Origin of the sequence: Pseudomonas sp. Q1-7 (assembly GCF_028010285.1) — a bacterium.
GTDB lineage: Bacteria > Pseudomonadota > Gammaproteobacteria > Pseudomonadales > Pseudomonadaceae > Metapseudomonas.
The window spans coordinates 2,577,842-2,690,132 of record NZ_CP116304.1; the positions used below are offsets into that span (position 1 = coordinate 2,577,842).

The 112,291-nt window shown below is 64.7% G+C and carries 103 protein-coding genes, 1 tRNA gene and 2 pseudogenes (2 of these 106 cut by a window edge); 72 read left to right on the top strand and 34 right to left on the bottom strand.

Annotation, left to right across the window (positions count from 1 at the left end):
* Nucleotides 1-116, bottom strand: partial view of a patatin-like phospholipase family protein gene (locus tag PJW05_RS11865; protein ID WP_271411892.1) — the beginning only. It extends 910 nt beyond the left edge of the window; only the first 116 of its 1,026 coding nucleotides appear in the window; it begins with the start codon at nt 114-116; its stop codon lies beyond the left edge, outside the window.
* A 175-nt stretch (nt 117-291) separates the two neighbouring features.
* Between PJW05_RS11865 and PJW05_RS11870 the strand changes: the two genes are divergently transcribed.
* The 6 genes from PJW05_RS11870 (at nt 292) to PJW05_RS11895 (ending at nt 5,385) form a co-directional block, all read left to right on the top strand.
* Entirely contained in the window at nt 292-570 is a 279-nt protein-coding gene (locus PJW05_RS11870) for a hypothetical protein (protein WP_271411893.1), read from the top strand.
* 127 nt (nt 571-697) lie between these two features.
* Nucleotides 698-2,161, top strand: coding sequence for a flavin-containing monooxygenase (locus PJW05_RS11875; RefSeq protein ID WP_271411894.1), 1,464 nt, complete (start codon nt 698-700; stop codon nt 2,159-2,161).
* On the top strand, nt 2,145-3,083 hold the full coding sequence (locus PJW05_RS11880) for an alpha/beta hydrolase (RefSeq protein ID WP_271411895.1): 939 nt from the start codon (nt 2,145-2,147) through the stop codon (nt 3,081-3,083). Before PJW05_RS11875 ends, PJW05_RS11880 begins: the two co-directional genes overlap by 17 nt.
* 1 nt (nt 3,084) lies before the next feature.
* Nucleotides 3,085-3,846 (top strand): SDR family oxidoreductase, encoded by a 762-nt coding sequence (locus PJW05_RS11885; RefSeq protein ID WP_271411896.1) that lies wholly within the window; start codon nt 3,085-3,087, stop codon nt 3,844-3,846.
* Between the two features lie 327 nt (nt 3,847-4,173).
* Entirely contained in the window at nt 4,174-4,515 is a 342-nt protein-coding gene (locus tag PJW05_RS11890; RefSeq protein WP_271411897.1) for a ribonuclease E inhibitor RraB, read from the top strand.
* Between the two features lie 162 nt (nt 4,516-4,677).
* Nucleotides 4,678-5,385, top strand: a complete 708-nt coding sequence (locus tag PJW05_RS11895; RefSeq protein WP_271411898.1) for a type 1 glutamine amidotransferase — start codon at nt 4,678-4,680, stop codon at nt 5,383-5,385.
* A 143-nt stretch (nt 5,386-5,528) separates the two neighbouring features.
* Here PJW05_RS11895 and PJW05_RS11900 read toward each other — a convergent pair whose 3' ends face one another.
* From PJW05_RS11900 to PJW05_RS11925, 6 genes are all read right to left on the bottom strand, one after another.
* On the bottom strand, nt 5,529-6,953 hold the full coding sequence (locus PJW05_RS11900; protein WP_271411899.1) for a gamma-aminobutyraldehyde dehydrogenase: 1,425 nt from the start codon (nt 6,951-6,953) through the stop codon (nt 5,529-5,531).
* Nucleotides 6,954-7,032: 79 nt separating this feature from the next.
* Complete coding sequence (locus PJW05_RS11905; protein ID WP_271411900.1) at nt 7,033-7,857, bottom strand: ABC transporter permease; 825 nt, start codon at nt 7,855-7,857, stop codon at nt 7,033-7,035.
* Nucleotides 7,847-8,785, bottom strand: a complete 939-nt coding sequence (locus PJW05_RS11910) for an ABC transporter permease (RefSeq protein WP_271411901.1) — start codon at nt 8,783-8,785, stop codon at nt 7,847-7,849. Before PJW05_RS11910 ends, PJW05_RS11905 begins: the two co-directional genes overlap by 11 nt.
* A gap of 3 nt (nt 8,786-8,788) precedes the next feature.
* The gene (locus PJW05_RS11915; RefSeq protein WP_271411902.1) at nt 8,789-9,799 is read right to left on the bottom strand and encodes an ABC transporter ATP-binding protein; all 1,011 of its coding nucleotides are present in this window, start codon (nt 9,797-9,799) and stop codon (nt 8,789-8,791) included.
* Nucleotides 9,800-9,965: 166 nt separating this feature from the next.
* Nucleotides 9,966-11,117, bottom strand: coding sequence for a putative ABC transporter substrate-binding protein YdcS (ydcS, locus tag PJW05_RS11920; RefSeq protein ID WP_271411903.1), 1,152 nt, complete (start codon nt 11,115-11,117; stop codon nt 9,966-9,968).
* Nucleotides 11,118-11,292: 175 nt separating this feature from the next.
* The gene (locus PJW05_RS11925; protein ID WP_271411904.1) at nt 11,293-11,844 is read right to left on the bottom strand and encodes a peroxiredoxin; all 552 of its coding nucleotides are present in this window, start codon (nt 11,842-11,844) and stop codon (nt 11,293-11,295) included.
* Between the two features lie 446 nt (nt 11,845-12,290).
* On the opposite strand from PJW05_RS11925, the gene PJW05_RS11930 reads away from it, so the two are divergent.
* The 4 genes from PJW05_RS11930 to PJW05_RS11945 all read left to right on the top strand — a co-directional run bounded on the left by PJW05_RS11930 (nt 12,291) and on the right by PJW05_RS11945 (nt 16,294).
* The gene (locus PJW05_RS11930) at nt 12,291-13,700 is read left to right on the top strand and encodes a circularly permuted type 2 ATP-grasp protein (RefSeq protein WP_271411905.1); all 1,410 of its coding nucleotides are present in this window, start codon (nt 12,291-12,293) and stop codon (nt 13,698-13,700) included.
* 2 nt (nt 13,701-13,702) lie between these two features.
* The gene (locus tag PJW05_RS11935) at nt 13,703-14,653 is read left to right on the top strand and encodes an alpha-E domain-containing protein (RefSeq protein WP_271411906.1); all 951 of its coding nucleotides are present in this window, start codon (nt 13,703-13,705) and stop codon (nt 14,651-14,653) included.
* Nucleotides 14,650-15,447: a transglutaminase family protein gene (locus PJW05_RS11940; RefSeq protein ID WP_271411907.1), complete on the top strand. Its 798-nt coding sequence runs from the start codon at nt 14,650-14,652 to the stop codon at nt 15,445-15,447. Before PJW05_RS11935 ends, PJW05_RS11940 begins: the two co-directional genes overlap by 4 nt.
* A gap of 115 nt (nt 15,448-15,562) precedes the next feature.
* On the top strand, nt 15,563-16,294 hold the full coding sequence (locus PJW05_RS11945; protein WP_271411908.1) for a proteasome-type protease: 732 nt from the start codon (nt 15,563-15,565) through the stop codon (nt 16,292-16,294).
* A gap of 67 nt (nt 16,295-16,361) precedes the next feature.
* Here the strand turns inward: PJW05_RS11945 and PJW05_RS11950 are convergent, their stop codons facing one another.
* Both PJW05_RS11950 and PJW05_RS11955 read right to left on the bottom strand, forming a co-directional pair.
* On the bottom strand, nt 16,362-17,159 hold the full coding sequence (locus tag PJW05_RS11950) for a cytochrome c (protein WP_271411909.1): 798 nt from the start codon (nt 17,157-17,159) through the stop codon (nt 16,362-16,364).
* A 3-nt stretch (nt 17,160-17,162) separates the two neighbouring features.
* Complete coding sequence (locus tag PJW05_RS11955) at nt 17,163-17,531, bottom strand: rhodanese-like domain-containing protein (RefSeq protein WP_271411910.1); 369 nt, start codon at nt 17,529-17,531, stop codon at nt 17,163-17,165.
* 796 nt (nt 17,532-18,327) lie between these two features.
* On the opposite strand from PJW05_RS11955, the gene PJW05_RS11960 reads away from it, so the two are divergent.
* Together PJW05_RS11960 and PJW05_RS11965 are read left to right on the top strand one after the other, a co-directional pair.
* Entirely contained in the window at nt 18,328-19,533 is a 1,206-nt protein-coding gene (locus PJW05_RS11960) for an acetyl-CoA C-acetyltransferase (protein WP_271411911.1), read from the top strand.
* 70 nt (nt 19,534-19,603) lie between these two features.
* The gene (locus tag PJW05_RS11965) at nt 19,604-21,748 is read left to right on the top strand and encodes a 3-hydroxyacyl-CoA dehydrogenase NAD-binding domain-containing protein (protein ID WP_271411912.1); all 2,145 of its coding nucleotides are present in this window, start codon (nt 19,604-19,606) and stop codon (nt 21,746-21,748) included.
* Nucleotides 21,749-21,811: 63 nt separating this feature from the next.
* On the opposite strand, the gene PJW05_RS11970 is transcribed toward PJW05_RS11965, so the two are convergent.
* The 8 genes from PJW05_RS11970 to PJW05_RS12005 form a co-directional block, all read right to left on the bottom strand.
* Complete coding sequence (locus PJW05_RS11970; RefSeq protein WP_271411913.1) at nt 21,812-22,735, bottom strand: sugar kinase; 924 nt, start codon at nt 22,733-22,735, stop codon at nt 21,812-21,814.
* A 14-nt stretch (nt 22,736-22,749) separates the two neighbouring features.
* Entirely contained in the window at nt 22,750-23,133 is a 384-nt protein-coding gene (locus PJW05_RS11975; protein WP_271411914.1) for a RidA family protein, read from the bottom strand.
* A complete protein-coding gene (locus PJW05_RS11980; protein ID WP_271411915.1) occupies nt 23,130-24,602 on the bottom strand; it encodes an N-acyl-D-amino-acid deacylase family protein in 1,473 nt (490 codons plus the stop codon). Before PJW05_RS11980 ends, PJW05_RS11975 begins: the two co-directional genes overlap by 4 nt.
* A 3-nt stretch (nt 24,603-24,605) precedes the next feature.
* The gene (locus PJW05_RS11985) at nt 24,606-25,466 is read right to left on the bottom strand and encodes a MurR/RpiR family transcriptional regulator (RefSeq protein WP_271411916.1); all 861 of its coding nucleotides are present in this window, start codon (nt 25,464-25,466) and stop codon (nt 24,606-24,608) included.
* A 1-nt stretch (nt 25,467) separates the two neighbouring features.
* Nucleotides 25,468-26,820, bottom strand: coding sequence for a GntT/GntP/DsdX family permease (locus tag PJW05_RS11990; RefSeq protein WP_271411917.1), 1,353 nt, complete (start codon nt 26,818-26,820; stop codon nt 25,468-25,470).
* A 79-nt stretch (nt 26,821-26,899) separates the two neighbouring features.
* Nucleotides 26,900-28,171: an amino acid deaminase gene (locus PJW05_RS11995; protein WP_271411918.1), complete on the bottom strand. Its 1,272-nt coding sequence runs from the start codon at nt 28,169-28,171 to the stop codon at nt 26,900-26,902.
* 332 nt (nt 28,172-28,503) lie between these two features.
* Nucleotides 28,504-28,767, bottom strand: a complete 264-nt coding sequence (locus tag PJW05_RS12000) for a hypothetical protein (protein WP_271411919.1) — start codon at nt 28,765-28,767, stop codon at nt 28,504-28,506.
* Nucleotides 28,768-28,791: 24 nt separating this feature from the next.
* Complete coding sequence (locus PJW05_RS12005) at nt 28,792-29,016, bottom strand: hypothetical protein (protein WP_271411920.1); 225 nt, start codon at nt 29,014-29,016, stop codon at nt 28,792-28,794.
* 326 nt (nt 29,017-29,342) lie between these two features.
* Here PJW05_RS12005 and PJW05_RS12010 point away from each other — a divergent pair, with 326 nt between their 5' ends.
* On the top strand, nt 29,343-30,062 hold the full coding sequence (locus PJW05_RS12010; protein ID WP_271411921.1) for an amidotransferase: 720 nt from the start codon (nt 29,343-29,345) through the stop codon (nt 30,060-30,062).
* Nucleotides 30,063-30,119: 57 nt separating this feature from the next.
* On the opposite strand, the gene PJW05_RS12015 is transcribed toward PJW05_RS12010, so the two are convergent.
* Nucleotides 30,120-31,091, bottom strand: a complete 972-nt coding sequence (locus tag PJW05_RS12015) for a magnesium and cobalt transport protein CorA (protein ID WP_271411922.1) — start codon at nt 31,089-31,091, stop codon at nt 30,120-30,122.
* Nucleotides 31,092-31,453: 362 nt separating this feature from the next.
* Complete coding sequence (locus PJW05_RS12020; protein WP_271411923.1) at nt 31,454-32,143, bottom strand: crotonase/enoyl-CoA hydratase family protein; 690 nt, start codon at nt 32,141-32,143, stop codon at nt 31,454-31,456.
* Between the two features lie 270 nt (nt 32,144-32,413).
* On the opposite strand from PJW05_RS12020, the gene PJW05_RS12025 reads away from it, so the two are divergent.
* Both PJW05_RS12025 and PJW05_RS12030 read left to right on the top strand, forming a co-directional pair.
* Nucleotides 32,414-32,503, top strand: a tRNA-Ser gene (locus PJW05_RS12025).
* 168 nt (nt 32,504-32,671) lie between these two features.
* Complete coding sequence (locus tag PJW05_RS12030) at nt 32,672-33,331, top strand: PIN domain-containing protein (protein WP_271411924.1); 660 nt, start codon at nt 32,672-32,674, stop codon at nt 33,329-33,331.
* On the opposite strand, the pseudogene PJW05_RS12035 reads toward PJW05_RS12030, so the two are convergent.
* A pseudogene (locus PJW05_RS12035) lies at nt 33,314-33,439 on the bottom strand (phage integrase); the annotation flags it as partial. The gene PJW05_RS12030 and the pseudogene PJW05_RS12035 overlap by 18 nt on opposite strands.
* A 536-nt stretch (nt 33,440-33,975) precedes the next feature.
* On the opposite strand from PJW05_RS12035, the gene PJW05_RS12040 reads away from it, so the two are divergent.
* Nucleotides 33,976-34,905: a malate dehydrogenase gene (locus PJW05_RS12040; RefSeq protein WP_271411925.1), complete on the top strand. Its 930-nt coding sequence runs from the start codon at nt 33,976-33,978 to the stop codon at nt 34,903-34,905.
* A gap of 384 nt (nt 34,906-35,289) precedes the next feature.
* Here PJW05_RS12040 and PJW05_RS12045 read toward each other — a convergent pair whose 3' ends face one another.
* Nucleotides 35,290-35,583, bottom strand: coding sequence for a hypothetical protein (locus tag PJW05_RS12045; protein WP_271411926.1), 294 nt, complete (start codon nt 35,581-35,583; stop codon nt 35,290-35,292).
* Nucleotides 35,584-35,932: 349 nt separating this feature from the next.
* Between PJW05_RS12045 and PJW05_RS12050 the strand changes: the two genes are divergently transcribed.
* The 6 genes from PJW05_RS12050 (at nt 35,933) to yjiA (ending at nt 41,573) form a co-directional block, all read left to right on the top strand.
* The gene (locus tag PJW05_RS12050; RefSeq protein WP_271411927.1) at nt 35,933-36,124 is read left to right on the top strand and encodes a hypothetical protein; all 192 of its coding nucleotides are present in this window, start codon (nt 35,933-35,935) and stop codon (nt 36,122-36,124) included.
* A 494-nt stretch (nt 36,125-36,618) separates the two neighbouring features.
* Nucleotides 36,619-37,197, top strand: a complete 579-nt coding sequence (locus tag PJW05_RS12055; RefSeq protein WP_271411928.1) for a hypothetical protein — start codon at nt 36,619-36,621, stop codon at nt 37,195-37,197.
* Between the two features lie 98 nt (nt 37,198-37,295).
* Nucleotides 37,296-37,913, top strand: coding sequence for a LysE family translocator (locus tag PJW05_RS12060; protein ID WP_271411929.1), 618 nt, complete (start codon nt 37,296-37,298; stop codon nt 37,911-37,913).
* A 281-nt stretch (nt 37,914-38,194) separates the two neighbouring features.
* Entirely contained in the window at nt 38,195-40,252 is a 2,058-nt protein-coding gene (locus PJW05_RS12065) for a carbon starvation CstA family protein (RefSeq protein WP_271411930.1), read from the top strand.
* 13 nt (nt 40,253-40,265) lie between these two features.
* Nucleotides 40,266-40,469, top strand: a complete 204-nt coding sequence (locus PJW05_RS12070) for a YbdD/YjiX family protein (protein WP_271411931.1) — start codon at nt 40,266-40,268, stop codon at nt 40,467-40,469.
* Between the two features lie 129 nt (nt 40,470-40,598).
* Nucleotides 40,599-41,573 (top strand): GTPase, encoded by a 975-nt coding sequence (gene yjiA, locus PJW05_RS12075; protein ID WP_271411932.1) that lies wholly within the window; start codon nt 40,599-40,601, stop codon nt 41,571-41,573.
* Nucleotides 41,574-41,994: 421 nt separating this feature from the next.
* On the opposite strand, the gene PJW05_RS12080 is transcribed toward yjiA, so the two are convergent.
* Nucleotides 41,995-43,260 carry an OprD family porin gene (locus PJW05_RS12080; protein WP_271411933.1) on the bottom strand — a complete coding sequence of 422 codons (1,266 nt, stop codon included), beginning with the start codon at nt 43,258-43,260 and terminating at the stop codon, nt 41,995-41,997.
* Between the two features lie 172 nt (nt 43,261-43,432).
* Here PJW05_RS12080 and PJW05_RS12085 point away from each other — a divergent pair, with 172 nt between their 5' ends.
* The 24 genes from PJW05_RS12085 to PJW05_RS12200 all read left to right on the top strand — a co-directional run bounded on the left by PJW05_RS12085 (nt 43,433) and on the right by PJW05_RS12200 (nt 75,715).
* Nucleotides 43,433-44,776 (top strand): cache domain-containing protein, encoded by a 1,344-nt coding sequence (locus tag PJW05_RS12085; protein ID WP_271411934.1) that lies wholly within the window; start codon nt 43,433-43,435, stop codon nt 44,774-44,776.
* A gap of 34 nt (nt 44,777-44,810) precedes the next feature.
* Nucleotides 44,811-45,443 carry a response regulator gene (locus PJW05_RS12090; RefSeq protein WP_271411935.1) on the top strand — a complete coding sequence of 211 codons (633 nt, stop codon included), beginning with the start codon at nt 44,811-44,813 and terminating at the stop codon, nt 45,441-45,443.
* Between the two features lie 497 nt (nt 45,444-45,940).
* Entirely contained in the window at nt 45,941-46,441 is a 501-nt protein-coding gene (tssB, locus tag PJW05_RS12095) for a type VI secretion system contractile sheath small subunit (RefSeq protein ID WP_271411936.1), read from the top strand.
* A 35-nt stretch (nt 46,442-46,476) separates the two neighbouring features.
* Entirely contained in the window at nt 46,477-48,015 is a 1,539-nt protein-coding gene (gene tssC, locus PJW05_RS12100) for a type VI secretion system contractile sheath large subunit (RefSeq protein ID WP_271411937.1), read from the top strand.
* Between the two features lie 24 nt (nt 48,016-48,039).
* A complete protein-coding gene (gene tssK / locus PJW05_RS12105; RefSeq protein ID WP_271411938.1) occupies nt 48,040-49,395 on the top strand; it encodes a type VI secretion system baseplate subunit TssK in 1,356 nt (451 codons plus the stop codon).
* Nucleotides 49,392-50,072, top strand: coding sequence for a type VI secretion system protein TssL, short form (gene tssL / locus PJW05_RS12110; protein ID WP_271411939.1), 681 nt, complete (start codon nt 49,392-49,394; stop codon nt 50,070-50,072). The genes tssK and tssL overlap by 4 nt, the downstream gene beginning before the upstream one ends.
* A gap of 9 nt (nt 50,073-50,081) precedes the next feature.
* Entirely contained in the window at nt 50,082-51,824 is a 1,743-nt protein-coding gene (locus tag PJW05_RS12115; RefSeq protein ID WP_271411940.1) for an OmpA family protein, read from the top strand.
* 15 nt (nt 51,825-51,839) lie between these two features.
* Nucleotides 51,840-52,331 (top strand): Hcp family type VI secretion system effector, encoded by a 492-nt coding sequence (locus PJW05_RS12120; RefSeq protein ID WP_271411941.1) that lies wholly within the window; start codon nt 51,840-51,842, stop codon nt 52,329-52,331.
* A gap of 140 nt (nt 52,332-52,471) precedes the next feature.
* A complete protein-coding gene (gene tssH, locus PJW05_RS12125) occupies nt 52,472-55,141 on the top strand; it encodes a type VI secretion system ATPase TssH (RefSeq protein WP_271411942.1) in 2,670 nt (889 codons plus the stop codon).
* A gap of 2 nt (nt 55,142-55,143) precedes the next feature.
* Entirely contained in the window at nt 55,144-57,528 is a 2,385-nt protein-coding gene (locus PJW05_RS12130) for a type VI secretion system Vgr family protein (RefSeq protein ID WP_271411943.1), read from the top strand.
* A gap of 60 nt (nt 57,529-57,588) precedes the next feature.
* On the top strand, nt 57,589-60,444 hold the full coding sequence (locus tag PJW05_RS12135; protein ID WP_271411944.1) for a hypothetical protein: 2,856 nt from the start codon (nt 57,589-57,591) through the stop codon (nt 60,442-60,444).
* Between the two features lie 3 nt (nt 60,445-60,447).
* Nucleotides 60,448-60,891 (top strand): hypothetical protein, encoded by a 444-nt coding sequence (locus tag PJW05_RS12140; RefSeq protein ID WP_271411945.1) that lies wholly within the window; start codon nt 60,448-60,450, stop codon nt 60,889-60,891.
* Nucleotides 60,892-61,576: 685 nt separating this feature from the next.
* Nucleotides 61,577-61,831: a hypothetical protein gene (locus tag PJW05_RS12145; RefSeq protein ID WP_271411946.1), complete on the top strand. Its 255-nt coding sequence runs from the start codon at nt 61,577-61,579 to the stop codon at nt 61,829-61,831.
* 185 nt (nt 61,832-62,016) lie between these two features.
* Complete coding sequence (locus PJW05_RS12150; protein WP_271411947.1) at nt 62,017-62,682, top strand: hypothetical protein; 666 nt, start codon at nt 62,017-62,019, stop codon at nt 62,680-62,682.
* Between the two features lie 399 nt (nt 62,683-63,081).
* Nucleotides 63,082-63,993 (top strand): hypothetical protein, encoded by a 912-nt coding sequence (locus tag PJW05_RS12155; protein WP_271411948.1) that lies wholly within the window; start codon nt 63,082-63,084, stop codon nt 63,991-63,993.
* A gap of 280 nt (nt 63,994-64,273) precedes the next feature.
* Nucleotides 64,274-64,537: a PAAR domain-containing protein gene (locus tag PJW05_RS12160; RefSeq protein WP_271411949.1), complete on the top strand. Its 264-nt coding sequence runs from the start codon at nt 64,274-64,276 to the stop codon at nt 64,535-64,537.
* A 2-nt stretch (nt 64,538-64,539) separates the two neighbouring features.
* Entirely contained in the window at nt 64,540-65,763 is a 1,224-nt protein-coding gene (locus PJW05_RS12165; RefSeq protein WP_271411950.1) for a hypothetical protein, read from the top strand.
* 9 nt (nt 65,764-65,772) lie between these two features.
* On the top strand, nt 65,773-69,120 hold the full coding sequence (locus PJW05_RS12170) for an ImcF-related family protein (RefSeq protein WP_271411951.1): 3,348 nt from the start codon (nt 65,773-65,775) through the stop codon (nt 69,118-69,120).
* A complete protein-coding gene (tssA, locus tag PJW05_RS12175) occupies nt 69,117-70,700 on the top strand; it encodes a type VI secretion system protein TssA (RefSeq protein ID WP_271411952.1) in 1,584 nt (527 codons plus the stop codon). The genes PJW05_RS12170 and tssA overlap by 4 nt, the downstream gene beginning before the upstream one ends.
* A 27-nt stretch (nt 70,701-70,727) precedes the next feature.
* Entirely contained in the window at nt 70,728-72,497 is a 1,770-nt protein-coding gene (gene tssF, locus PJW05_RS12180; protein WP_271411953.1) for a type VI secretion system baseplate subunit TssF, read from the top strand.
* Nucleotides 72,461-73,555, top strand: a complete 1,095-nt coding sequence (gene tssG, locus PJW05_RS12185) for a type VI secretion system baseplate subunit TssG (protein ID WP_271411954.1) — start codon at nt 72,461-72,463, stop codon at nt 73,553-73,555. The genes tssF and tssG overlap by 37 nt, the downstream gene beginning before the upstream one ends.
* On the top strand, nt 73,536-74,072 hold the full coding sequence (gene tssJ, locus PJW05_RS12190) for a type VI secretion system lipoprotein TssJ (RefSeq protein WP_271411955.1): 537 nt from the start codon (nt 73,536-73,538) through the stop codon (nt 74,070-74,072). Before tssG ends, tssJ begins: the two co-directional genes overlap by 20 nt.
* Before the next feature lie 3 nt (nt 74,073-74,075).
* Nucleotides 74,076-74,513: a type VI secretion system baseplate subunit TssE gene (gene tssE / locus PJW05_RS12195; RefSeq protein ID WP_271411956.1), complete on the top strand. Its 438-nt coding sequence runs from the start codon at nt 74,076-74,078 to the stop codon at nt 74,511-74,513.
* A gap of 20 nt (nt 74,514-74,533) precedes the next feature.
* On the top strand, nt 74,534-75,715 hold the full coding sequence (locus PJW05_RS12200) for an OmpA family protein (protein ID WP_333908721.1): 1,182 nt from the start codon (nt 74,534-74,536) through the stop codon (nt 75,713-75,715).
* 145 nt (nt 75,716-75,860) lie between these two features.
* Here PJW05_RS12200 and PJW05_RS12205 read toward each other — a convergent pair whose 3' ends face one another.
* Complete coding sequence (locus tag PJW05_RS12205; RefSeq protein WP_271412211.1) at nt 75,861-78,224, bottom strand: DNA polymerase II; 2,364 nt, start codon at nt 78,222-78,224, stop codon at nt 75,861-75,863.
* Nucleotides 78,225-78,448: 224 nt separating this feature from the next.
* Here PJW05_RS12205 and PJW05_RS12210 point away from each other — a divergent pair, with 224 nt between their 5' ends.
* Nucleotides 78,449-78,694 carry a hypothetical protein gene (locus PJW05_RS12210; RefSeq protein ID WP_271411958.1) on the top strand — a complete coding sequence of 82 codons (246 nt, stop codon included), beginning with the start codon at nt 78,449-78,451 and terminating at the stop codon, nt 78,692-78,694.
* Entirely contained in the window at nt 78,691-78,990 is a 300-nt protein-coding gene (locus tag PJW05_RS12215; protein WP_271411959.1) for a cell division protein ZapA, read from the top strand. The genes PJW05_RS12210 and PJW05_RS12215 overlap by 4 nt, the downstream gene beginning before the upstream one ends.
* A 183-nt stretch (nt 78,991-79,173) precedes the next feature.
* On the opposite strand, the gene PJW05_RS12220 is transcribed toward PJW05_RS12215, so the two are convergent.
* Together PJW05_RS12220 and PJW05_RS12225 are read right to left on the bottom strand one after the other, a co-directional pair.
* Entirely contained in the window at nt 79,174-80,124 is a 951-nt protein-coding gene (locus PJW05_RS12220) for a hypothetical protein (RefSeq protein WP_271411960.1), read from the bottom strand.
* Nucleotides 80,125-80,236: 112 nt separating this feature from the next.
* Nucleotides 80,237-80,722: a GNAT family N-acetyltransferase gene (locus PJW05_RS12225; protein ID WP_271411961.1), complete on the bottom strand. Its 486-nt coding sequence runs from the start codon at nt 80,720-80,722 to the stop codon at nt 80,237-80,239.
* A gap of 110 nt (nt 80,723-80,832) precedes the next feature.
* On the opposite strand from PJW05_RS12225, the gene PJW05_RS12230 reads away from it, so the two are divergent.
* Complete coding sequence (locus PJW05_RS12230; protein ID WP_271411962.1) at nt 80,833-81,765, top strand: YeeE/YedE thiosulfate transporter family protein; 933 nt, start codon at nt 80,833-80,835, stop codon at nt 81,763-81,765.
* 78 nt (nt 81,766-81,843) lie between these two features.
* Here PJW05_RS12230 and PJW05_RS12235 read toward each other — a convergent pair whose 3' ends face one another.
* Nucleotides 81,844-82,659, bottom strand: coding sequence for a gamma-glutamyl-gamma-aminobutyrate hydrolase family protein (locus PJW05_RS12235; protein WP_271411963.1), 816 nt, complete (start codon nt 82,657-82,659; stop codon nt 81,844-81,846).
* Between the two features lie 376 nt (nt 82,660-83,035).
* Between PJW05_RS12235 and PJW05_RS12240 the strand changes: the two genes are divergently transcribed.
* Nucleotides 83,036-84,127: a DUF1615 domain-containing protein gene (locus PJW05_RS12240; RefSeq protein WP_271411964.1), complete on the top strand. Its 1,092-nt coding sequence runs from the start codon at nt 83,036-83,038 to the stop codon at nt 84,125-84,127.
* 46 nt (nt 84,128-84,173) lie between these two features.
* Here the strand turns inward: PJW05_RS12240 and PJW05_RS12245 are convergent, their stop codons facing one another.
* The 3 genes from PJW05_RS12245 to PJW05_RS12255 form a co-directional block, all read right to left on the bottom strand.
* A complete protein-coding gene (locus PJW05_RS12245; protein ID WP_271411965.1) occupies nt 84,174-85,946 on the bottom strand; it encodes an alpha/beta fold hydrolase in 1,773 nt (590 codons plus the stop codon).
* Nucleotides 85,947-86,096: 150 nt separating this feature from the next.
* On the bottom strand, nt 86,097-88,013 hold the full coding sequence (locus PJW05_RS12250) for a DEAD/DEAH box helicase (protein WP_271411966.1): 1,917 nt from the start codon (nt 88,011-88,013) through the stop codon (nt 86,097-86,099).
* A 207-nt stretch (nt 88,014-88,220) separates the two neighbouring features.
* Nucleotides 88,221-88,742, bottom strand: coding sequence for a gluconokinase (locus tag PJW05_RS12255; RefSeq protein WP_271411967.1), 522 nt, complete (start codon nt 88,740-88,742; stop codon nt 88,221-88,223).
* An 89-nt stretch (nt 88,743-88,831) separates the two neighbouring features.
* Here PJW05_RS12255 and PJW05_RS12260 point away from each other — a divergent pair.
* The 3 genes and pseudogenes from PJW05_RS12260 to PJW05_RS12270 form a co-directional block, all read left to right on the top strand.
* Nucleotides 88,832-88,984: pseudogene (locus PJW05_RS12260) on the top strand (SidA/IucD/PvdA family monooxygenase); the annotation flags it as partial.
* A 229-nt stretch (nt 88,985-89,213) separates the two neighbouring features.
* Complete coding sequence (locus tag PJW05_RS12265) at nt 89,214-89,615, top strand: MbcA/ParS/Xre antitoxin family protein (RefSeq protein ID WP_271411968.1); 402 nt, start codon at nt 89,214-89,216, stop codon at nt 89,613-89,615.
* A complete protein-coding gene (locus PJW05_RS12270; RefSeq protein ID WP_271411969.1) occupies nt 89,615-90,304 on the top strand; it encodes an RES family NAD+ phosphorylase in 690 nt (229 codons plus the stop codon). The genes PJW05_RS12265 and PJW05_RS12270 overlap by 1 nt, the downstream gene beginning before the upstream one ends.
* Here PJW05_RS12270 and PJW05_RS12275 read toward each other — a convergent pair.
* Nucleotides 90,301-91,437 (bottom strand): YbdK family carboxylate-amine ligase, encoded by a 1,137-nt coding sequence (locus PJW05_RS12275; protein WP_271411970.1) that lies wholly within the window; start codon nt 91,435-91,437, stop codon nt 90,301-90,303. The genes PJW05_RS12270 and PJW05_RS12275 overlap by 4 nt on opposite strands.
* A gap of 206 nt (nt 91,438-91,643) precedes the next feature.
* Between PJW05_RS12275 and PJW05_RS12280 the strand changes: the two genes are divergently transcribed.
* The gene (locus PJW05_RS12280) at nt 91,644-91,874 is read left to right on the top strand and encodes a hypothetical protein (RefSeq protein WP_271411971.1); all 231 of its coding nucleotides are present in this window, start codon (nt 91,644-91,646) and stop codon (nt 91,872-91,874) included.
* Nucleotides 91,874-92,173, top strand: a complete 300-nt coding sequence (locus tag PJW05_RS12285; protein WP_271411972.1) for a hypothetical protein — start codon at nt 91,874-91,876, stop codon at nt 92,171-92,173. Before PJW05_RS12280 ends, PJW05_RS12285 begins: the two co-directional genes overlap by 1 nt.
* A gap of 87 nt (nt 92,174-92,260) precedes the next feature.
* Here the strand turns inward: PJW05_RS12285 and PJW05_RS12290 are convergent, their stop codons facing one another.
* Nucleotides 92,261-92,971 (bottom strand): rRNA pseudouridine synthase, encoded by a 711-nt coding sequence (locus PJW05_RS12290; RefSeq protein ID WP_271411973.1) that lies wholly within the window; start codon nt 92,969-92,971, stop codon nt 92,261-92,263.
* 193 nt (nt 92,972-93,164) lie between these two features.
* On the opposite strand from PJW05_RS12290, the gene PJW05_RS12295 reads away from it, so the two are divergent.
* From PJW05_RS12295 to PJW05_RS12310, 4 genes are all read left to right on the top strand, one after another.
* Nucleotides 93,165-93,746 carry an MliC family protein gene (locus PJW05_RS12295; RefSeq protein WP_271411974.1) on the top strand — a complete coding sequence of 194 codons (582 nt, stop codon included), beginning with the start codon at nt 93,165-93,167 and terminating at the stop codon, nt 93,744-93,746.
* 81 nt (nt 93,747-93,827) lie between these two features.
* Nucleotides 93,828-94,331, top strand: a complete 504-nt coding sequence (locus PJW05_RS12300; RefSeq protein ID WP_271411975.1) for an anthrone oxygenase family protein — start codon at nt 93,828-93,830, stop codon at nt 94,329-94,331.
* A gap of 128 nt (nt 94,332-94,459) precedes the next feature.
* The gene (locus PJW05_RS12305; RefSeq protein WP_271411976.1) at nt 94,460-95,281 is read left to right on the top strand and encodes a class I SAM-dependent methyltransferase; all 822 of its coding nucleotides are present in this window, start codon (nt 94,460-94,462) and stop codon (nt 95,279-95,281) included.
* 101 nt (nt 95,282-95,382) lie between these two features.
* The gene (locus PJW05_RS12310) at nt 95,383-96,840 is read left to right on the top strand and encodes a sensor histidine kinase (RefSeq protein ID WP_271411977.1); all 1,458 of its coding nucleotides are present in this window, start codon (nt 95,383-95,385) and stop codon (nt 96,838-96,840) included.
* Nucleotides 96,841-96,872: 32 nt separating this feature from the next.
* Here the strand turns inward: PJW05_RS12310 and PJW05_RS12315 are convergent, their stop codons facing one another.
* The gene (locus PJW05_RS12315; protein WP_271411978.1) at nt 96,873-97,259 is read right to left on the bottom strand and encodes a VOC family protein; all 387 of its coding nucleotides are present in this window, start codon (nt 97,257-97,259) and stop codon (nt 96,873-96,875) included.
* A 194-nt stretch (nt 97,260-97,453) separates the two neighbouring features.
* On the opposite strand from PJW05_RS12315, the gene PJW05_RS12320 reads away from it, so the two are divergent.
* Nucleotides 97,454-98,044 carry a hypothetical protein gene (locus tag PJW05_RS12320; RefSeq protein WP_271411979.1) on the top strand — a complete coding sequence of 197 codons (591 nt, stop codon included), beginning with the start codon at nt 97,454-97,456 and terminating at the stop codon, nt 98,042-98,044.
* Nucleotides 98,045-98,062: 18 nt separating this feature from the next.
* Here PJW05_RS12320 and PJW05_RS12325 read toward each other — a convergent pair whose 3' ends face one another.
* Entirely contained in the window at nt 98,063-98,629 is a 567-nt protein-coding gene (locus PJW05_RS12325) for a hypothetical protein (RefSeq protein WP_271411980.1), read from the bottom strand.
* Between the two features lie 191 nt (nt 98,630-98,820).
* Here PJW05_RS12325 and PJW05_RS12330 point away from each other — a divergent pair, with 191 nt between their 5' ends.
* The 3 genes from PJW05_RS12330 (at nt 98,821) to PJW05_RS12340 (ending at nt 102,916) form a co-directional block, all read left to right on the top strand.
* The gene (locus PJW05_RS12330; RefSeq protein ID WP_271411981.1) at nt 98,821-99,309 is read left to right on the top strand and encodes an RNA polymerase sigma factor; all 489 of its coding nucleotides are present in this window, start codon (nt 98,821-98,823) and stop codon (nt 99,307-99,309) included.
* An 86-nt stretch (nt 99,310-99,395) separates the two neighbouring features.
* On the top strand, nt 99,396-100,367 hold the full coding sequence (locus tag PJW05_RS12335; RefSeq protein ID WP_271411982.1) for a FecR family protein: 972 nt from the start codon (nt 99,396-99,398) through the stop codon (nt 100,365-100,367).
* A gap of 158 nt (nt 100,368-100,525) precedes the next feature.
* Nucleotides 100,526-102,916 (top strand): TonB-dependent siderophore receptor, encoded by a 2,391-nt coding sequence (locus PJW05_RS12340; protein ID WP_442969254.1) that lies wholly within the window; start codon nt 100,526-100,528, stop codon nt 102,914-102,916.
* A gap of 189 nt (nt 102,917-103,105) precedes the next feature.
* On the opposite strand, the gene PJW05_RS12345 is transcribed toward PJW05_RS12340, so the two are convergent.
* On the bottom strand, nt 103,106-103,255 hold the full coding sequence (locus PJW05_RS12345; protein WP_271411983.1) for a hypothetical protein: 150 nt from the start codon (nt 103,253-103,255) through the stop codon (nt 103,106-103,108).
* A gap of 125 nt (nt 103,256-103,380) precedes the next feature.
* On the opposite strand from PJW05_RS12345, the gene prpD reads away from it, so the two are divergent.
* From prpD to PJW05_RS12390, 9 genes are all read left to right on the top strand, one after another.
* Complete coding sequence (prpD, locus tag PJW05_RS12350) at nt 103,381-104,865, top strand: 2-methylcitrate dehydratase (RefSeq protein WP_271411984.1); 1,485 nt, start codon at nt 103,381-103,383, stop codon at nt 104,863-104,865.
* 238 nt (nt 104,866-105,103) lie between these two features.
* Nucleotides 105,104-106,132, top strand: a complete 1,029-nt coding sequence (locus PJW05_RS12355; protein WP_271411985.1) for a hypothetical protein — start codon at nt 105,104-105,106, stop codon at nt 106,130-106,132.
* Between the two features lie 155 nt (nt 106,133-106,287).
* Nucleotides 106,288-107,268 (top strand): quinone oxidoreductase family protein, encoded by a 981-nt coding sequence (locus PJW05_RS12360; protein WP_271411986.1) that lies wholly within the window; start codon nt 106,288-106,290, stop codon nt 107,266-107,268.
* A gap of 11 nt (nt 107,269-107,279) precedes the next feature.
* On the top strand, nt 107,280-108,128 hold the full coding sequence (locus PJW05_RS12365; RefSeq protein ID WP_271411987.1) for a TauD/TfdA dioxygenase family protein: 849 nt from the start codon (nt 107,280-107,282) through the stop codon (nt 108,126-108,128).
* A 67-nt stretch (nt 108,129-108,195) separates the two neighbouring features.
* Nucleotides 108,196-109,248 (top strand): 3-keto-5-aminohexanoate cleavage protein, encoded by a 1,053-nt coding sequence (locus PJW05_RS12370; protein WP_271411988.1) that lies wholly within the window; start codon nt 108,196-108,198, stop codon nt 109,246-109,248.
* A gap of 108 nt (nt 109,249-109,356) precedes the next feature.
* Nucleotides 109,357-110,661: an MFS transporter gene (locus tag PJW05_RS12375; protein WP_271411989.1), complete on the top strand. Its 1,305-nt coding sequence runs from the start codon at nt 109,357-109,359 to the stop codon at nt 110,659-110,661.
* Nucleotides 110,658-111,326 carry a DsbA family protein gene (locus PJW05_RS12380; protein WP_271411990.1) on the top strand — a complete coding sequence of 223 codons (669 nt, stop codon included), beginning with the start codon at nt 110,658-110,660 and terminating at the stop codon, nt 111,324-111,326. The genes PJW05_RS12375 and PJW05_RS12380 overlap by 4 nt, the downstream gene beginning before the upstream one ends.
* Nucleotides 111,323-111,673: a Rieske (2Fe-2S) protein gene (locus PJW05_RS12385; protein ID WP_271411991.1), complete on the top strand. Its 351-nt coding sequence runs from the start codon at nt 111,323-111,325 to the stop codon at nt 111,671-111,673. The genes PJW05_RS12380 and PJW05_RS12385 overlap by 4 nt, the downstream gene beginning before the upstream one ends.
* Nucleotides 111,655-112,291 carry the 5' portion of a YeiH family protein gene (locus PJW05_RS12390; protein WP_271411992.1) on the top strand. Its footprint extends 374 nt past the window's final position, so only the first 637 of its 1,011 coding nucleotides appear in the window; its start codon is at nt 111,655-111,657; the stop codon falls past the right edge of the window. The genes PJW05_RS12385 and PJW05_RS12390 overlap by 19 nt, the downstream gene beginning before the upstream one ends.

Sequence of the window (112,291 nt, forward strand, 5' to 3'; positions counted from 1 at the left end):
CAGCCGGCGATGCAGGCGATCTCGTAGCCGCGCGCTTCGATCTCCTCGATCACGCCGATGTGCGCATAGCCGCGCGCGCCCCCCGACCCCAGTACCAGTGCCACGCGTTTGCTCATTCGGATTCCCCCGCCGACATTGCCTTGACGATACGCCCGTGGCGGGGCCGTCGCCAAGGCGTTGGGGAGCCGGGTCGGGGCCGGTCGTCGGCGCAGGCGGGGCCGGATTTTCCGTATTCCGGAGTCGCCGCCGGGGCACTAGACTTTGTCGATCTTTCTCACTGGAGCGTTGTTCATGAAAGCCTGGATCAGCCTGCCCCTGGTCGCCCTGCTGCTCGCCGGTTGCGCCGGCAAGACCGCCTACCGCAGCGAATGCGCCACCCAACTGGATGCGGCCTGGAAGGAGCTGGACCTGGCCAAGGCCGAAGGCTTTTCCGGCGCCGTGAGCTACTCCAAGGCGCTGAGCCTGCTCACCGCCGCCAAGACCGAGCAGCAGTTCGAGTCGTTCGAGGGCTGCTACGACAAGGCCGAGAAGGCCCGCTTCTACATCCGCGAGTCGCGGGCCGGGCGCTGATCCCGCGTCGGTGCCCGGTGAGGGAATGGTACTTCTGTCCCAATTTCCCACTGCCAAGGCGCGCAACGCCATTCCCGCGCGAGCGATGGCGAACTAGCATCTCCCGTCATAGGGACGGGAGATAACAATGCACAACAATGCCCAGCCGTCGCTGCGGGTGCTGATCATCGGCGCCGGCTTCGGCGGCCTCGGCCTGGCCATCCAGTTGCAGAAGGCCGGCATCCACGACTTCCTCATCCTCGAGAAGGGCGATGAAGTCGGCGGTACCTGGCGCGACAACGGCTACCCCGGCGCGGCCTGTGACGTGCCTTCGCATCTCTATTCGTTCTCCTTCGAGCCCAAGGCTGACTGGTCGCGCAAGTTCGCGCCGCAGGAGGAGATATTCGCCTACCAGCGCCATTGCGCCGACAAGTACGGTTTGCGCCGGTACATCCGCTTCGGCTGCGAGGTGGCGGAGGCGGCGTTCGACGCTGACAGCGGCACCTGGCAGGTGGCTAGCCGATCCGGTGAACGCTTCAGGGCACGAGCGCTGGTCAGTGCCTGCGGCCAGTTGAACCGTCCGGCCTGGCCGCGCATTGCCGGGCTGGACGGCTTCAAGGGCGAGCTGTTCCACTCGGCCCGCTGGAACCACGACTACCCGCTGGAGGGCAAGCGCGTGGCGGTGATCGGCACCGGCGCCAGCGCCATCCAGTTCGTTCCGCGGATTGCCTCGAAGGTTGCGCGGCTGACGCTCTTCCAGCGCTCGGCGGCCTACGTGATTCCCAAACCGGACCGCGCCTACCGGCGCTGGGAGCTGGCGCTGATGCGGCGCGTGCCCGGGCTGCAGAAGCTCGACCGGCTGCTCAAGTACATCCAGCACGAGTCGCGGGTGCTGGCGTTCTCGGTGTTCCCACCGCTGATGAAACTGATGCAACTGCGTTTCCGCTGGCACCTGGCGCGCGGCATCGCTGACCCGGCCTTGCGCAAGCGCCTGCTGCCGGACTATCCACTGGGCTGCAAGCGCATCCTGATCTCCAATGATTTCTACCCGGCCCTGGCGCGGCCGAACGTTGAGGTCGTCGACGCGGGCATCCGCGAGGTGACGGCGGACGCGCTGGTCACCCGCGACGGCCGCCGCCATGAGGTGGATGCGATCATCCTCGGCACCGGTTTCACTGCCACCGACTTCCTGGCGCCCATGAGCATCCGCGGGCTCGGCGGTCGGGACCTGAACCAGGCCTGGCGGGATGGTGCCGAGGCCTACCTCGGCATCAGCGTCAGCGGGTTCCCCAACCTGTTCATCCTCTACGGGCCGAATACCAACCTCGGGCACAACTCCATCCTCTACATGCTGGAAAGCCAGTTCCCCTATGTGCTGGACGGCATCCGCGCGTTGCGTGATCTGCGCTACCTCGACCTCAAGCCCGAGGTGCAACGCCGCTTCAACCAGCGCCTGCAGCAGGACGTGCGCCACACCGTCTGGGAGCAGGGCTGCAACAGCTGGTACAAGACCGCTGACGGCCGCAACACCAACAACTGGCCGGGATTCACCTTCAGCTACCGCCAACAGACTTGTCGCCTGGAGTTGGACCATTATGAATGCACCCGTTGAGTTCACCGCGCCGGAGCCCGGCCAGCCGTTGCGGCGTGCGACCCTGCGCGCCGCCCTGAGCCTGCTGTTCCGCGGTCTGATGCGGCCGCCGTTGCCCGTGTGGCTGCAACGCCGGGTGCTGCGCGCGATCACCGCCGGCACCCTGGCGCCACGGGGTGTGCAGCGCGAGGCCGGGCAACTGGGCGGCCGTCCTTGCGAATGGCACCGACCGCCGGGCGGCAGCCATGTGGCCTTGCTCTACCTGCACGGCGGCGCATTCATCACCGGCTCACCGGCCACCCACCGCGCGATCACCGCCAGCCTGGCCAGGCGCGCCGGGGTGGCGGTGTGTGCCCTGGACTACCGGCTGGCGCCGGAGCATCCCTTTCCCGCCGCGCGGGAAGACGCCGTGGCGGCTTATCGCGGGCTGCTGGATGCCGGCTACCCGGCTTCGCGCATTGTCATCGGCGGCGATTCGGCGGGGGGCAACCTGACCCTGCTCAGTGCGCTGGAAATCCGCCGCCAGGGCTTGCCGCTGCCGGCTGGGCTGGTCTGTTTCTCGCCGGTCACCGACCTCAGCGGCACCGCGCAGCACAGGCCGCCCGCCGGCGATCCGCTGATCCACCCGGCCTGGGTCGAGCAGGCGATGCGCCTTTATTGCCCACCCGGCCTGGACCGTCGCGACCCGGCCTTGTCGCCGCTGTTCGCCGACCTTTCCGGGTTGCCGCCGATGCTGGTGCAGGTGGCCGAGGACGAAGTGCTGCGTGACGACAGCCTGCGCCTGGCCGAACGGGTACGTGCCGCGGGCGGCTGGGTGCGCCTGGAGCGCTATCCGGGGCTCTGGCATGTGTTCCAGGCCCACGCCGGGGTGTTGCGCCGGGCCGACGAGGCCCTGGACAGCGCCGCCGACTTCATCTGCCGGCATGTGGAGGTAGAGCGCTGAGATGGACAACATCCTGATCACCGGTGGCGCCTCCGGCATCGGCGCCGCCACCGCCCGGCTGTTCCATGAGCGCGGTTGGCAGGTCGGGCTGATCGACCGCGACGCCGAGGCGCTGGCGACCCAGGCGGAGGCCTTAGGCGGCGTCTGGCGCCAGGCGTTGGACGTGACCGACCTGGCCGCCGTCGAAGCCGCCCTGGCGGACTTCTGTGGTCGCCACGACGGCCAGTTGCGCCTGCTGTTCAACTGCGCGGGTGTGCTGCGTTTCGGTCATTTCGAAGCGATCGACATGGCCGAGCATGCGCGCATCCTCAACATCAATGTGCTGGGACTGGTACAGGTGACCCACGCGGCCTTTCCCTACCTCAAGGCCACCCGCGGCGCCCAGGTGATCAACATGGGCTCGGCCTCGGGCGTCTACGGCACGCCGCACATGGCCAGCTATTCCGCCTCGAAGTTCGCGGTGCGCGGCTTCACCGAGGCCCTGGAACTGGAATGGCGCCGGCATGGCATCCGTGTCGGTGACTTGATGCCGCCCTTCGTGCGTACCCCGATGGTCAGCAGCCAGCGCTTCGAACCGCCGGTATTGCGCCGCCTGGGGGTGAATCTGGATGCCGAAGACATCGCCCGGGCGGCCTGGCAGCAGGCCCAGGGCGCGACGGTGCATCGACCGGTGAGCGGATTGTTCCGCCTGATGTACGGAGCGGGGCAGGTGTCGCCGGCCTGGGTCAATCGCTGGGTGATGAAGGTGCTCAGCAGGGGCTGATTGCCGAGGCGGCACCTGGCGGGTGGATGGCAGCGGGCGCTCAGCCCCGAGGCTCCCCGAGCGCCGCCTGTCGCCACTTTTGTGACTATTTGTCCTGCTTTTCGGCAGACCCGCCTGCGTGGCGCTACCCTGCAAAATGAAAGCTGAAAGATCACTCGACGAGTGAATCAGTGGCCGGGTCCGCGCGGGGTCCGGCCAGGGTCTGGCGCTGTGTCTGCGGTGCCGGCCCGGGGGCGGCACCGCATGGTGCCGCGAAGCCGGCTCGAGCGGCTTCTCGGAGAAAGCGGAAAAGCGGAATCTCATCCATCGCTAAGAGGAGGTCGTTTCATGAGCACAGCCTTCCACGATGATGTCAGCAGCAATCTGTTGCGCCGCATGAAAGAGGGCGGTTTCGATTTTGCCCGTGTCCATCCGATCGAGTTCTACGCCATCTTCCCCGACGAGGACCGGGCGCGACTGGCGGCGAAGAATTTCCGTGGCGAATCCTTGAACGCCCAGGTGTCGGTCCGTGCCGATGGAGCCTGGCACCTGCAGGTCAGCAAGGTGATGTACGCCACCCATGCGGGAATCGGTGATTTCGAGCACGACCTGGAGGCCCTGGTGGTCCCGCTCGGTGGCGTGCTCGACGGCTGGGGCGTGACCCAGGAAGTTTCCGTCAAGCATCCTTGATAACCACCCCGGTTCGTGGCGGCGCGACTGTCGCGAACCGGGCATACCGGACAAAGATCCGGCTGGTTTCCCTCCCTCACCCGGGCTCGCAGAAAACTACGGTTCCCTTACTCGACCGCGGCATGGCCTTTGCCTCAGACTCAGTCGATCAGAGGGGACCCCATGACCGATATCCTGATTCTTACCCACGCGGATTTCTGCCCTGCCGGCCACCTGGCCACCGTTCTGGACCGGGAGCAGCGCGACTTCATCGTCGTGCGCTCGGACCTGGGCGAGCTGGAGGGCTACGACCTGGACCGGCCCAAGGCGGTGGCCATCATGGGCGGGCCCATGAGCGTCAACGACCCGCTGCCCTGGATCGGGGCGGAAATCGCCGCCTTGCAGCATTTTGTCGCCCGCGGTGTGCCCCTGATCGGCCACTGCCTGGGCGGCCAGTTGCTGGCCCGTGCCCTGGGGGCCGCCGTGCACCGCATGCCCTACACCGAGATCGGCTGGCAGCCGCTGGAGAAGCGCGCCCTGGCTATCGACAACCCTTGGCTGTCCCACCTGCCGCGGGAGTTCTCGATCTACCAGTGGCACAGCGATACCTTCGACCTGCCCGAAGGCGCGCAGTGGCTGATGGACAGTCCCTGGTGCCCCAACCAGGGATTTTCCTGGGGCGACAAGGTATTGGCCCTGCAAGGCCATCCGGAAATGACCGAAGAGCTGGTGCGCAACTGGCTCACCGACTGGGCGCATCTGCTCGACGAAACCCAGCCCAGCCAGCAGGCCCGCACGCGGATGCTGGAGGACCTGCCGGCCAGGGTGACGGCGCTGAACCAGGTGGCGGAAGGGTTCTACCAGCGCTGGCTGGCGCTGGCGTTCGGCTAGGGCAGCGGGGCTTCGCTCTCCCTGTGGGGGCGACTTCAGTCGCCAACCGGACCGAAGGTTCGGCCATCAACGCCCGAGGGGTGAGCTTCGCCGCCCTGTGCGAATGAATTCGCCCCCACAAGCTGGGGGCCGTCCGAACCCGATCAGTGTTTGATCATCACATGCCGCACCACGGTGTAATCCTCCAGCCCGTACATGGAGAGGTCCTTGCCGTAGCCGGACTGCTTGAAACCGCCGTGGGGCATTTCGTTGGTGAGCATGAAGTGAGTGTTGATCCAGGTGCAGCCGTAGTGCAGGCGCGAGGCGACGGCGGCGGCACGGCCCACGTCGTGCGTCCATACCGATGACGCCAGGCCGTAGTCGGAATCGTTGGCCCAGCGCACCGCCTCGTCCACATCGCTGAACGGCGTCACTGTCACCACCGGGCCGAACACCTCGCGCCGCACGATCTCGTCCTCCTGCCTGGCATGGGCCACCACCGTGGGTTCGTAGAAGAAACCGCTGCCGGCCACCGGCTTGCCGCCGGTGGCGATCTGGATGTGCGATTGGCCACGGGCGCGGTCGACGAAACCGGCCACCCGTTCGCGCTGGCTCTGGGTGATCAGTGGGCCGAGTTCGGTGGCCGGGTCGTCCTGCAGGCCGGTCTTGAGGCTGGACACCGCGCTGGCCAGGTCGGCGACGAAGTTGTCGTAGATCTTCTTGCCGGCATAGATGCGGCAGGCGGCGGTGCAGTCCTGCCCGGCGTTGTAGAAGCCGAAGGTACGGATGCCGGCCACCACATCAGCCAGGTCGGCGTCGTCGAAGACGATCACCGGCGCCTTGCCGCCCAGTTCCATGTGGGTGCGCTTCACGCTCTCGGCGGCGCTGCGTATGATCGCCTTGCCGGTGCCCACTGAGCCGGTCAGCGACACCATGCGCACCAGCGGGTGGGAGACCAGCGGGCTGCCCACGGTGGGGCCCCGGCCGAGGACGATGTTCACCACCCCCGGCGGCAGCAGTTCGGCGATGAGTTCCGCCAGGCGCAGGGCGGTCAGCGGCGTCTGCTCCGAGGGCTTGAGCACCACGGTATTGCCGGCGGCCAGGGCCGGGCCGAGCTTCCAGGCGGCCATCATCAGCGGGTAGTTCCAGGGCGCGATGGAGGCGATCACCCCCACCGGGTCGCGGCGGATCATTGAAGTGAATCCCGGCAGGTACTCGCCCGCTGCCGAGCCGGTAAGGCAGCGGCTGGCCCCGGCGAAGAAGCGAAACACGTCGGCGACCGCCGGGAGTTCGTCGTTCAGCGCGGCGGCGTAGGGCTTGCCACAGTTGTCCGACTCCAGCCTGGCAAGTTCGCCAGCCTGTTCTTCGATGCGGTCCGCCAGTTTCAGCAGCAGGGTGGCACGGTCCCGGGGCGAGGTCCGCGCCCAGCCTTCGAAGGCCGCGTCGGCCGCGCGCACGGCGGCGTCCACCTGGGCTTCGCTGGCTTCGGCGATTCTCACCAGCACCGCGCCGGTGGCGGGATTCAAGACGTCGAGGGCTTCGCCGTCGCCCTGGAGGAACTGGCCATTGATCAGGAGTTTGGTTTGCATGTCGGATTCCTCGGGTAGATGCCTTGTCCCCCCTCCCGCGCGCGGGAGAGGGGCGTTGTCCAGGGGAGTCGAAGCGACTTCACTTCCCACCCCCCGCCACCGACTCGGTGCCCCGCGTCAGGTAATAGGCGCCGAGGATGGGCAGCATGGTGACGAGCATCACCAGCAGGGCCACCACGTTGGTCACCGGGACGTCGCGCGGGCGGCTGAGCTGGCTGAGCAGCCAGAGGGGCAGGGTCTGTTCATGGCCGGCGGTGAAGGTGGTGACGATGATCTCGTCGAAGGACAGTGCGAAGGCCAGCATGCCGCCCGCCAGCAGGGCGGTGGCGATGTTCGGCAGGATGATGTAGCGAAAGGTCTGCCAGCCGTCCGCGCCCAGGTCCATCGAGGCTTCGATCAGGCTGTGGGAGGTGCGCCGGAATCGCGCGATCACGTTGTTGTAGACGATCACCACGCAGAAGGTGGCGTGGCCGACCACGATGGTGAAGATGCCGGGTTCGATGCCGAGGGTCTTGAAGGCCGAGAGCAGGGCGATGCCGGTGATGATGCCGGGCAGGGCGATGGGCAGGATCAGCATCAGGGTGATGCTTTCCTTGCCGAAGAAGTCGCGGCGGTAGAGCGCGGCGGCGGCCAGGGTGCCGAGGACCATGGCCAGCGCGGTGGCCAGGCAGGCCACTTTCAGCGACAGGATGATCGCCTGCAGCACGTCGTCCCGGCTGCCCAGCACGGCGAACCATTCCAGGGTGAAGCCCTTGAGCGGGAAACTGTAGGCCGACTGCTCGACGTTGAAGGCATACAGCAGGATCACCAGGATCGGGAAGTGCAGGAACGCCAGGCCGCCCCAGGCCGCCAGGCGCAGTCCCCAGGACGCCCGTTCCCCCTGTCTTTCCGAGTCAGAGTGCATCGAAGGCCCCCAGCCGCTTGGCGATGGACAGGTAGAGGGCGATCAGCAGGATGGGCACCAGGGTGAAGGCCGCCGCCAGGGGGATGTTGCCCACCGAGCCTTGCTGCACGTAGACCATGGTGCCGATGAACAGGCCACTGGGGCCCACCAGTTGCGGGATGATGAAATCGCCCAGGGTCAGGCTGAAGGTGAAAATGGAACCGGCCACGACGCCGGGGAAAGCCAGCGGCAGGATGACCTGGGCGAAGGTCTGCCGGGGCCGGGCGCCGAGGTCGGCCGAGGCCTGCAGCAGCGAGGGTGGCAGGCGTTCGAGGGAGGCCTGGATCGGCAGGATCATGAACGGCAGCCAGATGTAGGTGAACACCAGGAAACGCCCGAGGTGAGAGGTGGACAGGGTGTTGCCGCCCACGCCGGGAACGGCCAGCAGGCTGCCCAGCAGGCCTTCCAGGTGCAGTTGCTGGATCAGCCAGTAGAGGATTCCGCCCTTGGCCAGGATCACCGTCCAGGCATAGGCCTTGACGATGTAACTGGCCCACATCGGCAGCATCACTGCGATGTAGAAGAAGGCCTTCTCCCGGGGCGAGGCGAAGCGCGCCATGTAGTAGGCGATGGGGAAGGCCAGCACCGCGCTGGCCAGGCTCACGGCGATGGCCATGCCGAGGGTGCGCAGGATGATGTCGTAGTTGGCCGGGTTGAACAGGGCGGCGTAGTTGGCCAGGGTCAGCTCCGGCGTCACCGCCATGGTGAAGTCGTCGAAGGTGTAGAAGCTCTGCCAGAGCAGGGCGAACAGCGAGCCGATGTAGACGACGCCGAACCACAGCAGCGGCGGGGTCAGGAGCAGCAACAGGTAGAGGGTGGCGCGGCGATAGAGCAGGTTGGAGACCCCGCGCAGCGGTCCGGCCCGGTGGCTGGCGATGACGCTGCCCATGGCCTACTCGCTGAGTGCAACCATGGCGCTGCGGGCCCAGCAGGCCTGGACCTGCTGGCCGGGTTGCGGGCGGCCGCTGTCCGGCTGCTCGCCGTTGGGCAGGCTGACGGCCAGGCGCCCGCCGTCGTCCAGGTTGAGTTCGTAGCGGCTGCTGGCGCCGAGGTACTGCACGTCGTGCACCGTGGCGCTGACCTGCAGCTCGCCGCTGGCGGCATGGCCGAAGCGCACGTGCTCCGGGCGCAGGGAAAATGCGCCGGGACTGCCGGTCAGGCGCTGGGCGAAGTCGCCATGGAGCACGTTGGCGGTACCGACGAATTCGGCGACGAAGCGGGTGCGCGGCTGGCGGTAGAGGTTCTGCGGGCTGTCCACCTGTTCGATGCGGCCCCTGTTGAACACCGCCACGCGGTCGGACATGGAGAGCGCCTCGCCCTGGTCATGGGTGACGAAGATGAAGGTGATGCCGAGCTGGCGCTGCAGCTTCTTTAACTCGCTCTGCATCTGTTCGCGCAGCTTGAGGTCGAGGGCGCCCAGGGGCTCGTCCAGCAGCAGCACGCGGGGGCGGTTGATCAGCGCGCGGGCCAGGGCCACGCGCTGGCGCTGGCCGCCGGAGAGCTGCGCGGGTTTCCTGTCGCCATAGCCGGGGAGGGCGACCATGCCCAGCGCTTCCTCCGCACGGCCCAGACGCTCGGCCCTGGCGACGCCCTTGACCTTGAGGCCGTAGGCGACGTTGTCGCGCACGTTCATGTGGGGGAACAGGGCGTAGTCCTGGAACACGGTGTTCACGTCGCGCTCGTAGGGCGCAAGGCCCCCAGCCTCCTCGCCGTGGATGCGGATGGAGCCCGAGGTGGGCCGCTCGAAACCGGCGATGAGGCGCAGGCAGGTGGTCTTGCCCGAGCCGGAGGGGCCGAGCATGGAGAAGAACTCGCCGTCGCGGATTTCAATGGACACGCGATCCACCGCCTTCACATCGCCGTAGAAACGGCAGACATCGGTGAACTGGACGGCTGTGGTCATGGGGGAGCTCCGGATGGCTTTGCTCCCTCTCCCTCCGGGAGAGGGCTGGGGTGAGGGGTATCTCAGTCGTTCGGTGTTTCACGGTGCGCGCTATGCCTGACCTCCCTCACCCCCGGCCCCTCTCCCAGGGGGAGAGGGGTGACTTCTGGAGGGAGATCGGTGCGGACTACCTACCACCCATGATGGCGATGTAGTCCTGCGTCCACCGACTGTAGGGGACGAACTTCCCGCCCTGGGCTTCCGGGGTCTTCCAGAAGGCGATCTTGTCGAACTGGTCGTAGCCGTTGGTGGCGCAGCCGTCGGGGCCGAGCAGTTCGCTGCCGGTGCAGCCCTTGGCCACCACCGGCAGCGAGCCGAACCAGGCGGCCAGGTCGCCCTGCACCTTCGGCTGCAGGGACCAGTCCATCCATTTGTAGGCGCAGTTCGGGTGCTTGGCGTCCACGTGCAGCATGGTGGTGTCGGCCCAGCCGGTGACGCCCTCCTTCGGGAACACCGTCTCCACCGGCTGCATCTCGGCCTTCAGGGCGTTGGCCATGTAGCCCCAGGTGCTGGCGGCCGCCACCCCTTCGTTCTTGAAGTCGCTCATCTGCACGGTTGCGTCGTGCCAGTAGCGGTGCACCAGTTCATGCTGTTTGCGCAGCAGGTCGAGCACGGCGGCGTACTGCGCTTCGGTCAGCTGGTACGGGTCCTGGATACCCAGTTCCGGCCTGGCGGATTTCAGGTAAAGGGCGGCATCGGCGATGTAGATCGGGCCGTCGTAGGCCTGCACGCGGCCCTTGTTGGACTTGCCGTCGGCCAGGTCCAGGGGTTCGAAGACCACGGCCCAGCTGTCCGGCGCCTGCTTGAACAGCCGGGTGTTGTACATCAGCAGGTTCGGGCCCCACTGGTAGGGGGTGCCGTAGTGAACGCCCTGCACCGTGTGCCAGGGTGCGTCCTGCAGGCGTTCGTCGAGGGTGTTCCAGTTGGGGATCAGGGCGGTGTTGATGGGCTGCACGCGCTTGCCGGCCACCAGGCGCAGGGAGGCGTCGCCGGAGGCGGTGACCAGGTCGTAGCCACCCTTGGCCATCAGGCTGACCATCTCGTCGGAGGTGGCGGCGGTCTTCACGTTGACCTTGCAGCCCGTGTCTTTCTCGAACTGGGTGACCCAGTCGTAGTTCTTGTCCGACTCGCCGCGCTCGATGTAGCCGGGCCAGGCGATGATGTCGAGCTGCCCTTCGCCCGCGCCGAGTTGCTTCAGCGGTTCGGCGGCCTGGGCGGAGGCGATGAGGCAGGCGCAACTGACGGCGAACGAGAGGGAAACGGACTTGAGCGAGGGCATTGTCGACTCCTGTTGTACATGACGTGCGGAGCCCGATCGGCGGAACTGCAGGCCGTTGGCGGTGCGCGGAAAGCGTGCCGAAAATCACGGCCGCTGCTCGCATTGAGCAGCGTAGTTCGGGGCTTTGGGGCTGACAAGGCAGCGCGGATGGACCCCGGCGAGGCTGCTCGCCGGTTCAGAAATGAAGGGTCGCCTCGCCCTTGCGCCAGTTGCAGGGACAGAGTTCCTCGGTCAGCAGGGCGTCGAGCAGGCGCAGGGTTTCCTGCGGATTGCGCCCCACCAGCAGGTCGTTCACCGAGACATGGCGAATGACGTTGTCGGGATCGATGATGAAGGTCGCGCGCAGGGCCACGCCTTCGTGGCGGTCGATGATGCCCAGGGCGTCGGCCAGCTCGTGCCTGCTGTCGGCCAGCCAGGGGAAGCTCAGGCCTTTCAGGTCCTTGTGGTCGCGGCGCCAGGCAAGGTGGACGAACTCGCTGTCGGTGGAGGCGCCGATCAACTGGGTGTCGCGATCGTCGAACTGTTCCAGCAGGTCACCGTAGGCCTTGATTTCGGTCGGGCAGACGAAGGTGAAGTCCTTGGGCCAGAAGAACAGCACTTTCCATTTGCCCAGGTAGCTGTCCTGGTTGACCCGTTTGAAGGCGTTCTCCGGGGTCGGCAGGGGTTCCGAGTCGTGGTCCACCGCCAGCAGGTCGAACGCCGGCAGTTTGTCTCCGATGGTAAGCATTGCGGGTTTCCTCCGATGGCAGGGTGCGGAGGCACCGGGTTGGGGCAAGTATGGAAGGCGCTTGGCCGCTTTGAAATGCGGCCCGGCTATGCGGCCCATAGCGGCGTTCCAATGAGCATAGGCCGACCGGTTATTGGGCAAATTCCAAATCGCAACATATGTATAGAACAATCGGGCCATAGGGCTGCGCGGAGGCCGGACTAGACTATCTATTCCAAGGATGGAAGTTCCCCTGCCCGACGATAGGGGGAACACCTCGCCGTCGCATTCCGTCCAACCCGGTACCGCCGCCAAATAGGGCGAGCCGTGGAGTTCCGCCCAGCGGGATGCACCGGTCTGGGGCGCGACGGCTGTGCGTGTGCTGCAAGTTGTTGAAATGCAGACGATTGTTGCGATGGCACGGGGCTTGCGACTGCATATCTGCCCGTGGTGACAAGGAGTTAGGCATGTCCCGCACTTTCTATGACGAGATGTACGACGCGAGTGGCGAATGCCGTCCGCATTACCGGGAATTCGCACGCTGGCTGGCGGACGCGCCCGAGGAGCTGCTGGCGCAGCGACGCCGAGAGGCCGACCTGCTGTTCCACCGCGCCGGTATCACCTTCACCCTCTACGGCGATGAGCAGGGCACCGAGCGGCTGATCCCCTTCGACACCATTCCCCGCGCCATTCCCATGAGCGAATGGCGGGTGGTGGAGAAGGGCTGCATCCAGCGCGTCAAGGCGCTGAACATGTTCCTCGCCGACCTCTACCACGACCAGCGGATCATCACGGCGGGGATCATTCCCGCCGAGCAGGTGCTGGCCAACGAGGGCTACCAGATCGCCATGCAGGGCCTGGACTTGCACCGTGGCATCTACGCCCATATCGCCGGGGTGGACCTGGTGCGCGATGGCGACGGCACCTACTACGTGCTGGAGGACAACCTGCGCACGCCCAGCGGCGTCAGCTACATGCTGGAAGACCGCAAGATGATGATGCGGCTGTTTCCCGAGCTGTTCTCCGCCCAGCGCGTCGCCCCCATCGACCACTACCCGAACCTGTTGCTGGACACCCTGAAAAGCTCTAGCCCGCTGGACAACCCCAGTGTGGTGGTGCTGACCCCGGGGCGCTTCAACAGCGCCTACTTCGAGCACGCCTTCCTCGCGCGCGAGATGGGTGTGGAGCTGGTGGAAGGCGCCGACCTGTTTGTCCGCGACGACCGCGTGTTCATGCGCACCACGTCCGGTCCGCAGCCGGTGGACGTGATTTACCGCCGGCTGGATGACGCCTTCCTCGACCCCCTGGCCTTCAACCCCGAATCCATGCTCGGCGTACCCGGTCTGCTGGCCGCCTATCGCGCCGGCAATGTGCTGCTGGCCAACGCCATCGGCACCGGGGTGGCGGACGACAAGTCCATCTATCCCTATGTCGGCGAGATGATCCGCTTCTACCTGAACGAGGAACCCATCCTGCAGAACGTGCCCACCTGGCAATGCCGCAAACCGGAAGACCTGTCCCACGTGCTGGCCCACCTGCCCGAGCTGGTGGTCAAGGAAACCCAGGGCTCCGGCGGCTACGGCATGCTGGTGGGGCCGGCGGCCAGCGCCAAGGAGATCGAAGCCTTCCGCGAGCGCCTCAAGGCCCGGCCGGAGGCCTACATCGCCCAGCCGACCCTGTGCCTGTCCACCTGCCCGACCTTCGTCGAGCAGGGCATCGCGCCGCGCCACATCGACCTGCGACCCTTCGTCCTGTCCGGTCGGGAAACCCGCCTGGTGCCCGGCGGCCTGACCCGCGTCGCGCTGCGCGAAGGCTCCCTGGTGGTGAACTCGTCCCAGGGCGGCGGCACCAAGGACACCTGGATTGTGGAGGACTGAACATGCTCAGCAGAACCGCCTCCGAACTCTACTGGATGTCCCGTTACCTGGAACGCGCGGAAAACCTGGCGCGCATGCTGGACGTCAGCTACTCGCTGTCGCTGATGCCCCAGGACGGCCGTGGCGACGGGCTGGAAGAACTGGCCATGTCGCTGCTCAGCACCGGCACCCTGGAGCTCTACCAGGAGCGCCACGGCCAGTTGAACGCCGGGCGCATGCTGCACTTCTTCGCCCTGGACGCCGACAACCAGGCCAGCATCTACAGCTGCCTGCGCGCGGCACGGAGCAATGCCCATGCGGTGCGCGGCCGGATAACCGCCGACATCTGGGAGAACATCAACGCCACCTGGCTGGAGATGCTGAGCATTTCCAACGAAGGGCTGGGTCGCTACGGCATCAGCCGCTTCTGCGAATGGGTAAAGGAGCGTTCGCACCTGTTCCGTGGCGCCACCTACGGCACCATCATGCGCGGTGAAGCCTACAGCTTCATTCGCCTGGGTACCTTCATCGAACGGGCCGACAACACCCTGCGCCTGCTGGACTCACGCTACGAGATGTTCGGCGAGGAATCGGAGGAGGTCAGCGACAGTTCGGCCCGTGGTTATTACCAATGGAGCGCCTTGCTCCGCGCCCTGTCGTCCTTCGAGGCGTACACCGAGGTCTACCGGGGTTCCCCGGAAGCCCGCCAGGTCTCCGAGCTGCTGCTGCTGCGCGCCGACGTGCCGCGCTCGCTGCGCACCTGCATGGGCGAGCTCAACGACATCCTCGCCAGCCTGCCCGGAGACAACGGTCGCCCGGCCCAGCGCCTGGCGGCCGAACTGGATGCGCGGCTGCGCTACACCGCCATCGACGAGATCCTCGCCGAAGGCCTGCACACCTGGCTAACCGACTTCATTCTGCTGGTCCGCCAACTGGCCCGGGCCATCCACAGTTCGTATCTGGAGGCCGTATGAAACTGTCCATCCGCCACGACACCACCTATCGCTACGACGACCCTGTCCGCGCCAGCATCCAGTACCTGCGCCTGACGCCCCAGGAGAACGAACGTCAGCACGTGCTCAACTGGGAGCTGACCCTGCCGCATCCGGTGCGCGCCCAGGTCGACCCCTTCGGCAATATCTTCCATGTGCTGACCCTGGACGAGCCCCATGAGTCCATCGTCATCAGCGCCCGTGGCCAGGTCGAGATCGACGAGCACAGCGAGGCCGAGCACGACCATCATTCGGCCTTGCCCTTCCTGCGCTTCACTCGCCTGACCATGGCCGACGACGCCCTGCGCGAGTTCGCCGCGCGGCAGTGCGGCAGCCGCCGCGACCGCAGCACGCTGATCGAGCTGATGGACGCCTTGCACGAGCAGATGCCGTTCAAGAAAGGCGTGACCCACGTCGACAGCACCGCGGCCGAAGCCTTCGCCGGCCGCGCCGGGGTCTGCCAGGACCACGCCCACGCCTTCCTCGCCTGCGCCCGCAGCCTGGGCATCCCGGCGCGCTTCGTCTCCGGTTACCTGTACCAGGGCGACAAGCAGAGCCTGGCCAGCCATGCCTGGGCCGAAGCCTGGCTGGACGATGCCTGGTACACCTTCGACGTGACCAACAAACTGGCCCGTCCCGAGCGCCACCTGAAGCTGGCGGTGGGCCTGGACTACCTGGATGCCTGTCCGGTGCGCGGCATGCGCCGTGGCGGTGGCGGCGAGCAGATGCACGCCAAGGTGGTCGTACAGCCGTTGTTGCAGGTTCAGGGACAGTAAGGCGCGCATACCTGTCTGCGCGCGGCGCCGGTCGCCGCTTCCTGCCCAGGCCCGTCGCACGACGGGTCCGGCGACCGGGTTCACGGCGCGCGCAGTCCCAACAAGGAGAACCGGCATGACCTATTGCGTCGCCATGCACCTGAAAGAAGGCCTGGTATTCGTTTCCGACTCGCGCACCAACGCGGGCATCGACCACATCGCCACCTTCCGCAAGCTCTACGCCTTCGGCGTCAGCGGCGAACGGTTGATCGTGCTGCAGAGCGCCGGCAACCTGGCCACTTCGCAATCGGTGGTGAACCTGCTCAAGCAGCGCCTGCACGGGCCAGGCCCGAACCTCCACAGCGTGCCCACCCTCTACGACGCCACCGCCCTGGTGGCGGAAACCATACGCGAAGTCATCGCCCGCGACGGTGCGCCCCTGGCCGGCAACACCGACCTGACCTGCTCCTTCCTGGTGGGCGGGCAGATCGCCGGCAACCCGCCGGACCTCTACAGCATCTATCCCCAGGGCAACTTCATCCAGGCCACCGAAGACACGCCCTTCCTGCAACTGGGGGAGAGCAAATACGGCAAGCCGATACTCGACCGCAACCTGGAGTTCGAGACCAACCTGGAAGAGGCTCTGCGCTGTGCCCTGGTGTCCTTCGATTCCACCATCCGCAGCAACCTGTCAGTGGGCATGCCGCTGGACCTGCTGGTGTACCACCGCGACAGCCTGATCCTGCCGGCCGGCTACCGGGTCACCGAGGACGACACATACTTCGCCGACATCCGCAGGCAATGGGCCGCCGGGCTGCAGGACCTGATCGGCCAACTGCCGCCCCCGCCGGTGGAATACAACGTGTGATGGGGGAGGGGCGACTGGCCTGCTCCTGCTTGCGGGAGAGGCTGGCTGACCTCGGGTCGAGGTCACTTCAAGGTGCGACCTTCCTTCCCGCCATATGCCTGAGGTAGCCAATCAACTGGCCCAGTTCCTCATCGCTGATGGCCTCCTTCGAGAACCCCGGCATCTTGCCCTGGGGCCAGCGGCGCAGGCTTTGCGGGTCGCGGATGTAGCGGGGCAGGAAGTCCCCCGCCAGGTATTCGGTGGGGTTGTAGGGAATGTTCAGGTCGGGGCCGAACTGGGCGTCGCCCGCGCCGTTCAGGCGGTGGCAGGCCAGGCAGTTCTTCTGGAACTGGACGAAGCCGGCGCGTACCTCGGCGCTGGTGTCGGCGGCCGGGAGCAGGGCGGGGAAGCGTTCGGCCACCGAAGGCAGGTGCCGGATGCGTGCCACCTGGAACGGCCATTGCTCGGGGCCGATGCGGGCGGCTTTCGGATCGGTCCAGACCAGATAGAACGGCCCCGCGCTGGGCTTGCCCTTGGCCAGGGCCGGCCAGGGACGGGCCGGGTCCTCGATGGCCAGCCAGGCACGGGCGCCCTTGTGGTTCAGCAGGGGTGCGGCAGGTAGTTCGGCGGCGAAGCCGTCCAGCGCGACCGCTTGCAGGTGCTCGTCCGGCTTTACGCCTTCCAGCAGCACTGCCACCGGCACGGCGCGGTAGCGCATGGTCTTCTTGTAGGACACGTCGTCGGGGATGGTCACGTCCTGCGCCTTGGGGTGGCTGAGGAGGGCGGCCGTGTCCAGGGTTCGGGTGCCGCCGGGCAGTTCCAGGGTCAGCTCGGCGGCGTGGAGCGGGGTGAGGCAGAAGAGCAGGGCGAACAGCGCGTTGCGCATCGATCAGTCCTTGTCCAGGGCGTTTTTCAGGTCGAGATAGCCGCCGCCGTTGACCACATGGCTGTAGCCCAGCTCCCGCAGGCTGTCCTGGGCGATGCTGGAGCGCCGGCCGCTGCGGCAGTAGAGCACTATCGGGGTGTCCTTGTCCGGTGCGACTTCGGCGATGCGCTGGCCGATCTCTTCGTAACCGATGTTGCGGGCGCCGGGGATGCTGCCTTCGGCCACTTCTTCCGGGGTGCGCACATCGATCAGCACGGCGTTGGGCCGGGCCATGGCCTGGACCGCGGCGGCCTGGTCGGTTTCTCCGGCGGCGGCCGGCAGGCTCAGGATCGAGAGCAGGAACAGTGCAGGAATAGCGAGCAGGGTACGCATGATGGCGGCTCCTACGAGGTGTGTCCTGGCAACCTAGCACAACTGCCCGGGCGCGGCGTAGGCCGCCGGGAGCGCGGCTTTCCGTCAGGGTCAGAGGCCGTATTCGAGCGCCGCCAGCCGTTGCGCGGGCGAGCCTGGCGATGGGCTCGACGCTGCGCTCCTTCGGGCTGATTCCTGTATTGCCGGCGTGGTGGCTACCCGCGCTGCGTTGACCGCAAGTAGCGGTACGCAGCACAGGACAACCAGTGGTTGGATGACGATCAGCTGACCAATCGGGTCAGGTTCGGAAGGATGAGAATCACTGTGGTGGCAAAGACGATCAGGCTCGCTTGCCGTATTTTCGGCTGCTTGAACATGGCCAACTGCCTTTGTTGTTGTTGGAGGCGCGTCGGTCAGGGCTCCCTACGGCCGGCCCAAAACCTGGCCTTCCTCCGTGGCTAGCGAAAAACACCGCTCCGGCAAAACCCGGCAGCGGCGGTGACTTGCAACCCAAACTCTAGGGCCGGCGTCACAGACTGTTTATATCGGTTGGTAACTAGTCCGTGACCGCTAGTAGCGCCGGGTTATGGAAAATCCATGGCGTGGGACGATCGACCCCGACTCCAGACAGCTTCCTTTCATACTGGCTGGCGACTGGCCACCAATCGACCGTTCGTCTGAGCGCAGCGGTCAATGGGGCTGAGCATTTCCGTCATTGAGCACTTGGCCTATAGCGATAAGGTAGCCATGGCCTGCCGGACCTTCGGCGGCCGACGTACAAGAACAACAGGCACCCCAGTTGCCTCAAGAGGACGCCATGACCGAAGCATTCATTTTCGACGCGGTGCGCACACCCCGCGGCAAGGGCAAGAAGGACGGCGCTCTGCACAGCGTCAAACCGGTCAACCTGATCGCCGGACTGCTGCGCGCCCTGGCCGAGCGCAACGACCTGGACACCAGCCAGGTGGATGACATTGTCCTCGGCTGCGTGACGCCGGTGGGTGACCAGGGCGCGGATATCGCCAAGACCGCCGCGCTGGTGGCGGACTGGGACGAAACCGTGTCCGGCCAGCAGATCAACCGCTTCTGCGCCTCGGGCCTGGAGGCGGTGAACCTGGCGGCGATGAAGGTGCGTTCCGGATTCGAGGACCTGGTGGTGGCCGGTGGCGTGGAATCCATGTCGCGCGTGCCCATGGGGTCAGACGGTGGCGCCTGGGCCATGGACCCGGAAACCAACTTCCACACCAGTTTCGTGCCCCAGGGTATTGGCGCCGACCTGATCGCCACCCTGGAAGGCTTCAGCCGTGCCGACGTCGATGCGTTCGCCCTGCGCTCCCAGCAGAAGGCCGCCCGTGCCCGCTCCAGCGGCGCCTTCGCCAAATCCCTGGTGCCGGTCACCGATCAGAACGGCATTGTCCTGCTCGACCATGACGAATTCATCCGTGGCGATTCCACTCTGGAGGGCCTGGGAGCACTGAAGCCGAGCTTCGAGATGATGGGACAGATGGGGTTCGACGCCACTGCCCTGCGCAAGTACAGCCAGGTGGAGCGCATCGAACATGTGCACACTCCGGGCAACAGCTCCGGCATCGTCGACGGCGCCGCCGCCATGCTCATCGGCTCCGCCGCCAAGGGCAAGGAACTGGGCCTCAAGCCGCGCGCGCGCATTGTCGCCACCGCCGTCACCAGCACTGACCCGACCATCATGCTCACCGGCCCGGCGCCGGCCACCCGCAAGGCCCTGGCCAAGGCAGGCCTGGATGTGGCCGACATCGACCTGTTCGAGGTCAACGAAGCCTTCGCCTCGGTGGTGATGAAGTTCATGAAGGAGATGGGCGTGCCGGAGGAGAAGGTCAACGTCAACGGCGGCTCCATCGCCATGGGCCACCCGCTGGGCGCTACCGGCTGCGCCATTCTCGGCACGCTGCTGGACGAGCTGGAAGCGCGCAAGCTGCGCTACGGCCTGGCCACGCTCTGCGTGGGCGGCGGCATGGGTATAGCAACCATCATCGAACGAATCTGACAGGAGCGATCAGGGGCAGATGCGTTCGCAACGCCCCTGAAGCGCTCTCCCAGCTAAGGGAAGAACAAGAATGAACGAGCCCATCCGTTACGAAAAAGGCCAGGACAATATCGTCGTCCTGACCATGGACATGCCTGGCCAGAGCGCCAACACCATGAACGCGGTGTACCGCGAGGCCATGGGCAGGACTGTCGAACGCCTGGAGGCCGAGAAGGACAGCATTGCCGGGGTGATCGTCACCTCGGCGAAGAAGACCTTCTTCGCCGGCGGCGACCTCAACGAGCTGGTCAAGGTCACCCGCGCCGACGCCGATGCCTTCTACCAGATGGTGCTGGGCATCAAGGGCCAGCTGCGCCGCCTGGAAACCCTCGGCAAGCCGGTGGTGGCCGCCATCAACGGTGCGGCCCTGGGCGGCGGCTGGGAAATCTGCCTGGCCTGCCATCACCGCATCGCCCTGAACGACAACAGCGTGCAGCTCGGCCTGCCCGAGGTGACCCTCGGCCTGCTGCCGGGCGGCGGCGGAGTGGTGCGCATGGTGCGTCTGCTGGGCATCGAGAAAGCGCTGCCGTACCTGGCCGAAGGCCGCAAGGTGCGTCCGGAACAGGCCCTCAAGGCCGGCCTGATCCATGACCTGGCGCAAACCACGGACGAGATGCTGGCCAAGGCCCGCGCCTGGATCGTCGCCAACCCCACGGCCGCCCAGCCCTGGGACACCCCCGGCTACAGAATCCCCGGCGGCACCCCGTCCAGCCCGAACGTGGCGCAGATGCTCGCCATCGCCCCCTCGGTGCTGCGCGACAAGACCAGGGGCTGCTTCCCGGCGCCGGAAAAGATCATGTGCGCCGCCGTCGAAGGCGCACAGGTGGACTTCGATACCGCCCAGTTGATCGAGGCGCGCTACTTCACCGAGCTGACCACCGGCCAGGTGGCGAAGAACATGATCGGCACCTTCTGGTTCCAACTGAACGAGATCAATGCCGGCAGCTCGCGGCCCAAGGCACCGGCGCCCAACGTGACGAAAAAGGTCGGCGTACTCGGCGCCGGCATGATGGGCGCGGGCATCGCCTATGTCTCGGCCATCGCCGGCATCGAGGTCGTCCTCAAGGACGTATCGGTAGACGCGGCGGAGAAGGGCAAGGCCTATACCCGGGGTCTGCTGGACCAACTGGTGAGTCGTGGCCATATGGCCGTCGAGAAGCGCGACGCCATCCTGGGCCGCATCAAGGCCACCGCCAGCGATGCCGACTTCGACGGTTGCGACCTGATCATCGAAGCCGTGTTCGAGAACCGCGAGCTGAAGGCCAAGGTCAGCGCCGCCGCCGAGGCCGCCGCATTGCCGGACGCGGTGATCGCCTCCAACACCTCCACCTTGCCGATCACCGGGCTGGCCCGCGCCGTGGCCAAGCCGGAGAAGTTCATCGGCCTGCACTTCTTCAGCCCGGTGGACCGCATGCCGCTGGTGGAGATCATCCGCGGCGAGAAAACCTCGGACGAAACCCTGGCCCGTGGCTTCGACTACGTCCTGCAGATCAGGAAAACCCCCATCGTCGTCAACGACAGCCGTGGATTCTTCACCTCCCGCGTGTTCGGCACCTTCACCAACGAAGGCATCGCCATGCTGGGCGAGGGCGTGTCCGCCGCGATGATCGAGAACGAAACCCGCAAGGCCGGCATGCCGGTGGGGCCCCTGGCGATCTCCGACGAAGTCTCCCTGAGCCTGATGAGCCACATCCGCAACCAGACTGCCGAAGACCTCAAGGCCGAAGGCAAGGCGCTGCCGACTCACCCGGCGTTCGCCGTGATCGACCTGATGCTCAACGAGTACAAGCGGCCCGGCAAGGCGGCGGGCGGTGGCTTCTACGAGTACCCGGCAGGCGGCAGGAAGCACCTGTGGCCGGAACTGAAAGCGCGCTTCGAGAAGGCCGACCGGCAGATTCCGCAGGAAGACGTGCGCGACCGCATCCTCTTCATCCAGGCCATCGAGACCGTGCGCTGCGTGGAGGAGGGCGTGCTGCACGCCACCGCCGACGCCAATATCGGCTCGATCTTCGGCATCGGCTTCGCTGCCTGGACCGGTGGTGCGCTGCAATTCATCAACCAGTACGGCCTGAATGACTTCGTCGCCCGCGCCCGTTACCTGGCCGAGCAGTACGGCGAACGCTTCGAGCCGCCGGCGTTGCTGCTGGACAAGGCGGCCAGGGGCGAGCCGTTTTGAGACGGATGTGAGGGATGGAAAACCGGCTCCTGGTGAGCCGGTTTTCTTTTACAGGGCTGACGTTCAGGGCGGCAGCGGGATGTCCGGCATGGCATGGCGGGGCATGATCGCACCGGGGTGGCCGATTACCGCCGCGGCCAGTCGATGGCCGTGCTCCGCCGCCGTCTGGACCGCAAGGCCCCGGCTGCGGCTCGCCAGGTAGGCCGCGGCGAAGGCGTCTCCCGCTGCGCAGCTGTCCACCACCTGGGCCACGGGTTGTGCGGGCACCTCCAGCCATTGCCGCGCGTTGGCGATCAGGCAAGGCTGCGCCCCGCACTTGACCACCACCTCGCCGCAGCCCAGCGCCAGGCCGAGGGCGGCGGCTTCCTCGGCGGCCTGTTCGTCGTCGTACAGTTGGCATTGGTCGTCCAGCGTGAGCAGGGCAATGTCGGCCAAGGCCAGGACGCGTTCATGGACCCGTCGCGCTTCATGGGCGGACCACAGCGCGGGGCGGAAGTTGTTGTCGAACCAGAGTCGACCACCCGAGGCGGTGAAGCCGGAAAGTGCCCGCAGCAGGGCTTCGCGGCGTGGCGCCGGGAACAGCGCCAGGCTGATGCCGGACAGGTAGAGCGCGTCGGTGTGCGTACGGTCCAGCCAGCGTTCCCAGTCGATATCGCCGGCGAAGTGCTGGCGGGCCGCGCTGGTGTCGCGCCAATAGAGGAAGCTGCGCTCTCCGCGGGCATCCACTTCGACCAGGTAAAGGCCGGGCTGCCGGCCTGGCAGTCGGGCGATGCGCCCGGTCTCCAGGCCTTCGTCCCGCCAGTGGTGCAGCAGTTCGTCGCTCAGGCGGTCGTCACCGAGCGCGCTGAGGTAGTGCACCCGGTCGTCGCGACCGGCCAGCAGCCGTGCCATGTACAGCGCGGTGTTGAGGGTGTCGCCACCGAAGCGGCGGCACAGGGGCTGGCCGCTCAGTTCGACCATGGCCTCTCCCAGGCAGGCGATATGCATCTCGTCCTCCTTGCTCAGGGTGCCCGGTAGGCGACGCAGTCCACTTCGACCTTACAGTCGATGACCATGCTCGACACCACGCAGGCGCGGGCCGGTGGATGGGCGCCGAAGTAGCGCTGGAACACCTGGTTGAAGGCGGCGAAGTCACGCGGGTCGTCCAGCCAGACGCCGCAGCGCACCACATGCTCGGGCCCGTAGCCGGCTTCCTCGAGAATGGCCAGCAGGTTGCGGATGCACTGATGGGCCTGGGCGGCGATGCCGCCCTCGACCACCTGGCCGTCGCGCATCGGCGTCTGTCCGGAAACGAACAGCCAGCCGTCGGCCTGTACGGCCCGGGCAAAGGGCAGGGACTGGCCGCCGGTGCCTTGGGCGATGCCGTGACGTTGCAGTGTTTTCATCGGATGTTTTCCTCGGTTGCGGGGGGATTCGCGCCAGCGCGGGGCAGGAAGCGCCCGGCGCGGGCCTGGCAGGGCTGGCCGTCCTGGTAGGACAGCACGCCGTTGACCCAGACCGCGCGGATGCCGGCGGCGGGCTGGATGGGGTCGTGGAAGCGCGCGGTGTCGGCGATGGCGTGCGGGTCGAACAGCACCAGGTCGGCCCAGTAGCCGGGCGCGATCAGGCCGCGCTGCTCCAGGGCGAAGCGGCTGGCGCTGAGGCCGGTCATCTTGCGCACTGCGTCTTCGAGGGTGAGCAGCCCCAGATCGCGGCTGTAGTGGCCCAGCACGCGGGGAAAGGTGCCCCACAGGCGTGGATGCGGGCGTGGGTCTTCGGGCAGGCCGTCGGAGCCGATCATGCTCAGTGGGTGGGCGAGGATGCGCTGCACGTCGGCTTCGCTCATGCAGTGGTACACGGCGCCGGCCGGTTGCAGGCGGCGGGCGGCTTCCAGCAAGGGCAGACGCCAGTCGTCGGCGATGGCGGCCAGGGTCCTGCCGGCCATTTCCGGGTGCGCCCGGGACCAGGTGATGAGGATGTCGAAGTCGGAGGTGACCTGCTTCAGGTCCAGGGTGGACGAGCTGGCCGAGTAGGGATAGCAGTCGCAGCCGACCGGCTGGTGCCGAAGTGCCTGTTCCAGGCTGGCGAGCACCTCCGCGCTGCGTCCCCAGTTGCCCGCGCCGGCGCACTTGAGGTGGGAGACGATCAGCGTGCAACCGGCGTGGCGGGCGATGGCGCAGGCCTCGTCGAGGGCGCCGAGGATGTCGTCGAACTCATCGCGCAGGTGGGTGGCGTAGAGGCCACCGTGAACGGCCAGTTCCTCGGCCAACTGGCAGACTTCGTCGGTACTGGCGGCGGCCGCCGTCGCGTAGGCCAGGCCGGTGCTGAGCCCCAGGGCGCCGTGCATGAGGCTGTCGGCCAGTTGCGCGCGCATGGCCGCGATTTCCGCCGGGCTGGCGACTCGCTCGAGTCGGTCCAGGTGATTGCTGCGCAGGGCGGTGTGCCCAACCAGAGCGGCGACGTTGACGGCCGGTGCTGCCGCGTCCACCGCCGCGCGGTAGTCGGCGAAGCGCGGATAGGCGAAGGCGGACGCGGGGCCCAGCAGGTTCATCGGGTCCGGCGGGGCGCCCGTCAGGCTAACTGGCGCCGCGCTGATGCCGCAGTTGCCCACGACCACGGTGGTCACGCCCTGGCTCAGCTTGGGCAGCATGTCCGGTTGGCGGATCACGACGGTGTCGTCATGGGTGTGCGCGTCGATGAAGCCCGGTGCCAGTACCAGACCCTCGGCCTCCACTCGCTGGTCGGCGCTGGCGTTGCCGGCTTCGCCAAGCAGGGCGATTCGGCCCTGGCGGAGACCGACGTCGGCGACGTAGCGGGGCTGGCCGCTGCCGTCGATGAGGGTCGCCCGATGGATAAGGGTATCGAACCTGGCCATGTTTCAATCTCCCAGGGGTAACCAGTCTTCACCCTGGCGCAGATCGTCCAGGGCCAGTTTCACCCGGCGCAGCAGCTCTTGGCTGGTTTCGGGATTGCGCAGCGCGGTCTCGGTGGCCAGCAGGTCGATGGCCAGCAACATGCCGTAGCGCGCGGCGGTGGGTTTGTAGATGAAGTCGGTTTCGGCGAGGACGATGGGCAGCAGGGTGTCGGCCATCGCGGCCAGCGGGCTGCCCGCGCGGGTGATGGCCAGCAGCCGGGCGCCATAGGCGCGAGCGAGGCGCGTGCAGGCGAGAAGTTCCGGGGGGAGGCCGCTGAGCGACAGCACGATCAGCAGGTCCTGCGGGCCCAGCGTGGCGGCGGCCATGCGCATCAGCACCGGGTCATGGCAGGCGGTCGCCTGGTAGCCCAGGCGCACCAGGCGGTACTGCATTTCCGCTGCCAGCAGGGTGGAACAGCCGCCCATGCCGAAGATGTGGATCTTCCCGGCCGAAACGATCAGATCGACCGCCGTGCCGAAGCGCGCCTCGTCGAATGCCGCCAGGTGGCGATGCAGGCTCTGCTCGATGTCGCCGACCATCCGGCTGAAGAACTCCGGCGGCTTGGCGGCCGGCGCCTCGTCGAGGAAACGGGCGCCCACGGCGCTGGCCCTCGCCAGCCGAAGGCGCAGTTCGCGCAGGTCGCCGCAGTCCATCAGGCGCGCGAAGCGGGACATCGCCGCCTTGCTCACGCCAGCCTTGGCGGCCAGTTGGTCGATGCTGGCGGACGCGGCGAACTCCACGTCGTCCAGGATGGCCTCGGCGACTTTCGCCGGATTGCCCCGCAGGCGATCGCGGCGACCGCGGATGAGGTAGAGGATGTCCATCTCAGAGCATCCTCGCCAGGCCGAGGGTGAAGGCGAAAGCCACCAGGGAGATCAGGGTTTCCAGCACCGTCCAGGTCTGCAGGGTCTGCACCACGGTCATGTCGAAGTACTCCTTGATCAGCCAGAAGCCGCCATCGTTGACATGGGAAAGGATCAGCGAGCCGGCCCCGGTGGCCAGCACCAGCAGCTCCGGATGGGGGTAGCCGCTGGCCAGGGCGATGGGGGCGACGATGCCGGCGGCGGTGGTCATGGCCACGGTGGCCGAGCCCGTGGCGACGCGCATGAGCGCGGCCACCAGCCAGCCCAGGATCAGCGGCGAAAGGTCGAAACGGGCCGACAGCTCGACGATCTCCCGTGTCACCCCGGTTTCGATGAGGATGCGGTTCAGCCCACCGCCGGCCCCGACCAGCAGGGTGATGGCGGCGGTGGGCGCCAGGCATTCGGTGCTGAAACGGAGAATGGCGTTGCGGTTGAAGCCCCTGGCCAGGCCCAGGGTCCAGAAGCTCAGCAGGGTCGCAATCAGCAGCGCGATTACCGAGTTGCCGACGAAGTGCAACAGCTGGTTGGCGGCCGAGCCGGGTGTGCTCAGCAGGTCGGCCCAGCCGCCCAGCAGCATCAGCCCCACGGGGAGCAGGACGGTGCCCAGCGTGACGCCGAAGCCGGGCAGATCGGCCACCCGCGTGCCGGTTTCGGTGAATTGCGCCGCCACGGCGTTGTGCGCCGGCAGGCGGATACGCGGCGCCACCAGGCGGGCGAACAAGGGGCCGGCGATGACGGCGGTGGGGATGCCGACCAGGGTGGCATAGAACACGGTCTTGCCGACCTGCGCCGCGTATTCCCCCACGGCCAGCATGGCCGCGGGGTGGGGCGGCACCAGGCCGTGGACGACGGAAAGTCCCGCCACCATCGGCAGGCCGGTCAGCAGGATGGAGACGCCCAGGCGTCTGGCGATGGTGAAGGCGATCGGCACCAGCAGGACGAAGCCCACTTCGAAGAACAGCGGCAGGCCACACACGAAGGCGATGCTGACCATGGCCCAGTGGGCGTTCTTCTCGCCGAAGCGCTCGATCAGGGTACGGGCGATGCGTTCGGCACCCCCCGACTCGGCCATCATCTTGCCGAGCATGGTGCCCAGCGCCACCACCAGGGCGATGTGGCCAAGGGTCTTGCCGACACCAGCTTCATAGGCGGCCATGATGTCGCCGGCGGGCATCCGCGCCGCCAGGGCGAGGCCGATGGACACCAGGGTGATGACGATGAAGGGGTTGATCCGGTATCGCGCGATCAGCAGCACCAGCGCGATGATCGCCAGCGCGGCGTAGATCAGCAGCGGACTTCCTGCGGCCGGGGTCATGAGCGGTACTCCTCTGTCTCCAGGCAAAGGGATGGCCTCCCACCTCCGGTCGGGGGCGGGTGATCACGGGGTTGGGGGGCTAGAACAGCGTTTCGATGGCGCCGGTTACCCGGTAGTCGTCATCCACCAGCAGCAGTTGCCGCCACTTGTCGAAGGTCAGGCAGGGGTGGGAAATGTCGAACGCCAGCATGTCGCCCACCCGCAGGTCGGCGTTGTCGGGAATCGCCATGAAGGCGTGTTGGTCCATCATTTTCGTCACCCGCCAGTCCGCTGGCGCCGGGGCGGGGCCAGCGCCGGTGCCAGGCCTGTGGTGCAGCGTGGCGAGGGGCAGGCCAGCGTCGAAGGCGGCGTCACGCTTGCCCATGGCGATGATCGCCAGGCCGGGCTCGGGCCGCGATTGCACGTTGGCCCAGAGTTGCAGGGCGGGCAGCAGGCTGCGGCCCATTTCGCGAGCCACCGCGTTGTGCGCCTGGATGCGTCGTTCGGCCTCGCGGTAGATGCCGGCATCGTGGGTGAGGTAGCAGCCGGGGCGCAGGATCACGTTCAGGGGCTGGCCGATGCTCTGTTGGGCGAACTCCTCGGCGACGACATCGAACCAGGCCGAACCCGCGCCGGAGAGGATGACGTCCGGCTCGGCGAAGCGGCCTTCGGCGGCCAACTGGCGGGTTCGCTCCAGGACATGGCGGAGCAGTTGGCGGATCTGGGTTTCGTCCTGCAGCACCCCTTCATAGAGTTCGGTCCCGACCAGCCGCACCGACTGCGGCCAGCGTCGAATGGCGCTCAGGGCTTCGTGTTCCTGTTCGATGGAGCGCAGGCCGGTGCGACCGCCGGCGACGCCGTATTCGAGCAGCACCCGTATCGTCTGTCCGGCCTCGGCGAAGTGGCGGCCGAGGGCGTCGATGTTGGTGGCAGAGTCCACCAGGCAACAGAAGCTGAAATCCGGGTCGCGCTGCAGGTCGGAAACGATGGCCATGTTGGCCTTGCCCACCAGTTGGTTGGCCAGCAGGACGCGGCGTATGCCATGGGCGTGGGCCGCCTGGACCTGCGGGGCGGTGGCGAGGGTGATGCCCCAGGCGCCGTGCTGGAGCTGCAAATGGAAGAGCGCGGGGCTCATGGTGGTCTTGCCATGAGGGGCCAACTGCACGCCGTAGTGGCGGATGAACCGGCTCATCCAGGCCAGGTTGTGCTCGATGCGGCTCTGGAGCAGCACCGCCACCGGCAAGCTGACGTCCTCGTCAAGTATTCGCCAGCCCAGCGCGCCTACCGCGTCGAGCGTGCAATCCGGAGCCACGCGGCCCAGTCCTTTGGTGCGCTGGTTCAACATCGGTACGTGATTCTTGTTTTCAGCCACAGGTGCGTCCTCCCTGGTTTCCTGAAAATAAGTATCACCAGAGCCCGGAGCCGGCCAGTGGCGGGATTGGGTGCGGCAGCCTGTGGGGTTAGTCGGTTATCCAGGTTGCCCCGCGGTGGCCTGATCCGGACTGGCGCCAGGCGCCTCGCACCTTTCGCCAGCCCAGGGGGTGACCAGGGATGACCAGGCGGCGGAAACATCCTGTTCCCGCAGGGCGATTTGGGCGGTGGTATTCAGATGAGGGCCGGGCGCGTGGCGAAAATTTCCCGCTGCCACTTCCCGGTTTCAGTGGGAAAAAGGGGCGTAATCCCAAGGGGTAGGCGACGGAGTTCTCAACCCATCCAGACGCAGCTGTCTTTCTCCAGGCAATCCAGCATGAAGGGTGAAGGCAAGGCCGCCAGGTCGCGCTGCGGCGGCTTGCCGGTATAGCTGCGCAAGCCCAGCTCGTTGGTGATGCCACGGCTGATGTTGTGCTTGGCTTCAATGTTCTTGGCGAGCGCACCCACCGAGCCGTGGGCGTGGCCGATCAGCGAAAAACCGTTGGTCATGACGGCCAGGGCGGTCAGGAAATAGAGTCGTGTTCTGTGTTGCTTCATCGTCGCTGCTGCCTGTATCTCGTATCAGCCTTGTTGTCTGCCGCTGGGCTTCTTCTGGCTCGCCAGCAGCACCGGGATGCTCTGGCTGAGTTGCTGGTAGAAGCTCATGGAGGCGTCCGTGGGGCTCACCCCGATGCGGCCGCGCTCGTAACCGAAGCTGACAGCGAGCACCACCATCACCACGATGAAATACAGGCCGAGGCTGGCGAGGGCGCCGTTGCGTGCGTACTTGAGGGTGGGATTGCGCATGTCGGGACTCCTCGACCAGGGTTTGGGGTGGGCGTAGGGTCGCGGAAATCCCTTCGATGAAAAAACGACGTAGAAGCATGGTAAGTATCGACGGGACCAATAATTCTCCCGACAGCTGTCAATTTTACTTGACGATACCCGGAGAGCCCCGAGCCAGAGCGGGGTGGTGGGGCGGCACGGCCGTGAGCGGTGCTCTCTATCGGCCCATTAGGCAGGGGCTATGGCCGCGTGGACCGGTTGGTATTTCAATCACGGGGTCAGTGTGTTAAATAAAACGCACATTTCGCCATAGAGTCCCCCCTGCGTTCTTGAGGAACCCATACCTAATGCCACTCCGCATCTGCATTCTTGAAACTGACATTCTCCGCCCCGAACTGGTCGATCAATACAAGGGATACGGCCTGATGTTCGAGCAGCTGTTCGCCAAGCAGCCGATCGCCGCGGAGTTCAGTGTCTACAACGTGGTGCAGGGGCATTACCCGCCTGAAGGGGAGACGTTCGACGCTTACCTGGTCACTGGCAGCAAGGCCGATTCCTTCGGTTCCGATCCCTGGATTCTCACGCTCAAGGCCTTCCTGCTGCAGCGTTACGAGGCCGGCGACAAGCTGCTGGGCGTCTGCTTCGGCCACCAGTTGCTGGCCCTGTTGCTGGGTGGCCGTACCGAGCGCGCTACCCAGGGCTGGGGCGTGGGTACCCACAGTTACCAGCTGAAGCAGAAGCCGGAATGGATGACGCCGGCCCTGGACGACCTGACCTTGCTGATCAGCCACCAGGATCAGGTCACCCAGTTGCCGAAGGGCGCCACCCTGCTGGCCTCCAGCGACTTCTGTCCGAACGCCGCCTATGCCATCGGCGATCAGGTGCTGTGCTTCCAGGGGCACCCGGAATTCGTCCATGACTATTCCCGCGCGCTGCTGGACCTGCGCCAGGACTTCCTCGGCGAGGAAATCTACAAGCAGGGTGTAAACAGCCTGGATCGCGACCACCAGGGAGCGGCGGTCGCCGAGTGGATGATGCGCTTCATCTCCCGCGATAGCGCTGCCTGACACAGCACCCACCACACGAGAAGCCCGCCATCCGGCGGGCTATTTCATGCGGCGGGGTCAGAGCCAGCCGTAGTATTTGAAGCTGGCGTACAGCCCGGTACAGCCGGTCGCCACCAGCCCCAGCACGCCAAAATAGCCGTAGTGCCAGGTCAGTTCGGGCATGTATTGGAAGTTCATTCCGTAGATGCCGGCGACCGCTGTCGGGAACGCGAGGATGGCTGCCCAGGCGGCGAACTTCCGCTGGACCACGCTCTGCCGCGATGACTCCAGCAGCAGGCCGATCTCGATGGCGTGGTCGGCCATTTCGCGCAGGCCGGTCAGGTCTTCCAGCAGGCGATTCACATGGATGGAGATGTCACGGAAGTACGGCCGCATGTGCTTGTCGATGAAGGGGAAGTCCAACCTCTGCAGCTCCTCGCAGATTTCACCCATGGGGCCGATATAGCGACGCAAGCGCAACAGGTCGCGGCGCAGGCAGTGGATACGCTCGACATCGGCCTGGGCCAGAGGGCGATCCAGCACGTTCTGCTCGATTTCCTCCAGCTCCGAGTGATAGCTGTCCATCAGTGGCCGATAGTTCTCCATCACGAAGCTGAGCAGGGCGTAGAGGACGAAGTCCTCGCCGTGCTCCAGCAGCAACGGCCGCGCTTCGCAACGCTGGCGAACGCGGGAGTAGGGGGCGGACTCCCCGTAGCGGGCGCTGATGATGTAGCCCTTGCCAGCGAACAGTTGGGTTTCGATGAACTGCAGTTCGCCATCCACCTCGATCGGCGAGTAGACCACCAGAAACAGCGCGTCGCCGAAGGTCTCCAGCTTGGGCCGGGTGTGGCGGGTGAGGGCGTCTTCCAGGGCGAGTTCGTGCAGGTCGAACTGCCGCTGCAGGTTGCTCAGCTCCTCGGCGCCCGGATCATGCAGGCCAATCCAGACGAAATGACCCGGCTTGCAGGCCCATTCCAGACCTTCATCGAGGGTAATGTCGGCGACTCTGCGGCCCTTGGCATATACAGCGGCGGCAACGACTCGACCCATGGTTCAGCGGTTCCTTCATCCGTTGGTGGGAAATCTGAGGCGGAGAGTATCGCGCCTGATCTTCTGAGTCTCGACGACGGCCTTGGTTCTGCAATGGCACCCATAGCGCCATTGCTCTGAATGGGGCACCCCTCGATCGGAACCGGAGTCTCCGAGACCTGCCGCCGACACGTGGCGTGGCGGCGCGTAAGTAGGAGAGCCTTGCCCTGGCCTGGTTACATTCCTCAGTGAAGGCAATCGGAACGGTTGTCAGCAGGTTGGCGCTGTTTTCCCGCCCGTTCGCCACCGGTCAGCGCTTATGAAAAATCTTGGTGCCGCAACGAGCGAGCCCCGCAACGCGGGGCTTACTTTGTGTGCGAACTTCAGACCAGGTGCTGTTTGTCCTGCTCGATGGCTGTGTCCAGCGTTTCCAGAAGCGCCTTGCGCACCTTGAGCTTGGTGTTGCGGTGGGCGGTCATGTTGATCTTCTTCAGTTGCAGGGCGGCAGCACGGGCGGTTTCCTGCAGTTGCTCGACAGGCACCACCTTGTCGAGGAAGCCGGCGTCCAGCGCGCCTTGTGGATCGAACATCTCGCCATTGATCACCGAACGGTGGAAGGCGGACTTGCGCAGGCGGTCACGGGCCAGTTCGATGCCGACGTGGTGCATGGTCATGCCAATCTGCACTTCATTCAGACCAATGTTGAACGGGCCCTCGACGCCGATGCGATAGTCCGCGGACAGCAGAATGAATGCACCCTTGGCCACCGCATGGCCCGGGCAGGCAACGATGATGGGGTAGGGGTGCGCCAGCATGCGGCGAGCCAGTGTGGAGCCGGCGGCGACCAGGGCGATCGCGTTCTGCGGGCCGGAGGTCATCACTTTCAGGTCATAGCCGCCGGAGAGAATGCCCGGTTGGCCGGTGATGATCACGATGGCGCGGTCCTGCTCGGCGCGATCCATCGCGGCGTTGAAGGCGGCGATCACATCCGGGGAGATGGCATTCACCTTGCCGTTGCTGAGGGTCAGGGTGGCGATGCCGTCTTCGAGTTGGTAGGAGATCAGCTCACTCATGGCGGGGGTCCTTGTTATAGAAGTGGACCGACGTTACTCAGCGTCGTCGTGGAGGTAAAGGATTGAGACTGACCGACGAGTCAGTCGCCAGCCGCACCCCTCCCGCGCCTGGCTAGAGGCCCTGTTGGCCACTTGACAGTGGAAGGGGAAAAGGGCAGGCGAAAGATATTTTCATAAACGCATGAAATTTATGAAAAAAGTGTTTGCATTCCGGAAAACACTCCACTAAATTAGCGCACCTCGACGGGGCCAACGCCTCGAAGAGATTCCGGTGAGGTGTCCGAGCGGTTGAAGGAGCACGCCTGGAAAGTGTGTATACGGGAAACCGTATCGAGGGTTCGAATCCCTCCCTCACCGCCACTTTCCGTATAGATAAGCCCCTGATTTCTAACGAGATCAGGGGCTTTTTCTTTGCCTGCGAAAAAGCGGGTGTCGAAAAAGTGTCGAAGCTGTCGATTCGGCCACTTCCAGCCTGGTCCGGTCCTGGACAAGAATGACCCATCGCCATGGAAGACAGAGCCGTCCAGGATGCGCACGAATTACGTCCTCATCGACTACGAAAACGTCCAGGTCCAGTCCCTGGAGCTTCTGCAGCAGCCCCACTTCAAGATCCGGGTCTTCCTCGGCCCCAACAACACCAAGCTTCCCACTGAGCTTGCAGTGGCCATCCAGCGTTTCGGTGATCGTGCGGGCTACATCCAGTTGGATACACCAGGCCAGAACGCTCTCGACTTTCACGTTGCCTTCTACATGGGCCAACTGGTGGTCGAAGAACCGGACGCGTTCTTCCACATCATTTCGCGAGACAAGGGCTTCGATCCGCTGATCAAGCATCTCAAGGGCAAGGGCGTTTTCGCGAATCGCTCCGAGACCATCGAAGGCATGCCTTGCTTCTCTCCGCCCAAGATCGTTCCTCCCCCACCTCCCAAGCTGGAGCCCGTAAAGACGCCTCCGGCGAAAACAGCGAAGGCCGTCAAGGAGTCGGACATTAACCTAGTGATCGCTGACCTGGTCGGTCGCAAGGCTTCCCGGCCACGGACCATCAAGACGTTGCTCAACACCATTCGCGCCAAGCTGGGTAAGCAGACAATCGAAGAGATTGAAAGCATCTACCAGGTGCTGAGGCAGCGCGGCTATGTAGAAGAGGCTGGAGCGAAAGTCTCTTACAAACTACCCAAGAGCGCATAGAGGGTTCAGCTTCAGCGCATACTGCAGATGATCCGGCGATAGGTGCGCATGCCGCATCGTCATGGCCAGCGACGTATGCCCCAGGATTTTCTGCAGCGTCAGGATGTTCGGGTTCTACCCCATTTCCAGTCGCTCGGCATCCAATGCCAGCCAGACTTCGCATGCGAGCACGGAGCTGTCCAGGTTGCCGGCAGGACTCAATGACGTCGTTCGACGCTTTTCCTTGTAGCTCCTGAGGCAGGACGATCTACCACTGAAATTGAAATACTGTGTGGGTGAGTGAATCGAGCCAAGTTTTGTAACCAGAAGAATGGCTTCTGTTGGCAACCGAAGAGCATTAGCGATGCGACCGGCAGAGATAACAACCCACAACCGTGACATCGTAGAAGCCGTCAATGGCCTCGAACACCACCACGTTCTGCAGCAAGCCTTGGCTCTGAATGCTTGCCTCCAGGGCGCCCCCGCTATCTTCGGCGACCACACCGGTCCTGATTCCCCCAGCAAGCGCCGGCAGGCGAGATGTACTGGGGCCCGGACGGTCCATCGGCGTCGGCCACCTTCGGGTGGCCTTTTTGCCTTGGCGGGTAATACTTCTCTGCAAAGGCGGGCGTGTTGCTGGTGGTGCGCGCCGCGGGAGGTGTGAGGTGAACAAGCTATCGATTGTGGGCGTCGGTATGGTGGGTGAGGCGGCAGCTCAGATCATTGCCCGGGAAGAGTTCTGTCGTGAGTTGGTGTTGATTGATGTGCAGGGTGAGTTGGCGCAGGGCAAGGCGCTGGACGTCTGGCAGGCGGCAGTTGAGTCAGGTTCTGATACCCGGGTTCACGGCGGGTCCAATGGCGAACTGCTGAAGGACTCTGACCTGGTGGTGATTACCGCGGGTGTGCCCCGCAAGCCTGGCCAGTCGCGCCAGGATGTATTGAGCATCAACCTGCCGATTCTCGACAGCATCATGCAGGATGTTAATCGTCATGCGCCGGCGGCGACGGTGTTGGTGGTGTCGAACCCGGTCGACGTGCTGACCTATCGGGCCTGGAGTCTCAGTGGGCTGGGACGCGACAGGGTGTTCGGGCAGGCCGGGGTGCTGGATACGGCACGGATGAAGTGTTTCATTGCCGAGGAGACAGGGTTTTCTGCTCGGGATATCACGGCGCTGGTGCTGGGCGGGCATGGCGATAGCATGGTGCCGCTGATGCGGTACTGTGCGGTGGGTTCGGTGCCGCTGTCGCACTTCCTGTCCAGTGAGCAGATCGAGCGGATCGTGGAACGCACCCGTAAGGGTGGCGGCGAGATCCTCGGTTTGAAGAAGCTGGGGAGCGCCTGCGACGCGCCGGGCGTGGCAATTGCGCAGATGGTGGATGCCATCGCCAATGGGCGAAACCGCATTTTGCCGGCGGTGGTGATTCTCGAGGGCGAGTACGGGCGAACAGGTATTGCCATGGGTGTCCCCTGCGTGCTGGCAGAGGAGGGGGTTGTGCGGGTGATCGAGTTGCCTCTGGATGCGCAGGAGCAGGCGATGTTCGACCGTTCCGCAGATCAGGTGGTGCGTGATATCGCTGAAATGAATGCTCTATGAGCGGGTAGGCAGGGTCTGTCCCTTCAGGCGAAGGTTTTCGTCGGAACACGGGTCCGAAGCCTTCGCGGCTTCCAGTTCGCCATAGATGGCGAACACCTGATCGGTCGTGGCGTCGGTACGCCGAAGCACGCGTTTAGCGATAGAAGCCACATGCGACATGGTCGCGTCGTAACTCTGCCGCCATGCCAGATGGATCGAAATCACAATGGGCACGCAGATCGCGACCAAGCCCGCAAGAACGGGTCACCCACAGCGTAGCTTTTGGCCGTCCGGTCGTTCTCCGTGAGCGAAGTGCGGGTGTGGCTGGCCGATGCGCGCAGTGGCAGACGATGAGCTGGCGCCTGTCGACGGCGCCGTACCGGCTGGAGGGTCGACCGCCGCACGCTACGAGAGTGCTGGTGGGAAGCCCCTGCGCGCAGCTTGTCGGGCTGCGGCCAGCAGGTCGCAGGCGTCTTCCAGCAGCAGCGCGGCTGCATGGGCGACGTGCTGCAGGTCTCGGCCGCCGGCATCCGATGACTCCATGAGGGACAGGCCGCGCAGCAAGTGCTTCGCGGCGTGCAGGCGCACGTCGGCGCAATCCTGCAGGTCGTCATAGGAACAGTTGCCATCGAGCAGCAGCACGGCGGTCTTGCCGGCGTTGCCGGTCAGGGGGATGAGGTGCGGGGTGTCCTTGTGCATGGTGAAACTCCTTTCGTTAAGAGGAGCCGCCACGCTTCGCGGCCAAGCGAAGGTAAGGTGGCAGCTGTACGCGGGTTGGCCGACCGGGACGAAAGGCACCCGGCACACCCGAAGGTGTCCCACGCACAGCTGCCATAGCTCGCGCCACGGACGGAAAGTTGCCCATGGCGAGAGATAGAACGCTGTTGCGCCTTTCGTTGATGCGACCGGCCAAGGTCGGCCACGGGATTGACCGTGGCGGGCCGGACTATAGGCGTCCGCGCTGCCCCTGGCAATGCCGCGTGCGCTGTGCTGCTTCTCGTGCTCAGGGCGCCTCCTCAGCGACGGCCGCGCGCTCGGGGGTGGCCCGATGGGGTCGGCCCACAACGACATCGATCAGGCGTCATCCCTGTACTCCAAGGCTCGTGCCATCCGGGGGCTGAAGGGTGGTTATCGGCCGATGGAAGGCCTGGGCTTCTTCGTGAGGGGACGTAACCTTTCGTATAACACCTATGTCGCCACCACCGGGGTGATCGCCGACGGGAGCTGTGCCCATGAATAGTCGCGCATCTTTCCCACCTGGCCGGCGGTTTCGCCGGAGCCATCGCTGGCCGCTGGCGGGCGCCTGTCTCTGGGTGTTTCTGATGACCCTGCTGGGGGCCGAAGTGGCCGGTGGCGAGTCGAGGGACGCCTGTCCCGACGAGGGGTATCGCCAGGACGAGGGCAGGGGACGGACGGAAGGGAGGCGGCGGGGCGGAGGCCTATAATGGCCGCTGCGGTACTTCCAGAGTTCAAGCACCCCCGCCATCCCGCTGTTCGCGCTCGTGCCAACTCTGACGGACGGTCGGGGCCCCGAGGGCCCTCACGCCACCGGAGGAGAAAGGCGGTTCGCCCGGCCAACCATCCTGGCCAGCGGCAGTTCGGTGACCCATCCAACCCGGAGCGCCCCATGGGCCTTCCGGCCATCGCCTGCGCGACCGGTTTCTGGCCTGCGTCTTTCTCCGTTCAGCGACCACTCGTCCCCTCGGCGACGGGTGCCTGACAGGAGGTACGGACATGAACAGAACACTGGCGTTTTCCATTCCCGTGCTGCTGGCTGGCGCATGGGTGTCCACGGCGCTGGCCGACGACAGCCTGGTGCGCTTCAAGGGCGGCATTGGCGTGCTGCCGTTGTCCAGCGGCCAAGGCACCGAAGCCATTGCCACGGTGGTCAATCGCAATATCGTGCGCGGCGTGCAGCCGCCGGGGCAGATCTGGCTGATCCGCACGTTCGAGGCGAAAGTGAGCCAGGCCGGTGACATCAAGGCGAAGGGGCGCGGCCTGATACTCGGTGGTGGCAACAATATCGGCCGTGCCACCGGACAGTCAGTGTTCGCCACCCTGTTCTGCGGCGCCGTGGCGCCTTTCAGCGAAAGCAGCAGCGACCTGCTCGGCGTGCCGTTGAACGAGGAGGGGGATTTCGTGATCGACGACCAACTCTCGCCGGCTCCACCCGTTCCGTGCGAAAGCCCTGTGCTGTTGATCCGCAATGCCGCCAATGCCAGTTGGTTCGCTGCCGGCATTCCGCGTGGCAACCGCGTTGTCGACCCGCAGGACGATGAACCCCCGATGGAGGACATGCCCCTCACGCCTTGATGGTGATAACCCCTCTCCCTCCGCGGAGAGGGGTGCGCTCGCCCGGCATGCGGATATACTCGCCGGCATCTTCCCGCCCCATACAACAGGAGGTTGCCGTGGACCCTATCGGTGCGTTGCTGGCCATTTCCGGGGTGCTGGTGCTGAGCGTCGTCAGCCCTGGCCCCAACTTCGCCATCGTCACTTCCACCGCGACCCTGCGGTCTCGCCGCGCTGGCGTGGCCACCGGCTTGGGGCTGGCCGCCGCCTCCGTCACCTGGGTTCTGCTGGCGGTGGCCGGGCTGGGGCTGATCCTGTCCCAGATGGAGTGGCTGTATGTCGGGATCAAGCTGCTGGGCGCCGCCTACCTGATCTGGCTCGGCGGGCGGATGATCCTGGGGGCGCACAAGCCGCCGGCGGCAACGCCCGGGCAGCTCGAGTCCGGCATCTTCGCAGCGGCACGCAAGGGCTATCTGGTGAGCATGACCAACCCCAAGGCCCTGGCCTTCTACGGCAGCATTTTCGCGGTGATGGTCCCGGCCCACGCGCCGGGCTGGTTCTACGCGGCCATCGTCGTCATCGCCGCCACCGTGTCCTGCCTCTGGTACTGCGGCATGGCGGTCCTCTTCTCCAGTTCGGCGGTGCGCGGCGGCATCCTGCGTTTCAAGGCGGTGTTCGAGACCTTGATGGGGGTGTTCCTGTTGGGGCTGGGCGGGCGCCTGCTGCTCAGTCGCTGAATCGGGCGGCCCCGACTCCCATTCGCACATGCAGGCCGGAGGCCTGCCTTCAAGGCTCCCATGGGGCGGCTGTGCTGCCCTTCGCGAATGAGTTCTCCTACCGCTGTTCGCCCGGCTGTCAGCCCCCCATCCGCCGGCTGCGTAGTAATACGTAGCTCCTTCTCGTGGTTTTGCGAATGTCTCTTCGCGCGTCAGGCGCCGATAGTGTCGGCTGCCCTTATCCGGGGTATCGACAACAACAAAAGTGCCGCAGGTAATCCCCAGCGGCAGGAGACAATTCAATGACCCAACTGGCTACCCGAATTGCCTGGTTCGCTGTTGCCGTATTGGGCGCTTTCGCGCTCGGTACCGTGGCGCTACGCCGTGGCGAGGCCATCAACGCGCTCTGGATCGTTACTGCTGCAACCGCGATCTACCTCATTGCCTACCGCTACTACAGCCTGTTCATCGCCAACAAGGTGATGCAACTGGACCCCAGCCGTGCCACCCCTGCGGTGTTGAACAACGACGGCCTGGACTACGTCCCGACCAACAAACACATCCTCTTCGGTCACCATTTTGCCGCCATCGCCGGCGCCGGCCCGCTGGTAGGCCCGGTGCTCGCCGCGCAGATGGGCTACCTGCCCGGCACCCTGTGGCTGATCGCCGGTGTGGTTCTGGCCGGTGCGGTGCAGGACTTCATGGTGCTGTTCCTCTCGACCCGCCGTAATGGGCGCTCGCTGGGTGACATGGTCCGCGAGGAGATGGGCCGGATTCCGGGCACCATCGCCCTGTTCGGTTGCTTCCTGATCATGATCATCATCCTTGCGGTGCTGGCGCTGATCGTGGTCAAGGCCCTGGCCGAGAGCCCCTGGGGCATGTTCACGGTGATGGCGACCATCCCGATTGCGGTGTTCATGGGCGTCTACATGCGCTACATCCGCCCTGGCCGTATCGGCGAGATTTCCGTCATCGGCGTGGTGCTGCTGCTGGCCTCCATCTGGCTCGGCGGCGTCGTGGCGGCCGACCCGGTCTGGGGCCCGGCCTTCACCTTCACCGGCGTGCAGATCACCTGGATGCTGATCGGCTACGGCTTCGTGGCGGCGGTGCTGCCGGTCTGGCTGATCCTCGCCCCGCGCGACTACCTTTCCACCTTCCTCAAGATCGGCACCATCGTTGGCCTGGCCATCGGCATCCTGGTCATCGCTCCGGAGCTGAAGATGCCGGCCCTGACCCAGTTCGTCGACGGCACTGGCCCGGTGTGGAAGGGCGCCCTGTTCCCCTTCCTGTTCATCACCATCGCCTGCGGCGCGGTGTCCGGCTTCCACGCGCTGATCAGCTCCGGCACCACGCCCAAGCTGCTGGCCAACGAAACCCACGCCCGCTACATCGGCTACGGCGGCATGCTGATGGAGTCCTTCGTCGCCATCATGGCCATGGTCGCCGCCTCGGTGATCGAGCCGGGCGTGTACTTCGCCATGAACAGCCCGGCCGCGCTGGTGGGCAGCGACGTCAACGCCGTTGCCGCCACCGTCAGCAGCTGGGGCTTCGCCATCACGCCGGACGTGCTGCAGCAGACCGCCACCGATATCGGCGAGCACAGCATCCTGGCCCGTGCCGGCGGCGCGCCGACCCTGGCCGTGGGCATCGCGCAGATCCTCCACCAGGTGCTGCCGGGTGAGAACACCATGGCCTTCTGGTACCACTTCGCGATCCTCTTCGAGGCGCTGTTCATCCTCACCGCGGTGGACGCCGGTACCCGTGCCGGGCGCTTCATGCTGCAGGACCTGCTGGGCAACTTCGTCCCGGCCCTGAAGAAGACCGAGTCCTGGAGCGCCAACGTCATCGCCACCGCCGGCTGCGTGGCCATGTGGGGCTGGTTGCTGTACCAGGGCGTGATCGACCCGTTGGGTGGCATCAACACCCTGTGGCCGTTGTTCGGCATCTCCAACCAGATGCTGGCGGGCATCGCCCTGATGCTGGGATGCGTGGTGCTGATCAAGATGAAGCGCCAGCGCTATGTCTGGGTCACCCTGGTGCCGGCCGTGTGGCTGCTGATCTGCACCACCACCGCAGGTCTGATCAAGCTGCTCGACCCGAACCCGGCCGTCGGCTTCCTCGCCCTGGCGAAGAAGTACAGCGATGCCGCCGCCGCCGGCCAGGTCCTGGCCCCGGCCAAGGACATGGCACAGATGCAGCATGTGATCTTCAACGCCTACACCAACGCGACCCTGACCGTGCTGTTCCTCTTCGTGGTGCTGAGCATCCTGTTCTTCGCCATCAAGGTGGGCCGAGGCGCCTGGATGAAGTCCGAGCGAACCGACAGGGAATCGCCTTTCCAGCCTGTTCCGGACGCTTGAGGAGACCGCGCGCATGTTCAATGACCTGAGCCGCATGGGGAAGTACCTCGGGCAGGCCGCCCGCATGCTGGTGGGCATGCCCGACTACGACACCTATGTCGAGCACATGCGCAGCAAGCACCCGGACAAGCCGGTGATGAGTTACGACGAGTTCTTCCGCGAGCGGCAGGACGCCCGCTATGGCGGCGGCAAGGGTCGCCCCGTACGCTGCTGCTGAACCCGTCGATGCGGTAACCTGAGCGCCACGCCCTGCGTGGCGCTCTTGTTTCCGCGTCCGTTATCGCGAATGAATTCGCTCCTACAGGGAGGCGGCTGACAGGCCACTCCTGATCCTGAGGACTTTCCGATGTCTGCCCATTTCCCCATTCCGGTCACTGTGCTCAGCGGTTTTCTCGGTGCCGGCAAGACCACCCTGCTGAAACACATCCTCAAGGCCGAGCACGGCCTGAAGATCGCGGTGATCGAGAACGAGTTCAGCGAAACCCCCATCGATGGCCAGTTGCTCGGCGATGAGCCGGTGCAGGTCATGACCCTGGCAAACGGCTGCGTCTGCTGCTCCATCCATGTGGAACTGGAGAAGGCACTGTTCCTGCTGCTGGAGCGCCTGGACGCCGGCGAGCTGGCCTTCGACCGCCTGGTGATCGAATGCACCGGCCTGGCCGATCCGGCCCCGGTGGCGCAGACCTTCTTCGCCGACGATGAACTCTGCGCGCGCTATGTGCTGGACGGCATCATCACTCTGGTAGATGCGGTAAACGCCGAGCGTCATCTGCAGGAAACCATGGCCCAGGCCCAGGTAGGCTTTGCCGACCGCCTTCTGGTGAGCAAGCGCGACCTGGTGGACGAGGCGCAGTTCGACGCCCTCTGCCAACGCCTTGCGCGCATCAACCGCCGCGCGCCGATTCGCGTGGTGGACCACGGCCGCATCGACCTGGCCGAGCTGCTGGATGTGCGTGGCTTCAACCTCAACGCGGACGTCGGCCCGGCGTTGACCCTGCGCCCGCTGGCGCCGGCCGGAACACCCGACCGCATCGGCACCCTGGTGCTGAAGAGCGAGCGCCCGCTGGACATGGAAAGGCTGAGCGCCTTCATGGAGGGGCTGCTGGAAGAACACGGCAATTCCCTGCTGCGGTACAAGGGCGTGCTCTGCGTCGACGGCGAACCCCGTCGTCTGGTGTTCCAGGGCGTGCTGCGGCTTTACGGGTTCGACTGGGACACCGAGTGGCAGGAAGGTGAGGCGCGGGAGAGCGTGATGGTGTTCATCGGCGATCAACTGCCCGAAGAGAAGATCCGCGCGGGGTTCGACGCTGCGCAGGCCTGAGGCCGCTAAACGGCAATCCGCAGGATGTATATGGACTCCTACGAACCAGGACCGGGCGAACCGGTAGAGCGAATTCATTCGCGAAAGGAGCGCGAAGCGCTCCTATGGTCCTCGGGGCAGAACTGCGTTCTGCAATCGCGAATGAATTCGCTCCCACAACGTGAGGCCTGCGAATCGCGCATGCTGCAAAAAGAAAAGCCCGCCGAGTGGCGTAATGCTGTTCACATAAGAAGTAACGGGACTCGATCAGTCCCCTCGCCCCTTTGGGGAGAGGGTTAGGGAGAGGGGGGAAACGACTGTTTCGCAGGGATTTCAACCCTCTCCCCCAGCCCCTCTCCCATAAATGGGAGAGGGGAGCGAGTCATGCGCGCTTAAGTGAACAGCATTACGCCGAGTGGCGGGCTTGTTCGTTAGGAGCGGCTTACCAGAGCGGCAGGGCGTAGCTGAGGATCAGGCGGTTCTCGTCGATGTCGTTGGCGAAGTTGGAGCGTACCGAGGCATTGCGCCACTTGACGCCGAAGTTCTTCAGCGGACCGTCCTGGAAGACGTAGGCGATGTCGGTGTTGCGCTCCCACTCCTTGCCATCGGAGAGCGCCGCGCCACGGTCGACGTTGTCGCCGGTCAGGTAGCGGGTCATGAAGGTCAGGCCGGGGATGCCGAGGCTGGCGAAGTTGTAGTCGTAGCGGGCCTGCCAGGATTTCTCGTCCTTGTTGGCGAAGTCGCCGATCTGCACGTAGTTGACCAGGAAGGGGTCGCTGCCGTTGATGTAGGCGAAGCCGGTGTCGCCGCTCATGCTCTGGTAACCGAGGCCAAAGGCATGGCCGCCCAGGGCGTAGGTGAACATGGCGCCGAAGGCCTTGTTGTCGACATTGCTGGAACCGTCGTCGGTGGAGCGGGCGAAGCGCAGGTCAGTCTTGAAGGACTGCTTGTCACCCAGCGGCAGCAGGTGCACGGCGCTGAAGTAGTGCTGCTTGTAGAAGTCTTCCAGCTCGCCGTAGTGGTAGCCGGTGCTGAGGCTGTCGGTCCACTTGTAGGTGGCGCCAGCGAAGTTGAACTCGTCGCTGGTGGTGCCTTTGCGGAAGGTGATGCCGCGGGCGCCGCCGGTGGCGACGGTCATGTCCTCGTTGTCGGAGGAGTCGCGCTGGTTGACCTGCTTGAGCTGGCCGGCGTCGAAGGTCAGGCCGGCGAGCTCCATGGAGTTCAGGTGGCCGCCCTGGAAGGTCTGCGGCAGCAGGCGCGAGTCGTTGTACTGGACGACCGGCAGCTTGGGCAGCAGGGTGCCGACCCGCAGCGTGCTCTTGGAGGCGCGCAGCTTGGCGGTGAGGCCGAGTTCGCCGTATTCGTCCTGGGCCTGGCCGGTTTCGCGGTCGCGCTTGAGCAGGCCGGAACCAGAGCGGTCGGGGCTGGAGTCGAGTTTGACGCCGAGCAGGCCGAGGGCGTCCACGCCGACGCCGACGGTGCCTTCGGTGAAGCCGGATTCGTAACGCAGGAGGAAGCCTTGGGCCCATTCCTCGGCCTTGGACTGGGTGGCGCCTTCCTGGCGGAAGTCGCGGTTGAAGTAGAAGTTGCGCAGCTCCAGGCTGGCCTTGCTGTCCTTGATGAACTCGGCCTGGGCGGGAGTGGCAGCGCCAATGGCGGTGCCGGTCAGCAGAAGCAGGGAAGAACAGAGACGGGTTTGTCGGGGCATTTTAGAAACTCTTGTTATTGTGGAAGCGGATGTCTGGCGGGCCGGGGTACGGCTACCGCGCAACCGCGCAACTATTCACGGGCGAGCCGCCCATTGATATGCGCTGTACTACCTATCCGGGGTACGTAGAACTACTGAGTTCACCCTGGGCTGCCCTGCGAAGTGAATGACCATGCAACTCAAGTACAAGATCGTGACCCTCAGCGTCCTGCCGCTCATTGCGTCGGTGCTGTTCATCTGCGTCCTGGTATTCGCCCAGAGCCAGAAGCTGGAAGAAGAACAGGCCAAGCTGGTGGAAAGCAGCATCATGGCGGCCAAGAAGGCCGAGCTGAAGAACTACCTGGAACTGGCCCTGAGCTTGATCGCGCCGCTGTATGACAGCGGCCGGGATGACGAGGAGGTCAGGCAGCAGGCGCTGAACATGCTGGCGCGGGCCAACTTCGGCCTGGATGGCTACTTCTTCGTCTACGACCGCCACGGCAAGAACCTGATGCACCCGCGCCAGGCCAATCTGGTGGGCAAGGAACTCATTGGCATGAAGGACAAGAATGGCCTGCCGGTGATCCAGGCGCTGCTGGACAGCGCCCAGAAGGGCGACGGCTACCAGCTCTATACCTGGGAGAAGCCGTCTTCCAGGCAGGTGACGGAAAAGCTCTCCTACGTGGTGATGCTGGACCGCTGGGGCTGGATGCTCGGCACCGGCATCTATATCGATGATGTCGAGGTGGCCACCTCCAAGTCCCGCCAGGAGGTGGCGAGCGGGGTGCTGACCACGGTGCTGGCCATTGCCTCCTTCTCGCTGATCGCCGTGCTGGTGGTGTTCAGCGGTGGGCTGATGCTGAACTTCACCGAGCACCGCCTGGCCGACCGCAAACTGTCGGCACTCAACCAGCGCATCGTCCACCTGCAGGAAGAGGAACGGTCGCGGGTATCAAGGGAGCTGCACGATGGCATCAGCCAGCAACTGGTCTCCATCAAGTTTCAGTTCGAACTGGCCAGCCTGGAGCTGGAGAACGGGCAGGGCAGGGCGCTGGACAACCTGCGCGCCGGCACTGCGCGGCTGGGCGAGGCCATTGGCGAGATCCGTCGCATCTCCCATGACCTGCGGCCCTCGCTGCTGGATACCCTCGGCCTGTCGCCGGCCATCGACCAACTGGTGCGCGAATTCGAACAGCGCACCGCGATCCGCACCCAGTACGAGCGCGGGCTGGATGACGCACAGGTGGAGACGGATGTATCCGTCACGCTGTTCCGCATCATTCAGGAGGCGCTCGGCAACATCGAGCGCCATTCCCAGGCCGGCGCCGCTATAATTTCGCTCTCCACGTCCAGGCACGCCATTGTCCTCCGCGTGGAGGACAATGGCGTGGGATTCGATCCCGGCCTGATGGACAGGAGTCAGGGAATCGGCCTGCGCAACATCAGGGAGCGGGTCGATCACCATCGTGGAACCTTCACTATTTCTTCTTCGCCCGGCCGCACGGAATTGCAGGTCGAGATACCCGCCAGGGCCTGACCGGGCCCGATCCTGCACGCACCAAGAGGCCGTCATGAGCTTTACCAAACCCGTCAGAATCGCGCTGGTCGACGATCACGTACTGGTGCGCGATGGCGTGAAGTCACTGCTGTCGGCCATGCCGCATTTCGACGTGGTGGCCCAGGCCGAGTCCGGTGCCGAGGCCCTGGAGCTGGTGGCCTCCACCGAGGTGGACCTGCTGCTGGTGGACGTCGGCCTCAAGGACATGAACGGCCTGGAATTGACGCGCAGGCTGTGCGCGCTCTATCCGGGCATCAAGGTCCTCATCCTCAGCATGTATGACAACCAGGAATACGTGCGTACTTCCATCAACGCCGGTGCCTTCGGCTATGTGCTGAAGAACGCGCCCTCCCAGGAACTGATCGCCGCCATCGAAGCGATAGTCGCCGGCGGCAGCTTCTACAGCCCGGAAATCGCCCGCAAGCTGGCCACCAATGTCCGTGACGAGAACGAGCTGACCCCGCGGGAACTGCAGGTCTTGTCGATGCTCGCCAAGGGCCTGAACAACAAGGAAGTGGCCCGCGAGCTGGATATCAGCGTGCGCACGGTGGAAACCTACCGCCTGAGCATCCGCCGCAAACTGAACATCGACACCCCCGCCGCCCTGGTGAAATACGCCCTTGAGCATGGGCTGATCTCGATCTGACGTCGTTGCCCCAAGGGGCCGTGCTGTGGTGGTTCCGAGGCGATTGATCAGAGCGATTCGTCGGCAAAGCCGCTGCCAGCAAGGTTGGATGGCCTGAGGCAGCCCTGAAACCACTGGAACAACGCCACTTCGCTCCTGGCATCGAGCAGGCTCGAGCGCGCCCGTTAATTATCAGATGAATGCCCGACCCGACGGTGCGTTTGCTACCGGGCTATTTCCTACGGGCTCAATGCCTGTGATTTCAGTCTGCGTGCTCAGGTCTATCTGACTTGATTGTTTTTTATGTGGGATTTGTCTGATCCATGGATGGCTATTTCTTTTTTACTTCAGAAGTCTTCAATTGGCTTTTTCTTTTGCTTTAACTGCGCTCTTGAGTTCAAGGCTCTATTCGGGTGATGTGAGAACTCCATGTTCTTGGTGCGGCTGGCCGCCCACTGCTGGCGCGGCTTTTCGTGTTGGATTGACAGGGTAAAGACACAATATAGGGAAGTACTTGAATGTCCTCGGATAGCTTTCAGAATGAGGTTCCAAAGGCGCGGGTCAATATCAAGCTTGATCTGCATACAGGCGGCGCCCAGAAGAAGATGGAGTTGCCGCTGAAACTTCTGGTGATGGGTGATTACAGCAACGGAAAAGAGCATCGTCCGCTGTCCGAGCGTAGCAAGGTTGATATCAACAAGAATAACTTCAATAGCGTTCTGGCTGATTTCAATCCGAGTTTGAAACTTGCCGTGGACAACACGCTGGCCGATGACGGCTCGCAGGCCAGTGTCGAGCTGACCTTTCGCCACATGAAGGATTTCGAGCCCGAGCAGGTCGCCCGCCAGTTGCCCGAGCTGCGCGCCCTGCTGGCCATGCGCAATCTGCTGCGCGATCTCAAGTCGAACCTGCTCGACAACGCCACTTTCCGCCGCGAACTGGAGCGCATCCTCAAGGATGACGCGCTAAGCAGCGAGCTGCGCGACGAACTGATCGCGCTCGCTCCGCAAGATCGCTGAACCTCGTCGGTCGATGAATTAGGGAGAGAAAGAAAATGTCCGTAGAAGGAACTGCTGCACAAGTCCCGGGCTCAGCCGTGCTGAGCCGTGAGGGGCAGGGCGTGTATGCCACGCTGTTCGACAAGATCAATCTCAGTCCGGTATCGGCCCTGGCCGATATCGAGGTTTTCCAGAGCACGGATGCGTTGTCCGAAGTGTCGGCCGATGAGCGCGTCACCGCGGCGGTCAGCGTCTTGCTGGATTTGCTCAAGCGTTCTTCGCAGAAGGTCGAGCGTCTCGACAAAAGCCTGTTGGACGAGCACATCGCCAAGTTGGATGAGCAGATAAGCCGTCAGTTGGATGCCGTCATGCACCATCCGGACTTCCAGCGGGTCGAGTCCACCTGGCGCGGGGTCAAGTCGCTGATCGACCAGACCGATTTTCGCCAGAACGTCAGGATCGAGCTGCTCGACATCAGCAAGGATCATCTGGTGCAGGATTTCGAGGATGCTCCGGAGATCGCCCAGAGCGGCCTATACACCCACACCTACATCCAGGAATACGACACGCCCGGCGGCGAACCGATAGCAGCGGCCATATCCAACTACGAGTTCGATCGCGGTCCTCAGGATATCGCCCTGCTGCGCAATATTTCGAAAGTGGCGGCCGCCGCTCACATGCCTTTCATAGGCTCGGTGGGACCGGCCTTCTTCGGCAAGGCGTCGATGGAGGAGGTGGCCGCCATCAAGGACATCGGCAACTACTTCGACCGCGCCGAATACCTGAAGTGGAAGTCTTTCCGCGACTCCGACGATGCGCGCTACATCGGTCTGACCATGCCGCGTGTGCTGGGGAGGCTGCCCTATGGTCCCGACACGATTCCGGTTCGCGGTTTCAACTATGTGGAGAGCGTGAAAGGGCCGGACCACGACAAGTACCTCTGGACCAATGCCTCCTTCGCCTTTGCCGCCAACATGGTGAAGAGCTTCATCAATAACGGCTGGTGCGTGCAGATCCGTGGCCCGCAGGCGGGTGGAGCGGTTACCGACCTGCCCATCCACCTCTACGACCTGGGGACCGGCAACCAGGTGAAGATTCCTTCGGAAGTCATGATCCCGGAAACCCGCGAATTCGAGTTCGCCAACCTCGGGTTCATTCCGCTTTCGTACTACAAGAACCGCGACTACGCCTGTTTCTTTTCCGCCAACTCGGCGCAGAAGCCGGCGCTGTACGAGACAGTGGATGCCACCGCCAACAGTCGCATCAACGCGCGTCTGCCTTACATTTTCCTGCTCTCGCGAATTGCCCATTACCTCAAGCTGATCCAGCGCGAAAACATTGGCACCACCAAGGATCGTCGCGTGCTCGAACTGGAGCTGAACAACTGGATCCGCGGGCTCGTCACCGAGATGACCGATCCTAGCGACGACCTGCAAGCCTCGCACCCACTGCGCGATGCCAAGGTGATCGTGGAGGACATCGACGACAACCCCGGCTTCTTCCGCGTGAGGCTCTATGCCATTCCGCATTTCCAGGTGGAAGGCATGGACGTCAACCTGTCGCTGGTTTCGCAGATGCCCAAGGCCAAAGCCTGAGCCATTCCATAGGGAAACGACGTCATGAACATCGACCGCCCCCTATGGGCTGCGGGGACATTATTGTCTCCGCAGCAGTTCCAGCAGCAGGCGCGCTGGGAGGCATGGACCAACGAATGCCTCGCTCATCTCTCCCTGGTTCATCCTTGGGGGGTGCTGGCGGTAGCCTTCGATACGGACGCGCTGCGACTGGGCAAACTGAAGGCAACGCGGCTGCATGTGCGTATGCCCGACGGCACCCTGATCGACACGGATCGGGTTGATCGCCTGCCGCCAGCGCTGGAGCTGTCACGCGTGTTGGCCGACGACGTCCAGACCGCGAGCCTCTTGCTGGCCCTGCCACTGGAGCAGGGCAATGGCAACAACTGCATCCTCGACGGCGGCCGGGAGGACCGGCCCACGCGCTATCGCCAGGATTGGCGCCAGGTGCAGGACCTCTACGGCGATGAAAGCCAGTCGATCAGCGTGATGGAACACCAGCTCAGCCTGCGCTTGGCCAGCGACGACAATGGTGATTACCTGACCTGTCCAATTGCGCGTCTGACGCGCGACGCTCAGGGCAGTTGGGCTCCAGACCCTGGCTATATACCGCCTCTGCTGAGTTTCGCCGCCCATTCAGGCCTGCTGACACAGCTGGAAAACCTGCTGACGCAGTTGTCCGCCAAGCGCCAACGGCTGATGGGCATGCGTCGGGAAAGCAATCAACGGATGGCCGACTTCGCCGTGGCTGACGTTTCGCTGTTCTGGTTGCTCAATGCGCTCAACACCTATCAGCCGATTCTGGCCGACCTCAAAGCCCATCCCGCACGCCACCCCGAGCACGTCTACGTGGAGCTGGCAAAACTCGCCGGCAGCCTGTTGACCTTCTCGCTGGAACACGACACCGACAAGATTCCGAGCTATCGGCACGAGCACTTGGAAACGGTATTCCCGCCGCTGTTGAGCACGATATCGATCCTGCTCGAAGCCAGCCTACCGTCGCGCGTCATCGCGCTGGTGCTGGAAGAGCAGGGCGCCAACCGCTGGAAGGTCGCGCTCAATGACCCACGCTTGCGCGAACCAGGCGGTGCCGATTTTTACCTGTCGGTACGTTCGCGCTTGCCGGTGGCACAGCTGCAGAGCCAGTTCCCACGCCTGTGCAAGGTCGGCACTCCGGACGAGGTCGATCATCTGGTCAATGCGGCACTCGACGGTATTCCGTTGCAGCCGCTCAACCATGTTCCAGCTGCCATCCCGCTGCGTTTGGAGAATCAGTACTTCGCACTGGATCTCGGGCACCCCAAAGGGCTGGCCATGCTGGCCGAAGGCGTCTGCGCCTTCTACGTCCCCTCCACCCTGATCGATGCGAATCTGGAACTGTTCGCGGTGTTGCGCTCATGAACCTGAAAGCCGAAACACAGAATCTGTCGGCGATTGATGTCGACGCGCTGTTGCAGGACAGCTACCTGCTGGTCGTGGAGCTTCGTGAGGGTGCCAGGGCGCCGAGTGGTCGGGATTTGTGGACGCGTTGTTCGAACCAGGTCGAAGAAGTACGGGAGCAGCTCAAGAATGCCGGAATGAGCCAGCGCAGCATCGATCACATCAGCTATGCCCAGTGTGCATTGCTGGATGAGACGGTGCTCGGCTGTACCACGGAGAAAGCCCACGCCGACTGGGCCGCCGAACCCTTGCAGGCGAAGTTCTTCAACCGCCATCAGGCTGGAGAGTTTCTCTATGAGGACATGCGCGAAGTCCTTCGCGACCCGGCGCCGGACCTGCAGGTTCTGACTGTATTCCAGCGCGTTCTGATGCTGGGGTTCAAGGGCCGTTACAGCGATCTGGAATACCCTGAGCGGGAGCAGATCCTCAGCGCCCTGAGCGCACGCGTAGCGCCCTTTGTCATTCGCCACGCACTCATCTCAGGTCCAGGTCGAACGGACGGTTTCCATGTGCAGCGCTTGCTGCATTCCCCGCTCATGCAATGCCTCGCGGCCGTTGTGCTGTTGGTTGGTGCCTGGTGGGGACTGAACCATCTGCTGGGCGAAGCGATCACCTCGCTCCTGCCCGGCAAGGTGTGAGGGGGCCGAATGATATTGAAGCTGACGCGAGGTCTCTGGGTATGGGCGGCAGCCCTTGCCTTGGCGCTGTTGTCCATCATTCCGATGCCGGCCTGGCAACGCACATGTGGCGCCCTGGCCATCGCGTTCGCCTTGTACCAGGCGTGGCGCTGGTCGGGTCAGCGAGCGGCGAGGCGACGCGAGGCCATTTCGTTCGCCGATGATGTGTCCCTGCCTCCAGCGACCTACCGGCAGCCGGTGGTTCTGGTCTGTGGTGATGGCTTGCAGGGGCTGTTCGATACAGCAGGCGTCGATAAGACTGCCCTGCGTACCACGCCACAGGGTTGCTATCTGCGGGTGGCGAAAGCCGAACAGTTGCCGCGCATGGTCGACAGCGTTCTGGAGCACCGGCCGCATTGGGGTGGTCAGCTCTGCGTGCTCTACATCGTCAATCCCGGTGAACACCTCGATGTCGCGGTGCTGGCCGGACAACTGCGCACATTCCGTCACCAATTGGCGCTTGCGCGCCGGCATGGCGTCGCTCTGCCGTTGCTACAGGCGACCTATCTGTACAGCAGCCAGGGTGCCGGCCCCTGGTTCAGTTGGGCAGCAGGTGCACCGCAGCCTGAGGTTCATGAGGCGGGGGCGTGCGTCAGCCTCGGAGAATGGCAGGAACAGGCGCTTGACGTCCGGACTTCAGCGGCCCGGCTGCGTACCGCCGTCCTGCTGAAAAGCCTGGCCGCCTGGCTGGCCGAAAACGTGCAAACGCACCTCGTCGACCGAGAGGCCCCCGACCCTGCGTGCGTTGCAGTGGTCAGCGCGGTCACGCTGGTACCCACACTGCCTGGTGCTCTGACTGGCAATCTCTGGCAGCAGTGGATGCGCGACAGGACCGCGCTGGCGGAAGCGGCCATTCCGGATCGAGGCGCCGGAGCAGTGCTCCCTTTCCCGGCTCCATTGCTGTCCTTGCTGCGTGTGAAGGTGCATGACTCTCCGCGGCGTCGAGCTGGCCTGATCGCACTCTGGCTGTTCACGGCTACGCTGCTGGCAGCGCTGCTCAGCTCCTCCTGGCAGAACATCCTGTTGGCACGTCAGGTCAGCGACGACTTGCGCCGCTACCTGGCCATTCCCGAGCCGGAGCACCGTGACCAGCCGGAATTCGCCTTGCGCGAAACCGCCATGACGGTGTTGCGTGCCGATGCCGCGCGTCTGGATGACTACTACCGCCATGGCGAGCCGCTAGGGCTCGGATTCGGCCTGTATCAGGGCGAGCGCCTGCGAAGCTCGCTTCAGGCGGTAATCGCCGATCACCGATTGCCGCCGCCGTCGCCGATGGCGGTAGCAGGACGTCCCGATCCCGTTCGACTCGACAGCCTGTCGTTGTTCGCAGTGGGCAGCGCGAAGCTCAAGCCCGAGTCGACCAAGCTGTTGATCAATGCCCTGGTCGATATCAAAGCCCAGCCGGGCTGGCTGATCGTTATTGCTGGCCATACCGACGCCACCGGCAGTGCCGAGCAGAATCTCCAGTTGTCCCGCGCGCGCGCCGGAGCCGTGCGTGACTGGATGCAGCGCATGGGAGATATCCCCGACAGCTGCTTCGCCGTGCAGGGCTTCGGCGCCAGCCAGCCGATTGCCAACAACGACACCGCATTCGGGCGCGCCGCGAACCGGCGCGTCGATATCCGTCTGGTTCCGGAGGTGGGGGCCTGCGTGCTACCCACGGCGGCACCGGAGGGCAAGCATCAGTCGCATTCCGCGGCTGTCACTTACTAAGAGAAGGAGCTTCACATGGCAATTCCGGTATACCTCTGGCTGCAGGACGATGGCGGAGCGGATATCAAGGGTTCCGTGGACGTGCAGAAGCGCGAAGGCAGCATCGAAGTCGTCGCCCAGGACCACAGCCTGTACATCCCTACCGACAACAACACCGGCAAGCTGACCGGCACCCGGGTGCATACGCCGTTCCTCTTCACCAAGGAAATCGATGCTTCCAGCCCTTACCTGTACAAGGCGGTCACGACCGGCCAGACCCTCAAGAGCGCCGAGTTCAAGTGGTACCGCATCGATGACGCCGGCCAGGAAGTCGAGTACTTCATCACCAAGCTGGAGAACGTGAAGGTGGTGAAAGTCGCGCCGAAGATGCACGACATCAAGGACCCGTCCAAGGAGAAGCACAACCACCTGGAACAGGTCGAGTTGCGCTACGAGAAGATCACCTGGACCTACAAGGACGGCAACATCATCCACGCCGACTCCTGGAACGAGCGTCAGAGCGCCTGACGTCAGGTCGGACTGGCGGAGAACCCTCTCCGCCAGTCCCGATGCACCGGGCTGAACGTTCATTCGCGGACGTTCAGCCCGGCTCATCGCGACTCATCGCGGACGCACAAGCGCCACGACCCGTACAAGGACGCACCTCCATGGCTCAGAATGCCGCCGGCCTGCTTCGCCGGCTCAATCCTTATTGCGCCCGGGCACTCAGCGCGGCGGCCTCGCTGTGCCAGAGCCGCGCTCACGCGCAGATCACCATTGAGCACTGGCTGCTCAAGCTGCTGGAACAGGGGGAGGGCGACCTCACCCTGATCGCGCGCCGCTACGACTGGGATCTCGACGCGCTTTGGCAAGGCTTGCTCGATCACCTGAACCAATTGCCGCGCAGCGTGCGTGACAAGCCCCAGCTCTCCGGCAAGCTGCAGCAACTGATCAGGAACGCCTGGCTGCGCGCCTCGTTGGAGAGCGACAACCACAGCCTGCGTTCGCTGCACCTGCTCGGCGCCCTGCTGGAAACCCCCAGCCTGCTCGACTGCGAGGCCGCCTGGCCACTGCTCAGTCTCGGCGACACGCAGCTGCAGCGCTTGCTGCCACTGCTCGACCAGCACTCCGAAGAACGTCCGCAACTGCAACGCGAAGCCGCTCTAGGCGACTCCGAGGCTGAGCGCGCCGTTCTGGCCGCACCCGCTTCCAGCAGCGTCGGGAGCGACGCGCTGCAGGCCGTCCTCGACAGGTTCACCCAGGACATCACCGCCAAGGCACGGGACGGGCATATCGACCCGGTATTCGGCCGCGACGACGAGATTCGCCAGGTCATCGACATCCTCAGCCGTCGGCGCAAGAACAACCCCATCCTGGTGGGCGAGCCTGGCGTCGGCAAGACCGCGCTGGTCGAAGGACTGGCCTTGCGCATTGTCCAGGGCAGCGTGCCGGACAGCCTCAAACCCGTGAGCGTGCGTACCCTCGACCTGGGGCTGCTGCAGGCCGGTGCTGGCGTGAAAGGCGAATTCGAACAACGCCTGAAAAACGTCATCGACGCGGTACAGCAATCGGAGAGCCCGGTCCTCCTGTTCATCGACGAAGCTCATACCTTGGTCGGCGCCGGCAACCCGTCCGGCGGCGCCGATGCCGCCAACCTGCTGAAACCCGCGCTGGCCCGTGGTGAGCTGCGCACCATCGCCGCCACCACCTGGAGCGAATACAAGCAGTACTTCGAACGCGACGCTGCGCTGGAGCGCCGCTTCCAGATGGTCAAGGTCGACGAGCCGGACGACGCCAGCGCTTGCCTCATGCTGCGCGGGCTCAAGGCCCGTTACGCCAGCCATCATGGCGTGCACATTGAGGACGCCGCAGTCCAGGCGGCCGTCAGCCTGTCACGCCGCTACCTGACCGGGCGGCAACTGCCGGACAAATCCGTCGACCTGCTGGACACCGCCAGCGCCCGTGTGCGCATGAGCCTCGATTGCGAGCCGCAGGCATTGGTACGGATCAAGGCGCGGCAGGCGGCGCTTGACCTGGAACTCCAGGCACTGGAGGAGGACAGCCGCCTTGGTGGCGAAACGGCGGTTGCCGAACGGTTGGACAGGATTGCCGTGCAGCAGGCCGAACTGCAGCAACAACACTCGGAACTGGAACGCCAATACCGGCAGGAACTCGACCTCAGCCTGCAACTGCTGGCCGCGCGTCAGGCCGAACCGCTGCAGGCGGAGCGCTGCGCCGAGCTGCGGCAGCAACTGGAAGACGCACAAGGCAATCAGCCGCTGCTGTCCCTCGACGTCACCGCGCGCAGCGTCGCCGAAGTGGTCGCCGACTGGACCGGCGTTCCGCTGGGCAGCCTGCTCAAGGACGAACAGGCCAGCCTGCTCGAACTGGAGCGTCACCTTGGCGAACGGGTGATCGGCCAGGATCGTGCCCTCGGTGCCCTGGCCCAACGCCTGCGCGCCGCGCGCACCGGGCTGACCGACGACCGCGCCCCGCAGGGCGTGTTCCTGCTGGTTGGCACCAGCGGCGTCGGCAAGACAGAGACCGCGCTGGCGCTGGCCGACAGCCTGTTCGGTGGCGAGAAGTCGCTGATCACCATCAACCTTTCCGAATACCAGGAAGCCCACACGGTCAGCCAGTTGAAGGGGGCACCGCCGGGCTATGTCGGCTACGGGCAAGGGGGTGTGCTGACCGAAGCGGTCCGCCAGCGACCCTACAGCGTGGTGCTGCTCGACGAAGTGGAAAAGGCCCATCGCGATGTCCTCAACCTGTTCTACCAGGTCTTCGATCGCGGCTTCATGCGCGACGGCGAGGGGCGCGAAATCGACTTTCGCAACACTGTCATCCTCATGACCTCGAACCTGGGCAGCGACCTGCTGCAGGCCTGTCTGCAAGAACACCCCGACGCCACCGACGGCACTCTGCAGGAACTGCTGCGCCCGACGTTGCGCGAACACTTCCAGCCGGCGCTGCTCGCACGCTTCCAGACCCTGATCTATCGGCCGCTGCGGGGGGACTCCCTCAAGCGCATTGTCGCCATCAAGCTTGGGCAGGTCGCCCGACGTCTGCAGCGCCACTATGGCCTGGAATGTCGGATCGATGAGGCGTTGAGCGACGCCCTGGTCGCGGCCTGCCTGCTGCCTGACAGCGGCGCGCGCAATATCGACAGCCTGCTCAACCAGCAGATCCTGCCGGTTCTCAGCCAGCAGCTTCTACAACGTCAGGCCGCCCGACAGACAACCCGGGGCGTCACCCTGGGCTATTGCGACGAAGACGGCATCACCTTGCATTTCACCGACGCGCTGGAAACCCCGAATCCGGCTCTTGAGGAGGCCTGACCATGCTCGCCGAACTCCGCCCCTTCTTTGACCACAGCCGCCACCGGCTCCGGGTCTACGACCTCGACGCCCCGCTCGACGTCCTCGCCTTCGAGGGCAAGGAGGCGCTCAGCCAGCCCTTCCGCTACACCGTGGAATTCACCTCCAGCGAGCGCGACCTCCCCGCCGCGCGCCTGCTCGGCCGGGAGGCCAGCTTCAGCCTGTTGCCGCCGCCCACGCCGCTGCCCTTCGCCGGCCTGAGCCTGCCGCCGGTCAAGCCACTGCGCACCCTGCACGGGGTGATCACGGGCTTTCGCCGCCTTTCCGGTTCCAACGACGAAGCCCGCTACGAAGTCATCCTGCGGCCGCGCCTGGCGCTGCTCGAACAGGGCCGGCAATACCGCCTCTACCAGCACCAGTCGGTGCCGGAGATCGTCGAAAGCATCCTGCGCAGCCGGCATGCCCTCCAGGGGCAGGACTTCGTCTTCGACCTCAAGCGCGAGTACCCCAGGCGCGACCAGGTGATGCAGTACGGCGAAAGCGACCTCGGGTTCATCGACCGCCTGCTGGCCGAGGTCGGCATCTGGTACCGCTTCACCACCGACGAGCGCCTGAGCATCGACGTCGTCGAGTTCCACGACGACCAGCGCAACTACCAGTTCGACGTGCGCCTGCCGTACCGCCCGCCCTCCGGCACCAGCAGCAGCGGGCAGGACGCCGTGTGGCAGCTGCAATCCAGCCACCGCGTGGTGGAGCGGCAGCTGCACTTTCGCGCCTATGACCCGCGCGATGTCGACGCCTACCTGGAAGGCGAGGTCGACCAGACCCGCGGCGACACGACCACCTACGGCGAGGCCTACCACTACGCCGAGCCCTACACCGCACTGGGCGACGCCCTGGACCAGGACGAAGACCTGCAGAGCGAGAGCGGCTATTTTTATGCGCGCCTGCGCCACGAACGCTACCTCAACGCCCAGACCCACCTCGCCGGTGTCACCAGCAGCGCCGCCCTGGCGCCCGGCCAGGTGCTGCGGATCGACGGCGGCGCGCCGGCGGCCTTCGCCGACGGCGCCGTCATCACCCAACTGACCACCACCGCCGCCCGCGACCGCAGCTTCGAAGCCAGCTTCGACGCCATCCCCTACGCCGACCACATCTGCTTCCGCCCGGAGCTGAAAGACAAACCGGTGATCGCCGGCACCCTTCCGGCGCGCGTCACCAGCCCGCAGCCCGGAGACCGCTACGGCCACATCGACCTGGAAGGCCGCTACAAGGTCAACTTCCTCTTCGACCGCGACAGCTGGCCCGCCGGCGGGGAAAGCCTGTGGCTGCGCCTGGCGCGGCCCTATGCCGGCGACACCCACGGCCTGCACCTGCCGCTGATCCAGGGCACCGAAGTGGCGGTGGCCTTCGAGCAGGGCGACCCGGACCGGCCCTACATCGCCTTCGCCCTGCACGACAGCCGCCACCCCGACCTCGTCACCCTGAAGAACTACAAGCGCAACGTCCTGCGCACCCCGGCCAACAACAAGCTGCGGATGGACGACACCCGCGGCCGGGAACACATCAAACTCAGCACCGAACACAGCGGCAAGAGCCAGCTCAACCTCGGCCACCTGGTGGACGGCCAGCGGCCCCACCCCAACCGCCGCGGCGAAGGCTTCGAACTGCGCACCGATGGCTGGGGCGCCATCCGGGCCGGTAAGGGGCTGTTCATCAGCGCCGACGAGCAACCGCGTGCGCAAGGCCAGGTCCTGGCCATGCAGGAGGCTATCGCGCGCCTGCAGCAGGCCGGCGAGGAGATGCAGCAGCTCTCCTCCGATGCCCAGCGCGCCCAGGCCGATCCAGCGGATGTGCAGGCGCAACTCACCTTCATGCGCGAGCAGGTCGACGAGCTCAAGGCGGCCGTCGCGCTGCTCAGCGCGCCACAGGGCATCGCCCTTGCCAGCGGCAAGCACCTGCAACTGGCCGCCGGACGCAACCTCATCGCCAACGCCGGCCAGGACGCCGCCGTGAGCGTGGTCAAGCGCCTGTTCATCGGTGTGGGCGAAGGCTTGAGCCTGTTCGTACGCAAGCTGGGGATGAAACTCATCGCCAACCAGGGCGCGGTACGGATCCAGGCGCAGAACGACCGCCTGGAACTGCTCGCCCGCCACGGCCTGGACATCGTCAGCAGCGAAGACGAAATCAACATCACTGCCAAGAAGAAAATCATCCTCAACGCCGGCGGCAGCTACATCAGCCTCGACGCGAGCAGCATCGAATCCGGCACCCAGGGCGACTACCTGGTCAAGTCGGCGCACTTCGACCACCAGGGCCCCGCCACGCAATCCCCGCCATTGCCGGAACTGCCCCAACTCGGTGAATACCCGCGCAGCCACCAACGCCTCACAGACTTCTCGGGCTAAGTCGACGTATGCCCAGCAGGGACGAGCACTACCCCCATAACATGGACAGGAGAATGACGATTGTTCTTTTCCAACCTCTATGAAGCGATGAAGGACGAGTACCGGCGCTGGCGGGATGGAACGCCACCGCCGCCGACGCCGACGCCGCGACCCCGAACAACGCCGTCGACTGCTTCACCGTCTCCGTTGCTCCCCTCGCCAGCTCGGGTGCCCGTGCCGTTGTCCTCGGGTGACTTGCCGGCGGTGAAGAACTGGAGCCATCCGTTTGGCGATACGTCGTCCGTCTTCCAGCAGTTGACCACTCTGGCCAAGGCCCAGGCGGGCTACTTTCCGCTGGGCCGCAATGGTCTGTGGCATGGCGGGGTGCATTTCGACTCCGGCACGGCGGGCACGGTGGGTCCTGAAGGCCAAGGCTACGTGCGTTGCCTGGCCGATGGGGAAGTGATCGCCTACCGCATTCCCGAACAAACGCCCAAGACCCTGTTCTTCCCGGCACCGGGCGTCACGATAGAGGCCCCCTTTGCATCGGGCTTCGTGCTGGTTCGCCATCGCCTGGAGGCCCCCAGGATCGAGGGCGAGGCCGACACGCCCCCCAGCCTCATCTTCTACAGCTTGTACATGCACCTTGCCGATTGGGCGAGCTACCAGGCTGATACCGGTAAAGCGCGCCCGGCCTTCTGGTCCGAATCGAGCCGGTGTCGGGTCAAGATGACGGTCAAAGACGTACGCCCTGGGCACCCCGAAGAACGTGGCTTGAATCTTCGGCACTCGCCTTCCAGGGGCAAGGTCATTGGCTTCCTGCCGAAAGGCGCGACTGTCACCGTCAGTGGTGAAGGAGACTATCGGAAGGTCGAAGGCATCAAAGGGCCCGTGGAGCTGCAAAATCCGGACGGGACGCTGCGCGGATATGTCGGTTTCAGTGCCCTGAAAGACATGGGGGGCGGAGTCTATCGGGTCAACACGAGCAGAGACCCTCTCACCGTGCGCCCTGTACCCAACAAATCGGAGAGCGGGATTTTCAAGCTACCCATAGGTAGCGAGATCACGATCAGCGGCGAGGGCGAGTTCCGAAAGCTGGAGAGTGTCGTTCAGTACGCGCACTTTGCCTCACTGGAGAGCGAACGCGTACCGCAGTGTGGAAAGGTTGTGGTGCTGGAAAAGCCGTTCCCGATCAAGGCCGGTAGCTTGATCGGCCATCTCGGTCCCTACCAGGACAGCAAAGAGGAAGCGCCCCAAGAGAAACTGCACTTGGAAGTATTCGCCTGCGAAGACGTGGAGGCATTCTTCACGAAAAGCCGTGAATGGGCGGCTCGAATGCCCGAGAAGTACAAGACTTGGCTGAAGCTGGAGAAGGGAACGAAGGTCGTCGTTCACCAGGCAAGTTACAGCAAGACAACCCCGCCTAACTCTGCCCACCCCCATGTACTGAGCGGTGCCCCGCTACTGATACCGCGCGCTCTGCTGGATGGCCTACCAGCTGACCGCAAGATCACCGTGGCCGCTAGCCAATCCACTCAGGCCAGGAACTGGTATCGGCTGGATAACCTGCTGCTCGATGCGAATGGCGAGAACATTCCGATGGGGTGGGTGTGCGATGAAATCGGCGTAACGCCTTGGGTTAATCCATGGGCGTGGGACGGTTATGAGGTCATCTACAACAATGACCCGCCGCAGAACGCGCTGGCCCACTTCCTGCTCAATCTGGGCAATTACTTTGATGAGAAAGAACTGGAACAGTGGAAGCCGCTGGCTGACGCATCGGACAGAGGGCCAGTTAGGCAACGGCTACTCGACATCATCGATGCCAATGCTGATGGAACGATCACCGCGGCCGAAGTGCAAAAGGCGCTGAGTATTCCCGCCTACGCCCAGTCTATTTCTCAGTTGGTGATCCACAATGAAAGTGAGTGGTATTACCAACAACGGAAGTGGGATGCCTTGGACAAAGTTCTGGGACATACCGGATCGACGCCTATTTTGAATTGGGTGGCTGAGAAAGAGCGAATAAAGGAGTTGAGTTGGTGGGGCGAGGTTTCTGCTAAACGGATTTTGTCTGCTAATGGGGAAACTTATTGCCTGCATCCGTTGCCGCTGATCTTCATGTTTGTAAACGGATGCGCATGCGGTCGAGATATAACTAAAGACGAAATGAGAAGAATATCCCCCGAATCCTCCGAGACCGCAATTGATGCGCACCTTTCTTCCATTAATCAAGGCTTCAATAGGTTCGGTATTGTGACATGCCGGCAGAAGGCACACTTCTTGGCGCAAGTTCTGCATGAGAGCGATAAGCTTTATGCCGTTAGGGAGTATGGTGGAGAGGATGCGGCATATGCACCTTGGTTTGGAAGGGGTCTACTGCAACTAACTTTTAGAGCGAATTACGAGAAATATGGTGCTTATGTTGGGGATGACGTTGTTTCTTCAGATTTGGCTAGAGATAAAGTCGCTGCCCCGCCCCATGCAGCTCTGTCAGCATTTTGGTTCTATGCAAAATACAAAAACTTAGTAAGCGTCGCTGAAAGTGATGATCTGATCATGCTTACTGCGCGAATTAATGGGGGGTTTAACGGGTATGACGAGCGGTTGAAACATTTCAATTCAGCTTCTAAGGTTCTTGGAGGGGGGCATTTGAGTAGGCTTGAGAGTTCTGGGAAGTTTCCTTTTGAGTCAAGTGAGGCTTATAAAAATAAAATATATTCTTTGGCTTGGGGTATTTGGCATGACCCAGATAGAAGGGAGCGAGGAACCTCTAAAGATAGAAGCAAGTCTCTTGCTGGTTATAAGAGGGCAAAATTTCTCTTGTCGTTGAGCCCAATGAGTCTAGGTACGCCTAATTCTATGATTTATGGAATAAAGTATTCGGATGTTCAGGCGTTCATAGATAAAAGAATTGCGGAGCTAAATTTGGAGTGATTTATGATGGTGCTTCGGTTTTTGTTGTGCGCTATTTTTTTGATGTTTTCAGTGTGGGGAAGAGCGGAGGAGTTTGAAGTTAAATGTTTCACTTACCTGAAAAGTGACGGGGCGCCGATAAATCTTAAGTTCTCGACAATGTTTGTGGCTTCTGATAGGTACAGAATTGGATATGTTGTGTACGAAAAGCCAAATAAACCAATACTTTTGTATTATTCGGGTAGAGTTGAAAGAGTATTTGAAGAAGACAGGCCATTTGAGGTGACGACTAAATGGAGGGAAATAGTAGAGGGGCAGCCTGGTGGCGAGTATACGATCGTTTCTCAGGGGGCAATTATTTATAGTTTTTCGTACAAGTCGATATCTGGAGATGTTTTTGATTTTACTTACAACTCAAAGGCCACTGATATAGGGCGAGGGGAATGCAATTGGAGCGGCGATCACTAGTGACTGGAAAACCTTATAGAGTGCTGTTGCTTCTGTTGGGTGATTGTTCTTGACACATGATTTTTCCTAGTGCTTGCCGTAGTGGAGAACTCTCCGGATGGTGGTGCCTGCTTTTTTTTTGGGGGCTTCAGTGGTAGTGATGAGCTGCTTAAGAAGCAATTGGTGCTCAACGATTTTTGGATTGTTGATCTGTTGTTCGGTTGAGGGGGCGGGCTTTAAAGAGTATGAGGCCAAGTTTTCTAGCTCACAGGGAAAGTTAAGGGTAAAAATTGAAGGAGGTAGTTACTATCTTAAGAATGGAGTGGAGTGGGGTTTCCTTAAGTCTTTCGAGACTTTCGGGGGAGTGGCGATTCCCGTAATTTTCATGGATGCCAATAAGGACGGGTATACCGATGTTTTTGTGAAGGTTTATGACGGAAGGGTTGAGGGGTTTTATACTCTTTTTCTAGTCAGGCCGAGCGGAAATAATCTAGCCATCAGTGAGTAGCGATATATTTTTGGGAATCCGAAAATTGATAGCTCCGGATATTTGAGTAGTGCGGAGCATAGTGGCCCCTTTGTTAAGGTCGAGCAATATAGGGTTCGCGATGGAGAGATATATAGATATCTGGAGCGAAATCCTCTTGGTGCAGGTATTGAGCGGGTTTCTATATATAACCACTTCGGCGAGGTGGTTTCGGGCTCTGTGAAGTTTTCGGACTCTGATAAGTTGGCCTGTGCGCAAACTGTTGCAGCTAAGGCGTTTTTCTATTCGGAACCGACTAAGGAATTGAAAACAATGGCATATTTGGTTAAGGGTGACCTCGCCAGGATTATTGATTCGGCTTATGGTGGCGAGTGGTTAAAGGTTGAGTTTTCTAAAACAAAATCCGTGGCTGGCTGGCTGCATGCTAGTCAGGCAGTTGTTGGGGCTCCAGATACTTGCAAGGCAATAAATTGAGGTCTATGTGAGCTGGATGAAGTGAAACGTTTTCTAGAGTTTATTAAATAGTATAAAAATGCAGTAGATGAAAATTGAATCTGGCGGCTTGAGCAAGAGTTGATATCAATATATGGGCCGTCGAGAACCATGGATTCAGCTGTGGCTCGTTACAAGCACCTTCGTAACTTGCTATAGAGGTTGATGTGAAAAAAATAATATTTCTTGCATCGATAATGGTCGCTGGAAACGCCTCGGCTGATGAGGAGTTAGTAGGTATAGGCGGAAGCTTGAAATTCGAAAGTGAGGTCGATGGGGCGTTTGAAAGTGTTTATTTTAAACCAGGGGCAGGAAGGAAAGTGGCACCATTCGATATTGGGCTATTGTTTTATTACTCTCCAGAAGCTCTGTCGCCTGACAAGGCTAAGTCTGTTCTGCAGTTCTCTGAGTCAGGGGTTTTGGAAGATGATTCGGGTAATGCAGTTGGAGATCGCTCCAATTACATGTGCGCATTTGTGAGAATGACGGATGGCTGTGTTGTTCAAGTGGCTGAGGGTGAAATTTGTGGAGGGCAGTGGAATTCTTCAAGTGGCTGGGAAGCTTCTACTTACTCGAACGAAAAGATTATTTTTGAAGGCGGTCCCAGTGTGGCAGATCTATACAAAAAATACTCATCTAAAAGGAAAGTTCAATTAGCTGGGGGTAAGTCATTGGTTTCTTCGTATTTGCAGGAGGGGACTTCTATCGAGAATGTTTTCTCTTGTGATCCCCTTGATTCTAGCAATAAAGATGTCTATTTGAAATTGCTTGATGCTCTGCAAGAGGGTGGCGATTTGGAAAGCGCAACTAAAGTTAAGAGTCTTTTGAATTAGTTGGGTGTTTTGAGTTCTGTGAAATATTTTAAAAGGGATGCTCTCGCAGGAGGAATTATTCGAGTTGGTGGCGAAGTCACAGAGAGGTTGATACAGGCTCCAGGCGGAGGACTGGTTTAACTAGCATGGAGAATATAATACAAAAGTTCCCATGAATAACATGGCGGAGAATTACTGAGGATCCGGATCTGGTTTGTGATGTTCGTGTTGCAGTAAGAATTATGATGCTCGGAATTAGGGATGGTGGCTCTAGAGGTGGGTGCAATCTTGAACGGTATCTCGGGAATGGAAATTCAGATGACCATCGTGCAAGGCTAATAATAAATGGATGCATAGATGGAGATCCTGATAAAACGTCTGAGTTTTAATATTTTGCAAGGCTGTCCGAGGAAATATTGCATGAAGTTGAATTGTTTCTGTGGTTTTCTGATTGCGTTATTTTCTCTGCCAGTATTTGCAGGTGCAGCTTTGTGCCCCAATGGGAGAAATAGTGAGTGCGAAGTTCATTTAGAGGTTGAGGGCGAAAAAATATTCATCACCTCAGAGAGATACGGAAGAATCTTTGATCGCCCAGAGGAAATATCCGTTTCTGAGGGCTTTTCACTATACAGACTTGGGAGGAGGTATGCAGTGTTGAGGGAGGGCTTCAATAGTGGTAAGGACAAGACGATAGTCACATTTGATACGGATTTTGGTCATTTGACATATATGTACCTTTCCAGTGAGATTGATTTTGTTCACAACAAAAAATACTGGACAGGCTTCTACTGTAGTTCAGAAGGAAACGTGCTGCCAGGTAAAGAGAAACGTCCCTTGGAGTTGTTTTATGAGTCGGCATGCAAAAATAAATTGAAGGCTGGTTCGTCTGCTTATGAGTATGTTGATAAAGACATTTTCTTCTTTATTCCCTCGGTAAGCGAAAATGCGGTTAAAAGTATGAAGCTGGTGGCGTTGGGCGCAGATGGGGGTGATGGTGTAAATATTTTGGACTTTGGGTGCGTTGAGGGTTGCCCGAAACTAAATGATGGTTTGGATTTTACAGGAAGGATCAATGGCGAAAAAATAAAGATGAGCCTTGATTTTAATGAGGGTGGGGTTGTTGGGTATTATTATTATGATAAGTATAAGAAAAATATAGATCTCAATGGGGTTGTGATAGGGCGGCGCATTACTTTGCTTGCTGTAGACAAAAGTGGGCGGGTTATTGAAAAGTTTGGTGGGGAAATCAAAGATGGATTATTTAGTGGGCTCTGGGAAGGTCCGGCTTATGGGAAGAAGGTGGAGTTTGAGTTGTATTTATCGGTCATGTGAGCTCATGTAAGTGATCGTCGAGGAACCAGTTGTTGACTGCAAGATCAGATTGATAATGAGTAATTGGGGCGGATTCTGAAGTGAAAGGAATAATTCGAGTTGTTGACAAAAAGACTGGCGGCGGCATGGTTACTTCGGGATCTGTGGTGCAGTAGGTTTTTTAAATTGCTCGACATTTTGCAAGTAGGCGGGGATATGGATGGCGCTGCTAAAGTTAAGAATTCATTTGTCTGATTCGGTTTTTTAAATTTCACGAAGTATTTCAAGGAGATTTGTGTAAATGAAAGGAATCATTCGAGTTGGTGACAAAACCACTGGTGGCGGCACGGTTATTTCGGGCTCTGCTGTCATGAAGTTCCACGGAATTGGCGTGGCGCGGGTTGGCGATACCGTCAGTTGTCCGATTCCTGGCCATGGTCCGACGGTTGTCGCCGAGGGACATCCGGTATTCAAGGACCACGGCGTGCCAGTTGCCTTTCATGGCCATCGCTGTGCCTGCGGTTGTGTGCTTCTGACCTCGCTGCCTGAAGCGACGGCGAGCTGAGCATGCCGGTCAGGTTGGATAAGGTTCCCGTGGCCTTGGATGAGCCGTCGGCGCCTCGTGTCTGGCTGTGGGGGCTGTCGTTGCCGGCGCTCATGGCGTTGGGGGTAGCGCTGGCGCTTTGGTTGGGACCGGATGCGCTGGCGCAGTACTCGCTGCATTTTTGGTGGCTGGCGCTAGGGGCTCCCGTGCTCATCTGGTGTGGCGCGGTTTTTTGGCGTGGGCTGGTTTATCTCGGCCAACTGAGTGTCGTGGAAGGCTGGAACGAGGTGCGTGAAGCGGACCTGACGCAGCGGATGCGCCGAGGCCGGCGTTCACAGCAAGTATTGGCTGTCAGCTTGCAGACGGCCCTGCGCGCTCCGGAAACGGACGGTCAGGCGCAGCGGACTGCCTTGCTGGTGAAGAATGGCGGGGCCTTGCGTACGCAAGCGGGCTGGTGTGGCCAGCAGCGACGCCACAGCCGTTTGCCCTGGCTGGAGCATGAGAATGAGCACCAGTTGTTGCAGCGTGTGCTGTCGACCCTGTTGCGGGAGTTGGCAGATACGCTTGCTGCCTTTCCCCCTGATAGGCCCGTGTCGCTGTTGCTGGAAATGAACAGTGGGCTGTCGAGCCGGGTTACTGGTCAGCTGTGGCAGGAAGCCTTGAAGCAGTCGGGGATCCGTCAGGCAATGACGCGGATCGAAGGCTGTGGCCTGGCGGCCATCGATCACTGGCTGGACCAGTGTATTCGGGATCAGGCGCTTCTGTTGGTGGTGGCGATTCAGGTCGCACCGCCGACGATTGAGGGCTCTGCCGAGGCCGCCGTAGGGCTGCTGTTCGGTAATCGCCTGACGCAGGATGTCTTGGCGCCCAGAGCCTACCTGCACCGCCCGGAACGGGCGCGCGAGCCGACTCCGACGGGCGCGCTAAAGGCCGCTTTCCAGGCCTTGGACTGGGTGCCGTTGCCGGGCACCTCGATCGGACGAGTCTGGATCACGGGAGCCGATGCGACGCATGGCGCTGTGATTACGACCGTGATGGAGAAGGCTTCGTTACCTGCACAGGCTTCCCATGACTTGGGTGCACTCCTGGGTAATCCCGGCAACGCCGCTCCTTGGGTCGCCATTGCTGCGGCGGTGGAGGCGACGGCGGGCGAAGCGGTGCCGCATTTCATTTTCAGTGTTGATCGTGAAGAAGACGCGAGTTTGTGGTGTTCGGTCGTGATGCCGGCCGAGGTACCTGGGGAGTAGGGAAATCCGATGCGCACTGTAACTATCTGGGGACTGATCGGCCTGGTGGCCGTGGTTGGTGGGGGGATCTGTCTGCTGCTGTGGTGGTGGCCGGATCTTTGGGGTGTTAGCCCGGGAAGCGATCGGCAGGAGATCGCCTTGTGGTTGGCGTCGGGACTCTCGCTGTCGTTGGTGGCCCTGCTGGTGGCGTATTGGCAGATGGGGCGCAAGATCGGGCAATCGGGTTACCGGGAGCAGTTGGGCGACGATAGACCGGCCAAGCCTGCCCTGGCCTCGGATGGCACGAGCAATCAGACGGTCGCGGCTGAACTGCGCCAGCACCTGCGCGACACCTACGGCCTCTTCTGGCGCCGCCAAGTGCGCCTGCTGCTGGTGCTCGGCGAGCCCGACGAGATCAAGGCCATCGCCCCGGCCCTGGCCGAGCGGCAGTGGCTGGAGGGCGAGGGCGCCGTCCTGCTCTGGGGCGGCAGCGTGCAAGAGCGCTCGCACGAGGCGTTGCTGGAGCAGTGGCGCCAGCTGTGCCCACGCCGTCCGCTGGACGGCATCGTCTGGGCGCTGAATGCCCAGCAGGGCGCCGACCCCGAGCACCTGGGCCACGGTGTGCGCTGGCTGCAGCAGCTCACGCGGACGCTGCGCTGGCAGGCTCCGGTGCACCTCTGGGAGGTGCGCGGCAGCGCCTGGGCGCAGGCCGCGCGGCCGGTCGCGGCGGTGGGCTGCCGGCTGGCGCCGCGCGCCGGCGTGGCGCAGCTGCACGACAGCCTGGCCGGTCTGGTTCGGCCGTTGCGCGCCGCCGGCCTGGAGCAGATGCGGGGCGACAACCGCCACGACTTCCTGCTGCGCCTGGCCCGCGACCTGCAAGCCGAAGGCCTCGCGCGCTGGACCCAGGCCCTGGCGCCGCTGCTGTCGGCGCGAGACCTGGCGCTGCGCGGGCTGTGGTTCAGCCTGCCGCTGCCGGCGCCCAGTGGGCGCGGCGACACCCACGCCTGGCGGGCGGACCCGGCCTGGCGTGGCGTGCTGGACGCCGCCCTCGGCGGCCGGCCCCGTGGCTGGACGCCGGCGCGCGCCAGCACGGCGCTGCTGCTCGCGCTGATGGCCCTGTGGGGGCTCGGCCTGCTGCTGTCCTTCGCCAACAACCGCGCGCAGATCGCCGAACTGCAGGCCGCCCTGGCAACCCTCGACCAGCCGCGTGAGGGCGACGCGCAATGGCGCGCCCTCCACGAACTGGCCCGCGAGCTGGACCGCCTCGACTACCGCGCCGCGCGCGGCGTGCCCTGGTACCAGCGCTTCGGCCTGAGCCAGAACGACCGCCTGCTGGAGGCCCTCTGGCCGCGCTTCGTCGGCGCCGGCCAGCGGCTGCTGCGCGACCCGGCGGCGGCCCGCCTGGAAGCCGAACTGGCCGCGCTGATCCGCCTGCCGCCGGGCAGCCCGGAGCGCGCCGCCCGTGCGGGCGCGGGCTACGACCAGCTCAAGGCCTACCTGATGCTGGCCCGCCCGGAAAAGACCGACGCGGCCTTCCTCGCCCGTGCCCTTGGCGCTGCCGAACCGGCGGGCGTCAGCGCCGGCGTCTGGCAGGGCTTCGCGCCCGACCTCTGGCGTTTCTACGCCGAACACCTGGCGGCGCACCCGGAGTGGCGCATCCAGGCCGATCCGGTCCTGGTCGCCCAGGCGCGCCGGCTGCTGCTCGGCCAGCTCGGCCAGCGCAACGGCGAAAGCGCCCTCTACCGGCGCGTGCTCGACGCGGCGGCCAACCAGTACCCACCCGTGGGCCTGCGCCAGCTGGTCGGCGACACCGATGCCGAGGCGCTGTTCAGCAGCGCCGCCGAGGTGCCCGGGGTGTTCACCCGCCAGGCCTGGGACGGCCAGGTGCGCCAGGCCATCGACGCCATCGCCGCCGCGCGCCGCGAAGACATCGACTGGGTGCTCAGCGACGACCCGGCCCAGGTCGACGCCGAGCTGAGCCCCGAGGTGCTGCGCGAGCGCCTCACCGCGCGCTACTTCCAGGACTACGCCCGCGCCTGGCTCGACCTGCTCAACAGCCTGCGCTGGCGCCCGGCCGCCAGCCTCGCCGACGCCATCGACCAGCTCACCCTGATGACCGACGTGCGCCAGTCGCCGCTGCTCGCCCTGCTCAACAGCCTGGCCTACCAGGGCCGGGCCGGCACGCGCGGCCAGGCCCTGGGCGAGGCCCTGATGCAGTCCGCGCAACAGCTCATCGGCACCGACAAGTCCCCGGTCATCGAGCCGCAGGCGCCGATCCCGGCAGGCCCGCTGGCGGACAGCTTCGGCCCGCTGCTGGCCCTGCTCGGCCAGGGCGCCGACGCCAGCGGCAACGACGGCCGCCTGAGCCTGCAGGCCTTCCTCACCCGCGTCACCCGCGTGCGCCTGAAGCTCCAGCAGGTGAGCAACGCCGCCGACCCGCAGGCCATGACCCAGGCCCTGGCGCAGACCGTGTTCCAGGGCAAGAGCGTCGACCTCAGCGACACCCGCGCCTACGGCAGCCTGCTCGCCGCCAGCCTCGGCGCGGAGTGGGGCGGCTTCGGCCAGGCGCTGTTCGTCCAGCCGCTGGAACAGGCCTGGCAGCGCGTGCTGCACCCCACCGCGGCCGGGCTCAACCGCCACTGGCAGCGCGCCATCGTCGACCCCTGGGACAGCGCCTTCGTCGGGCGCTACCCCTTTGCCGCCACCGGCAGCGACGCCTCGCTGCCCATGCTCGGGCAGATGATCCGCGCCGACAGCGGGCGCATCGACCAGTTCCTGGCGCAACAACTGGGTGGCGTGCTGCGCAAGGAAGGCAATCGCTGGGTGGCCGATCCCGGCCACAGCCAGGGGCTGCGCTTCAACCCCGAGTTCCTGCGGGCGGTCAACCGGCTCGGCGAACTGGCCGACGTGCTCTTCACCGACGGCGGCCTCGGGCTGGAGTTCGAGCTGCAGGCCAAACCGGTGCGCGACGTGGTGCAGACCACCCTGATCCTCGATGGCGCCCGCCTGGAGTACTTCAACCAGCGGGAACGCTGGCAACGCTTCGGCTGGCCCGGCGTCCACGCCCACCCCGGCGCCAGCCTGACCTGGACCAGCGTGCGCACCGGCGAGCGGCTGTTTGGCGACTACCCCGGCACCTGGGGGCTGATCCGCCTGCTGGAGCAGGCCCAGGCCACCCCGCTGGACGACAACGGCAGCCGCTACCGCCTGGTGCTCGCGGCGCCCGATGGCCTGGGCCTGACCTGGTACCTGCGCACCGAACTGGGCGCCGGCCCGCTGGCGCTGCTGCAACTGCGCGGCTTCAAGCTGCCGGCGCAGATCTTCCTCGACGAGCGCACGGCGCCGCTCGCCCTGACCCGGACCGGAGCATTGCCATGAGCCTGACTTCATTGATCGCCAGTTGCCTGGGACCGCGCGATGCGCTGACGCTGGCGCGCCAGCAGGCGCCGGACTGGGGCCCCTGGCTACAGCCGATCGGCAAGGACTCGGCCGTGGGGGAGGACCCCGGTTACGACGACGACTTCCAGCGCATGCGTGAGGAGGTCAACAAGCTCTCGGGTGCCGATGCCGGGCTGGTGGCGCAGTTGGCGGAGAAACTACTCAAGCAGCGCTGCAAGGACCTGCGCGTGGCGACTTACTTTCTCTGGGCGCGTTTGCAGTCGGATGGCGAAGCGGGCCTGGCGGACGGCCTGAGCCTGCTGGCCGCCCTGGTGGAGCGCTTTGCCGATGGGCTTCTGCCGAGCCGACCCAACAGCCGGCGGATGGCGCTGGAGTGGCTGGCCAGCGGCAAGGTGCTGGCCAGCCTGTCGCTCTATCCGGAAGTGGTGAAGGCCGAGGCGGAGCGTACGGTGGCGGCGCTGGCCTGGCTGGAACAGGGCCTGGGCGCATGGCCGGAGGATCAGCGGCCGGCCCTGGGGGCCTTGTATGCCGCTCTGACGAGCCGGCTAGCCCAATCCGGCGGGGTGGATGCGCTGGTGCCGCAGAACAGCGCAGCCCACGAGACGACCGAACCGCGCAGCGCGCCGGCCGTTGCTGCCGTGAAGTCCGGTCGCGACCTGCTGGATGGCGGTCGGGCGCTGGCCGGTTATCTGCGCGCACAGCCGCTGGGCTGGCTGGCCGCCCACCGACTGATGAAAAGCCTGCGCTGGGACACCGTGCACCAGCCACCTCCCGAGGAGGCCGGCGGCAACACCCGCCTGGCGCCGCCGCGCAGCGACTACCGGGCGCAGCTCAAGCGGCTGTACCTGCAGCAGAGCTGGAGCGAACTGCTCGATCAGGTGGAGCGCATCTATGCCGAAGGCGTGAACCACTTCTGGCTCGATCTGCAGTGGTACCTGTGCCAGGCGTTGAGCAAGCAACCGGCGCCGCAGGACGGCTGGGCGGATATCGTCAAGCGCGATCTGGGCATGTTCCTCGACCGTCTGCCGGGCCTGGAAAACCTGCGCTGGAACGACGGCACGCCCTTCGCCGACGAGACCACGCGCGACTGGATCGCCCAACAGGTGAGCGGCAACCGCCCCCACCAGTGGCTGCCCGCCCCGGCCGCCCCGGCGGCATTGGAGGCCGACATCCTCGCGCTGGAAAGCGAAGCGCTGGCGCAGGCCGACAGCGATGGCGCGGAAGCGGCGCTGGTCTGGCTCGGCACGCGCCCCGGCGTGCAGACGGGACGCCAGCGCTGGTTGTTGCGCCTGCTGATGGCGCGGGTGGCCGAACAATGCGCGAAGAACGAGCTGGCCATCCATCTGCTGGGTGAGCTGGAAGCCACGGCGCAGCGCCAGGCATTGGCGGAGTGGGAGCCCGAGCTGACGTTCGAGGTCCAGGCTCGCCTGCTCAAGCTGCTGCGGCAGAAGTCCCAGCGCAACGATGCGGACAAGCTGGCGCTCGGGCGACGCATGGATGCGTTGCTGGCCGCATTGGTCGGCATCGATCCGGTACGGGCCGCCGTGCTCTGCGGTTGAAACTTTTACAGAACAGGATGCTTTTTTGTGGACATGGACAACCTGACGCTGCGCTATTTCGAGGCGGAGATGCGCTACCTGCGCGAGGCCGGGCAGGAGTTCGCCGAAGCCTTTCCCGACCGCGCGGCGCAACTCAACCTGGACCGGCCAGGCGCCCGCGACCCGTATGTCGAGCGCCTTTTCGAAGGCTTCGCCTTCCTTATGGGACGTCTGCGCGAGAAGCTCGACGATGATCTCCCGGAGCTGACCGAGGGACTGGTGAGCCTGCTCTGGCCGCATTACTTGCGCACCATCCCGTCGCTGTCGATTGTCGAGTTCGTCCCCGACCTGCAACAGCTGAAGCGCAGTGAGCGCGTCGATCAGGGCCTGGAGGTGCTGTCGCAACCCGTGGGGCCACAACGCACCCGCTGTCGCTACACCACTACCCAGGACCTGACCCTGCAGCCACTGGCTTTGGACTCGTTGCGCCTGGCCTACGAGCCGGACGGCCGCTCGGTGTTGCGCCTGCGTTTCGCCTGCGGCCCGCTGGCCGACTGGGAGCAGTTGGACCTGAGCCGCCTGCCTCTGTACCTGAACGCCGAGGCGCCGCTGGCCAGCGCGCTGCACCTGGCGCTGACCCGGCATGCGCAGGTGCTTTACGTACGTCTGCCCGGCCTGTCGGAGCGCCAGACGCTGGACGGTCATTTCGCCGCCAGGGGGTTCGCCGAGGACGATCGCTTGTGGCCCAAGGGCGATAGCGCCTTCAGCGGATATCAGTTGTTGCTGGAGTACTTCGGCTTCCGTGAGAAGTTCATGTTCGTCACCCTGCACGGGCTCGAGCGATTGAAGATTCCGGAAAACACACCCTGGTTCGAGCTGGAGGTGGTGTTGGCCGAAGCCTGGCCGCATGACTTCGTGCCGCGCGCCGAACACATCCGCCTGCACGCCGTACCGGTGATCAACCTGTTTCCGCTGGAGGCCGATCCGCTGCGCCTCGACCCGCTGCAAAGCGACTACCTGCTGCGGCCCATGCGCTTGCAGGACGGTCATACGGAGATCTATTCGGTGGACCGGGTCACCGCCACGAAGAACGCCGAGCGCGAGGACTACGTGCCCTTCACCAGCTTCCGGCACAAGGGCGGCATGCTGCGGGACGACGCCCCCGAGCGTTACTTCCATACCCGCCTCAAGCGCGGGGTGAACGGTTTGCACGACACCTGGCTGATCCTTGGCGGCGAGGGTTTCGATGTCGACCGGTTGCGGGAGAACGAAAGCCTGTCGCTGCGTCTGACCGGCACCAACGGCCAGTTGCCGCGCAAGGCGTTGCAGAGCACCTTGCTCGATACCCTGGTGCAGTCGACCCAGACCGGGTTGCGGGTGCGCAACCTGTGCGCGCCGACGTTGCCGTGCTACCCGCCCAATCGCGACCGCTTCCACTGGCGTGTGCTCAGTCACCTGGGCTCGAACTTCCTGCCCATGCTGGATAACGCCGAGGTGCTGCGCGGCACCCTGGCGCTCTACGACTGGACCGGCAGCGAGCTGAACCGCAGGCGCCTGGAGGCCATAGTCGAGGTTCGCCATCACCTGATCCAGCGCTTCGAGAAGGGCTTTCTGCTGCGCGGGGTGGATATCGAGGTCACGCTGGACGCCAACGGCTTTGCCGGCGAGGGCGACATCAGCCTGTTCGGTGAAATGCTCAACCGCTTCTTTGCCCTCTACGCCGATATTCACCTGTTCAACCAGCTCACGCTGATCCTTCAACCCACTGGAAAGTGCCTGCGATGGAACGAGAACCACAGTCAGCGTATTCCCGGCTGAACGCCAGCGGCTTGTTGCAGGCCCTGGAAGGGCGCGTGGCCGAAGCCAACCTGTACCGCTTCTGCCAACTGCTGGAGCGGGCGTTGCCGGATCATCCGGCCCTGGGCAGCACCACGCGCCTGGCGGATGATCCGGTGCGCTTTCGCCCGGACCCCGGAATGGGGTTCCCCGCAGGCGAGTTGCGGGCCATTGAAACCGAGGCGGAACACCCGCTGCGCCCGGCCACGGTGCGCACGCGCGTGCTGGGCCTGTACGGTGTGGATTCGCCCCTGCCGACCACCTACCTCGACGATATCGCGCAGCGCCGCGACGGGCACGAGGCATTGGCGGCCTTCCTCGATATCTTCAACCACCGCGTGTTCACCCAGCTCTATCGCATCTGGCGCAAGTATTCCTACCCGGCGACCTTCGAGGCGGGGGGCACCGATGCGACCTCGCAGTGCCTGCTGGGGCTGATCGGCTTGGGGATTCCCGGCACCGCCAATCATGTTGCGACGCCGATTTCCCGCTTCCTCGCGTTGCTCAGTGTCATGCGCCTGCCTACTCGCAATGCCGAAGGTGTGGTGGCGTTGGTGAAGTTGCTGGCGCCCCGGACGCGGGCGCGCGTGATACCGCACTGGCCGCAGCGCATACCGCTGGAGCGACCGGCCAGCTTGTCGACCCGCCATCCGGTGCGGCTGTCCCAGGGGACTCCGTTGGGTAGCGTCGGTCGCGACGCCAACAGTCAGCTGCTCCTGGCGTTGTTCACCGAAGACCGCGAGGAAGCCTTGGGCTGGTTGCCGGGCGCCCGGCTGCACGGTGATCTCCTGGTCCTGCTGCGCGTTTACCTCGGCTGGCGTTGCACGGCCCGCTTGCAACTGTCACTGCCGACGCACTGTCTGCCGCAGCCCGTACTCGGGCGGGCGTCGGTATTGCTCGGCATGACCGGGCTACTGGGGTTGGGCAGCAGCCGGCGAGCGGACGAGCAGGGCACCGTCACCATCGATCTGGGCCATTACCGGGGCCTGCGGAACAATCCCATGGAAAGAGAGGCACGGCATGTTGCGTACCGTTTTTAAACCCTTGCTGCCGGCCCTGCTGGGGACGCTGGTCGGAGGCTGCGGCTTGTACCAGGGCGTAGCGGACAGCTCGGCCTCCATTGCCAGGTCGGTATTCCACAAGCAGGTGAAAACCCTGCACCTGGACTTCAGCGGTCGCGCAGCGATCAACACCGACAACCAGGAGATGTCCGGGCTATCCGTGCCGACCCTGGTGCGCGTCTATCAGTTGCGTGACGGCAAGGCTTTCGAGCAGGCCGCCTATGACAGCCTGCTGACCGACAGCGACATCCTGCTGGGCGCCGACCTGCTGGAGGAGAGGGCCGTGCTGGTGAAGCCTGGCGAAGGCGCGCAACTGACCATGCCGATGGACGAGGCTGCGCAGGTCGTGGCGGTGGTGGCGTTGTTCCGCCAACCGGACATGGCGCGGAACAGCTGGCGGCTGGTACTGACCCGGGAAGAGCTGGACCCGGATCGCTCACGGGTGGTCGAACTGGCCGACAACCGCCTGGATCTGCGTCCGCAGGTCGAGGAGTGACCGATGGCCGAGGACAATCCATCGCTCTACGAGATGCTCCTGCAGAACTTCTCCGGGGAACTGGCACTCCACGAGGTGCGGGAGGAGGACCAGGCGATTCTGTCGGTACTCGACAACGTCCAGCGCATTCTCAACAGCCGGGCCGGTTCCCTCAGTCATTTGCCGGATTACGGACTTCCCGACATGAGCCAGATCCTCCAGGGGTTGCCCGCCGCTGCCCATGGCTTGATGGGCACCCTGACCCACACCTTGCTGAAGTACGAGCCACGTCTGGCGGCGCTGAGCGTTCGGCTGGAGCCGCAGTCCCAGCCGGGCTACCTGGAATACAGCTTCGACGTGAGCTTGATGAGTGGAGAGCAGGCGACCTTCGGAGCCAGCCTCGCGCCGCAGGGCAAAGTGCTGGTGCGCCACCTCAAACGGCAGAACTACCTGTCGCGGTAGCGCCAAAGGAAATGAGCGTCATGAGTGAGCTGGGAATGCGTATTGGAAACGATCCGCGCGGGCGCGGCGAATTCGTCGCGCTGTGCGAAGAACTGTCAAAACTGAATCATCCCGCCCGCCCGGACGTCGACTGGGACAAGGTCGAGCGGTGGTGCCGGGAACTGCTGAGGGACAGCGGTGGCGACCTGCAGACGGCGGCTTTCTTCGCTCTGGCGCTCGGTCATCGGCGTGGCCTTTCGGGGATGGCCGATGGTGTGGCGCTGCTGGGGCAGGTGCTGGGCGGCGGGTGGGAGCGCTTGTGGCCCCTGCGGTCGCAGGAGCGCACGGACATCCTCGCCTGGTTGTTCACGCAGATGCAGCCGCTGCTGCGTGGTCTGGAGGCCGGTGACGGCGAGTTGCCGGCGGCGCGTCGCCTGGAGGTGGAGCTGGACGCTCTGCAGGCCAGGCTGGGCGAACATCTGCAGGCGCCGCTGGCTCCTCTGCGAGCGTTGCGCCAGCAGCTCGCGACACTCGTCGGGCGCCTGGAGAGCAGCGTCGCGGCGAGTTCGCGGACAGGCCGCATCATCCTGCACATGCCCTTCGGCGGCCCCGTCCAGACCGTCAGGCAGGTGCAGGTGCCCAGCCCCGACCCAGCGACGCCCGCCGTCGTCGAACTGGAGATCGCCATGCTGCCCACAGTGGCCCGCCGTGGGCGACGGTGGCTTCCCTGGCTATCGGCGGGACTGGTTGCGGTCATGCTGATGGGCGCGCTCTGGTGGGGGTGGCCGTTTGCGAGGGGGAACGGGGTTGGTGTCTCGTCGCCGGACTTCGCTCAAGCCGGTGTTACCGGGCCGATACGGTTGGACAGCCGATTGCTGTTCGCTGCCGGCAGCGCCCGGTTGAAGCCGGAGTCGACCAAGGCGCTGGTCAATGCCCTGGCCAACATCAAGGCACAACCGGGGTGGTTGGTTGTCATCACCGGGCACACCGACGCCACGGGCGACGCCGAGCGGAACCTGCAACTCTCGCGCCTCCGCGCCGAGGCGGTTCGCGACTGGATGAAAAGCATGGGCGACGTGCCCGACGACTGCTTCGTCGTTCAGGGCAGCGGCTCGAGCCAACCGATTGCCGATAACGGAAGCGAGGCGGGACGAGCCGCCAACCGGCGTGTCGACATCAGCCTGGTGCCACAGAAGGGCGCTTGCCTGACCAAGGCGCCCTGAGGGCAGCAGTCGGTGACCCGGAGCTCACCGGGCTGCGATCTGGACTGGCACCCCATCGTTGGGCTTCGCAGGCTCGGACCAGCGTGGCCCGCACCAACCTACGGGGGACGTGGCTCGCTTTGCAAATGGGGTCGTTTGGGCCGGCTTAGAACAGCGCCATCTGCCGGTCGATCAGCGAGGCGAAGTCGTCGCCCACGAAGGGCAGGATGGCATCGGCCACCGGTTGCAGCTGGCGGGTCAGGTAGTGGTCATAGTCGATGGCCGAGCGGCGGGTTTCCAGCGGCTCCGGGCCGTTCAGGGTGATCAGGTAACTGATCCAGCCGCCATTCTGGTACTGGCGCGGGCGGCCCTGGCGGTCGTTGAATTCGTCGGCCATGCGTGCGGCGCGCACATGGGGTGGCACGTTGCGGGTGTAGTCGTCCAGTTGCCGGCGCAGGCGCTTGCGGTAGACCAGCAGTTCGTCCAACTCCCCTGCCAGGGTCTGTCGCACGTACTCGCGCACGTAATCCTGGTACGGCTGGCGCTTGAAGATGCGCTCGTAGAGTTCCTGCTGGAAGCGTTGGGCCAGGGGCGACCAGTCGGTGCGTACCGTCTCCAGGCCCTTGAAGACCATTTCCCGGCTGCCGTCCGCCCGCGCCACCAGGCCGGCGTAGCGCTTCTTGCTGCCTTCTTCGGCGCCCCGGATGGTGGGCATCAGGAAACGCTGGTAGTGGGTTTCGTACTGCAGTTCCAGGGCGCTTTCCAGGCCGTATTCCTGGCGCAGGTGCTCGCGCCACCACTGGTTGACGAGTTGTACCAGGCCGCGGCCGATGCGCGCGGCGTCTTCTTCGTCGTGGGCACGTTTGAGCCAGACGAAGGTGGAATCGGTGTCGCCATAGATCACGCTGTAGCCCTGGGCTTCGATCAGTTCGCGGGTGCGGCGCATGATCTCGTGGCCGCGCATGGTGATCGAGGAGGCCAGGCGCGGATCGAAGAAGCGGCAGCCGCTGGAGCCGAGTACGCCGTAGAAGGCGTTCATGATGATCTTCAGTGCCTGGGACAACGGGGCGTTGCGGTCGCGCTTGGCCGCTTCGCGCCCCTGCCAGACCCGCTCGACAATGGCGGGCAGGCTGTGCCGGGTGCGGGAGAAGCGGGCGCCACGGAAGCCCGGCACCGAATGCGCGTCGTCCGGCTGGCGCAGGCCTTCGATCAGGCCCACCGGGTCGATCAGAAAGCTGCGAATGATCGAGGGGTAGAGGCTCTTGTAGTCCAGCACCAACACCGATTCGTAGAGGCCGGGGCGCGAATCCATGACGAAGCCGCCGGGGCTGGCCTCGGGGCGCTTGTCGCCGAGGTTGGGCGCAACGAAACCCTGGCGGTGCATCAGTGGCAGGTAGAGATGGGTGAAGGCCGCCACCGAGCCGCCACTGCGGTCGGTGGCCAGGCCGGTGACCGTGGCGCGTTCGAGGAGGAAGTCGAGCAGCTCGGTCTTCTCGAAGATGCGCGTGACCAGCTCGCAGTCCTTGAGGTTGTAGCGCGCCAGGGCGGGCTTGTCCTCGGCGAACATGCGGTTGATCTCGTCCATGCGCTGGTAGGGCGTATCGATTGCCTTGCCTTCGCCGAGCAGCGTCTGGGCCACGCTTTCCAGGCTGAAGGAGGGGAAGCTCCAGGTGGCCGAGCGCAGCGCCTCGATGCCGTCGATGATCAGCCGCCCGGCGGCCTCGGCGAAGAAGTGGTTGTTGCCGCTGCCGTGCTCGCGCCAGACCATGGGGTCGCCGCCTCGGCCCAGGCGCAACGGCACTTTCAACTGCTCGGCGTGGGCCTGCAGCACGCGCAGGTCGAACTGCACCAGGTTCCAGCCGATGATGGCGTCCGGGTCGTGCTCGGCCAGCCACTGGTTGAGGGCTTCCAGCAGCTCGGCGCGGCTGTCGCGGTAGTCCAGCCGGAAATCCACGTCTCCGGCATCGCCGTTCGCCGTGCCGAGCATGTAGACCTGGCGCTGGCCGCAGCCTTCCAGGGCGATGGAGTAGAGTTCGCCGCGCTCGCTGGTCTCGATGTCCAGGGACACTAACCGCAGGCGCGGGCGGTAATCCGATGTTGGCTTGAGCTGGGCTTCCAACAGCACGCCGCCGGCGTCCGGGGTGCCGCCGAAGCGTACCGGCGCGGTGATGAAACGCTCCATCAGGTAGCGTTCCGGCGGGCGGATGTCGGCTTCGAAGACATCCACCCCAGCCTTGCGCAGCGCCTTATCCAGGCGCATCAACTGGCGGTGCTGCCTGCAGTAGAGGCCCAGTACCGGGCGGTGCTGGAAGTCCTGGAGGGCGAGGGGGCGCAGTTCCACGTCGCGCTCGCCGCGCAGCAGGGTTTCGGCGCGCTCGCGCTGTTCGGCGGGGATGAAGGCCACCGAGGTCTGGGCGGGCAGGCGGACTTGTCTCGGGCCGGCGTCGGTGGCCAGCCAGAATTCCACTTCCGTCCCCTCGGCCGTATCCCGCCAATGCCGGGTCAGGACGAACCCCTGCTGCAACTCCACCACGCTGACCTCGGAACCTTTTTCCACGGCGGGATTCTACTCGTCATCGTTTCGACGCGCGCGTCGGAGAGGCGCGGCCGTGCTGTCATGATCGACATCAAATACATTGTCTAAGCCATTGAATTGACAGCACACACCTTGTCCGAAGTGGCTTATTTTTCCTGGCCAGACGGGGGGTATTTCTTTATCCTCCGCGGCCTTTTTCATCCGTCCGGGAGACGATCATGCTGGACAACACCCTCGTACAACTCGAAGAACTCGTCAGCGAGCTGCTGCAACAGAACCAGGCCATCGCCGAGGACAACGCGCGCATCCGCGCCGAATTGCGCAAGGCCCGCGAAGAGAACGACAGCCTGCAACTGGCGATGATGGAGCAGGAAGAGAAGAACAACGCCGCCGCCGAACGCCTGCAGGCCCTGGTCCACCGCGTCAACGAGGGCCGTAGCGGCGTGAGTCACGCCAGCGCATGAACAGGGATGGCATCCGCGTACTGCGCATCCTGGGGCGCGAGTACAGCATCAAGGCGCCCCCCGGCGAGGAGCAGGTACTGCGGGATGCGGCGGCGATGTTGCAGGCGGAGATCGCCGCCAACAACAAGAAATTCCCCTATGTCACCGGCAGCGAGCTGGTGGTGCTTTCCGCGCTCAACCTGTGTGCGCGGCAATTGAACGGTCCGGGCAAAGCCCCCGAGGCCGATGACGTCACCCAGCGCCTCGCCGCGCTCAACCGGCGCATTCGCCAGCAGCTGGACGGTCCCGAGGGCTAGAAAGGAACGCGGGATGTGGCGGGGGTTGCGCCAGAGCGAAGCGAAACCCATCGGCACGGGACGATGGGTTTCGCAGGCTCTACCCATCCTACGAGGTTCGTAGCCGGTTGAAGTCCGCAAGATTGGTGTGGGAGAGCATTCATTCGCGAATGAATGCTCTCCCACAAAGTGGGCTGGGCGGGCTCAGCCGATGACGCGCAGGATGTCGGCGCGGTTGATCTCGGTGCGACCGTCCTCGTACCACACCGGGATGGCTTCCTTGAGTAGTTCCTTGTCGCCATCCAGCCTGAACGGCTGGGTGTAGCGCTTCTTGCGGTAGGCGTAGATGTAATAGGTGCCATCGCGGTAGAGGATGCGGTCGAAGGTGTAGAAGCCGATGTGCGAGCCGTTGCAGCGCGCGGTCAGCACCACGTCGCCTTCTTCGTAGGGCAGGGCGCCCTCGGCGCATTCGTAGGTGAAGAACTCCCGCACATCGTCCCAGGCCACGCCGTCGCTGCTCGACTTGAGGTGGTCGCGCGCTTCGTCCTCGGACTGCTGCGAGTGGTCGCTGTACCAGATGAACAGCGGGATGCTCTGGTTGATGTCATCCCCCAGCCATCCCTCGCTGTCCAGGTACTCGGCGGTACGCGCCAGGCCGGCCTGCATGCGGCGGTGGCTCTGCTTGTAACTGTCCAGCGCATCCTCGAAGGCCTGGGCGTGGCTGCAGGGCAGCACACCCTCGGTGGCCTTGAGGGCCTGGACCCGCGCCAGGTAGGCGTCGTACAGGGCCGCATCGGTAATGACCGTGCAGGTGTCGCGCACCAGGCTGACGCCCACCTGGGTCAGGTTGGCGCTGCCCAGGATCACCACGTCCGGCTCCACCAGGTAGAGCTTCCAGTTGACGCTCGCCTGGTAGCGGAAGTCCACCGACAGGGCCAGGGCGGGGTTCGCCTCGTTGATGCAATGTTCGATGAAATCGGGAGAGGTCAGCGAGTTGATGGTGCCGACCAGGATATCCAGTTGGTTGTCGTTCTCGACCAGCAGATCGATCAGGGGCTCGGTGCCGCTGGCGAAGGCGGAAACTATCGTGATCTTCCTTCCGCTCAGTTCGCCCAGATAGGTTTCAAGGCTGTCTTCGTAATCCAGAATTTCCATACAGTCTCCAGCGACATCTTTTCTGCAATTTCGGCATTTTCGCACAGGCGATGCCAGAAGCCAGCGTCCCGATTGCGCGCGCCCACACGAGGCGCCGGCGAGCGCTGGAACGTCAGCCCTCGCTTTCGGCGAATTCCCGCAGGGCGTCGCCGTCCAGGCGGTAGCGCACCCATTCGTCCTGGGGCAGGGCGCCGATGGAACGGTAGAAGTCGATGGCTGGCTGGTTCCAGTCCAGCACGCTCCATTCCAGGCGGCCGCAGTCGTTGGCGCGGGCTTCGCGGGCGATCTCCCGCAGCAGGCGACGGCCGGCGCCGGTGCCGCGATGGTTCGGGGTGATGTAGAGGTCTTCCAGGTAGATGCCGTTGCGGCCCAGCCAGGTGGAGTAGCTGTAGAAGTACACCGCGTAGCCGATGGGCTGGCCGTCCTTCAGGCACATCAGCGCGCGGCTGGGCGCGTTGGCGGCGAACAGGCTGCCGCGGATGTCGTCGACGCTGGCGATGACTTCGTGGCCGGCCCGCTCGTAGACCGCCAGTTCGATGATGAAGTCGAGAATTTGCTGGGCGTCATCAGGACGGGCAGGGCGGATTTCCAGGGTCACGGTGCATCTCCAGGGTGGTTGGGGCGGCCATGCTAACGCCTTTGGCCGGAGGCACGAAGCGCCCGCTAAGCTGTGAGGTAACGAATCGGCCGGCTTCGGAGGATGAGTGCGTGATCCTGCTGGCGAGTGTGCTCCTGGCCCTGCTGATGGGCTTTGCCGTGCAGCGCGGCGGTACCTGCCTGGTGGCCGCGCTGGAAGAGGCGGTGAACCGCCGTCGCTGGGACCGTTTCCGTGCGCTGCTGGAAACCTCGCTCTGGGTGCTCGGTGGCTTCGTCCTGCTGCGCGCGTTCGACCGCCTGCCGATGGTGCCCATGGGGATTCCGCTGCACTGGCACGCCGCCCTCGGCGGGGCGTTGCTCGGCATCGGTGCCTTCATCAATGGCGGCTGCGCCTTCGGTGTGCTGGCGCGCATCGGCTCCGGGCAATGGGCCTGGCTGGCGACGCCGCCGGGTTTTCTCGCCGGCTTCGTCCTGGCCGACCGCAGCTTCGGTGCGGTTTCGGCCATGCCGGTGGCGATTCCCGACTGGCTGCAACAGGTGCCGATCGGCCTGGTACCGATGATCATCGCCGCCCTGCTGGCGCGCCTCGGCTGGTTGGCCTGGAACCGACGCAATGGTGCGGACGCGGCGTCCCTCTGGTCGCCCCATCACGCCACCATCGTGCTCGGCCTGGCGTTCCTGGTGCTGTTCGTCTGCGTGGGGGCCTGGGCCTACACCGATATCCTCGCCGAGCTGGCCAGCGGCCGTTTCATGGAACTCGGCCTGCGCGGCCTGCTGCTGCCGGCGCTGTTCGCCGGGGCGCTGCTGGGCGGCTGGACCGCCGGGCTCTGGGAACACCGCTGGCCGAACCCGCTGGCGCTGGCGAGGTGCTTCACCGGTGGAGCGCTGATGGGGCTTGGCGCCAGCCTGGTTCCCGGCGGCAACGACAGCCTGATTCTGTTCGGCATGCCGTTGCTCTGGCCGAATGCCTGGCTGGCATTCGCCTGCATGTGTGTGGTGGTGATGGTGGCCCTGCGGCTGGCGCGTCTCGGCAAGCGGGTGTGAGCGGGGGCGGGCGTCGTCGGGTTCGAGCAGAAAAAAGCCCGGCGCGAATGCCGGGCTTCTTTCTGACGGCGGCGTGGCTCAGGCGGCGTGGTCGAACGCCTGGCCCTTGGCCTTGCGCTCCACCTGCTGGCGGCAGGCTTCACCGAAGGCTTCGAAGATCTTCACCGAATCGGGATTCTTCGCGGCCTGCCACTCGGGGTGCCACTGCACTGCAAAGAGGAAGGGCGACAGGCTCGGCGCGTGGATGGCTTCCACCAGGCCGTCTTCCGCGTGGGCGATGGCCTCGATGCCCTTGCCGAGGGTCTTCAGGCCCTGGCCGTGCAGCGAGTTGACCTGGATGCTGTCGGTGCCCAGCGCCTTGTGCAGCCAGCTGTCCTGTTGCACGCGCACGCTGTGGGCCGGGGCGTACTGCACTGCCACCGGGGCCTCGGTGTTCTCGCGGTGATCATTGAAGCCAGGTTCGGCGTAGACCTTCTGGTACATGTCGCCGCCCAGGGCCACGTTGATTTCCTGCATGCCACGGCAGATGCCGAAGATCGGCAGGCCACGCGCGAGGGCGGCGCGGATCAGGGGCAGGTCGAAGAGGTCGCGATCCTTGTCCTGGGTCTTCTCGGGGGTCAGGTTTTCCTGGCCATACAGGGCAGGGTCGATGTTGCTGCCGGCACCGGTGAGGTACACGCCGTCAGCCATGTCGAGGTATTGCTCAAGGTCATCGGTACCGCAGCAGGTGGGGACGAGGACCGGCACGCATTCGGAGATTTCTACCAGCGGGGCGATGTATTTGTGGGTCATCACCTGGTAGTCGTGGCCCTTGCGTTCCTGGGCGCCCATGGACATCAGGACGACCGGTTTACGAGTGGTCTGTTTCTTATTGCCAATGTTGCTGTTGGACATATTTCACCTTGGGACAGGCTCGGCCTATCGTTGCTGTGCAGGCGCGCCAGCGAGGGCGGCGCTACCTGAGATCCCGAGCACTGCCGGTAATCGTCGGGGCGATTTCCGGTCGGGACCTGCGCTATAGCCTGCCAGAGCCGTTAAATATGTCAAACGTGCGCGTCGAGAAATGTAAAAAATAATGGCCGATTTTTATCGATTTATTATTTATAACCTATTGATCTTTAAGAATAAAATTGTCAATCCAAATATATTTTCTGGTGCGACATACAAAACGGGTGTTCAGAATGCTGGACTTTGGCCTCCCACTGGGCCTGGCTGGACGGCACGCAACCCGGCGAACCCGCTTCGGCATGAACTGCCAGGCAGCCCTTCGATGAACAACCCCGTTTCCCGACTCGTTCTCCTTTGCACCTTGCTGGCGCTGGCCGCCTGTGGCGCCCAGCGCCCCCGGGAGCCGCAGGCGCCTCCGGCCGAGGTGCGCGCCACGCTGGTGAGGCTGCTGCCGGCCTCGGTGGCGGACCGCCACGGCTGGGCCGCGGATATCCAGGCGGCCTTCACCGCCCAGGGCATTGCGCCCAGCGCCAGCAACCTTTGCGCGGTGCTGGCGGTGACCGAACAGGAGTCCACCTACCAGGTGGACCCGCCGGTGCCGGGCCTGGCGAAGATTGCCCGGCAGGAAATCCAGCGCCGCGCCGGCCGCCTGCATGTACCGGCGTTCCTGGTGAACAGCGCGTTGAAGCTCGACTCGCCCACCGGCAAGACCTACGAGCAGCGCCTTGCCCGCGTGCGCACGGAAAAGGAACTGAGCGCTCTTTTCGACGACTTCATCGGCATGGTGCCCCTTGGCCAGCAGTTGTTCGGCACCTTCAATCCGGTGCACACCGGCGGGCCCATGCAGGTGAGCATCGCCTTCGCCGAGGCCCATGCGAAGGGCTATCCCTACCCGGTGCGAGGTTCCATTCGCCAGGAAGTGTTCACCCGGCGCGGCGGTATGTATTTCGGCATCGCCCACCTGCTGGGCTATCCGGCCGATTATTCGCGACCGCTGTACCGCTTCGCCGACTTCAACGCCGGCTGGTACGCCAGCCGCAACGCCGCCTTCCAGCAGGCCGTGAGCCTGGCTTCGGGCATTGCCCTGGCGCTGGACGGCGACCTGGTGATCCACGGTTCCAGCAAGGCCGGCGCCACCGAGCTGGCGGTGCGCGCCCTGCAGAAGCAGCTGGACCTGAGCGATTCGGCGATCCGCCGCGACCTGCTCAAGGGCGACCGCCTGGCGTTCGGGGAAACTCGGCTCTACCAGCGGGTCTTCGCCCTGGCCGAGCGGATCGAGCGGCGCAAGCTGCCCCGCGAAGCGATGCCGGGCATCGACCTGAAGAGCCCGAAGATCACCCGCAAGCTCACCACCGAGTGGTTCGCCAGACGGGTGGATGAGCGTTACCAGCGCTGCATGACGCGCGCCCGCTAACTGCGTGGGCAGGGCCCGTTGCGGGGCCCGGCCGCAGCGGCGCTCCTCAGCGCTCCATCACATAGGTGCCCGGTGCCGGGCACAGCGGCGGGTACTTGCGCGAGCCCGGTTTCTTCGGCGCCGGCAGGCTCTCGCCCGAGCGCTGCTGGATCCACTCGCGCCAGTGCGGCCACCAACTGCCTTGCTGGCGCTCACCGGCCTCCTGCAGCCAGGACTCCGGGTCGGCGGCCTTGGCCGTCGCCGCATAGAAGTACGACTTGGGGTTGCCCGGCGGGTTGACCAGGCTCTGCAGGTGCCCCGCGTTGGAGAGCACGTAGGTGGCGTCCTCGCCGAACAGGCGCGCGGTGCGGTAGCAGCCCTGCCAGGGCGTGATGTGGTCGGTGGTGCCGCCGATCACGTAGGCGCCGACCTTCACCTGCGTCATGTCGATCGACTCGCCGGCGATCTCCAGGGTGCCCGGATTGCTGTAGGGGTTGGCCTGCACCAGGTCCAGGTAGTCCGCGTGGAGCTGGGCCGGCAGCCGCGTGGTGTCGTTGTTCCAGGCGAGGATGTCGAAGGCCGGCGGCTTGTTTCCCAGCAGGTAGTTGTTGACCCAGTAGTTCCAGATCAGGTCGTTGGGACGCATCCAGGCGAACATGCGCGCCATGTCCTGGCCGCTGAGCACACCCTTGCGCCGCGAGCTGGCCTTGGCCGCGCGCAGGGCCGCAGGCGTGGTGAAGAGGCCCAGGGTGGTGTCGCCCAGGGCCGAAGGCATGTCCAGCACGCACACCGCCCAACTGGTGTTGGCCACCTTGTGGCCTTCGCCACGGGCCGCCAGCCAGCCCAGGTAGGCCGCCAGGGTGATACCGCCGGAGCAGGAGCCCCACATGTTCACATCCGGGCTGCCGGTGACCTGGCACGCCACGTCCACCGCCTGGTCCAGGCACAGCGCGTAGTCGGAGAGGCCCCAGTCGCGGTGCTCGCTGGTGGGGTTGCGCCAACTGATGACGAACAGGTTCACGCCGCTGTCCTGAATCCACTTGATCAGGCTTTTTTCCGGCGACAGGTCGATGGCGTAGTACTTGTTGATCTGCGGCGGCGACATCACCAGCGGCCGCGCATGGACCTGCGGGGTAGTCGGGGCGAACTGCAGCAGCTCGAACATCTCGTTGCGGAACACCACCTCGCCTTTGGCCGTGGCGATGTTCTCACCCACCTTGAACGGCGTGCTGTCGACCTGGGCCGGCAGCCCCCGGTTGGTCAGCAGGTCGTGGGAGAACTGGCGCACGCCTCGCGCCAGGCTCAGGCCGCCGGTGTCCAGCAGCTTGCGCAGGGCCAGCGGATTGGTCAGGGGTGAGTTGCTCGGCGCCAGGGCATCGGCCAGCAGCGACCCGACGAACTGGGCGCGGCTCTTTTCCAGCGGCGCGAGGTCGGTGGCGTCGATGAAGCGGGTGAACTCTTCCTTCCCGGCCAGGTAGCTCTGCAACAGGGCGCGCAGGAAGACGTTGGACTGCCAGGCCGGATCGGCGAAGCGCTTGTCCCGTGGGTCCGGCGCGATCTCTGAAGTCCCGCTGACGATGGCGCGCAAGGCCTTCAGGTAGCCACCGAAGTGGGCGCCAGCCTTGAGCGGCGAGGTGCCCAGGGCCTTGAGCAGGCAGCCGGCGGAACCCGCCAGGTCGGCCGCGCGCACACTGACCAGCGGGTTGCCGGCCAACGTCTGGTTCGTCGCGGTACCGATCAGCTCGTGCTGCGGGTCATTGCGTGGAAGGTCGGATTCCTGGCGGCGGGAACGCCGCTTGGAGGGCGTGCTGTGCTGGGGTGTGCGGGGGGACTTGCTCATGGCGACTCTTGTTTTTGTTGCCTGCGATGACGGCCCTCGACTCTAGGGCCCGCACGGACTCTGCCGCCTTTCATCTCGTGACAGGCGCATGTCATTTCATGACAACGCAGGCGCCGCCCGACGAGCTGGTGGGCCGCGACGGGTGCGCGATCAGCCGCGTCGTGCCAACACCTCCACCGCACCCTGTACCTTGTTGGTGTACCAGATCACCCGACTCACGCCCCGGGTGATGGCCACGTAGGCCAGGCGCAGGCTTTCGTCCTGCATCGCCTGGTCGTAGCTGTTGCGGAAGAAGCCGCTGTGGGCGTAGAGCGCATTGCGCAGGGGGTGTTTCTCCGGCGGGTTGCAGTCGTCGACGATGATCGCCACCTCCGCCTGCAGGCCCTTGGCGCGGTGGATGCTGTAGGCCCGCACCGGCAGCGCCGGGTCGAGTTGCGCCTGGATCTGCTTCAACGGCTCGTTACGCCGCGAGAGCACCAACAGCGCGTTGCGGTCGGCATTGGCGCGGCCGGCGACGTGGGCGCACTGGGCCTGGATCTCCTGCACCAGCTCCGGCAGGCGCGCCTTGAGATCGAAATGGCTCACCAGCTTCACGCCGTGATCGCCGGGCTGCATGGCCTTGAACGACTTGCTCGCCTTGGCCTGCTTGAAGGCCACCCCGGCCAGCACCGCTTCGCCGTCGCGCAGCACCGGCTCGATGGAGCGGTAGTTGGTTTCCAGCATCAGCACCGCGCTCTTGCGCGACTTGCCCTTGCTGGGGAAGTGCTTGTCGAAATCCATGAACAGTTCCGGCGAGCTGCCGCGCCAGCCGTAGATGGACTGCCAGTCGTCGCCGATGGCCATCAGGCTCACGGCCTGCCCCTGGCGCGCCAGGGCGCGGTGCAGCGCCTGCAGCCACTGGACGATCTGCGGCGAGATGTCCTGGAACTCGTCGATCAGCAGGTGGCTGAAGGGCGCCAGGGCCTCGGCAGGCAAACCGTCCCCCTTGGCCATCAGCTCACCGAGGCGTTGGAAGGCGCCATTGAAGGTCATCAGCCCCTGCTGCTTCAGCAGGCCCTCGAAGTGTTTCCAGAACAGCACCAGGGTCTCGACGAAGATGCGCTCTCGCGTCGAGCAGGTCAGCTCGCGAGGCTTCAGGCGGTCGAGGCGAATGCCGATGCTCTCCATGAAGCCGGCCTGCATATAAAAGGCCTCGAACAGCGGCAGCGGCGTGAACTCGCCGGCCAGCTTGAAGCCATCCAGCGGCGCCTTGGGAATTCGCGGCGCCTCGCCTTCGGCGGGGGCGGGCAGGGGCGGCAGGTCGAGCAATTGATGCACCCGCTCGCGGAACCTGGCGTCCGCCGCATAGCAATCCTCATAGGCCTGCCGCAGCAGGCGCTGCTGGGCGGGACGCAGGCGGCCGGCCAGCAGCGGGTTGTCCAGTTCGTTCGCGGCGGCGTCGTCCAGTTGCTCGAACCAGCGCGGATTGCCCAGCACTTCCTTGGCCAGGGTGCCCATCGCCGAATGGAAAGTGCGCACGCACTGGCGCGCCTGGGCCGCGTCGAAGGGGAACTGCCAGAAGGCGAGGACCTTCAGCAGTTGCTCGCGGAGCTGGGCGCAGGAGGCGTTGGTGAAGGAAATGACGGTCAGCCGCTCCGGCGCCACGCCCATGTGGCAGAGCATGAACACCACCCGCAGCACCAGCGTGGTGGACTTGCCGGAACCGGCGCCGGCGAAGATGCGGGTAAGCGGAGCGCGACCGAGGATCATCGCCCACTGCTCGTCGGACGGCGGGCTCACGACGCCGGCCGCTACCGCCTGGGCCACGCGCTCGCGCATGGCCTCTACCTGGGCGTCAGTCACCTTCAGCCGCGCGGTGCTGTAGATGCCGAGGTCGGCAGGCGCGGCGGGGCCGTCGCCGGAGGCGGCCTTCTTGCTTCCGGTGGCCTTGGCCTTGCCGCTATTGGCGGGCTTCTTCGCCCGTGGCGTGGGTTTGCGCAACTGCGCGGCGGCTTCGCGTTCGGCGCGCAGGTATTCGGTGGTTCGCGGGAAGTAGCGCGCCAGGGCGCGCTTCATGGCAGACAGCATTGGATCGATCCCTGTAACCACGACAAAGCGCGGGATTCTAAGCGCTTTTGGGCGAAGACTGGATGCTGGCGGATTGTCTTCAGCGGGGACGAAGGAATGTTTTTGCGTAGGGTGGACAGCGCTTTTCTGTCCACCAATCGAAGCTGAGCCCGGCGCCGATGGTGGATTGATGAAGCGTGATCCACCCTACGAAAGGGCGATCCGGTCTTACGCCGGCGCGTGGTGTTGCCACCACTGGTGGATGGCGCTGGCCAGTTCGCCCACCGACAGGTTGCCGTCGAGGACCAGGGTGAGGGGTTCGTCCAGGGGCTCTTCCAGGTCGGCGAACTGGCTGTCCAGCAGGCTGGCCGGCATGAAATGGCCCCGCCGCCGCGCCATCCGCTCGGCCGCGGCGACGGGAGAGAGCTGCAGGTAAACGAACGCCACGCCCGCAAAGGCATGGCGCAAACCGTCCCGATAGCTGCGCTTGAGGGCGGAACAGGTAAGGATCGGATGCTCGCCCGCCGCGTTGGCCCGTTGCAGCTCCTTGGCCAGGGCGCGCAGCCAACTGGCGCGGTCCTTGTCGGTCAAGGGCTGGCCGGCGCTCATCTTCTGGATGTTGCGGTCGGGATGAAAGGCATCCCCCTCGATCAACCGCACGCCCGCACGCACCTCCAGCGCCCGCGCCACGGCTGACTTGCCGCTACCGGCCACACCCATGATCACGATTGCGTTGATCGGCTCGTACATCGCCCAATCTCCAAGCCCGTTACTTAAACGGTAGGCAATCTGAGCGAAAAAATGGTTTCAGACGGATAAATCGTGGCGAAAAGCGATTCTTCCGCCAGCCCATCGCCGACCGCGCCCGCATCATCGGTGAATACCACGACACCAACTATTCGGCGGTGGACCTGGACCTGATCGAGCGCATCTACGGCATCTTCTATCGGCAGAAGGTCTCCGGCCCGCAGCGCGACGCCTTCCGCGTACTTGCCGGGCTTTTGCCAGGCGAGCCACGGCCTGAGTGACACACTGCTGTCGGTACTGCCGGTGCAGGCACTGGGCGGGTTGCTGGAGTCGGTGGGCTAAGCCTCCCACCATGACATGCGCCGGTCACGGTGAGCGAGGTGCGGTCGATTTTATTCCAATACGAATGAATAGGTTGAAATAGTTCGGATATGGAGTAGCCTGGAAGGCGGAGAAACACCCTCAGGAGTCGCCATGACCATTGCCGTCCGTCAAGCCAGTCCCGACCTCCAGAGCGGCGAAGCCGGCCGCGTAGCCCTGAAGTTCTTCTTCAACCTGATGGAGAAGTGGGACTGCACCAAGGAACAGCAACGCACCCTGCTGGGCTCCATCGGCAACACCACCTATTTCAGCTACAAGAAATTGCCCAGCGTGCGCTTGCCCCACGACACCCTGGAGCGCATTTCCTACCTGATGGGTATCCACAAATCCCTGCGCATCCTGTTCAGCAACCAGGAGGCGCGCGCCTACGAATGGGTGCACAAGCCCAACAGCGCGGCGCCCTTCAACGGACGCAGTGCCCTGGACTACATGCTGGGCGGCCAGGTGGTGGACGTGGCCGACGTGCGTCGTTACCTGGATGGAGTGCGCGGCTGATGACCCAGGAGCAACTGGTGGAACGGATTCCCGAATGGAGCAAGGCCTATCGCCTGGTCAACAGTTCCTTCCCGCCGATCTCGGTATTCGAGGACACCCTCGACCCCGAAGACCTGGAAGTGGCGTACGCCATCGAGTCCATGACCAACGACCGCCTGCGCGACCAGGTGGGGGAAATCTCCCGCGTGGCCCCCGAGGATCGCGTGAGCGGCGCCGGTTCCACCGTGGTGATGGCGGTCTTCACCCATATCGGCCGCGCCAGCCGCTTCTCCGATGGCAGCTTCGGGGTCTATTACTGCGCCAGCTCCATCGATGCCGCCATCGCCGAAACCCGCTACCACCAGGAACGCTTCTGGCGCGCGACCCAGGAGGCGAGCATCGAAGTCACCGTGCGTGCTTATGTGAACAAGGTGGTCAGTCCTATGCTCGACGTACGTGAGCGCGCCGAGCTGCATCACCCCGATCCTTCCAGCTATGGCGCCAGCCAGGCGTTCGCCGGTCAGCACCGCAACGCCGGACGCTGGGGGCTGCTGTACAACAGCGTGCGCCTGCCGGGCCACGAATGCGTGGCGGCGTTCCGTCCGCCGGCGGTGACCCTGCCGGTGCAGGGGCCGCACTTCCGCTACATCTGGGATGGCCGCACCCAGAGCATGACCTGTGTGCTGAAGATGAGCCCGGTGAGCACCTAGCCGCCGACGGTTTCCGCGATCAGCTCATCCACCACCGCCACCAACGCCTGTTGCCGGGGCAGGCCGGCCTGCAGGGCTTCCCGGTAGCGATGCAGCTGCCGGTCGGCGCTGCTGCCGTAGCGCAGGATGTGGCGGCCCCGGGTGAAGGCCAGGCTGTCGCCTTCGGCGTTGGCCAGTTCGCCGAAGCAGGCGTGGGCCTGCGCCAGCCAGGCGCCAGCGGAAAGGCTGGCTTCCCCCGAGGCGTCGAGGAACATGCCATGGATGCCGAAGCGCATGGCCCGCCAGAGGTTCTCTTTCAGCACCAGGCGCTGCAGCAGCATGTCCGGCGAATCGTCGTTCTGCTGCATGGCCCAGGCCACCAGGGCGCGGAACAGTGCGACCACGCAGAGGGCGTCCTCCACCGAGGGGCAGGCGTCGGCGAGTAACAGTTCCAGCGCCGGGTGCTGCGGCGAGGGGCGGATGAACCAGCCCAGGTCGCTTTCCCGGCGGATCGAGCCACAGGCCAGCAGCCATTGCCGGTAGGCGACGAACGCCGGCTCGTCGGGCAACTGTTCGGGGCAGCCCCGGTGCGGCCATTCCGCGCAGACCGCCCTGCGATAGCTCATCAGCCCGGTGGGGCGGCTGTCCCACAGGGGCGAGGAGGTGCTCAAGGCCAGCAGCAGCGGCAGCCAGCCCAGCACCTGGTTCATCACCCGGATGCGGTCGACTTCCGGCGGCACGCTGACCAGCACGCGCATGCCGCAGATCAGGCTGCGGTGGGCGATCATCCGGTGGTCCTCGAACAGCGGCTGGTAGTGCGGGTCGTCGCAGGGCACCTGGATATGCCAGTCGGCGAAGGGATGGGAGCCGGCGCAGAGTGGGGCCAGTTCGTATTCCCCGGCGATGGCCGCCAGGCGGGTGCGCCGCTCCAGCAGGCAGGCACGGGCCTCGGCTATTTCCAGCAGGCTGGGCTGGACCATGTCCAGGCGCAACAGGTTCTGGAACATTTCCTGGCTGAGTCCTTCGCGGAACTCGGCGCGGGCCGCCTGGAGAAAGGCCTCGGGCAGTTGTGGCGGCAGGTCGCGGCTGCGCTTGTCCACCAGGAAAAAGGTTTCCTCGACGCCGAAGCCGGGAGCGAATGGGGCGCTGGGCATGCGATCCCTCTCGATGGAGTCCAAAGAACAGTGACGTCTCCATGACCGGAGGTTGCAAGGACCGTTTGTCTGCCAGGGCTCTGCAACGGGCCTGTCATCGGGGCGGCGGATGCTTTCCGATGAATTGCCGCCGAATGACATTTACGTGGCCGGTTTCCCTGCTAGGTTTTTCAGTCCGGCCACTCGATTGGTGGGGAGAACTGAGCATGAATCTTTCGATGCTTCGCCAGGTTGAGGACACCCTGAACAAGATGAGCGTCACCTTTCAGTTCGAATGCCTGTGGGAACCCGATGGCAGTTGCTCCATCACCCTCAGCAACCATCACCTCGCCATTCCCCGAACCACGGTCGCCGGTATCAGCCAGCGTCAACTGCAGGACGAATCCAGTACCCAGCGTCTGGGCCTGGAGCTGATGGACCGGGTCCTGGACGACTGATGAAACCGCTATCCCGTGCGCCGAAGTTGCAGGTCCTGCACCAGCCTTCCGGCAAGAGTCCCAGGTCGGTGGAACGCGCGGCCATCTTGATGCTGATCGGCATGTTCACGCTGGGCGTCTACGGCCAGTACTCCGGACGGGGGCCGGGCAATGTCCCGGTGCAGGGCAAGCCGGTCAACACGCCCGTCTTCGAATTCCAGCGCCTCAGCGCCAATTCCGCCGAGCGGACGGCCGCGGCCGGGCAGTCGCGGCAGGAGCGTCGCCCCGATCAGGAACGGCCGGCTCGATTGCGGTTGTAGGGGTGATTGCAGGCCATTGGTCTGCCGGTCGATCGTGCGGGCTGCCGGACCATTCGCCAATGAATTCGCACGAACGGCCCGAGACACCTAGAACCTCTCCGCCGAACCCAGGTAGCGCCACTGCCCGACGGGCAGCTTGCCCATGGGCACGCCGCCGACGCGGATACGCTTCATGCCCACGACCTTCAGGCCGACGGCGTCGCAATAGGCCGCGATGAGTCCGGCGCGAGGGTTCTTCAGGGCGAAGCGCAGGTGGGTTTCGTTCTGCCAGCTCGCCTTCACCGGCGGCAGTTCCCCATTTTTGATGCGGATGCCGCGTTTGAGCTTGTCCAGGCCGTTGTCGACCAGGGTGCCGGTAACCTCCACGACGTACTCCTGCTCGAGCTTGCCGGCGTCTTCGTTCAATTTGCGCAGGGCGCGCCAGTCCTGGGTGAGGATCAGCAAGCCGCTGGCGCCCGGTTGCAGGGGCAGGGCGCTGGAGAGTCGGGAGAAGTGGCCACGCAGCAGCCGGACATCGGCGCGATCCTCGGGCCAGCGGCCCTCCGGCACGAGTACGCGCTGCGCCGCTTCGAGCGTCAGGCCGGCGGGCTGGTTCAGCAGGAGCGTCATCGGCTCCAGCGGTTCGGGCGTGGCCCCGGGCAGCAGGGCGACGACCTGATGGGCTACCTTGAACTGCGGCTGTTCCACCACGGCGCCATCCACCGTGACCCAGCCGCCTTCGATGTAGAGCTCAGCCTCGCGGCGGGAGCAGCCGGTGAGTTCGATGACACGTTTGGACAGGCGGATGGGGTCGTTCATGGAGGTAGCCAGTGGAAAGGAAAGGGCGCCATGGTAACCCCTTTACCGGACTCAGGCTGGGCTGCTTTGCTTGCAGGCCATGGGGCCTGCAAGCCGTCGAGGGGCGACGAGGCAACCATCGCGTGGCGAAGGACATATTCGGCGGTTTGGTCTTAACTTCGCGTCAAGCTCCCTGGCAGGCCTGGAGGCCGACATGATTCCCGCAAAAGGACTTATCCTGGCGCTCAGCGCCACCAGCCCATTGGCCATGGCCGACGCCGGGCCTTCCTTCGACTGCGCCAAGGCCCAGGGGGTCGAGCAGCAGGTCTGCCAGAGCACGGCGCTGAGCGCGCTCGACCGGCAGATGGCGGACGTCTACAGGAAGACCCTGGCGGCCACCGACGCGGCGACGCAGAGGCGACTGCGCGCCGAGCAGCGTGGCTGGCTCAAGGGCCGTGATGAGTGCTGGAAGGCCAGTGACCAGGGGCAGTGCCTGACCCTGAGTTACCAGACACGGTTGGTGGCGCTGCGCATCCAGTCCGGCTCGCTGACCGCGTCCAAGGCGGTGGAGTACCGCTGCGGCAACAGCGGCAAGCCGTTTACCGCGAGCTTCTACAACACGATTGAACCCCGTGCGGCGGTGCTCACCTACGGCGGCGACCAGTCCATCGCCATCAGCCAGCGTACGTCCAGCGGCGCCCGCTACAGCAACGACGGTCTGGAGTTCTGGGAACACCAGGGCGAAGCCAGGGTGAACTGGTACGGCACCGACTTGTCCTGCAAGGCCGCGAGCTGAGACGCGGTTCAGGCCGGCGACGGGGGCTGAACCAGCAGACCGGCGCGCGCCGACCGAACGCACTGACCCAAGGATCGATCCATGCCCTTTATCGATGACCTGGCCTTCCTCCTCGGCTTCCTGGCCGTGATCACCTGCGGACTGATGGGCGGGCTGTTCTTCGCCTTCTCCAACTTCGTGATGCAGGCCCTGGCGGACATCGCGCCGGCCGCTGGCATCGCCGCGATGCAGGCCATCAACAAGACAGTGCTGAACCGTCTGTTCCTCGCCACCTTCCTGGGCACCGCCGCCGCCTGCGGCCTGCTCACCCTCTATGCCTTCGTGCACTGGGAAGTCGCGGGCACCTTCTTCCTGCTCCTGGGCAGCCTGTCTTACCTGCTGGGCACCTTTGGTGTGACGCTGGCCTTCAACGTCCCGCGCAACAACGCCCTGGCGAAACTGGATGCCGAGGGCGCCGGTGCCGTCGCCGTCTGGCGCGACTACGTGGCGCACTGGACACGCTGGAACCACGTGCGCACCGGCGCTGCCCTTTCCGCAACGGCGCTGCTGATGCTGGGCCTGTTCCTGATGCTGACGATGGACTAGCGGCGATCCACGCCGCCCCGACACCGCCAAGTCGCTTCTGCGGTCCAGCGGATCATGTTCGCCGGTAGACGGCCCCAGGGAGCAGGCGTAGTGTTCCGCCTCTTTCCCGGCAAGAACGGAGTCCTGCCATGACCGACTACCTCCATCTGAACAAGGCCAATTGGGACCAGCGCGCGCCCCTGCACGCGGCTTCCAGCGGATACGCCACCGAGGCCTTCGCCACCGATCCGGCACACCTCTCGGAGGTGGTGCGCTTCGACCTGCCGCGCCTGGGCGATATCGCCGGCCTGCGCGGCGTGCACCTGCAATGCCATATCGGCACCGATACGTTGTCCCTCGCACGGCTCGGGGCGCGAATGAGCGGCCTCGACTTCTCGCCGGCCTCCCTGGAACAGGCGCGCGGGCTGGCCCAGCGCTGCGGCGCGTCGATCGACTTCGTCGAATCCGATGTCTACGCCGCCGACCAGGTACTCCCGGCCGGTACTTTCGATTTCGTCTACACCGGCATCGGCGCCCTCTGCTGGCTGCCGCGCATCGAGGCGTGGGCCCGGGTCGTGGCCGCGTTGCTGAAACCGGGCGGACGTCTGTTCATCCGTGAAGGGCATCCGATGCTCTGGACGGTGAGCGAGACGCGGGAAGACGAGCTGGTGATCGAGTACCCCTATTTCGAGCACGTCGAACCCATGGTCTCGGATGACGACCGCAGCTATGTGGAAATCGACACCGCACTGACCGCGACCCGGACCTACGAGTGGAACCACGGCCTGGGCGAGATCATTTCCGCGCTGCTGCGGCACGGCCTGCAGCTCACCGCGCTGGAGGAGCACGACAGCATCCCCTGGAATGCGCTGCCGGGGCGGATGGTGGTGGACGACGCGGGGGAGTGGCGGTTGGCGAAGGACCGCTGGCGACTGCCCTTGAGCTACACCCTGCAGGCGCTGAAACGATAGACGCGGGGCGCTGATCGGTCATGGACTGAACGCGGATGGTGCGCCGCGATGGCAAGACGGCTGCTATATAAGTCTGGGAAGTTCGAGTTGGGGGACTCCAGATGGACGTGGCAGCAATCCTGGGAAATCACGCGGCGGATGCGGAGGACAGGACGGGACGGCCGACCGCCCAGTTCAATCTCCTGCGCTGGTTCTCGTTGGTCAGCCTGGTGATCATCGGCACCGTGGCCTTCGGCGTCGGGACGGTATCCACCCGTTTCCTGGTGAGCGAAAGCCTGGAGCGCGACGCCATGCTGTCCGCGCAGTTCATCCAGACCCTGGCCGTGGGCGAGATGCGTCACCACAACCTGGAAGGCATGGAGATGGGCGATGTGCTGCTGCCCCATCACTACGGCATGCTCAGCCCCGACGCGGCTGGAAACCGCGAACAGGCCCGCTCGGAGTTCCTCGACCATCTCTCCCATGTGCCGGACTCCCTGCTGGCCACCCTGTACGCCCCGGACCGCACCGTGATCTGGTCCACCAACCCGGAACTGGTGGGGTTGCAGGTCGATTCCGATGACGCGCTGGACGAGGCGTTCGAGTCCGGCGGCCGTGTCTCGGCCAGATACAGCGAGGTGGCCGACGGGAAGGTGGAGCAGAAGTTCCAGCGCCCGCCGAAGATGTTCTTCATCGAGAACTACATCCCGCTCACCAACGGCAACGGCCGGGTGACGGCCATGGTGGAAATCTACAAGGAGCCGGTGGACCTGATCGACCGGGTCAACCGTGGCTACCGGATGATCTGGCTGGCCACCGCCATTGGCGGCGTGCTGATGTATTTCGGCCTCTACTGGATAGTGCGGCGCGCGTCCCTGCTGCTGGCGGCGCAGCAGGCGCAACTGGTGGCCAACAGCACCTATGTGGGGTTGGGGGAAATGTCCTCCGCCGTGGCCCATAGCCTGCGCAACCCGCTGGCATCGATCCGTTCCAGCGCCGAGTTGGCCATGGAGATGGAGGGGCCGCAGGCACGCAAATGCATCGACGACATCGTCACCCAGGTCGACCGCATGTCGGCCTGGGTGCGCGACCTGTTGCTCTGCCTGCGCCCGCTGCAGGGCGACTCGGAACAGGTGGAGCCGATGGACGCGGTGCGTACCACGCTGGCCAACTTCGACCAGCAACTGTCCCGGTCGAAGATCGAGGTGGAATGCAGCGACGCGGCGACGCCCCTGGTGATCAGCCACCAGTTGCTGCTGGGGCAGGTCCTCAACAGCGTCATCGCCAATGCCATCGAAGCCATGCCCGAGGGCGGCCGGATGAGTATCACGGCGACCCCTGACACTGCCGGCGGCTGGCTGCATCTGAACATCCGGGATACCGGCAAGGGCATGTCGCGGCAGCAGGAAATGATGGCCTTCAAGTCCTTCTACACCACCAAGCAGGGCGGGTTGGGCATTGGCCTGATCATGGTCAAGCAGATCATGGAGCGCTTCGGCGGCAAGGCCAGCCTGACCAGCCGCGAGCACGAGGGCACCTGCGTGTGCCTGAGCTTCAGGCTGGCGGACCGGCCCGCCTGAGGCCGGGGTCGAGGCGCCGGCCGATCCCGGCCTCAGGCTTGCCGCGCATAGCTCACCGTGAGCATTTCCCACTGGTGTCCGTCCGGTTCGTTCCAGTAGACGATGGCGCCGCCGTGTTCGCTGTCCACGCGATAGTCCACCGGCCCGTGTACGGCACTGCGGTAGGCGATGCCCCTGGCCTTGAGGCGCCCCAGGATCGCTTCGAACTGTTCCGGGCTCACCCGGAAGCAGAAGTGGAGCAGCGGAAAGGGCTCGCCCCACTCATCGAAGTCCAGGGTCAGGCCGTCGTTCAGGTAGACCGGGGCGAAAGGTCCGATGCCGGTTTCCGACCAGGGCACGTCGAGCAGCTCGGCCAGCAGCCTGGCTGAGCGCAGCTTGTCGCGCGCCGGCACCATCAGGTGATCGAGTTGAATGGCCATGGCCACCTCCTTGCACGTTCATGCCGTCCACTGGAACCCACTGCAGCGCAGAAACGCCGCGCGCGCCAGTCCGCCTGACGAGGAGCACTGCGCCGGCTTGCGCCAGGAAAAGCCCTGTCTAGACTCGCTCGGTAGCCGGGAAGGCTGCCCCACCCGGCGCGGGGCTCATGTCAGGGTGCATCCAAGGAGGTCGTATGTCGGTTCCACCAGATGAGTTCGACAGGTTGATGGCGTATTTCAATGGAAGGCGCGCACCCAGACTGCCGCTCAAATACGCCGAATCGACACCAGACCGTGCGGTGCTCTACCGCAAGATGGTGAAGAAGGAGTGGGAAGACGCCGCCAAACCGATCGGGGGTCTATACGAAGGCGAGTGCACGTTCGACTTCAGGGTGGCATTCAAGACCTACCACACGGGTGATTACGCCCGCGTCTGGACGTCCACCGAACTGGCCAAGGTGCGTGGCTTCGAAAACGATGCCAAAGGCGGGTCTGACTATGTGATCGCCCAGTTCGTGTTCGAGGAGGAGATGACGACCATCTTCCGCGGCAAGATCCTGCCCCAGAAGATGACGGGAGCCCAGCACATGAACGAGTTCGTCCTCATGCACCGCGAGGGTTACGAGCCGTTTCGCCATGGCCTGCTCGAAGTGAAGATGTTCTCCACCGTGGAAGAGGTCGAGGTGACGATCGCGCGCCACAAGGCGTTCGATCTGGGGTTCTCGGTGGAACACGCAGTGACGCTGAACAAGTACCTGAAGTTCGCGCGCCTGATGGACCCCTGAAACTCTGCCGGCTGGCGCTCAGTTCAAGCGGTATCTCGCCAGCTCATCGCGCGTCAGCACCCGCATGTGCGTGGGCTCGATGCCGTTCATGTCGTTCAGCAGGCTGAGGGGGATGTTCATTTCCCGCAGGTAGGCGGCCGGACTGTAGGCGCTGCCGGTGCCGGCGGCGAGCGCGGAGTCGCCATGGGGGAAGTAGGGACGGTGCAGGCCGACGTAGCCGCGCACGGTTTTCCGGCGTCCGGCGGCCAGCAGGTAGACGCAACTGCCCTGGCACACGCCGTCGGTGGGCACCATCACGTCGAAGCCGGTTTCCCGCAGCAGGCGGCCCAGGCGGATAGCCTCGGTGACACTGCCGCCGATGCTGTCCAGCAGGGCCAGCTTGCGGTCGAATTTGCCAGGGTTGGCAAGCAGGCCCCGCATCAGCGCCTCGTAGTCGCCGGGTGCGATGTCCTCGGAAATCTGCACGGCCAGAATCCGCCCGGCCTTGCCGTGTTGCACGGGCTGGATCTCCACTTTGGCGGAGGCGGCGGCCGAACAGAGGATGGCGAGACAGAAGACGGCGGCCTGGATTGCGCTGCGGCTCATGGAACAGGCATTTCCTGCGGGGTGGTGGGCGACGGCTGGAGAAGATACCCGCAAAGGTGCGCGAGCTCCAGATGGCGCGACAAGGCGGTTTCGCTGGCCGGTAGGGTGGGCGCGGGTGGGCAAATTGCGGGATTATTTGCGATCCATTATCATTCGCGACTTTCGCATTCAGACCCCGCCTTGCCCTGCAAATGCCTCCGCGCACTCCTGGCTTCTTCGAGCACTATGAAGAACTCATCGGCACCTGGACACGCCGGCTGAGGAATCGTCAGCGTGCCGAGGATCTTGCCCACGATGCCTTCGTGCGGGTGCTTGAAACCCGCCAGGACAGCGTTCAGCAGCCGCGCGCCTACCTGCACCAGACCACACGCAATATCGCGGTCGACCAGTTCCGCCGGGAGGAGCGCCGCGCCCAGCTCGAGCTGGATATGGCGGGGCAGGGCGAGGATGCCAAGGACGACCCCGAGTCCTTCATGCACGCCGTGCAACTCGCCGACTCCATCGAGAAAGCCCTGGCGGAACTGCCCGTCAACTGCCGGCAGGTGTTCGTCTGGCAGAAACTCGAAGGGTTGAGCCAGGCGGAGATCGCCGAGCGCCTGGGGTTATCCAGGAACATGGTCGAGCGGTATATGATCCGCACCCTTCGCCATTTGCGTGAGCGCCTGGAACTGAGCGCGTGATGAGCCGGAACCACCCAACAGGGCAGCAAGACCCCACCCATGGACAACGATCGCAGCCTGATTCCCGCCAGAGGGATGGCGACCCGATGACGCCCGCCCGATCCGCCGAGTGCCAGGTGCGGGACGAGGCGGCCTACTGGTTCAGCCGCAACCGCGCGCCCGGACAGGCCGCCGAGGAACGCCAGCGCTTCGAGGCCTGGCTGGCGGCCGATGCGTCGCATCAGGCCGAGTACCGCCTGCTGGAGCAGCTCTGGCGAGCTGCCGACCTGATTCCCGAGCAGCGCCTACGCGAACTCTGCGCGGCCAAGGCGCAGCCCTTGCCCGCACCTGCGCGGCGGCGCTTCCTGCAGGGCGCGCTGGCGGCCGCGGCCAGCGTGGTGCTGGCCGGCGGGGCGAGCTATGTGTTCGATCCCTTCTCGTTGCGTGGCGAAACCTACGTCACCCAACTCGGCGAGCGCCGCCAGGTAACCCTGGCCGATGGGTCGACGCTCGATCTCAATGGCCGCACCCACGTCAGCGTCAGCTACACCGCCGACCGCCGCCTGGTGCGGCTGGAGTCCGGCGAGGCACTGTTCAGCGTGACGCCGGACAAGGCGCGGCCCTTCCTGGTCGAGGCCGGGCCCGGCCGCGTGACCGTCACCGGCACCCGCTTCAACGTGCGCCGCGAAGCGCGTGGCATGCGGGTAGCGGTAGCGTCCGGCCACGTGCGGGTGGCGGGTGAACAGGGTGAGGCCAGCCGGCCGCTGCTGGCCGGCGACGGCGTGCAGGTGGCGGCCGACGGCCAGGTCGGCCCGGTGCGGCGGGTCGACGTCGCGGCCATCACCGCCTGGCGCCAGGGCAAGCTGGTCTTCAACGACGCGCCTCTGGCGGAGGTGGCGGAAGAGGTCTCGCGCTACCGCGAGAAACCCCTGCGCGTGGCCGCGGACGTGGCCAGCCTGCGCCTCTCCAGCGTGTTCCGTGCCGACGACACCGACGCCTTGCTGGCGGCCCTGCCGCGCATCCTGCCGGTCAGGGTAAGAACCCATCCGGATGGTTCAAGCGAAATAATTTCGTTTTAGATTCAGGTTTTTTCTCGCCCGTTCGTCTTCTCGTCCGACTCTTGGCGCCCTGGGGGATTTCAGGGCCACTTTTTCAGGACCGGACGAACGTGATCAACGACGTACAGCAACACGCCACACCGCCAGCTTTTCCCCGCAAGGCCCTACGTGCCCAGCATCTGCTGCCCCTCAGCCTGGCCATCGCGCTGGCGCTGGGCAGCGTCGGCGTCCAGGCCGGCGAGCGCAAGGACGTGCACATCCCCGCCCAGTCCCTGGCCGCCGCGCTCGGCGAGCTGGGCCAGCAGACCGCGCTGCAGCTGTTCTTCAGCCCTGAGCTGGTGGCAGGCAAACAGGCCCCGGCCGTGGACGGCAAGCTGCTGCCGGAAGAAGTGCTGGCGACGCTGCTGCAGGGTAGCGGCCTGACGTTCGACCTGGCCGACGGCACCGCCATCCTGCGTCGCGTTTCCGCCGAGGAGGGCGCTGCGGCCATGGAGCTGCCGGCCTCCAGCATCAGCGTGGTGGGCGACTGGCTGGGCACCGCCGACGAAGCCGTGGTGCAGAACCACCCCGGCGCGCGCACCGTGGTGCGCCGCGAAGCCATGATCGAGAAGGGCGCGATGAACGTGCGTGACGCCCTGCGCGCGGTGCCCGGCGTGCAGGTCCAGGAATCCAACGGCACCGGTGGTAGCGACATCGCCCTGAACTTCGGCGTGCGCGGCCTCACGTCGCGCCTGTCGCCGCGTTCCACCGTGCTGATCGACGGTGTGCCGGCGGCCTTCGCGCCCTACGGCCAGCCACAGCTGTCCATGGCGCCCATCTCCCTCGGCAACCTCGATAGCATCGACGTGGTCCGGGGCGCCGGCTCCGTGCGTTACGGCCCGCAGAACGTCGGCGGCGTGATCAACTTCGTGACCCGTGCGATTCCGGAGACGTTCTCCGGCGACCTGTCCACCACCCTTGAAAACACCAGTCACGGCGGCCCCAAGTTCCTCAACAGCGCCTTCCTCGGCGGTACCGCCGACAACGGCATCGGCGCCGCGCTGCTGTATTCGGGCGTGAACGGCGACGGCTACCGCGACAGCAATAACGGCAACGACATCGACGACGTCATCCTCAAGACCCACTGGGCGCCCACCGAGCAGGACGACATCTCGCTGAACTTCCACTACTACGACGCCACCGCCGACATGCCCGGCGGCCTGACCCAGGCGCAGTACGATGCCGACCCTTTCCAGTCCGACCGCGACCATGACGACTTCAGCGGCCGCCGCAAGGATGTCTCGCTGAAGTACCTGCGCCAGATCGACGACGTTACCCAGGTCGAGGTACTCACCTACTACAGCGACAGCTTCCGTGGCAGCCATATCGCCAGTCGCGACCAGCGGTTCCTCAACGCCTACCCGCGCAGTTACTACACCTACGGCATCGAGCCGCGTGTTTCGCGCCTGTTCTTCGCTGGCGACAGCACCCATGAAGTCGGGCTTGGCTACCGCTACCTGAAAGAGGCGATGCACGAGGAAAGCAGCCGCGTGGCCCTGGTGAACAACGTCCCGACCCCCACCGCCGGCCCCTCGGCCGATGGCCATGTCTTCCAGGACCGTACCGGCGGCACCGAGGCCAACGCCTTCTACCTCGACGACAAGATCGATGTCGGCAACTGGACCGTCACTCCGGGCATCCGCTTCGAGAGCATCAACACCGATTGGCACGACCGCCCGGTGCTCGGCACCAACGGCCGGCCGGTCCAGGAGAAGAAGCGCAGCAAGGACTACAACGAGCCGCTGCCAGCCATCAGCGTGATGTACCACCTCTCCGACGCCTGGAAGCTGTTCGCCAACTACGAGACCTCGTTCGGCAGCCTGCAGTACTTCCAGCTCGGCCAGGGTGGCCAGGGCGACCTGGCCGCCAACGGCCTGGAACCGGAGAAAGCCAAGACCTACGAGGTCGGCACCCGCTACAACGACGAAACCTGGGGCGGCGAAGCGACGCTGTTCTACATCGACTTCGACCACGAGCTGCAATTCATCAGCAACGACGTGGGCTGGACCAACCTGGGCGCCACCAAGCACCAGGGCCTGGAGCTGTCCGGCCACTACAACCTGGACGCGCTGCTCGCCGGCCTGAGCCTGACCGGTACCTACACCTACACCCGCGCCACCTACGAAGGCGATATCCCGGGCTTCAAGACCCGCGACCTGCCGTTCTACTCCCGCCACGTGGCCAACCTCGGCCTGCGCTACCAGGTGGATCGCTGGACCTACAACTTCGATGGCTACGCCCAGTCGCAACAACGCGCGCCCGGCACCGGCATCGATGCCAACGGCAACTTCACCGGCAACTACATCACCGAACCGACCGCCGACGGTCAGTTCGGCGATATCCCCGGCTATGTGACCTGGAACCTGCGCGGCGCCTACGACTTCGGTGAACAACTGTCCAACCTGAAGCTGGGCGTGGGGGTGAAGAACCTCTTCGACAAGCAGTACTTCACCCGCTCCAGCGACAACAACGCCGGCATCTACGTGGGCCAGCCACGCACGCTGTACGTGCAGGCCAGCGTCGGCTTCTGACGCTCCGAGCCTGGGCACACGACCGGCGCTTGGGGGGATGGGGCGGGCGGCGTTGCGTTGAGGTCCGAAACCCATGCTGAGGTCGGTGATGGGTTTCGCGGGGCTCAACCGCATCCTCCGGCGACTCCCGGCATCGTGGCCGAGCCGGCTGTCGGGCTTCGCTGCTCGGCGCCAACCTATGGCGGGCCGTCACTCCCAGTCATCCGGCTTGCGGTCCTTGCTCGGCGCCTTGTCGCTGATGCGTTTCACGTCAGCCGCCGGCACCTGCTCCGGCGGCTGGCTGGGGCCCGGCGGCCTGGGCGCGGGAGCGGGCGTGCGGACATTGGGATCGCTGTTCATCGCGGGGTCCTCCGGGGCAGTCCCTTCCTTCCAGCGCAGCACATTTCCCGCGATCCGATCTGCCGTCGGTCGATCCGCCGGGGGGCGCATACACTGAGTGCATCAGCTGATGTGGAGACACGACCATGAGCGCCAATGTCGACCTGAACCAGCGGCCGCCTTATGACCAGGTGATCCAGGACATCGCCGACTATGTGCTGGATTACCGCTGCCAGTCCCCGGAGGCGCTGGACACCGCGCGCAACTGCCTGATGGACAGCCTCGGCTGTGCCTTGCTGGCCCTGCGTTTTCCCGAATGCACCAAGCTGCTGGGGCCGCTGGTGGACGGCACGGTGGTGCCCCAGGGCGCGCGGGTGCCGGGCACCTCGTACCGGCTCGACCCGGTCAAGGCGGCCTGGGACCTGGGTGCGATGATCCGCTGGCTGGACTTCAACGACACCTGGCTGGCGGCCGAATGGGCGCACCCCTCCGACAACCTGGGCGGCATCCTCGCCGTGGCCGACCACCTGTCGCAGCGGTGCGTGGCGCGTGGCGAGCCGCCACTGACGATGCGCGTGGTGCTGGAGGCCATGGTCAAGGCCCATGAAATCCAGGGGGTGATGGCCCTGGAGAACGCCTTCAACCGCGTCGGCCTGGACCATGTGGTGCTGGTCAAGCTGGCCTCCACCGCGGTCTGCGCCTGGCTGATGGGCGCGACCCGCGACCAGTTGCTGTCGGCCATCTCCCATGCCCTGGTGGACGGGCAGGCCCTGCGCACCTACCGCCACGCGCCCAATGCCGGCTCGCGCAAGTCCTGGGCGGCGGGGGACGCCACCAGCCGTGGCGTGCGCCTGGCGGACATCGCCCTGCGCGACGAGATGGGCGTGCCCGGCGTGCTGAGCGCGCCCCAGTGGGGCTTCTACGAGGTGTCCTTCAGCCACACCAACAAGGACCTGGCGGCCAAGCCCGAAGACAAGCGCCGCTTCAGCCTGTCCCAGGGATTCGGCTGCTACGTGATGGAGAACATCCTGTTCAAGATCCGCTTTCCCGCCGAGTTCCATGGCCAGACCGCCTGCGAGGCGGCGGTACGCCTGCATCCGCTGATCCGCAACCGGGTGACGGAGATCGACCGCATCGTCATCACCACCCAGGAGTCGGCCATTCGCATCATCGCCAAGGAGGGGGCGCTGGCCAACGCCGCCGACCGCGACCACTGCCTCCAGTACATGACGGCGGTGGCCCTGGCCTACGGCCACCTGGAGGCGGAGCACTACGAAGACGCGTTCCACCGCACCCATCCGGTGATCGACCGGCTACGCGAGCGCATGGAAGTGGTCGAAGACCCGCGCTACAGCCGCGAGTACCTGGAACCCGACAAACGCTCCATCGCCAATGCCGTGCAGGTGTTCTACAAGGACGGCCGGCATACCGACAAGGTGGAAGTGGAATACCCCATCGGCCACCGCCGCCGCCGTGCCGAGGGCATGCCGCTGCTGGAAGAGAAGTTCAAGGCCGCCCTGGCCACGCATTACGCCCCCCAGCGCTGCGCCCGCATCTTCGACTTGTGCAAGGACCAGGCCGCACTGGAGGCGATGCCGGTGGACCGTTTCGTGGAACTGTTCGTGACCTAGGCAGGGGCCGGCGGACCGCGAGCCTTGCCCGGCCATCCGGTGGTGCAGGGCGTCCGGCCTCAATCACTGCGCCACCCCCTGTCTTGTCGCAGGGCGGGGTGATGGCCGCGTTCCTATACTCAGAGAACCTTGGCCGAAAGGCCGGCGGGGCGGGCATACCCCGATGCGCGCTGAAAGAAGTCCCCCCGACGCTGGGGCGGGACGGTGGCCAGGCTGGTTCCGGGACGTCCTGGGCGCGGTGTTTCCACTCCTGATCGTCGCCTTGCTGGCGATGCAGGCGGGGTGCGCCTCGAAGGCACCCGAGGCGCCGCCGGTGGTGGTATCGCCAAGTACCTGGCGGCAGGTCGACCGGGACATCGCCGCCGCCTCGCTGGCGGCTACCGGCCAGGCCCGCCGCTATGCGCAGGACTCCATGGAGCGTTGGATGGACCTGGTCTACCAGCGCACGGATACCGCGTTCGTCCCCTGGTTCACCAGCTTCTGGACGCGCAAATGGCTGAGCATCAAGGTCACCTGGTATCGCCTGAGCTCCGACGGCGAGCGTGAGGAAACGGTGAACCGGCTGTCGCGCTACCTGCAGGAGGCCTACGACGACAAAGTGCTGGAGCCCGTGTCGCGGGAGCTGGACCCGGACGACATCATGGAGCAGGCCACGCGCACGTACATCCAGCAGCTCGACGAGCGCCTGCAACTGATACCCCAGCGCTTCGGCGTGCCCAAGGACCAGTTCGCCCAGCACCTGCACGAAATCCCGGCCATCGAACTGGCGCCCCCGATCAGCCAGAGGGCTTCGCTGCTGCAGGTACTGCGTGCCGACCCCCTGGAAGAGCAGCCGGCCTACGCCGCCCTGATGGCGCACATCCGCACGGCGCCGGACGGGGCGGGCGCCTGGACCACGGATGCCGGCCTGTCGTCCATCACCCGCCAGACCAGCGAGCAACTGGCGTCGGAAATGGTCACCAGTGGCGCGGCCAGCGTGGTGTCCGGCCTGGTGGGGCGGGCGGCCGGCTCGGTGCTGTCCCTGGGCTTCACCGGCATCAGCGCCATGCTCCAGGAGGAGGAGCGGCCGGGGCGCGAGGCGCAGTTGCGCAAGAGCCTCAACGACGCCTTCGATGAAGAGTGGCTGGAGCTGATGCGCAACCCCGAAAGCGGGGTCATGGCGGGGGTCTTCCACCTGTCGGGCCAGGTGGAAGGCAGCCTGGAACGAACCATGACCCAGCCCATCCGGTTCGAACCGCTGCCCAGGGTGCTGCCGCCTGGCAACTAGCGGGCCTGGCGGTGCCGTTCAGTCCCGGCCGCCGAGGCCTGTCATGAAATGAAAAGCCCCTGTCGCGCGATGAGAAGCACCGCGAGGGGGGGACGCCTAGAGTCCAATCCATGGGTCCGTAACCCGACTACAAGAATCGAGATTGGAGACAAGTCATGGCCAAAGCCGTTCGCTTCTATGAAACCGGAGGCCCGGAAGTGCTTCGTTACGAAGAGGTCGAGGTGGGTGATCCTGGCCCCGGTGAGGTGCGTGTCCGCCACGTCGCCGTCGGCCTGAACTACGCCGATACCTACTTCCGCAATGGCACCTACCCGATTCCGCTGCCCAACGGCATGGGCGTGGAAGCCTCCGGCGTGGTGGTGGCGGTGGGCGAGGGCGTCAGCAACGTCGCCCTGGGCGACCGGGTGACCTACACCGGCTTCCTCAACACCCTCGGCGCCTACAGCACCGAGCGCCTGGTGCCGGCCGCGCCGCTGATCAAGCTGCCCGAGACCATCTCCTTCGAAACCGCGGCGGCCATGACCATGCGCGGCCTCACTTCCGCCTACCTGATGCGTCGCATCCATGACTTCAAGGAAGGCGACAGCATCCTGCTGCACGCCGCCGCCGGCGGAGTGGGCCTGATCGTCTCGCAATGGGCCAAGCTGCTCGGCCTGACCGTGATCGGCACTGTGTCCACCGAGGCCAAGGCGGAAATCGCCCGTTTCCACGGCTGCGACCACGTCATCAACTACAGCGAAGAAGACATCGCCAAGCGTGTGCGTGAGCTGACCGGCGGCGTGGGCGTGAACGTGGTGTTCGACAGCGTCGGCAAGAACACCTTCAACGCCTCGCTGGATTCCCTCAAGCGTCGCGGCCTGCTGGTCTGCGTCGGCACCGCGTCCGGCCCGATCCCGCCCTTCGATCCGGTGCTGCTGGCGATGAAAGGTTCGCTGTTCGTCACCCGTCCCGCCCTGGCCGACTACATCGCCGATCCGGCGGAAAAAGCCGAACTGGTGGGCGAGCTGTTCGACCATGTCGGCAGCGGCCGCATCAGCATCGACATCAACCAGCACTACGCGCTGGAGGATGCGGTCCAGGCCCATCGGGACCTGGAATCGCGCAAGACCACCGGTTCGTCCATCTTCGTCATCTGAGGTCGCTGGCCATGAAAGTCGAGCAACTCACGTGCGCCATCGGCGCCGAGATCAGCGGCGTGAACCTGGGCGACGCCTCCCGTGACGACGGCCTGTTCGCCGAGATCAAGGCGCTGCTGCTGCAGCACAAGGTGCTGTTCCTGCGCGACCAGGACATCAGTCGCGCCGAACATGTGGCCTTCGCCCGCCGCTTCGGCGAACTGGAAGACCACCCGGTGGCCGGCAGCGACCCGGAGCATCCGGGCCTGGTACGCATCTACAAGGAGCCTGGCCAGCCCAACGACCGCTACGAGAACGCCTGGCACACCGATGCCACCTGGCGCGAGGCACCGCCCATGGGCTGCGTGCTGCGTTGCGTGGAGTGCCCGCCGGTGGGCGGCGACACCATGTGGGCGAACATGGCCCTGGCCTACGAGAAACTGCCGGAAGACGTGAAACAGCGTATCGCCGGCCTGCGCGCCCGCCACAGCATCGAAGCGAGCTTTGGCGCCGCCATGCCGCTGGAGAAGCGCCTGGCACTCAAGGCCCAGTTCCCGGACGCGGAGCACCCCGTGGTGCGCACCCACCCGGAAACCGGCGAGAAAGTGCTCTTCGTCAACGCCTTCGCCACCCACTTCACCAACTTCCATACCCCGGAGCACGTCCGCTACGGGCAGGACTACAGCATGGGCGGCAGCGACCTGCTGCGCTACCTGGTCAGCCAGGCCTACATCCCGGAGTACCAGGTGCGCTGGCGCTGGAAGCCGAACAGCGTGGCGATCTGGGACAACCGCTCCACCCAGCACTACGCCGTGATGGATTACCCGCCCTGCGTTCGCAAGATGGAACGCGCCGGGATCATCGGCGACAGCACCTTCTGATTTCTGCCGCCCGGCCGTGCCGCGCACGGCCAGGCCCCTTGAATAACAACTAACCGAGGGCATTCACATGCAATTCTTCGACGATTCGCTGCACCCGGAAAACATGGAAAAGGTGGTCATCACCGTGGCGCCCTACGGCCCCGAGTGGATGCCGGCGGACTTCCCGGAAGACATCCCGGTGACCATGGATGAGCAGATCCAGAAGGCCGTCGACTGCTACGAGGCCGGCGCCACCGTGCTCCACCTGCACGTGCGTGAACTGGACGGCACCGGCTCCAAGCGCCTGTCGAAGTTCAACGAGCTGATCGCCGGCGTGCGCGAAGCCGTGCCGGACATGATCATCCAGGTTGGCGGCTCCATCTCCTTCGCCCCCGAGAGCGAAGGCGAGGCGGCCAAGTGGCTGTCCGACGACACCCGCCACATGCTGGCCGAGCTGACTCCGAAGCCCGACCAGGTCACCGTGGCCATCAACACCACCCAGATGAACATCATGGAACTCCTCTACCCGGAGTACCTGAAGGGCACCTCCCTGGAAAACCCGATGTACCAGGCGGCCTACAGCGAAATGACCGTGCCGGCCGGCCCGGCCTGGGTCGAGGAACACCTCAAGCGCCTGATGGCCAACGGCATCCAGCCGCACTTCCAGCTCACCGGCATGCACGCCCTGGAAACCCTTGAGCGCCTGGTGCGCAAGGGCGTCTACAAGGGCCCGCTGAACCTGACCTGGATCGGCATCGGCGGCGGCTTCGACGGCCCCAACCCGTTCAACTTCTTCAACTTCATTCACCGTGCGCCGAACGGCGGTACGCTGACTGCCGAGTCGCTGCTGAAGAACGTGCTGCCGTTCAACACCATGGCCCTGGCCATGGGCCTGCACCCGCGCGTCGGCATCGAAGACACCATCATCGACCAGCACGGCAAGCGCTTCACCTCCGTGCAGCAGATCCAGCAGACCGTGCGCATCGCCCACGAGCTGGGCCGCGAAATCGCCAGCGGCAAGGAAGCACGCGAGATCTACAAGATCGGCGTGGAGTACAAGGACGTGGAAGAAACCCTGCGCATGAACGGTATGGCGCCGAACCGCCAGCCGGGCCAGAAACACGTCCCCATGCGTGCCTGACCTGCGCGGCCCGTGCCGGCCCACAAGGCCGGCCAGGGTGGGACGGTAACCCGCCGTCCCGCCGACTCGCGTGACAAGAACAAAAAAACGCATATCCAAGGTATCGCCATGGCTTTTCATTCTGCCGCCACCGCTGACTTCGAAGAGTCGGCCGTGAATGTCCCCCGCACCTACGCCTGGGTCGTATTCGCCCTGACGTTCGGCCTGCTGATTTCCGATTACATGTCGCGGCAGGTCCTCAACGCGGTATTCCCGCTGCTCAAATCCGAATGGGCCCTGACCGATTCCCAGCTTGGCCTGCTCAGCGGCATCGTCGCGCTGATGGTCGGCCTGCTGACCTTCCCCCTGTCGCTGCTGGCTGACCGCTGGGGCCGGGTGAAGAGCCTGGTGCTGATGGCCATGCTCTGGAGCCTGGCGACCCTGGGCTGCGGCCTGGCGGAAAACTACGAACACATGTTCATCGCCCGCTTCCTGGTGGGTGTGGGCGAGGCCGCCTACGGCAGCGTCGGCATCGCCGTGGTGCTGTCGGTATTTCCCAAGCACATGCGCGCCACGCTCACCGGCGCCTTCATGGCCGGCGGCATGTTCGGCTCGGTACTGGGCATGGCCCTGGGCGGCATCCTCGCCGAGCACCTGGGCTGGCGCTGGTCCTTCGCCGGCATGGCGTTCTTCGGCATGGTCCTGGCCACCCTCTACCCGCTGGTGGTCAAGCAGAAGCGCCTCGGCCAGCCGCTGCCCAAGGCGAATGGCAATGACGAAGCGCCCTGCCGTCGTCCGCTGAAGACCCTGTTCGCCAGCCGCTCGGTGCTCTGCGCCTATATCGGCAGCGGCCTGCAGCTGTTCGTCGGCGCGGCGGTGATGGTCTGGTTCCCGAGTTTCCTGAATCGCTACTACCACATGGGCACCGACCAGGCCGGCGTGGTCTCGGCCATCATCGTCCTCACCGGCGGCGCCGGCATGATCCTCTGCGGCATCCTCAGCGACCGCCTGTGCCGCAACGCCCCGGACCGCAAGATCGTCCTGGCCATCGCCTACTGCCTGATCAGCTGCGTGCTGCTGTCCGTGGCCTTCCGCATGGCGCCCGGCGTGGCGCAGTTGGTGGTCATCGGCCTGGCCATGCTGGTGGCCACCGGAACGTCCGGTCCGGCGGGCGCCATGGTCGCCAACCTGACCCACTTCTCGATCCACGGCACGGCTTTCGCCACCCTGACCCTGGCCAACAACCTGCTGGGCCTGGCCCCCGGCCCCTATCTCACCGGCGTGCTGGCCGACCATTTCGGCCTCGACCGCGCCTTCCAGCTGATCCCGCTGATCAGCATCGCCGCGGCTCTGGTGTTCTGCTACGGCAAGCGTCACTACCACCGCGACATCCAGAAGCTGGCGCCAATGATGGCCAGCGAGGAGCGCCCATGACCCCTCTGTTGGTCGAAATGACCTTCGACTTCATCTGCCCCTGGTGCCTGATCGGCAAGCGCAACCTGGAGAAAGCCCTGGCGGTGCTCGCCAGGAGCCGCCCGGAGGCACCGGTGAGCCTGCAGTGGCGCGGTGTGCAACTGCTGCCGCAACTGCCGGTGGACGGCGTGCCGTTCATGGACTTCTACATCCAGCGGCTGGGCAGCGAAGACGCGGTGCGGGCGCGCCAGCAGCAGGTGAAGGAAGCCGCCTACCATGCCGACGTGGACATCGACCTGAAGAGCATTCAGCGCATGCCCAACACCGCCAACGCCCATCGCCTGCTGGAACTGGCCATGGCGCAGGGCAGCGAGCGCCAGATCGACGCACTGCTGGAGCAACTGTTCGCCAGCTACTTCCAGCGTGGCGAGGACCTGGGCGACCGCGACCTGCTGCTGCGCCTGGCCCGGCAGTGCGGATTCGACCCGCAGCGTCTGGAAACCGTGCTGCTCGACGATGGCCGCCCCTTCGAGGGCAGCGAGCGCGTGCCGTCCACCACCGCGGTGCCGTCGTTCGTGATCGACCAGCGTATCCAACTGGCCGGCGCGCAACCGCCGTGGCTGATGCTCGCCCAACTGCAGCGCGCCCTTGACCTGCGCGCGGCGCCCGAGGCCCGCGCGTCATGACCAGCCGGGTTGAAGTCCCCGCGGAAAAGGTGCCGCCGGAGGGCGGTCGCAGCCTGTTCCGCCATGAGGGCAAGTCCTTGGTGCTGTTCAACCAGGGCGGTGCGCTCTACGCCATAGACGAAGGCTGCCCGCATAACGGTGCCTCGCTGTTCGGCGGCCGCCTGGAAGGGCGCCTGCTGCGCTGCCCGGCCCACGGCCTGCGCTTCGACCTGGCCACCGGCTGCGTGCCCGGCGTGAAAGGCTTCGGCGTCGCCACCTACGCGGTGGAGCTGGAGCAGGGCCGTTGTTTCATCGATCTGTCGCGGCCCCGGCCGCAGGAACGTTCTGTATGTCCGCAACCACAATAGCCGCGCTGGGATCGCGCAGCCGGGTGCTGATGCCCGGCGTGATCGTCAGCGCCATGGTCGCCGCGGCGGCGACCTTCCTTTCCGAGCACTACGGTGCCCCGGTGATGCTCTTCGCCCTGCTGCTGGGCCTCTCGGTGAACTTCCTGGCGGCCGACAACAAGTGCAAGCCCGGTATCGAATTCACCGCCCGCGAAGTGTTGCGGGTCGGGGTGGCGCTGCTGGGAATCCGCATCACCCTGGAACAGATCGCGTCCCTCGGCTGGCAGCCAGTCGCCATGGTGGTGGCACTGGTGGTGGTCACCATCCTCGTGTCAGTCGCGGCGGCGCGTCTTCTCGGATTCAACAGCCTGTTCGGCCTGCTCACCGGCGGCGCCACGGCCATCTGCGGCGCCTCGGCGGCCCTGGCCCTGGCGGCGGCGCTGCCGGCCCATGCGCAGAAGGAACGCGCCACCCTGTTCACCGTGATCGGCGTGTCGGCGCTGTCCACCCTGGCGATGATCCTCTATCCGATGATCGCCGAGGCCTTCGACCTCTCGCCGTTGCACGCCGGCCTGTTCATCGGCGGCACCATCCACGACGTGGCCCAGGTGGTCGGCGCGGGCTACAGCATGTCCCCCG

Excerpts from the sequence above, each read along its gene's own strand:
- PJW05_RS11870 (WP_271411893.1), top strand. The coding sequence starts at position 292 with ATGAAAGCCTGGATCAGCCTGCCCCTGGTCGCCCTGCTGCTCGCCGGT.
- PJW05_RS11875 (WP_271411894.1), top strand. The coding sequence starts at position 698 with ATGCACAACAATGCCCAGCCGTCGCTGCGGGTGCTGATCATCGGCGCC.
- PJW05_RS11880 (WP_271411895.1), top strand. The coding sequence starts at position 2,145 with ATGAATGCACCCGTTGAGTTCACCGCGCCGGAGCCCGGCCAGCCGTTG.
- PJW05_RS11885 (WP_271411896.1), top strand. The coding sequence starts at position 3,085 with ATGGACAACATCCTGATCACCGGTGGCGCCTCCGGCATCGGCGCCGCC.
- PJW05_RS11890 (WP_271411897.1), top strand. The coding sequence starts at position 4,174 with ATGAGCACAGCCTTCCACGATGATGTCAGCAGCAATCTGTTGCGCCGC.
- PJW05_RS11895 (WP_271411898.1), top strand. The coding sequence starts at position 4,678 with ATGACCGATATCCTGATTCTTACCCACGCGGATTTCTGCCCTGCCGGC.
- PJW05_RS11900 (WP_271411899.1), bottom strand. The coding sequence starts at position 6,953 with ATGCAAACCAAACTCCTGATCAATGGCCAGTTCCTCCAGGGCGACGGC.
- PJW05_RS11905 (WP_271411900.1), bottom strand. The coding sequence starts at position 7,857 with ATGCACTCTGACTCGGAAAGACAGGGGGAACGGGCGTCCTGGGGACTG.
- PJW05_RS11910 (WP_271411901.1), bottom strand. The coding sequence starts at position 8,785 with ATGGGCAGCGTCATCGCCAGCCACCGGGCCGGACCGCTGCGCGGGGTC.
- PJW05_RS11915 (WP_271411902.1), bottom strand. The coding sequence starts at position 9,799 with ATGACCACAGCCGTCCAGTTCACCGATGTCTGCCGTTTCTACGGCGAT.
- ydcS (WP_271411903.1), bottom strand. The coding sequence starts at position 11,117 with ATGCCCTCGCTCAAGTCCGTTTCCCTCTCGTTCGCCGTCAGTTGCGCC.
- PJW05_RS11925 (WP_271411904.1), bottom strand. The coding sequence starts at position 11,844 with ATGCTTACCATCGGAGACAAACTGCCGGCGTTCGACCTGCTGGCGGTG.
- PJW05_RS11930 (WP_271411905.1), top strand. The coding sequence starts at position 12,291 with ATGTCCCGCACTTTCTATGACGAGATGTACGACGCGAGTGGCGAATGC.
- PJW05_RS11935 (WP_271411906.1), top strand. The coding sequence starts at position 13,703 with ATGCTCAGCAGAACCGCCTCCGAACTCTACTGGATGTCCCGTTACCTG.
- PJW05_RS11940 (WP_271411907.1), top strand. The coding sequence starts at position 14,650 with ATGAAACTGTCCATCCGCCACGACACCACCTATCGCTACGACGACCCT.
- PJW05_RS11945 (WP_271411908.1), top strand. The coding sequence starts at position 15,563 with ATGACCTATTGCGTCGCCATGCACCTGAAAGAAGGCCTGGTATTCGTT.
- PJW05_RS11950 (WP_271411909.1), bottom strand. The coding sequence starts at position 17,159 with ATGCGCAACGCGCTGTTCGCCCTGCTCTTCTGCCTCACCCCGCTCCAC.
- PJW05_RS11955 (WP_271411910.1), bottom strand. The coding sequence starts at position 17,531 with ATGCGTACCCTGCTCGCTATTCCTGCACTGTTCCTGCTCTCGATCCTG.
- PJW05_RS11960 (WP_271411911.1), top strand. The coding sequence starts at position 18,328 with ATGACCGAAGCATTCATTTTCGACGCGGTGCGCACACCCCGCGGCAAG.
- PJW05_RS11965 (WP_271411912.1), top strand. The coding sequence starts at position 19,604 with ATGAACGAGCCCATCCGTTACGAAAAAGGCCAGGACAATATCGTCGTC.
- PJW05_RS11970 (WP_271411913.1), bottom strand. The coding sequence starts at position 22,735 with ATGCATATCGCCTGCCTGGGAGAGGCCATGGTCGAACTGAGCGGCCAG.
- PJW05_RS11975 (WP_271411914.1), bottom strand. The coding sequence starts at position 23,133 with ATGAAAACACTGCAACGTCACGGCATCGCCCAAGGCACCGGCGGCCAG.
- PJW05_RS11980 (WP_271411915.1), bottom strand. The coding sequence starts at position 24,602 with ATGGCCAGGTTCGATACCCTTATCCATCGGGCGACCCTCATCGACGGC.
- PJW05_RS11985 (WP_271411916.1), bottom strand. The coding sequence starts at position 25,466 with ATGGACATCCTCTACCTCATCCGCGGTCGCCGCGATCGCCTGCGGGGC.
- PJW05_RS11990 (WP_271411917.1), bottom strand. The coding sequence starts at position 26,820 with ATGACCCCGGCCGCAGGAAGTCCGCTGCTGATCTACGCCGCGCTGGCG.
- PJW05_RS12000 (WP_271411919.1), bottom strand. The coding sequence starts at position 28,767 with ATGAAGCAACACAGAACACGACTCTATTTCCTGACCGCCCTGGCCGTC.
- PJW05_RS12005 (WP_271411920.1), bottom strand. The coding sequence starts at position 29,016 with ATGCGCAATCCCACCCTCAAGTACGCACGCAACGGCGCCCTCGCCAGC.
- PJW05_RS12010 (WP_271411921.1), top strand. The coding sequence starts at position 29,343 with ATGCCACTCCGCATCTGCATTCTTGAAACTGACATTCTCCGCCCCGAA.
- PJW05_RS12015 (WP_271411922.1), bottom strand. The coding sequence starts at position 31,091 with ATGGGTCGAGTCGTTGCCGCCGCTGTATATGCCAAGGGCCGCAGAGTC.
- PJW05_RS12020 (WP_271411923.1), bottom strand. The coding sequence starts at position 32,143 with ATGAGTGAGCTGATCTCCTACCAACTCGAAGACGGCATCGCCACCCTG.
- PJW05_RS12030 (WP_271411924.1), top strand. The coding sequence starts at position 32,672 with ATGCGCACGAATTACGTCCTCATCGACTACGAAAACGTCCAGGTCCAG.
- PJW05_RS12045 (WP_271411926.1), bottom strand. The coding sequence starts at position 35,583 with ATGCACAAGGACACCCCGCACCTCATCCCCCTGACCGGCAACGCCGGC.
- PJW05_RS12050 (WP_271411927.1), top strand. The coding sequence starts at position 35,933 with ATGGGGTCGGCCCACAACGACATCGATCAGGCGTCATCCCTGTACTCC.
- PJW05_RS12055 (WP_271411928.1), top strand. The coding sequence starts at position 36,619 with ATGAACAGAACACTGGCGTTTTCCATTCCCGTGCTGCTGGCTGGCGCA.
- PJW05_RS12065 (WP_271411930.1), top strand. The coding sequence starts at position 38,195 with ATGACCCAACTGGCTACCCGAATTGCCTGGTTCGCTGTTGCCGTATTG.
- PJW05_RS12070 (WP_271411931.1), top strand. The coding sequence starts at position 40,266 with ATGTTCAATGACCTGAGCCGCATGGGGAAGTACCTCGGGCAGGCCGCC.
- yjiA (WP_271411932.1), top strand. The coding sequence starts at position 40,599 with ATGTCTGCCCATTTCCCCATTCCGGTCACTGTGCTCAGCGGTTTTCTC.
- PJW05_RS12080 (WP_271411933.1), bottom strand. The coding sequence starts at position 43,260 with ATGCCCCGACAAACCCGTCTCTGTTCTTCCCTGCTTCTGCTGACCGGC.
- PJW05_RS12085 (WP_271411934.1), top strand. The coding sequence starts at position 43,433 with ATGCAACTCAAGTACAAGATCGTGACCCTCAGCGTCCTGCCGCTCATT.
- PJW05_RS12090 (WP_271411935.1), top strand. The coding sequence starts at position 44,811 with ATGAGCTTTACCAAACCCGTCAGAATCGCGCTGGTCGACGATCACGTA.
- tssB (WP_271411936.1), top strand. The coding sequence starts at position 45,941 with ATGTCCTCGGATAGCTTTCAGAATGAGGTTCCAAAGGCGCGGGTCAAT.
- tssC (WP_271411937.1), top strand. The coding sequence starts at position 46,477 with ATGTCCGTAGAAGGAACTGCTGCACAAGTCCCGGGCTCAGCCGTGCTG.
- tssK (WP_271411938.1), top strand. The coding sequence starts at position 48,040 with ATGAACATCGACCGCCCCCTATGGGCTGCGGGGACATTATTGTCTCCG.
- tssL (WP_271411939.1), top strand. The coding sequence starts at position 49,392 with ATGAACCTGAAAGCCGAAACACAGAATCTGTCGGCGATTGATGTCGAC.
- PJW05_RS12115 (WP_271411940.1), top strand. The coding sequence starts at position 50,082 with ATGATATTGAAGCTGACGCGAGGTCTCTGGGTATGGGCGGCAGCCCTT.
- PJW05_RS12120 (WP_271411941.1), top strand. The coding sequence starts at position 51,840 with ATGGCAATTCCGGTATACCTCTGGCTGCAGGACGATGGCGGAGCGGAT.
- tssH (WP_271411942.1), top strand. The coding sequence starts at position 52,472 with ATGGCTCAGAATGCCGCCGGCCTGCTTCGCCGGCTCAATCCTTATTGC.
- PJW05_RS12130 (WP_271411943.1), top strand. The coding sequence starts at position 55,144 with ATGCTCGCCGAACTCCGCCCCTTCTTTGACCACAGCCGCCACCGGCTC.
- PJW05_RS12140 (WP_271411945.1), top strand. The coding sequence starts at position 60,448 with ATGATGGTGCTTCGGTTTTTGTTGTGCGCTATTTTTTTGATGTTTTCA.
- PJW05_RS12155 (WP_271411948.1), top strand. The coding sequence starts at position 63,082 with ATGAAGTTGAATTGTTTCTGTGGTTTTCTGATTGCGTTATTTTCTCTG.
- PJW05_RS12160 (WP_271411949.1), top strand. The coding sequence starts at position 64,274 with ATGAAAGGAATCATTCGAGTTGGTGACAAAACCACTGGTGGCGGCACG.
- PJW05_RS12165 (WP_271411950.1), top strand. The coding sequence starts at position 64,540 with ATGCCGGTCAGGTTGGATAAGGTTCCCGTGGCCTTGGATGAGCCGTCG.
- PJW05_RS12170 (WP_271411951.1), top strand. The coding sequence starts at position 65,773 with ATGCGCACTGTAACTATCTGGGGACTGATCGGCCTGGTGGCCGTGGTT.
- tssA (WP_271411952.1), top strand. The coding sequence starts at position 69,117 with ATGAGCCTGACTTCATTGATCGCCAGTTGCCTGGGACCGCGCGATGCG.
- tssG (WP_271411954.1), top strand. The coding sequence starts at position 72,461 with ATGGAACGAGAACCACAGTCAGCGTATTCCCGGCTGAACGCCAGCGGC.
- tssJ (WP_271411955.1), top strand. The coding sequence starts at position 73,536 with ATGTTGCGTACCGTTTTTAAACCCTTGCTGCCGGCCCTGCTGGGGACG.
- tssE (WP_271411956.1), top strand. The coding sequence starts at position 74,076 with ATGGCCGAGGACAATCCATCGCTCTACGAGATGCTCCTGCAGAACTTC.
- PJW05_RS12200 (WP_333908721.1), top strand. The coding sequence starts at position 74,534 with ATGAGTGAGCTGGGAATGCGTATTGGAAACGATCCGCGCGGGCGCGGC.
- PJW05_RS12210 (WP_271411958.1), top strand. The coding sequence starts at position 78,449 with ATGCTGGACAACACCCTCGTACAACTCGAAGAACTCGTCAGCGAGCTG.
- PJW05_RS12215 (WP_271411959.1), top strand. The coding sequence starts at position 78,691 with ATGAACAGGGATGGCATCCGCGTACTGCGCATCCTGGGGCGCGAGTAC.
- PJW05_RS12220 (WP_271411960.1), bottom strand. The coding sequence starts at position 80,124 with ATGGAAATTCTGGATTACGAAGACAGCCTTGAAACCTATCTGGGCGAA.
- PJW05_RS12235 (WP_271411963.1), bottom strand. The coding sequence starts at position 82,659 with ATGTCCAACAGCAACATTGGCAATAAGAAACAGACCACTCGTAAACCG.
- PJW05_RS12240 (WP_271411964.1), top strand. The coding sequence starts at position 83,036 with ATGAACAACCCCGTTTCCCGACTCGTTCTCCTTTGCACCTTGCTGGCG.
- PJW05_RS12245 (WP_271411965.1), bottom strand. The coding sequence starts at position 85,946 with ATGAGCAAGTCCCCCCGCACACCCCAGCACAGCACGCCCTCCAAGCGG.
- PJW05_RS12250 (WP_271411966.1), bottom strand. The coding sequence starts at position 88,013 with ATGCTGTCTGCCATGAAGCGCGCCCTGGCGCGCTACTTCCCGCGAACC.
- PJW05_RS12255 (WP_271411967.1), bottom strand. The coding sequence starts at position 88,742 with ATGTACGAGCCGATCAACGCAATCGTGATCATGGGTGTGGCCGGTAGC.
- PJW05_RS12265 (WP_271411968.1), top strand. The coding sequence starts at position 89,214 with ATGACCATTGCCGTCCGTCAAGCCAGTCCCGACCTCCAGAGCGGCGAA.
- PJW05_RS12270 (WP_271411969.1), top strand. The coding sequence starts at position 89,615 with ATGACCCAGGAGCAACTGGTGGAACGGATTCCCGAATGGAGCAAGGCC.
- PJW05_RS12275 (WP_271411970.1), bottom strand. The coding sequence starts at position 91,437 with ATGCCCAGCGCCCCATTCGCTCCCGGCTTCGGCGTCGAGGAAACCTTT.
- PJW05_RS12280 (WP_271411971.1), top strand. The coding sequence starts at position 91,644 with ATGAATCTTTCGATGCTTCGCCAGGTTGAGGACACCCTGAACAAGATG.
- PJW05_RS12285 (WP_271411972.1), top strand. The coding sequence starts at position 91,874 with ATGAAACCGCTATCCCGTGCGCCGAAGTTGCAGGTCCTGCACCAGCCT.
- PJW05_RS12290 (WP_271411973.1), bottom strand. The coding sequence starts at position 92,971 with ATGAACGACCCCATCCGCCTGTCCAAACGTGTCATCGAACTCACCGGC.
- PJW05_RS12295 (WP_271411974.1), top strand. The coding sequence starts at position 93,165 with ATGATTCCCGCAAAAGGACTTATCCTGGCGCTCAGCGCCACCAGCCCA.
- PJW05_RS12300 (WP_271411975.1), top strand. The coding sequence starts at position 93,828 with ATGCCCTTTATCGATGACCTGGCCTTCCTCCTCGGCTTCCTGGCCGTG.
- PJW05_RS12305 (WP_271411976.1), top strand. The coding sequence starts at position 94,460 with ATGACCGACTACCTCCATCTGAACAAGGCCAATTGGGACCAGCGCGCG.
- PJW05_RS12310 (WP_271411977.1), top strand. The coding sequence starts at position 95,383 with ATGGACGTGGCAGCAATCCTGGGAAATCACGCGGCGGATGCGGAGGAC.
- PJW05_RS12315 (WP_271411978.1), bottom strand. The coding sequence starts at position 97,259 with ATGGCCATTCAACTCGATCACCTGATGGTGCCGGCGCGCGACAAGCTG.
- PJW05_RS12320 (WP_271411979.1), top strand. The coding sequence starts at position 97,454 with ATGTCGGTTCCACCAGATGAGTTCGACAGGTTGATGGCGTATTTCAAT.
- PJW05_RS12325 (WP_271411980.1), bottom strand. The coding sequence starts at position 98,629 with ATGAGCCGCAGCGCAATCCAGGCCGCCGTCTTCTGTCTCGCCATCCTC.
- PJW05_RS12330 (WP_271411981.1), top strand. The coding sequence starts at position 98,821 with ATGCCTCCGCGCACTCCTGGCTTCTTCGAGCACTATGAAGAACTCATC.
- PJW05_RS12335 (WP_271411982.1), top strand. The coding sequence starts at position 99,396 with ATGACGCCCGCCCGATCCGCCGAGTGCCAGGTGCGGGACGAGGCGGCC.
- PJW05_RS12345 (WP_271411983.1), bottom strand. The coding sequence starts at position 103,255 with ATGAACAGCGATCCCAATGTCCGCACGCCCGCTCCCGCGCCCAGGCCG.
- prpD (WP_271411984.1), top strand. The coding sequence starts at position 103,381 with ATGAGCGCCAATGTCGACCTGAACCAGCGGCCGCCTTATGACCAGGTG.
- PJW05_RS12360 (WP_271411986.1), top strand. The coding sequence starts at position 106,288 with ATGGCCAAAGCCGTTCGCTTCTATGAAACCGGAGGCCCGGAAGTGCTT.
- PJW05_RS12365 (WP_271411987.1), top strand. The coding sequence starts at position 107,280 with ATGAAAGTCGAGCAACTCACGTGCGCCATCGGCGCCGAGATCAGCGGC.
- PJW05_RS12370 (WP_271411988.1), top strand. The coding sequence starts at position 108,196 with ATGCAATTCTTCGACGATTCGCTGCACCCGGAAAACATGGAAAAGGTG.
- PJW05_RS12375 (WP_271411989.1), top strand. The coding sequence starts at position 109,357 with ATGGCTTTTCATTCTGCCGCCACCGCTGACTTCGAAGAGTCGGCCGTG.
- PJW05_RS12380 (WP_271411990.1), top strand. The coding sequence starts at position 110,658 with ATGACCCCTCTGTTGGTCGAAATGACCTTCGACTTCATCTGCCCCTGG.
- PJW05_RS12385 (WP_271411991.1), top strand. The coding sequence starts at position 111,323 with ATGACCAGCCGGGTTGAAGTCCCCGCGGAAAAGGTGCCGCCGGAGGGC.